At 71.5% G+C, this 114,836-nt stretch carries 99 protein-coding genes, 2 pseudogenes and 1 riboswitch (1 of these 102 running past the window's edge); of the genes and pseudogenes, 53 read left to right on the top strand and 48 right to left on the bottom strand.

What is annotated here, in order from left to right; genetic code table 11:
• Positions 1–306: the 3' portion of a hypothetical protein gene (locus ACH4UK_RS30340; protein ID WP_398361402.1), read on the top strand. 780 nt of this gene lie to the left of the window's left edge; the window shows 306 of its 1,086 coding nt (coding positions 781–1,086); its start codon lies beyond the left edge, outside the window; its stop codon occupies positions 304–306.
• Between the two features lie 49 nt (positions 307–355).
• On the opposite strand, the gene ACH4UK_RS30335 is transcribed toward ACH4UK_RS30340, so the two are convergent.
• The 4 genes from ACH4UK_RS30335 to ACH4UK_RS30320 form a co-directional block, all read right to left on the bottom strand.
• Positions 356–1,201, bottom strand: coding sequence for a spermidine synthase (locus ACH4UK_RS30335; protein ID WP_398361400.1), 846 nt, complete (start codon positions 1,199–1,201; stop codon positions 356–358).
• Positions 1,202–1,285: 84 nt separating this feature from the next.
• A complete protein-coding gene (gene tuf, locus ACH4UK_RS30330) occupies positions 1,286–2,461 on the bottom strand; it encodes an elongation factor Tu (RefSeq protein WP_398361398.1) in 1,176 nt (391 codons plus the stop codon).
• 95 nt (positions 2,462–2,556) lie between these two features.
• The gene (locus ACH4UK_RS30325; protein ID WP_398361396.1) at positions 2,557–2,715 is read right to left on the bottom strand and encodes a hypothetical protein; all 159 of its coding nucleotides are present in this window, start codon (positions 2,713–2,715) and stop codon (positions 2,557–2,559) included.
• Between the two features lie 53 nt (positions 2,716–2,768).
• Entirely contained in the window at positions 2,769–3,482 is a 714-nt protein-coding gene (locus ACH4UK_RS30320; RefSeq protein ID WP_398361395.1) for a DNA alkylation repair protein, read from the bottom strand.
• Between the two features lie 49 nt (positions 3,483–3,531).
• Here ACH4UK_RS30320 and ACH4UK_RS30315 point away from each other — a divergent pair, with 49 nt between their 5' ends.
• Both ACH4UK_RS30315 and ACH4UK_RS30310 read left to right on the top strand, forming a co-directional pair.
• Positions 3,532–4,254: a TVP38/TMEM64 family protein gene (locus tag ACH4UK_RS30315; protein ID WP_398361393.1), complete on the top strand. Its 723-nt coding sequence runs from the start codon at positions 3,532–3,534 to the stop codon at positions 4,252–4,254.
• Between the two features lie 201 nt (positions 4,255–4,455).
• Complete coding sequence (locus tag ACH4UK_RS30310; protein WP_398361391.1) at positions 4,456–5,328, top strand: undecaprenyl-diphosphate phosphatase; 873 nt, start codon at positions 4,456–4,458, stop codon at positions 5,326–5,328.
• Between the two features lie 118 nt (positions 5,329–5,446).
• Here ACH4UK_RS30310 and ACH4UK_RS30305 read toward each other — a convergent pair whose 3' ends face one another.
• Together ACH4UK_RS30305 and ACH4UK_RS30300 are read right to left on the bottom strand one after the other, a co-directional pair.
• Positions 5,447–6,010, bottom strand: coding sequence for an AAA family ATPase (locus ACH4UK_RS30305; RefSeq protein WP_398361389.1), 564 nt, complete (start codon positions 6,008–6,010; stop codon positions 5,447–5,449).
• Positions 6,011–6,026: 16 nt separating this feature from the next.
• Positions 6,027–10,259: a molybdopterin-dependent oxidoreductase gene (locus tag ACH4UK_RS30300; RefSeq protein ID WP_398361387.1), complete on the bottom strand. Its 4,233-nt coding sequence runs from the start codon at positions 10,257–10,259 to the stop codon at positions 6,027–6,029.
• Between the two features lie 346 nt (positions 10,260–10,605).
• On the opposite strand from ACH4UK_RS30300, the gene ACH4UK_RS30295 reads away from it, so the two are divergent.
• Genes ACH4UK_RS30295 through ACH4UK_RS30280 form a run of 4 tightly spaced genes read left to right on the top strand, consistent with a single transcriptional unit; the run spans position 10,606 to position 14,978 of the window.
• Positions 10,606–11,346, top strand: a complete 741-nt coding sequence (locus ACH4UK_RS30295; protein ID WP_398361385.1) for a class I SAM-dependent methyltransferase — start codon at positions 10,606–10,608, stop codon at positions 11,344–11,346.
• Complete coding sequence (locus ACH4UK_RS30290; RefSeq protein ID WP_398361383.1) at positions 11,343–12,503, top strand: pyridoxal-phosphate dependent enzyme; 1,161 nt, start codon at positions 11,343–11,345, stop codon at positions 12,501–12,503. Before ACH4UK_RS30295 ends, ACH4UK_RS30290 begins: the two co-directional genes overlap by 4 nt.
• The gene (locus tag ACH4UK_RS30285) at positions 12,500–13,723 is read left to right on the top strand and encodes an ATP-grasp domain-containing protein (RefSeq protein WP_398361381.1); all 1,224 of its coding nucleotides are present in this window, start codon (positions 12,500–12,502) and stop codon (positions 13,721–13,723) included. The genes ACH4UK_RS30290 and ACH4UK_RS30285 overlap by 4 nt, the downstream gene beginning before the upstream one ends.
• Positions 13,724–13,745: 22 nt before the next feature.
• Entirely contained in the window at positions 13,746–14,978 is a 1,233-nt protein-coding gene (locus ACH4UK_RS30280) for an MFS transporter (RefSeq protein ID WP_398361858.1), read from the top strand.
• A gap of 24 nt (positions 14,979–15,002) precedes the next feature.
• Here the strand turns inward: ACH4UK_RS30280 and ACH4UK_RS30275 are convergent, their stop codons facing one another.
• Positions 15,003–15,626: a sigma-70 family RNA polymerase sigma factor gene (locus tag ACH4UK_RS30275; RefSeq protein ID WP_398361856.1), complete on the bottom strand. Its 624-nt coding sequence runs from the start codon at positions 15,624–15,626 to the stop codon at positions 15,003–15,005.
• A 358-nt stretch (positions 15,627–15,984) separates the two neighbouring features.
• Positions 15,985–16,659, bottom strand: a complete 675-nt coding sequence (locus ACH4UK_RS30270; RefSeq protein ID WP_398361379.1) for a hypothetical protein — start codon at positions 16,657–16,659, stop codon at positions 15,985–15,987.
• A 237-nt stretch (positions 16,660–16,896) separates the two neighbouring features.
• Here ACH4UK_RS30270 and ACH4UK_RS30265 point away from each other — a divergent pair, with 237 nt between their 5' ends.
• The 4 genes and pseudogenes from ACH4UK_RS30265 (at position 16,897) to lnt (ending at position 20,624) form a co-directional block, all read left to right on the top strand.
• On the top strand, positions 16,897–17,958 hold the full coding sequence (locus ACH4UK_RS30265; protein WP_398361377.1) for a ferric reductase-like transmembrane domain-containing protein: 1,062 nt from the start codon (positions 16,897–16,899) through the stop codon (positions 17,956–17,958).
• Positions 17,959–18,096: 138 nt separating this feature from the next.
• Positions 18,097–18,210: pseudogene (locus ACH4UK_RS30260) on the top strand (universal stress protein); the annotation flags it as partial.
• A gap of 93 nt (positions 18,211–18,303) precedes the next feature.
• Positions 18,304–18,816 (top strand): nuclear transport factor 2 family protein, encoded by a 513-nt coding sequence (locus ACH4UK_RS30255; protein WP_398361375.1) that lies wholly within the window; start codon positions 18,304–18,306, stop codon positions 18,814–18,816.
• 161 nt (positions 18,817–18,977) lie between these two features.
• Positions 18,978–20,624 (top strand): apolipoprotein N-acyltransferase, encoded by a 1,647-nt coding sequence (gene lnt / locus ACH4UK_RS30250; RefSeq protein ID WP_398361373.1) that lies wholly within the window; start codon positions 18,978–18,980, stop codon positions 20,622–20,624.
• Here the strand turns inward: lnt and ACH4UK_RS30245 are convergent.
• Positions 20,548–21,453 (bottom strand): Gfo/Idh/MocA family protein, encoded by a 906-nt coding sequence (locus ACH4UK_RS30245; RefSeq protein WP_398361371.1) that lies wholly within the window; start codon positions 21,451–21,453, stop codon positions 20,548–20,550. The two genes, lnt and ACH4UK_RS30245, sit on opposite strands and share 77 nt — an antisense overlap.
• Positions 21,454–21,751: 298 nt before the next feature.
• On the opposite strand from ACH4UK_RS30245, the gene ACH4UK_RS30240 reads away from it, so the two are divergent.
• On the top strand, positions 21,752–22,225 hold the full coding sequence (locus ACH4UK_RS30240) for a hypothetical protein (protein WP_398361369.1): 474 nt from the start codon (positions 21,752–21,754) through the stop codon (positions 22,223–22,225).
• A 30-nt stretch (positions 22,226–22,255) separates the two neighbouring features.
• Here ACH4UK_RS30240 and ACH4UK_RS30235 read toward each other — a convergent pair whose 3' ends face one another.
• From ACH4UK_RS30235 to ACH4UK_RS30205, 7 genes are all read right to left on the bottom strand, one after another.
• Positions 22,256–22,765, bottom strand: coding sequence for a hypothetical protein (locus ACH4UK_RS30235; protein WP_398361367.1), 510 nt, complete (start codon positions 22,763–22,765; stop codon positions 22,256–22,258).
• A 95-nt stretch (positions 22,766–22,860) separates the two neighbouring features.
• Positions 22,861–23,544, bottom strand: a complete 684-nt coding sequence (locus ACH4UK_RS30230) for a uracil-DNA glycosylase (protein WP_398361365.1) — start codon at positions 23,542–23,544, stop codon at positions 22,861–22,863.
• A 94-nt stretch (positions 23,545–23,638) separates the two neighbouring features.
• Entirely contained in the window at positions 23,639–25,219 is a 1,581-nt protein-coding gene (locus tag ACH4UK_RS30225; RefSeq protein ID WP_398361363.1) for an ABC transporter substrate-binding protein, read from the bottom strand.
• Positions 25,220–25,337: 118 nt separating this feature from the next.
• Entirely contained in the window at positions 25,338–26,093 is a 756-nt protein-coding gene (locus ACH4UK_RS30220) for an SDR family oxidoreductase (RefSeq protein ID WP_398361361.1), read from the bottom strand.
• Between the two features lie 20 nt (positions 26,094–26,113).
• Positions 26,114–26,875, bottom strand: coding sequence for a 3-oxoacyl-ACP reductase FabG (gene fabG / locus ACH4UK_RS30215; RefSeq protein ID WP_398361359.1), 762 nt, complete (start codon positions 26,873–26,875; stop codon positions 26,114–26,116).
• Positions 26,876–27,092: 217 nt separating this feature from the next.
• The gene (locus ACH4UK_RS30210) at positions 27,093–27,476 is read right to left on the bottom strand and encodes a DUF3037 domain-containing protein (protein WP_398361357.1); all 384 of its coding nucleotides are present in this window, start codon (positions 27,474–27,476) and stop codon (positions 27,093–27,095) included.
• A complete protein-coding gene (locus ACH4UK_RS30205; protein WP_398361355.1) occupies positions 27,473–28,351 on the bottom strand; it encodes a HipA family kinase in 879 nt (292 codons plus the stop codon). Before ACH4UK_RS30205 ends, ACH4UK_RS30210 begins: the two co-directional genes overlap by 4 nt.
• A 436-nt stretch (positions 28,352–28,787) precedes the next feature.
• Between ACH4UK_RS30205 and ACH4UK_RS30200 the strand changes: the two genes are divergently transcribed.
• From ACH4UK_RS30200 to ACH4UK_RS30165, 8 genes are all read left to right on the top strand, one after another.
• On the top strand, positions 28,788–30,671 hold the full coding sequence (locus tag ACH4UK_RS30200) for an ATP-binding cassette domain-containing protein (protein ID WP_398361353.1): 1,884 nt from the start codon (positions 28,788–28,790) through the stop codon (positions 30,669–30,671).
• Entirely contained in the window at positions 30,668–32,455 is a 1,788-nt protein-coding gene (locus tag ACH4UK_RS30195; protein WP_398361351.1) for an ABC transporter ATP-binding protein, read from the top strand. Before ACH4UK_RS30200 ends, ACH4UK_RS30195 begins: the two co-directional genes overlap by 4 nt.
• A 52-nt stretch (positions 32,456–32,507) precedes the next feature.
• Positions 32,508–33,599 carry a polysaccharide deacetylase family protein gene (locus ACH4UK_RS30190; protein ID WP_398361349.1) on the top strand — a complete coding sequence of 364 codons (1,092 nt, stop codon included), beginning with the start codon at positions 32,508–32,510 and terminating at the stop codon, positions 33,597–33,599.
• A gap of 391 nt (positions 33,600–33,990) precedes the next feature.
• On the top strand, positions 33,991–35,088 hold the full coding sequence (locus ACH4UK_RS30185; protein WP_398361347.1) for a hypothetical protein: 1,098 nt from the start codon (positions 33,991–33,993) through the stop codon (positions 35,086–35,088).
• Entirely contained in the window at positions 35,085–35,642 is a 558-nt protein-coding gene (locus ACH4UK_RS30180) for a hypothetical protein (protein WP_398361345.1), read from the top strand. Before ACH4UK_RS30185 ends, ACH4UK_RS30180 begins: the two co-directional genes overlap by 4 nt.
• A gap of 106 nt (positions 35,643–35,748) precedes the next feature.
• Positions 35,749–36,456 (top strand): iron-containing redox enzyme family protein, encoded by a 708-nt coding sequence (locus tag ACH4UK_RS30175; RefSeq protein ID WP_398361344.1) that lies wholly within the window; start codon positions 35,749–35,751, stop codon positions 36,454–36,456.
• Complete coding sequence (locus ACH4UK_RS30170; RefSeq protein WP_398361342.1) at positions 36,407–37,180, top strand: histidine phosphatase family protein; 774 nt, start codon at positions 36,407–36,409, stop codon at positions 37,178–37,180. The genes ACH4UK_RS30175 and ACH4UK_RS30170 overlap by 50 nt, the downstream gene beginning before the upstream one ends.
• 61 nt (positions 37,181–37,241) lie before the next feature.
• Positions 37,242–38,030 (top strand): PIG-L deacetylase family protein, encoded by a 789-nt coding sequence (locus ACH4UK_RS30165; protein ID WP_398361340.1) that lies wholly within the window; start codon positions 37,242–37,244, stop codon positions 38,028–38,030.
• A gap of 48 nt (positions 38,031–38,078) precedes the next feature.
• On the opposite strand, the gene ACH4UK_RS30160 is transcribed toward ACH4UK_RS30165, so the two are convergent.
• On the bottom strand, positions 38,079–39,113 hold the full coding sequence (locus tag ACH4UK_RS30160; protein ID WP_398361338.1) for a hypothetical protein: 1,035 nt from the start codon (positions 39,111–39,113) through the stop codon (positions 38,079–38,081).
• A 310-nt stretch (positions 39,114–39,423) separates the two neighbouring features.
• Here ACH4UK_RS30160 and ACH4UK_RS30155 point away from each other — a divergent pair, with 310 nt between their 5' ends.
• The 5 genes and pseudogenes from ACH4UK_RS30155 to ACH4UK_RS30135 all read left to right on the top strand — a co-directional run bounded on the left by ACH4UK_RS30155 (position 39,424) and on the right by ACH4UK_RS30135 (position 44,791).
• Positions 39,424–40,446, top strand: a complete 1,023-nt coding sequence (locus ACH4UK_RS30155) for a winged helix-turn-helix domain-containing protein (protein ID WP_398361337.1) — start codon at positions 39,424–39,426, stop codon at positions 40,444–40,446.
• A gap of 140 nt (positions 40,447–40,586) precedes the next feature.
• Positions 40,587–41,306 (top strand): C39 family peptidase, encoded by a 720-nt coding sequence (locus ACH4UK_RS30150; RefSeq protein ID WP_398361335.1) that lies wholly within the window; start codon positions 40,587–40,589, stop codon positions 41,304–41,306.
• Positions 41,307–41,371: 65 nt separating this feature from the next.
• Entirely contained in the window at positions 41,372–42,361 is a 990-nt protein-coding gene (locus ACH4UK_RS30145; protein WP_398361333.1) for an alpha/beta hydrolase, read from the top strand.
• Between the two features lie 27 nt (positions 42,362–42,388).
• Positions 42,389–44,101: pseudogene (locus ACH4UK_RS30140) on the top strand (glycosyl hydrolase family 95 catalytic domain-containing protein); the annotation flags it as partial.
• Complete coding sequence (locus ACH4UK_RS30135) at positions 44,099–44,791, top strand: RICIN domain-containing protein (RefSeq protein ID WP_398361854.1); 693 nt, start codon at positions 44,099–44,101, stop codon at positions 44,789–44,791. The pseudogene ACH4UK_RS30140 and the gene ACH4UK_RS30135, both read left to right, overlap by 3 nt.
• Before the next feature lie 138 nt (positions 44,792–44,929).
• Here ACH4UK_RS30135 and ACH4UK_RS30130 read toward each other — a convergent pair whose 3' ends face one another.
• The 4 genes from ACH4UK_RS30130 to ACH4UK_RS30115 form a co-directional block, all read right to left on the bottom strand.
• Entirely contained in the window at positions 44,930–46,621 is a 1,692-nt protein-coding gene (locus ACH4UK_RS30130) for a hypothetical protein (protein ID WP_398361331.1), read from the bottom strand.
• 191 nt (positions 46,622–46,812) lie between these two features.
• Entirely contained in the window at positions 46,813–48,162 is a 1,350-nt protein-coding gene (locus ACH4UK_RS30125; RefSeq protein WP_398361329.1) for an ABC transporter substrate-binding protein, read from the bottom strand.
• A 59-nt stretch (positions 48,163–48,221) separates the two neighbouring features.
• Positions 48,222–49,208 (bottom strand): carbohydrate ABC transporter permease, encoded by a 987-nt coding sequence (locus ACH4UK_RS30120; RefSeq protein WP_398361327.1) that lies wholly within the window; start codon positions 49,206–49,208, stop codon positions 48,222–48,224.
• 18 nt (positions 49,209–49,226) lie between these two features.
• A complete protein-coding gene (locus ACH4UK_RS30115) occupies positions 49,227–50,165 on the bottom strand; it encodes a carbohydrate ABC transporter permease (RefSeq protein WP_398361325.1) in 939 nt (312 codons plus the stop codon).
• Positions 50,166–50,402: 237 nt separating this feature from the next.
• Here ACH4UK_RS30115 and ACH4UK_RS30110 point away from each other — a divergent pair, with 237 nt between their 5' ends.
• The 10 genes from ACH4UK_RS30110 (at position 50,403) to ACH4UK_RS30065 (ending at position 63,027) form a co-directional block, all read left to right on the top strand.
• Positions 50,403–52,622 (top strand): alpha-galactosidase, encoded by a 2,220-nt coding sequence (locus ACH4UK_RS30110; RefSeq protein WP_398361323.1) that lies wholly within the window; start codon positions 50,403–50,405, stop codon positions 52,620–52,622.
• A 121-nt stretch (positions 52,623–52,743) separates the two neighbouring features.
• Positions 52,744–53,727, top strand: a complete 984-nt coding sequence (locus ACH4UK_RS30105) for a LuxR family transcriptional regulator (RefSeq protein WP_398361322.1) — start codon at positions 52,744–52,746, stop codon at positions 53,725–53,727.
• Positions 53,728–53,822: 95 nt separating this feature from the next.
• Positions 53,823–54,425 carry a helix-turn-helix domain-containing protein gene (locus ACH4UK_RS30100; protein WP_398361320.1) on the top strand — a complete coding sequence of 201 codons (603 nt, stop codon included), beginning with the start codon at positions 53,823–53,825 and terminating at the stop codon, positions 54,423–54,425.
• Between the two features lie 97 nt (positions 54,426–54,522).
• The gene (locus ACH4UK_RS30095) at positions 54,523–55,770 is read left to right on the top strand and encodes an NAD(P)/FAD-dependent oxidoreductase (protein ID WP_398361318.1); all 1,248 of its coding nucleotides are present in this window, start codon (positions 54,523–54,525) and stop codon (positions 55,768–55,770) included.
• Positions 55,767–56,159: a (2Fe-2S)-binding protein gene (locus ACH4UK_RS30090; RefSeq protein WP_398361316.1), complete on the top strand. Its 393-nt coding sequence runs from the start codon at positions 55,767–55,769 to the stop codon at positions 56,157–56,159. Before ACH4UK_RS30095 ends, ACH4UK_RS30090 begins: the two co-directional genes overlap by 4 nt.
• Positions 56,156–57,649, top strand: coding sequence for an FAD-dependent oxidoreductase (locus tag ACH4UK_RS30085; RefSeq protein ID WP_398361314.1), 1,494 nt, complete (start codon positions 56,156–56,158; stop codon positions 57,647–57,649). Before ACH4UK_RS30090 ends, ACH4UK_RS30085 begins: the two co-directional genes overlap by 4 nt.
• Before the next feature lie 82 nt (positions 57,650–57,731).
• On the top strand, positions 57,732–58,664 hold the full coding sequence (locus ACH4UK_RS30080) for a dihydrodipicolinate synthase family protein (RefSeq protein ID WP_398361313.1): 933 nt from the start codon (positions 57,732–57,734) through the stop codon (positions 58,662–58,664).
• On the top strand, positions 58,664–59,665 hold the full coding sequence (locus ACH4UK_RS30075; protein WP_398361311.1) for a proline racemase family protein: 1,002 nt from the start codon (positions 58,664–58,666) through the stop codon (positions 59,663–59,665). The genes ACH4UK_RS30080 and ACH4UK_RS30075 overlap by 1 nt, the downstream gene beginning before the upstream one ends.
• Positions 59,666–59,743: 78 nt before the next feature.
• A complete protein-coding gene (locus ACH4UK_RS30070; protein ID WP_398361309.1) occupies positions 59,744–61,264 on the top strand; it encodes an aldehyde dehydrogenase (NADP(+)) in 1,521 nt (506 codons plus the stop codon).
• 299 nt (positions 61,265–61,563) lie between these two features.
• On the top strand, positions 61,564–63,027 hold the full coding sequence (locus ACH4UK_RS30065; RefSeq protein ID WP_398361308.1) for a S8 family peptidase: 1,464 nt from the start codon (positions 61,564–61,566) through the stop codon (positions 63,025–63,027).
• 71 nt (positions 63,028–63,098) lie between these two features.
• Here the strand turns inward: ACH4UK_RS30065 and ACH4UK_RS30060 are convergent, their stop codons facing one another.
• Positions 63,099–64,511, bottom strand: coding sequence for an aminopeptidase P family protein (locus tag ACH4UK_RS30060; RefSeq protein ID WP_398361306.1), 1,413 nt, complete (start codon positions 64,509–64,511; stop codon positions 63,099–63,101).
• Positions 64,512–64,763: 252 nt separating this feature from the next.
• Between ACH4UK_RS30060 and ACH4UK_RS30055 the strand changes: the two genes are divergently transcribed.
• Together ACH4UK_RS30055 and ACH4UK_RS30050 are read left to right on the top strand one after the other, a co-directional pair.
• A complete protein-coding gene (locus ACH4UK_RS30055; protein ID WP_398361304.1) occupies positions 64,764–66,299 on the top strand; it encodes an alkaline phosphatase family protein in 1,536 nt (511 codons plus the stop codon).
• 114 nt (positions 66,300–66,413) lie between these two features.
• Positions 66,414–69,146, top strand: a complete 2,733-nt coding sequence (locus ACH4UK_RS30050; RefSeq protein WP_398361302.1) for a SpoIIE family protein phosphatase — start codon at positions 66,414–66,416, stop codon at positions 69,144–69,146.
• 94 nt (positions 69,147–69,240) lie between these two features.
• Here the strand turns inward: ACH4UK_RS30050 and ACH4UK_RS30045 are convergent, their stop codons facing one another.
• Together ACH4UK_RS30045 and ACH4UK_RS30040 are read right to left on the bottom strand one after the other, a co-directional pair.
• Entirely contained in the window at positions 69,241–71,019 is a 1,779-nt protein-coding gene (locus ACH4UK_RS30045) for a S8 family serine peptidase (protein WP_398361300.1), read from the bottom strand.
• Positions 71,020–71,223: 204 nt separating this feature from the next.
• The gene (locus tag ACH4UK_RS30040) at positions 71,224–74,025 is read right to left on the bottom strand and encodes an ATP-binding protein (protein WP_398361298.1); all 2,802 of its coding nucleotides are present in this window, start codon (positions 74,023–74,025) and stop codon (positions 71,224–71,226) included.
• Between the two features lie 243 nt (positions 74,026–74,268).
• Between ACH4UK_RS30040 and ACH4UK_RS30035 the strand changes: the two genes are divergently transcribed.
• Positions 74,269–74,721: a Rieske (2Fe-2S) protein gene (locus tag ACH4UK_RS30035; protein WP_398361297.1), complete on the top strand. Its 453-nt coding sequence runs from the start codon at positions 74,269–74,271 to the stop codon at positions 74,719–74,721.
• On the opposite strand, the gene ACH4UK_RS30030 is transcribed toward ACH4UK_RS30035, so the two are convergent.
• On the bottom strand, positions 74,708–75,376 hold the full coding sequence (locus ACH4UK_RS30030) for a cysteine hydrolase (RefSeq protein ID WP_398361295.1): 669 nt from the start codon (positions 75,374–75,376) through the stop codon (positions 74,708–74,710). The two genes, ACH4UK_RS30035 and ACH4UK_RS30030, sit on opposite strands and share 14 nt — an antisense overlap.
• Positions 75,377–75,539: 163 nt before the next feature.
• Here ACH4UK_RS30030 and ACH4UK_RS30025 point away from each other — a divergent pair, with 163 nt between their 5' ends.
• Complete coding sequence (locus ACH4UK_RS30025; RefSeq protein ID WP_398361293.1) at positions 75,540–76,010, top strand: pyridoxamine 5'-phosphate oxidase family protein; 471 nt, start codon at positions 75,540–75,542, stop codon at positions 76,008–76,010.
• Between the two features lie 77 nt (positions 76,011–76,087).
• Here ACH4UK_RS30025 and ACH4UK_RS30020 read toward each other — a convergent pair whose 3' ends face one another.
• Entirely contained in the window at positions 76,088–77,002 is a 915-nt protein-coding gene (locus ACH4UK_RS30020) for a LysR family transcriptional regulator (protein WP_398361291.1), read from the bottom strand.
• 73 nt (positions 77,003–77,075) lie between these two features.
• On the opposite strand from ACH4UK_RS30020, the gene ACH4UK_RS30015 reads away from it, so the two are divergent.
• Positions 77,076–78,155 carry a DMT family transporter gene (locus tag ACH4UK_RS30015; protein WP_398361289.1) on the top strand — a complete coding sequence of 360 codons (1,080 nt, stop codon included), beginning with the start codon at positions 77,076–77,078 and terminating at the stop codon, positions 78,153–78,155.
• Here ACH4UK_RS30015 and ACH4UK_RS30010 read toward each other — a convergent pair.
• Complete coding sequence (locus tag ACH4UK_RS30010) at positions 78,142–79,473, bottom strand: aminotransferase class I/II-fold pyridoxal phosphate-dependent enzyme (RefSeq protein ID WP_398361288.1); 1,332 nt, start codon at positions 79,471–79,473, stop codon at positions 78,142–78,144. The two genes, ACH4UK_RS30015 and ACH4UK_RS30010, sit on opposite strands and share 14 nt — an antisense overlap.
• Positions 79,474–79,509: 36 nt before the next feature.
• Between ACH4UK_RS30010 and ACH4UK_RS30005 the strand changes: the two genes are divergently transcribed.
• A complete protein-coding gene (locus ACH4UK_RS30005) occupies positions 79,510–80,205 on the top strand; it encodes a pyridoxamine 5'-phosphate oxidase family protein (RefSeq protein ID WP_398361286.1) in 696 nt (231 codons plus the stop codon).
• Positions 80,206–80,272: 67 nt separating this feature from the next.
• Here the strand turns inward: ACH4UK_RS30005 and ACH4UK_RS30000 are convergent, their stop codons facing one another.
• From ACH4UK_RS30000 to ACH4UK_RS29990, 3 genes are all read right to left on the bottom strand, one after another.
• On the bottom strand, positions 80,273–81,232 hold the full coding sequence (locus ACH4UK_RS30000; protein WP_398361284.1) for a DMT family transporter: 960 nt from the start codon (positions 81,230–81,232) through the stop codon (positions 80,273–80,275).
• 159 nt (positions 81,233–81,391) lie between these two features.
• Complete coding sequence (locus ACH4UK_RS29995) at positions 81,392–82,423, bottom strand: EamA family transporter (RefSeq protein ID WP_398361282.1); 1,032 nt, start codon at positions 82,421–82,423, stop codon at positions 81,392–81,394.
• Between the two features lie 143 nt (positions 82,424–82,566).
• Positions 82,567–83,109 carry a peptidase gene (locus tag ACH4UK_RS29990; RefSeq protein WP_398361280.1) on the bottom strand — a complete coding sequence of 181 codons (543 nt, stop codon included), beginning with the start codon at positions 83,107–83,109 and terminating at the stop codon, positions 82,567–82,569.
• Positions 83,110–83,353: 244 nt separating this feature from the next.
• Here ACH4UK_RS29990 and ACH4UK_RS29985 point away from each other — a divergent pair, with 244 nt between their 5' ends.
• Complete coding sequence (locus ACH4UK_RS29985; RefSeq protein WP_398361279.1) at positions 83,354–83,548, top strand: hypothetical protein; 195 nt, start codon at positions 83,354–83,356, stop codon at positions 83,546–83,548.
• Positions 83,549–83,627: 79 nt separating this feature from the next.
• Positions 83,628–84,059 (top strand): SRPBCC family protein, encoded by a 432-nt coding sequence (locus ACH4UK_RS29980; protein WP_398361277.1) that lies wholly within the window; start codon positions 83,628–83,630, stop codon positions 84,057–84,059.
• Positions 84,060–84,162: 103 nt separating this feature from the next.
• Here ACH4UK_RS29980 and ACH4UK_RS29975 read toward each other — a convergent pair whose 3' ends face one another.
• The gene (locus ACH4UK_RS29975; RefSeq protein ID WP_398361276.1) at positions 84,163–84,768 is read right to left on the bottom strand and encodes a PadR family transcriptional regulator; all 606 of its coding nucleotides are present in this window, start codon (positions 84,766–84,768) and stop codon (positions 84,163–84,165) included.
• A gap of 181 nt (positions 84,769–84,949) precedes the next feature.
• Complete coding sequence (locus ACH4UK_RS29970) at positions 84,950–86,140, bottom strand: alpha/beta hydrolase family protein (protein ID WP_398361274.1); 1,191 nt, start codon at positions 86,138–86,140, stop codon at positions 84,950–84,952.
• A gap of 231 nt (positions 86,141–86,371) precedes the next feature.
• Here ACH4UK_RS29970 and ACH4UK_RS29965 point away from each other — a divergent pair, with 231 nt between their 5' ends.
• Positions 86,372–87,022, top strand: coding sequence for a hypothetical protein (locus ACH4UK_RS29965; protein ID WP_398361852.1), 651 nt, complete (start codon positions 86,372–86,374; stop codon positions 87,020–87,022).
• A gap of 118 nt (positions 87,023–87,140) precedes the next feature.
• Here ACH4UK_RS29965 and ACH4UK_RS29960 read toward each other — a convergent pair whose 3' ends face one another.
• A complete protein-coding gene (locus tag ACH4UK_RS29960; protein ID WP_398361272.1) occupies positions 87,141–88,160 on the bottom strand; it encodes a helix-turn-helix domain-containing protein in 1,020 nt (339 codons plus the stop codon).
• Between the two features lie 454 nt (positions 88,161–88,614).
• On the opposite strand from ACH4UK_RS29960, the gene ACH4UK_RS29955 reads away from it, so the two are divergent.
• Entirely contained in the window at positions 88,615–89,337 is a 723-nt protein-coding gene (locus ACH4UK_RS29955; RefSeq protein WP_398361270.1) for a hypothetical protein, read from the top strand.
• 73 nt (positions 89,338–89,410) lie between these two features.
• Entirely contained in the window at positions 89,411–89,863 is a 453-nt protein-coding gene (locus ACH4UK_RS29950; protein WP_398361269.1) for a hypothetical protein, read from the top strand.
• A gap of 147 nt (positions 89,864–90,010) precedes the next feature.
• Here the strand turns inward: ACH4UK_RS29950 and ACH4UK_RS29945 are convergent, their stop codons facing one another.
• Positions 90,011–91,000 carry a helix-turn-helix transcriptional regulator gene (locus ACH4UK_RS29945; RefSeq protein WP_398361267.1) on the bottom strand — a complete coding sequence of 330 codons (990 nt, stop codon included), beginning with the start codon at positions 90,998–91,000 and terminating at the stop codon, positions 90,011–90,013.
• Positions 91,001–91,135: 135 nt separating this feature from the next.
• Here ACH4UK_RS29945 and ACH4UK_RS29940 point away from each other — a divergent pair, with 135 nt between their 5' ends.
• Positions 91,136–91,531, top strand: a complete 396-nt coding sequence (locus ACH4UK_RS29940) for a RidA family protein (RefSeq protein WP_398361850.1) — start codon at positions 91,136–91,138, stop codon at positions 91,529–91,531.
• A 423-nt stretch (positions 91,532–91,954) separates the two neighbouring features.
• Positions 91,955–93,274, top strand: coding sequence for an MFS transporter (locus tag ACH4UK_RS29935; protein ID WP_398361848.1), 1,320 nt, complete (start codon positions 91,955–91,957; stop codon positions 93,272–93,274).
• A gap of 2 nt (positions 93,275–93,276) precedes the next feature.
• Here ACH4UK_RS29935 and ACH4UK_RS29930 read toward each other — a convergent pair whose 3' ends face one another.
• On the bottom strand, positions 93,277–93,837 hold the full coding sequence (locus tag ACH4UK_RS29930; protein WP_398361265.1) for a dihydrofolate reductase family protein: 561 nt from the start codon (positions 93,835–93,837) through the stop codon (positions 93,277–93,279).
• Positions 93,838–94,045: 208 nt separating this feature from the next.
• Between ACH4UK_RS29930 and ACH4UK_RS29925 the strand changes: the two genes are divergently transcribed.
• A complete protein-coding gene (locus ACH4UK_RS29925) occupies positions 94,046–94,867 on the top strand; it encodes a PhzF family phenazine biosynthesis protein (protein ID WP_398361264.1) in 822 nt (273 codons plus the stop codon).
• An 86-nt stretch (positions 94,868–94,953) separates the two neighbouring features.
• Here ACH4UK_RS29925 and ACH4UK_RS29920 read toward each other — a convergent pair whose 3' ends face one another.
• Positions 94,954–95,733 carry a CPBP family intramembrane glutamic endopeptidase gene (locus ACH4UK_RS29920; RefSeq protein ID WP_398361262.1) on the bottom strand — a complete coding sequence of 260 codons (780 nt, stop codon included), beginning with the start codon at positions 95,731–95,733 and terminating at the stop codon, positions 94,954–94,956.
• 185 nt (positions 95,734–95,918) lie between these two features.
• Between ACH4UK_RS29920 and ACH4UK_RS29915 the strand changes: the two genes are divergently transcribed.
• Positions 95,919–97,712: a substrate-binding and VWA domain-containing protein gene (locus ACH4UK_RS29915; RefSeq protein ID WP_398361260.1), complete on the top strand. Its 1,794-nt coding sequence runs from the start codon at positions 95,919–95,921 to the stop codon at positions 97,710–97,712.
• Positions 97,713–97,794: 82 nt separating this feature from the next.
• Here the strand turns inward: ACH4UK_RS29915 and ACH4UK_RS29910 are convergent, their stop codons facing one another.
• The gene (locus ACH4UK_RS29910) at positions 97,795–99,300 is read right to left on the bottom strand and encodes a glutamate--cysteine ligase (protein ID WP_398361258.1); all 1,506 of its coding nucleotides are present in this window, start codon (positions 99,298–99,300) and stop codon (positions 97,795–97,797) included.
• Between the two features lie 483 nt (positions 99,301–99,783).
• Here ACH4UK_RS29910 and ACH4UK_RS29905 point away from each other — a divergent pair, with 483 nt between their 5' ends.
• Together ACH4UK_RS29905 and ACH4UK_RS29900 are read left to right on the top strand one after the other, a co-directional pair.
• Positions 99,784–100,368, top strand: a complete 585-nt coding sequence (locus ACH4UK_RS29905) for a hypothetical protein (RefSeq protein ID WP_398361256.1) — start codon at positions 99,784–99,786, stop codon at positions 100,366–100,368.
• Between the two features lie 326 nt (positions 100,369–100,694).
• Complete coding sequence (locus ACH4UK_RS29900; protein ID WP_398361255.1) at positions 100,695–100,901, top strand: DUF5999 family protein; 207 nt, start codon at positions 100,695–100,697, stop codon at positions 100,899–100,901.
• A 103-nt stretch (positions 100,902–101,004) separates the two neighbouring features.
• Here ACH4UK_RS29900 and gcvP read toward each other — a convergent pair whose 3' ends face one another.
• Positions 101,005–103,890 carry an aminomethyl-transferring glycine dehydrogenase gene (gene gcvP / locus ACH4UK_RS29895; protein ID WP_398361253.1) on the bottom strand — a complete coding sequence of 962 codons (2,886 nt, stop codon included), beginning with the start codon at positions 103,888–103,890 and terminating at the stop codon, positions 101,005–101,007.
• Positions 103,891–104,082: 192 nt separating this feature from the next.
• A riboswitch (glycine riboswitch) is annotated at positions 104,083–104,180 on the bottom strand.
• A 132-nt stretch (positions 104,181–104,312) separates the two neighbouring features.
• Between gcvP and ACH4UK_RS29890 the strand changes: the two genes are divergently transcribed.
• On the top strand, positions 104,313–104,684 hold the full coding sequence (locus tag ACH4UK_RS29890; RefSeq protein WP_398361251.1) for a PRC-barrel domain-containing protein: 372 nt from the start codon (positions 104,313–104,315) through the stop codon (positions 104,682–104,684).
• Here ACH4UK_RS29890 and ACH4UK_RS29885 read toward each other — a convergent pair.
• The 10 genes from ACH4UK_RS29885 to ACH4UK_RS29840 all read right to left on the bottom strand — a co-directional run bounded on the left by ACH4UK_RS29885 (position 104,606) and on the right by ACH4UK_RS29840 (position 114,632).
• Positions 104,606–106,066, bottom strand: a complete 1,461-nt coding sequence (locus tag ACH4UK_RS29885) for a DNA polymerase IV (protein WP_398361250.1) — start codon at positions 106,064–106,066, stop codon at positions 104,606–104,608. The two genes, ACH4UK_RS29890 and ACH4UK_RS29885, sit on opposite strands and share 79 nt — an antisense overlap.
• 116 nt (positions 106,067–106,182) lie before the next feature.
• Positions 106,183–106,809 (bottom strand): MerR family transcriptional regulator, encoded by a 627-nt coding sequence (locus ACH4UK_RS29880; RefSeq protein WP_398361248.1) that lies wholly within the window; start codon positions 106,807–106,809, stop codon positions 106,183–106,185.
• Positions 106,810–106,977: 168 nt separating this feature from the next.
• A complete protein-coding gene (locus ACH4UK_RS29875) occupies positions 106,978–107,451 on the bottom strand; it encodes a bifunctional nuclease family protein (RefSeq protein WP_006123076.1) in 474 nt (157 codons plus the stop codon).
• A 53-nt stretch (positions 107,452–107,504) separates the two neighbouring features.
• Positions 107,505–108,248 carry a MerR family transcriptional regulator gene (locus tag ACH4UK_RS29870; protein ID WP_398361246.1) on the bottom strand — a complete coding sequence of 248 codons (744 nt, stop codon included), beginning with the start codon at positions 108,246–108,248 and terminating at the stop codon, positions 107,505–107,507.
• A gap of 41 nt (positions 108,249–108,289) precedes the next feature.
• On the bottom strand, positions 108,290–109,069 hold the full coding sequence (locus ACH4UK_RS29865) for an FHA domain-containing protein (protein ID WP_398361244.1): 780 nt from the start codon (positions 109,067–109,069) through the stop codon (positions 108,290–108,292).
• Positions 109,070–109,259: 190 nt separating this feature from the next.
• A complete protein-coding gene (locus tag ACH4UK_RS29860) occupies positions 109,260–110,069 on the bottom strand; it encodes a DUF881 domain-containing protein (protein WP_398361242.1) in 810 nt (269 codons plus the stop codon).
• A gap of 5 nt (positions 110,070–110,074) precedes the next feature.
• Complete coding sequence (locus ACH4UK_RS29855) at positions 110,075–110,407, bottom strand: small basic family protein (RefSeq protein ID WP_003970459.1); 333 nt, start codon at positions 110,405–110,407, stop codon at positions 110,075–110,077.
• Complete coding sequence (locus ACH4UK_RS29850) at positions 110,404–111,318, bottom strand: DUF881 domain-containing protein (protein WP_398361240.1); 915 nt, start codon at positions 111,316–111,318, stop codon at positions 110,404–110,406. Before ACH4UK_RS29850 ends, ACH4UK_RS29855 begins: the two co-directional genes overlap by 4 nt.
• Positions 111,319–111,415: 97 nt before the next feature.
• Complete coding sequence (locus ACH4UK_RS29845; RefSeq protein WP_398361238.1) at positions 111,416–113,911, bottom strand: sugar phosphate nucleotidyltransferase; 2,496 nt, start codon at positions 113,909–113,911, stop codon at positions 111,416–111,418.
• Between the two features lie 112 nt (positions 113,912–114,023).
• A complete protein-coding gene (locus ACH4UK_RS29840; protein ID WP_398361236.1) occupies positions 114,024–114,632 on the bottom strand; it encodes a CDP-alcohol phosphatidyltransferase family protein in 609 nt (202 codons plus the stop codon).
• Positions 114,633–114,836: the final 204 nt, after the last annotated feature.

Below are 114,836 nucleotides of genomic sequence, written 5' to 3'. Positions count from 1 at the left end.
AACTGGGTGTGGGCCCCTTACGCCCAGCTGGACCCGAAGTCCAAGGTCAAGATCGGCAAGGCCAAGCCCTACACCACCAAGTCGGGTCTCTCCGGCAGCGTTGTGCAGGCCACCGCCCTGGGCCTGGCCAAGAAGGAGAAGTGCGACACCGACGGCAAGTCCATCGCCTTCTCCTTCAAGAACTCCAAGGGCGATTACTCGACCTGGATCCTCCACGCCAACGCCGGCGTCAAGGACGAGCTCCCGGACACGACGATCCAGCAGATTCTGAGCACGGTCCGCCTCGCGGGTGAGCCCACCGGCTGACACCCGCTCCTGATCGCCCCGTCCCGCCCCGCCCCGGTCGCCGGGAGCCTCAGCCGACGCTGAAGGCCCCGTCGGGCGGTTCGGGCGAGGCGACCGCGTCCCCGTCCGCCACCGGGCGGGCCCCACCGAGGAACCGGGCCAGCGCATCGCCATGGGTGACCCGGGCCGGAAACGCGTCGGCGGCGCAGCGCCGGACGAGCGGGGCCACGTCGAGCGGCGCGTGGGAGGCGAGGAGGACGACGTTGCCGAAGCGCCGCCCGCGCAGCACCGCCGGTTCGCCGATCAGCGCGAGTTCCGGGAAGACCGCGGCGAAGTTCGCCAGCTGCGAGCGGAGGAAGGCGAACGGTGCGCTGTCGGCCAGGTTGGCCGCGTAGATCCCGTCCTCGCGCAGCGCCCGGCCGGTGGCCCGCGCGTACTCCACGGAGGTGAGGTGCGCCGGAATCCGGGAGCCGCCGAAGACGTCCGCGATCAGGAGGTCGGCGGACGCGGGGGGCGTCGCCTCCAGCCACTCCCGGGCGTCGGCCGCGTGCGGGGTGATGCCGCTCCCTTCGGGCAGCGGCAGATGCTCCTGGACCAGCCGCAGCAGAGCCCGGTCCGCGTCGACGACGTCCTGCCGCGAGCCGGGGCGGGTCACGGCCACGTAGCGGGGCAGGGTCAGCGCCCCGCCGCCGAGGTGCAGGACGTCCAGGGGCGCGCCCGGCTCCGCCGCGCCGTCCACGACGTGAGCGAGCCGCGTCACGTACTCGAACTCCAGGTAGGATGGGTCGTCGAGGTCGACGTAGGACTGGGGCGCGCCGTCGACCGTGAGCAGCCAGGCCCGGTCGCGGTCCACGTCGGGCAGCAGCCGGGCGGTGCCGCAGTCGACCTCGCGGATGACGGGTATCGGCTCGTTCACCTCTCCATTGTCGCGGGTCCGCCGGGCCCCTCGCGCACCGCTGCCCGCCACCTCTGATCCCAGAGGTGGCGGGCAGGTGCATCGTCAGAGCAGGCCGGTGACCGTGCCCGCGCCGACGGTGCGGCCGCCCTCGCGGATCGCGAAGCCGAGGCCGGACTCCAGCGGGACGTCACGGCCCAGCTCCACGGTCATCGTGACCGTGTCGCCGGGGCGCGCGACCGCCGCGTCGCCGAGGTCGACATCGCCGACGACGTCCGCCGTACGGATGTAGAACTGAGGCCGGTAGCCGGTGGCGACCGGGGTCGACCGGCCGCCCTCCTTCGTCGACAGGACGTACACCTGGGCGGTGAACCGGCGGCTGGGCACCACGCTGCCGGGCGCGGCCACGACATGGCCGCGGCGGACCCGGTCGCGCTCCACCCCGCGCAGCAGCAGCGCCACGTTGTCCCCCGCCTCGGCGGATTCCATCGGCTTGCCGAAGGTCTCCAGACCGGTGACGACCGTCTCGATGTCCGCGCCCAGCACCGCGACCCGGTCACCGACGCGGACGGTGCCGCGCTCGACCGCGCCGGTGACGACGGTGCCCCGGCCGGTGATGGTCAGGACGTTCTCCACGGACAGCAGGAACGGCGCGTCGGTGTAGCGCACCGGCATCGGCACGTAGGTGTCGACGGCGTCCAGCAGCCCTTCGATCGCCGCCGTCCAGCGCGGGTCGCCCTCCAGCGCCTTGAGCCCGGAGACCCGGACCACGGGGACGGTGTCGCCGCCGTACCCGTGCGCGGAGAGCAGGTCGCGGACCTCCAGCTCGACCAGGTCGGTCAGCTCGGGGTCGCCCGCGTCGGCCTTGTTGAGGGCGACGACGATGTGGTCGACGCCCACTTGGCGGGCCAGCAGGACGTGCTCGGCGGTCTGCGGCATGATCCCGTCGAGCGCGGAGACGACGAGGATCGCCCCGTCGAGCTGCGCCGCTCCGGTGACCATGTTCTTGATGTAGTCGGCGTGACCGGGCATGTCGACATGGGCGTAGTGGCGGGTGTCGGTCTCGTACTCGACGTGCGAGATGTTGATGGTGATGCCGCGCTGGGCCTCCTCGGGGGCCCGGTCGATCCGGTCGAAGGAGACGTAGGAGGTGCTGCTGCCGCCGCGCTCGCTGAGGACCTTGGTGATGGCGGCGGTGAGGGTGGTCTTGCCGTGGTCGACGTGGCCCATGGTGCCGATGTTGAGGTGCGGCTTGGTGCGCACGTAAGCCGTCTTGGACATGGCTCGTTCCTTTGAGAACTCGAAGCTGAGAAGAGAAGACCCCAGGGCCCCGCCGACCCTCCCCTCACGGGGTCCGCCGGACTGTCGGGGGAGGGTCAGCTTCGGGCGCCGCCGATGGGCGCTGCGGCAGCGGTGAACGCTGCCGCGCAGGCTGCTGCTGCGGGGAGGGCGACCTCGATGACCGCGTCGTTCACGGCAGCCTTCGGCGCGTCCGCGACTGCGGACTGCGCTGCGAGGAAGGCGTACCGGAACATGCCTCTGATCATGGCCGGGCGCGACCTGGACGTCGAATGGTTTTCGTTGAGCCTCAGAGGTTCTTGAGCGCCTCGCGCACGGAGAGCGGCGACAGGCGGGTCCTGGCGCCCTCGACGAAGTCGCGTACGGCCGCGGGATCGGTCTTCGCGTACTCCCGCAGGGCCCAGCCGATCGCCTTGCGGAGGAAGAAGTCGGGGTGGTCCGCGCGGCGCAGGCAGTAGCCGAAGAGCCGGTCGGCGTCGGTGGCTTCCCGGTAGCGCAGCTGGTGCAGCAGGGCGGTCCGGGCGGCCCAGGGACTGGGGTCGTCGATCCACCGGTCCATCTCCCGGGCGAGCGCCGGGTCGGCGGCGACCAGTGGGCCCGCGACATGCGCGGCGAGCGCGTCGACGGTGTCCCACCAGGGGACGGTGGTCACCAGGTGGTGCAGGACGGGCAGGAAGCCGGAGGTGCAGCGGCCCGCGTACCGGCGCAGGTAGTCGGCGGCGAAGTACGCGTACTCCCGCTCCGGCAGCCGCCAGCAGCGCAGCGCGATCGCCGTGCAGTCCCGCTCGTCCGGCTGTCCGAGGCCCGCCAGCACGGTCCGCGACAGGGCCCGGCGCTCGGGGGTGGGGATGCCGAGGAAGGGTGCGACGTGCTTCATGTACGCGGCGGCGGCCTCGGCCCGTACGGGGTCGGCGGCCGGGGCGTAGCCGGCGACGAGCCGCTCCAGGACGGTGTCGGCGAGGGCGCTGTCCGGCGGGACGGGGGCGTCGGCGGCGGGGTTCACGCGACGCACATTACGGCGATCACATGGCGTTTTCGGTTACTCTCCCCGCATGTTCGACCCCGTCCCCACCGCCCGGCCCGCCTCTGGCACGGCCCTGCGCCTCTCCAGGGCGCTGTTGTCGCCGTGGTCCCGGTTCTCGCTGCTCGTGGTGGTCCTGCTCGGGGCCGCGTCGACGATGCTGTTGTTCGAACCACAGCGGCTGCTGGCGTCGGGCTGGCCGCCCCAGCTGACCGGCAGCGCGGCCGCGATGCTCTTCGGCCTGGCGTACGGGGCGCTGACGGTGGCGTTCGTGCCGCGACCGCTGCTCAACATCGCCGCGGGCGCGCTGTTCGGCGCGCAGACGGGTCTGGCGGCGGCGCTGGCGGGCACGGTGCTGGGCGCGGGCGTGTCGTTCATGCTGGGCCGTGTACTGGGCCAGGACGCGCTGCGGACCCTGCTGCGCGGGAGGCTCCTGACCGCGGCGGACGGGGTGCTGAGCCGGCACGGCTTCCGGTCCGTCCTGGCGCTGCGGCTCTTTCCCGGGATCCCGTTCGCCGCCGCCAACTACTGTGCGGCGACCTCGCGGATGGGGTGTCCGCCGTTCCTCCTCGCCACCGGACTCGGGTCGATCCCGAACACGGCGGCGTACGTGATCGCGGGCAGCGAGGCCGCGTCGCCGACCTCTCCGGTGTTCCTGGCAGCGATGGGCTTCATCGTGATCTCCGGTCTCGGCGGGGCGCTGGTCGCCTGGCGCAAGCGCCACCGGCTGGGCCGCGAAGCTCCGCAGGACTGACCCGGCGGGCTCGGGGGGCGGTCGGCCGGGCGTTCACTTTCAGGCGATACGCTGCCCGCGACCGACAAAGGATCTCCGGGGCCCATGGCCCCTTCTTCCTGATGTCCTTGACCGTACTCCGCACGCCGCATGCCGCCGACGGGCCCACCGGCCCGCTGTTCGCGGCCGATGCACGATCACCTCCGGGATGGCCGAAGCCCCATGAGCTGGTTCGAATCATTCGTCCTGGGACTCGTTCAGGGACTGACCGAGTTCCTGCCGATCTCCTCCAGCGCGCACCTGCGGCTGACGGCCGCGTTCGCCGGCTGGCACGACCCGGGGGCGGCGTTCACCGCGATCTCCCAGATCGGGACGGAGGCGGCGGTGCTCATCTACTTCCGCAAGGACATCGCACGGATCCTGTCGGCCTGGTTCCGCTCGCTGACGGACCGTTCGATGCGCGGTGACCACGACGCCCAGATGGGCTGGCTGGTCATCGTCGGCTCGATCCCCATCGGCGTGCTGGGCATCACGCTCAAGGACCACATCGAGGGCCCGTTCCGCGATCTGCGGCTGATCGCGACGACGCTGATCGCCATGGGCATCGTGCTGGGCATCGCCGACCGGCTGGCCGCGCGCGACGAGACGGGCGGCAGGCACCGTGTGGTGAAGGAGCGCAAGACGCTCAAGGAGCTGGGGATCAGGGACGGTCTGATCTTCGGGTTCTGCCAGGCGATGGCGCTGGTCCCCGGGGTCTCCCGTTCGGGCGCGACGATCAGCGGTGGTCTGCTGATGGGCTACACCCGCGAGTCGGCCGCCCGCTACTCCTTCCTGCTGGCGATCCCCGCCGTGCTCGCCTCGGGCGCCTACGAGCTCAAGGACGTGGGCGAGGGGCATATCTCCTGGGGTCCGACGATCTTCGCGACCCTGGTGGCGTTCTTCGTCGGATACGCCGTCATCGCGTGGTTCATGAAATTCATCACCACCAAGAGCTTCATGCCCTTCGTCATCTACCGCGTCCTGCTCGGCATCGTCCTCTTCATTCTGATCTGGGCCGGGGTCCTCAGCCCGCACGCGGGTGAGTCGGCGGGCTGATCCCTCGGTGTGCGCCCCGCCCGGGAGCAGCCGGGCGGGGCGATCCAGCAGCGCGGATAGATGTCCCCACCGTACGGCGGGGGTCTGACAACGCCGGGGGCTCGGGCTTGACCGGGCCTCAGGCCCGCACCGGCGTCAGGCCGGTGGCGGCCAGGACCGCGTCGACCGTCTCGGCCACGGTCAGCTCCGCGCTGTCGATCCAGATCTTCTCGTCGGCCAGTTCCGCGCGCAGCACCGCCTCCAGCGGGGACCAGTCCGTCGTCAGCGTCTTGTCCCGGGCGAGGTTGCGCTCCCCTGCCTTCGCCGCGCCCGGGGCGAGGACCACGCAGTGCAGCGGTCCGCCGGTGAGCGCGGCACGGTAGAAGTCGAGGTGGGCACGGCGTACGACGACGTCGTCGATGACCGGGAGGAAACCCGCGGCGACGAAACTGTCCGCCAGCAGGCAGGCGTTGCGGGCCCGGAGGAAGATCTGCCGGTCCGCCTCCTCGTCCCGCTCGGGCGAGGGCCACCGGCCGCCGGAGACGATGAGTCCCTGGAGGGCGTCCACCTCGATGTGGGCGGCGGCGGCGAACCGGGCGGCGAGCGCCGCGGCCACCGTGCTCTTGCCGCTGCCGGGGATGCCGGTCAACAGGACCGTGCCCGCCGCCGGCTCGGTGTCCACCGGTACCTCTGCCCAGCCCATGGCCGTACTCCCTCGGTCAGTACACGTCCCGCAGATATCTGCGCTCCGAGGCTAGCTGCTTCACCTGGGCGGCCGCCGCGTCGGGATCGAGCCCCCCGTGGGCGACCGCGATGTCGCGCAGGGCCCGGTCGACGTCCTTGGCCATGCGGGAGGCGTCGCCGCAGACGTAGAAGTGGGCGCCCTCGCGGAGCCAGGACCAGAGCTGGGCTCCGTGCTCGCGCATCCGGTCCTGGACGTAGACCTTGGCCCGCTGGTCCCGGGAGAAGGCGGTGTCCAGCCGGGTGAGGACGCCCGAGCGGCTCATCTCCTCGAGTTCCTCGCGGTAGTAGAAGTCCGTGGCGCGGTGCTGCTCGCCGAAGAACAGCCAGTTGGCGCCGGAGTGCCCGAGCGCCCGGCGTTCTTCCAGGAAGCCCAGGAACGGGGCTATGCCCGTACCGGGCCCGACCATGATCATCGGGGTGGCCGGGTCGGCGGGCGGGCTGAAGCGGTCGTTGCGCTGGACGAACACCGGGACGGTACTGTCCTGTTCGGCGTCGGCGAGGAAGGTCGAGGCGATGCCCTTGCGCATCCGGCCGCGGTGGCTCTCGTAGCGGATCACGGAGACGGTCAGCCGCATCCGGTGCGGGTCCGTGAGCGGGCTGGAGGCTATGGAGTACAGCCGGGGCCGGAGCGGTCCCAGCACGCCGGCCCAGGCGGCGGCCGTGGCCCGCACGGGATGTTCGGTCAGGACGTCGACGGCCTGCCTCCCCCAGGTCCACCGGTCCCGCTCGCCCTTGTTGTCGGGGCGCAGCAGCTTCTTCAGGAACCGGTCCCCCGTCTGCTCGGCGACCAGGCGCAGCAGGTCCGGGGTGATGCGGGCGATGTCCAGGTGGCGGTGCAGGGCGGTCTCGAGCGCGACCGGACCGTGCCCGGGGACGTCCACCTCGGCGGCGGGGTCGAGTCCGGTGACGGCGAGCCACTCGGCCACCAGGTCCGGCGAGTTGCGGGGCTGTATGCCCAGGGCGTCCCCGGCCGTGTACGTCAGGGGGGTGTCGGCGCCCCGCGTGTCGATCGTGAAGGCGCGGACCTCCTTCGTCGCGCCGGGCAGGCTCAGGAGGCGGTTGCCGGTGAGGAGGCCGGTGACGGGCGCGGCCCGGGAGAGGCGGGCGGCCCCCTCCTCGCCCGGGGTTCCCGTCGCCGCGGGCCGCGTGGTCGCCGCCCCCGACGTCCGTTCCGGAGTCGTCGCCTCCAGCGCCGCCCGGACCTCCTTGAGCCACTGTTCGAAGGGCTGTTCGTAGTCCGGTTCGCAGTCGGTGCGCGGGACCAGCCGCTCCGCGCCCAGTTCGCCGAACCGTTCGTCCAGCCGGCGGCCGTGGCCGCAGAAGTCGTCGTACGTGGAGTCGCCCAGCGCCAGGACGGCGTAGCGGACGCCCTCCAGTCGCGGGGTAGCGGGGGCGTTCAGCGACTCCCAGAAGCGCGAGCCGTTGTCGGGGGCGTCGCCGTCGCCGAAGGTGCTGGTGACGACGAGGAGATCGGCCGGGCTCGGCAGGGCGTCCGGCGTCCCGTCGTCCATGCCGAGGAGCGTGGTGCGGTATCCCTCGGCGGCCAGGGTGCGGGCGGCCGTCGCGGCGGCCTCCTCGGCGTTGCCGGTCTGTGAGGCCCACAGCACGACGACCGGGCGGCCCTGTTCCTCCGGGGCGACCGCCCGTGCCGCGGGCACGGTCCCGGGCGCAGGCGTCTCCGGGAGCCGGGAGCAGGCGCCGGCCAGCACGCCGTTGACCCACAGGGCGTGGTCCGGGGCGAACGGAGCGCCCGCCGGAAGCACGGGGGTGCCTTCAGGGCGGGTGCCGAGGCCCGCCAGGAATCCGGCCAGATAGCGGCGTTCCGCTGCGGTGAGGACGGGCGGGGCGATCTCCCCGAGCCCCAGGGCGGCCGCGAGGCCCACGGTGTCCGCACGGCCCACGGTGCTCGCGGGACCCGAGGCGCCCGCGGGACCCGGAGCGTCCGCGAGCCCGAGGGCGCCGGCGAGGGCGGGCCGCTGCGCCGCGGCGGGATCGGTGTGCACCGCCGGAGCGGCGACCCGCGCCAGGCGCACCGCGCACACCTTCAACTCGGGCTGGAAGGAGATCGGGTCGACCGCGTCGTTGGTCACGGCGTTCACGCCGAGGTACTCGCCGAACAGATCGTTCCAGTGGAACGGGGCGAAGCACTCCCCCACCGCGACCCGGTCGGTGATGCGGGCCGGGAGCACCGCGCGGCCGCGCCGTGAGGCGACCTCGACGCCGTCTCCCTCGGCGATGTCCAGGGCTGCCGCGTCGTCGGGGTGGATCTCCACGAACGGGCCGGGGTCCAGCCGGTTCAGTTTGGCGATCTTCGCGGTCTTGGTGAGGGTGTGCCACTGGTGCTGGAGCCGCCCGGTGTTGAGGAGATGCGGAAAGTCCTCGTCGGGCATCTCGGCCGGCGGCAGGTGCGGGCGGGCGTGGAAGACGGCCCGGCCGCCGGGCAGCGGGAAGGCGATCCTCGGCACGCTTCCGTCGGGCCGTACGGTCAGCTCCTGGCTGACGCCGTCGTTGAGGTAGCGCACGGGGTTGCGGGCCGGGCCGTCGGCGTCGGCGCTCGGCCACTGCACCGGCGTGCCGCGCAGCCGCTCGTATGTCACGCCGCGCAGGTCGTAGCCGGTGCGCGGGTTCCAGGCGCGGGTGATCTCCGCGAAGATCTCCTCGGCGCTCGTGTAGCCGAAGGCGTCCTCGTACCCCATGGCGCGGGCGACCTCCGCGATGATCCGCCAGTCCGGCCAGGCCTCGCCCGGCGGGTCGGTGGCGCGACGGGAGAGGGTGAGGGTGCGCTCCGAGTTGATCATCACCCCCTCGGACTCGGCCCAGAGGGCGGCGGGCAGGACGACGTCGGCGTACGCGTTGGTCTCGGTGTCGGCGAACACGTCCTGGGTGACGACGAACTCGGCGGCCTCGAGCCCCTCGATGACCGTCCGGCGGTTGGCGACCGAGGCGACCGGGTTGGTGCAGATGATCCAGCAGGCCTTGATCTCCCCCTCGGCCATCCGCCGGAACATGTCGACGGTGCCGCTGCCCGAGCCGTCCGCGCGCAGGGTGCCGGCCGGAATGCCCCACAGCTCCTCGGTGAAGGCGCGCTCCTCGTCGACCAGGACCGATCGCTGGCCGGGCAGTCCGGGACCCATGTAGCCCATCTCGCGTCCGCCCATGGCGTTGGGCTGCCCGGTGAGCGAGAACGGGCCGCTGCCGGGGCGGCAGATCGCCCCGGTCGCGAGGTGGAGGTTGATCAGCGCGTTGGTGTTCCAGGTGCCGTGGGTGCTCTGGTTGAGGCCCATCGTCCAGCAGCTCATCCACTCGCCCGCCTCGCCGATCCAGCGGGCCGCCTGCCGGAGGTCGGCCTCGGGTATGCCGGTGATCCCGGCCACGACGGCGGGCGGGTAGTCGCGGAGGAAGGCGGGCATCTGCTCCCAGCCCTCGGTGTGCTCGGCGATGAACGCGGGGTCGGTGTGCCCGTTCTCGACGAGCAGGTGCAGCAGTCCGTTGAGGAGGGCCAGGTCGGTGCCGGGCCGGATGCGGAGATACAGGTCGGCCTTGGCGGCGGTGGCGTTGCGCCGGGGGTCGACGACGATCAGCTTCGCGCCGGCCTTGACCCGCTCCATCATCCGCAGGAAGAGGATCGGATGGCAGTCGGCCATGTTCGCGCCGGTGACGAGGAAGACGTCGGCGTGCGCGAAGTCCTCGTAGGAGCCGGGCGGCCCGTCCGCGCCGAGGGACAGCTTGTAGCCGCTGCCCGCGCTCGCCATGCAGAGCCGGGAATTTGACTCAATGGTGTTGGTCCCGATGAAGCCCTTGGCCAGTTTGTTGGCGAGATACTGCGCCTCCAGCGTCATCTGACCGGAGACGTAGAAGGCCACCGCGTCGGGGCCGTGGGTGTCCAGCACGGACCGCAGCCGGCGCGCGGTCTCCGCGATGGCGGCGTCCCGGCCGAGCGGGGCGGGCTGCTCGCTGCGGTCGGCGCGGACCAGGGCGGTGGTCAGCCGGCCGGGGGCGGCGAGGAGGTCCGCTCCGGTCGCGCCCTTGGTGCACAGCCGGCCGGCGTTCGCCGGGTGCGCCTTGTCCCCCAAGGCCTTCACGACGGTGCGGCGGCCGTCCGGGCCGGTGGCGATGTCGAGGACGATCCCGCAGCCGACACCGCAGTACGAGCAGACCGTGCGCACCCGGTCGGTGGCGGGAGCATCCGGCGGGGACGGCACGGTCATGGGCGAGGCCCTTCGGGGGCGGGCGTTCCCGGGGGTACGCGGAGGTACACGCGGGTACGCAGGGCGGGCATCGGTCACCCCTCAATCTAGGAAGGGCCCGTTACCCGGGGATGACACCGGAGAAACAAGGCCGGTTACGTCCCCTGCACACCGTCCGGGGGCCGTCGGTGAGGCTCCCGGCGCCGGCCGGTGATCACGCGGGAACTTCCCGGGCGGGGCGGCCGACTACTGGAGAGACGCCGGGTGCGGGAGGCCCGCCCGGTGACGGAAGCGGCGGCCGGTGACGCAGACGGCTGCCGGGGTGACGCCCACTGGGGCCCTCGGGCCCGGGAGGAGACCGCGAGGCATGCACTGGTACGAGGACGATGCGCTCTGGTCCGATTTCGCCGCGACGATGTTCCCGCCGGCGCGGGCCGAGTCCGCCGCCGCCCTGGTCGGGGCCTCGCCTCTGCTGGACTTCCCACCGGGCGCCCGGGTGCTGGACCTGTGCTGCGGGCCGGGCCTCTTCGTGGTGCCGCTGGCCGCCCGGGGCTATGAGGTGACGGGGGTCGATCTGTCGCCCTCGATGCTGGCGGCGGCCCGTGCCGCCTGCAACGCGGCGGACGCCCGGGTCCGGCTGGAGCGCGCCGACATGCTCACGTACCAGGAGCCCGGCGCTTTCGACGTGGTGCTGAACGTCTTCACCTCCTTCGGCTACTTCGACGAGGCCGAGGACAACCTCCAGGTGCTCCGCAACGCCTACGCGAGCCTCGCGCCGGGCGGACAGCTCCTGGTGGACGTGATGGGCAAGGAGGTGCTGGCGGGCTGGATCGGACGGCCGAAGGCGGTCGACCTGCCCGACGGCGGCTACGTCGTCCAGCGCGACACCGTCCTCGACAGCTGGCGGCGGCTGCGCACCGACTGGACGCTGGTGCGCGGCACGACGGCGCGCACCGCCTCCCTCACCTCCTGGCTCTACTCGGCGGCCGAGCTGCACGCCCTCTTCGAGCTCGCGGGCTTCACCGGGGTGGAGTGCTTCGGCGGGTTCGACGCCTCCGGCTACGACCAGCGCTCGGACCGGCTCATCGTGCGCGGGCGGCGCACGTGAGGGCCGGGGCGGACGCCGCTCCGCGCACCGCCGGGCCGGACTCGGCTCCCCGCACCCCCTCCGGGACCGGCGCCGGTCCCCGCCCGGCACCCGCGACCGTCCACGAGCACATCACCGACGCGGTGAAGAGCCCGGACCTGATCCGGCTGACCGGCGACGTGGTCCTCGCCCGCTTCGAGACGATGAAGGTGTACGCGGCGCTCGGCGCGGTCCGTTCGCTGCTGCGCCGGGGCCGGGTGGTCCCCGGGCAGACCCTGGTCGACAGCTCCAGCGGGATCTACGCGCTGGCGCTCGCCATGGCCTGCCACCGCTACGGGCTGCGCTGCCACATCGTCGCCTCGACCACCGTGGACGTCACCATGCGCGCGCAGTTGGAGATCCTCGGCGCGACGGTCGACGCGATGCCGCCCTCGCAGAGCCTGCGTCTGGACCAGGAGCTGCGGGTGCGCCGGGTGCGGCGGCTGCTCGTGGAGCGGCCGGACTTCCACTGGATGCGGCAGTATCACGACGGGATCCACCACGAGGGCTACCGGGAATTCGCGGAGCTGCTCACCGGGGCGCTGCCCGAGGGCCCGCTGACCGTGGTGGGCGCGGTGGGCACGGGCGCCTCCACGGGCGGACTGGCCCGCGCGCTGCGGGAGTCGGGGCGGTCGGTGCGGCTGGTGGGCATCCAGCCGTTCGGCAGCGTGACCTTCGGGAGCGAGCGGTTCGAGGACCCGGAGGCGATCATCGCGGGCATCGGCAGCTCCATCCCGTTCGGGAACGTCCGGCACGAGCTGTACGACACCGTCCACTGGCTGGACTTCCGCCATGCGATGGCCGGTGCGGTCGGACTGCTGCGGGATCACGCGGTGTTCGCCGGCCTGTCCACCGGAGCGGCCCATCTGGCGGCGTCCTGGGAGGCGGCCCATGACCCCGGGCGGCTGCATCTGGTGCTGGGCGCCGACACCGGACACCGGTACGCGGAGCGGGTGTTCGCCCGTCATGCCGAGGCTCTGGACCCGGCCGGGCTGCGGCCCCGGACCATCGCGTCGCCGGCCGCCCTGCGGCCGCCGTGGTCGGTGATGGAGTGGGCCGGGCGCGCCGCTCCGGAGGCCGCCAGGACCGCCGAGGGCGATGCCCCCTCCCCCGTACCGACCGTGGAGCTGCTGCCATGACGATCGCCGCACTGGAGTCCCTGTCCTTCGGCCTGGGCCGGATGGCGGAGGCCGCCGCCGACGCGGGGCACCGGCTGTGCCTGCTGACCGGTGACCGCTCGGTGTACCGGCACGAGCTGGCGGTCCTGCCGCCGGACGCGCTGGACGTCGTCGACGTCGACACGGCGGATCCGGAGGCCACCCGTCGGGCCCTGGCCGCGGTGCCGGGCCTGGCCGGACTGATCAACACGACGGACACCTGGAGCCTGCCGGCCGCCGAACTGGCCGCCGGACTCGGCCTCCCGGGGGCGGATCCCCAGGCCGTGGGGCTGCTGCGGGACAAGCGCCGGGTCCGCGAGGCGCTCCACGCGCAGGGGTTGAGCCGCAGTGCGGCCGTAGCCGTCCCGCCGGGTCCCGAGGGCGCCGGGGAGGTGCTGCGGGCAGTGGGGCTGCCCGCGGTCCTGAAGGACTCGGCGGGAACCTCCTCCCGTCATGTGTGGATCGTGCACGACGAGGAGGCCCTGCACGAGGCGCTGGCGGCGGCCGGACGGCAGCGCCTGATCGGCACGCTGTTCGCCGAGGCCTTCCTCGCCGGTCCGCTGTACAGCGCGGAGACCCTGAGCTGGGAGGGGACCACCCGGCTGCTGGGGGTGCTGAGCCGCCAGACGTCGCGGGCCGCGGTGGTACGGGAGGAGGCGGCGGCGTTCCCGGTGGCGCTGCCCGAGGAGGAGCGGGCCGGGATCGAGGCCTGGGTGGGCCGGGTCCTGGCGGCGGCGGGGCACGCCCGCGGCTTCGCCCATGTGGAGTTCGTCCTGACGGCCGACGGACCCGAACTGGTGGAGATCAACCGCAGGATCGGCGGCGCGCTGGTCGGCGAGGTGCTGTGCCGCACGCTGCGGACCAATGTCTACACGGCGATGATGGACGAGGCGCTCGGCCGCCGCCCGGCGCTGCTGGACGCCCCGCTCGACGCCGGGGGACCCGCGTACGGCTTCGTCCTGGTGTACGCGGAGCGGCCCGGGGTGCTGAAGGGCTGGCTCGGACTCGACGAACTGGCCGCGTTCCCCGGGGCGGTGGAGTGGTTCCCGGTCCGCGAGCCCGGCGAGACCGTGGCCCATATCGGCGATCAGCGGGGCTGCACGGGCATGGTGCTGGCCGAGGCGCGGACGGCGGAGCTGGCCCAGCACCGGGCGTGGAGCGCGGCCGTCCGGGTCCGGCCGGTCGTCGCCGGGGCGCCGTGAGCCCGGGGAGGTGAGCCTCCGGCTGCCGGGCGGGGCTCCGAAGGCGGGGACGGCGCGTGCCGGGACGGCCCGGCCGCCGCTCACCGGCCCCCAGCGGTTTCTGCTGGGCGGCTCGTTCCTGATCACGCTGGGCAGCTTCGCCGTGCTGCCCTATGTGTCGGTGCTGCTCCACCAGCGGCTCGGCCTCGGGCTCGGCACGGTCGGCTTCGTGCTGGCCGTCGCCTCGCTGATCCAGTTCGCCGGGGGTGTGGTCGCGGGGCCGCTGGTCGGGCGGATCGGGCTGCGGCGCGCGATGCTGCTGGCGCTGGCGCTGCGCACGGCGGGGTTCGCCGCGTTCGTCCCCGGGCTGACCAGTCCGGTCCTCGCCGTCGGGGCGCTGCTGCTGGTGTCGGCGGGCGCGGCGCTGTATCTCCCGGCGAACAAGGCGTACCTGGTGGACGGGGTGCCCCCGGCGCAGCGGCCCCGGCTGCTGTCGGCGAGCGGTTCGGCGTTCAACGCGGGGATGGCGCTGGGCCCTCCGGCCGCGGCGCCGCTCGTCATGGGCTCCCCCGGGGTGCTGTTCTCCTGTGTCGCCGTGCTGTTCGCGCTCGTCGGGGCCGGGCACGCGCTGCTGCCGGCCGGCGCGGCGGACCGGCCCCTCGACGGGCCCGCCGCCGGTCCGGGGCGGGAGGCCGCCGCGCCGCGCCCCGGGCCTGCGCCGTTCGTGGTGACCGTGCTGAGCGTGTACGCGTTCATGTTCTTCCAGCACTATCTGGCGCTGTACGCGGTCCCCCGGACGTCGGCGGCCTTCTACGGGGCCGTCCTGGCGGGGTACGCGGCCCTTCTCGTCGTCGCCCAGCCGCTGCTGGCGGAGCGGGTCGCCGCACTGGGCTACCCGGCCGCGCTGCGGTGGGGCTTCGGCGCGATGGCGGCGGGCATGGCGGCGATCGGCGTCGGGGGGTACGCGGGGATCGCGGTGGGCGGGGTGCTGCTGTGTCTCGGGGAGATCGTGCTCTTCCTGAAGAACGACCTGGAGGCGCTGGCCCGTTCGACGGCTGCCCCGGCGAGCGTGTTCGGGCGGCAGCGGCTGGCGGCGGGGATCGGCGCGTTCGCCAGCGGGGTGGTGGGCGGTCAGCTGTACGGGGCGGCGGAGGCGGCGGGCTCGGCGCGGGGGTTCTGGGCGGCGGTCTGCCTCCAGTGCCTGCTGCTGCCGGTGCTCCTGCTCCGCCGCCGTGCCGCCCGGGACCCCGAAGGATCCCGGGCGGACACCGCGTAGCGCCTTCGGTCCCGGCCGGACGTGTCAGGCCGATGCGGGGAGCGGGCCCCGGTGCGTGTCGGCCGGCTCCGCGCGCCACTGCCCGGCGAGTTCGCGGCGGGCGCGCGCCACGCGGGAGCGCACCGTGCCGATCGGGCAGCCGGCGGCGGCCGCGGCCTCCTCGTAGGAGGCGCCCAGCAGTTGGGTGAGGACGAAGGCCTGGCGGCGTGCCGGGTCCAGGCGGCGCAGGGCGTCCAGCACCGCGGCGGACTCCTCGAATCCGGGCAGGTGGCGGGGCTGGGCGCGTTCCGCCGCGGTCTGCCAGTCCGCGGTGTCGGCGGTCCGGGGGCGCACGGCGGCGGCCCGGTGCCGGTCGATGACCACGCGCCGCGCGATCGACATCAGCCAGGTCCGGGCGCAGGAACGCCCCGCGAACCGGGCCAGTCCGCTCATCGCCCGGAGGTAGGTCTCCTGGGCCAGGTCGTCGGCGCCCGGGACGTCGGAGCTGAGGTAGGCGACGAATCTGCGGACGTCCTCGTAGGTCGCCCGGACGAAGCGGTCGGCGGCCTCCCGGTCCCCACCGCCCGCGGCCAGCGCCCAGTCGGTGATCTGCCCGTCGTTCTGCCGGGCGGCCGGGACCCGGGGCCGGGACGGACGGGGGGCGGACACCCGGATGACCGGCGGCCGGTGGGCGGGCGCCCGTACGGACGGCGCGGCGGCGGGTACGGCGGTGGCGGCCGGCGGTCGAACGGGGGCCGGCAGCGCGACCACGGGTCGCGCTGGGGTCGGCAGCACGGCGACCGGTGGTGCGGCGGCCGGTTGTGCGGGGGCCGGTAGCGCGGGGGCAGGAAGTGTCACAGCAGTCCTTCGCGTCCTTGCGGAGCCGCGGCAGCGGTGGCCCGGCTCCGGCGGCCGGTCCCGGACGCCGCTGGGGGCGGCCCGGAGAACCGGCATGCCTGTCACGGGTGTGCGCGGGGCGCACACCCGTACCGCCTCCGGCGCAGAGCGGCCGGGCAGCGGATGGAGGTCAGAGGAGGCGGAGGGAGAGCGGTGGCCCGCGCCGGGATATGGCGTGCCGGGTCAGAAGGTCCTGGGGGCGGCGGCCGGGCCGGCGACGGGTGCGCCGCCGGGCGGGCGGCGCCGGGGCGGGCGGCGTCGCGGACCACAGGCGCCAGGCCGTCCGCAGCGGCGCGCGGACGAACAGCACCAGACAGCGGCCCAGCCGGGCGAGGGCGACCTCGCCGCGCCACAGCCACCAGCCGCAGATCAGCCCGGCCACCGCGTGGGCGGCGGCCATGCCGAGGGTGAACACCGCGCCGTCGAAGGCGGCCAGAAGCCCCATCAGGTCCGACGAACCGCCGATCGGGGCCGCGTGCGCGGAGTGGTTCATCGCGTCCGACGCACGATGCCCGCCGCCCGCGTGGTGCGCGCCGGAACCGGACGGCAGCCAGGATCCGGCGGCGGCGAAGAAGGCATGCAGCCCCAACTGGCCCAGGACATGGGCCGCGACGGTCGCCGGAGCGCCCCGCGCCCGCCCTGCGAGCCACCATCCCGTCGCACTCACCGGCAGCAGGGCGGCGGCCTGGACGAGGAGGGGCAGGGGCGCGCCCGACATCAGCGCGTGACCGAGTCCGGACACGACGACGCACACCACGGCGAACAGCGCGGTGCGCCCGAGTCGGAGTGCGGTTCCGGCTCCCATGGCGCCCATCGTGCCAGCCGCCCCCGCCCCGGAGAGAAGAGCACCAGATGCCGAAACAGCAGGAGTTCGCCTCGTTTGCCCCACCAACACCACGGTGTGATCCATGTCACACAGACCTGGCGGGAACTTTCCCCGCCCGCCGCCCGACTGCTCCAACAACGCGTCTGCTCACGCCTCGTGGCCCGGGGCCGTCGCATCCGCCCCCGCCAGTCGATGCCCCCGCCCCGAAGAGGCCGCATGACGAATCCGCCCCCCACTCCCGATCCGGCGGCGGCCGCCGCCGAAACGCCCGGCAGTACCGCGCCGGCCACCGAAGGGCCGGACGCCACGGCCACCGGCAGGGACGCACCCGAGGACGGCCGGCTCCCCGGCCCCCGGCAGTCGGGAGAGCCCAGACGGCCGACGCTCCGTTCCGACCTGCGGGCCTCCTGGCCCGACGGGCTGGTGGCGCTCGTCATCACCGCGGCGATCTTCGTCCTGCTCTACCTACGCATCCGCAACAAGACCTCCTCCACGGTCACCGTGATGCCGTTCATGGCCGACGCGGGCGGCTTCTGGATCTACTTCCTCAGCCAGGCGTTCGGCTGGTCCGCGCTGCTCTGGGCCTGGGGGACCGTCATCCTCGGGCTGATGCTGTCCGGGCCGCGCCCGAGCCGTCTGCCGCTGTCGGGCCCCCGGCTGGAGCGCCTGCACCGCACCACGAGTCTCAACACCATCGCCTTGATCGCGGCCCACGCCCTGCTGTTCGGGGCCGAACTGGTCCGCCACGACACGGCGGCCTGGAACTCGGCCGTGGCCACCGCCTTCGTCGAGGCGTTCGTCCCCGGCGGCTACGCATCCGGGACCGGGCGGATCGCCATCCCGATCGGCCAGGCCGCCCTGTACCTCGCGATCCCGCTCGGCCTGCTCTTCTACGTACGCCACCGCATCGGCCCCCGGACCTGGCGGGTACTGCACCGCTGCGTGATCGTCGTCTACGTCCTGAGCGTCTGGCACACCCTGCTGTACGGGACCAACGTCTGGTACGACGGCTGGTTCCGCACCGGCGTCTGGCTGCTCCAGCTCCCGATCGCCGCGCTGCTGCTCCTGCGGCTGCTGCGGCCCGCCCGCCGCTCCGAGAAGCTGCCCGGCCGGCCCGGGGCGACCGCCGGGGCCCGCACGGGGTGGGCCCTGCGCCTCGGCGGCCGGCTCGCGGTGGTGGCGGTCCTGGCGGCGCTGATCGCCGTCGTGGCCGGCGGCCGCGACGGCGGGCGCAGCGTGCCCCCCGACGACACCTCCTCCACCCACAACCACGACTGAGACGCCCCCCGCCACTACGGGTGAGCGGCCGTCCACCACCGCCGGGGAGCGCCGCTCACCACCGGGAACTCCGTCCGCCCGGCGGCTTCCGCTCGCCGATGATCGGTTCCAACAGCCTCGCCACCACGTCGATGGCGAGCCCTGACGGTGATCGGCCGTCGCGGGGGCGGCGCGTCACTCGGTCTCGGGCTGTCCCCGGTGTCGCAGACGGCGGTCACGCACGCGCCGGGACCGGTCGCCGTCGTGCCCTGCCGATCGCTCGCCCCGCGCCCCGCCGCGTCGCGCCACGCGTCCCGTTCACGCCAGGGCCTTGGCCTGGCGGGCGGCTTGACCGAGACTTGACCAATGACACAGCGTGTGGCGCTCGCGACAGTGATGGACCGGCTTGCCATCGATGCGGTGATCACCGGGTATGCGGTGGCCGTCGACGACGGGGCCTGGTCGGACTACGGCGCCCTGTTCACCCCGGACGGCCGCGCGGACTACCGGGGCGCGGGCGGCGTGGAGGGCCCGGCCGACGAGATCGCCCGGTGGCTCGCGGAGACGATGCGCCTCTTCCCCGTACGCCAGCACCTGATCGTCAACCGACTGATCGAACTGGAGGACCTGGGCGGCTATACGGGCGACCGGGCCGTGGTGCGGGCGGATTACCTCAATCCGATGTGCCTGGCTGGCAAGGCGGCGAGCGGCCCGGACGCCGACGCCCCGGGGGAGCCCGGATCCGGGCCGCCCGGCGGCGCCACGCCCGACTTCGTGACCGGCGGCCGCTACACCTTCGAGCTGCACCGCGCCGAACCGAACTGGCTGATCCGGACGGTCACCGTCCACGAGAAGTGGCGCCGGGCGCCCGGCGCGTAGGGCCTCCTCCCTCCGGACGCTCCGGTCGGCGGGGCCCGGTCGCCGTGCCCCGCTCGGCCGTGTCCTGTGTCCGGCGGGGATCAGCTCCCCCACACTGGGTATCCAGGGGTTGACGCGGTGACGGCGAACACCCGTCCGCGCACGACCGAGGAGGGCACGGCATGCGAATCCGGGGCGGGCGTCTCCCGGTCGGCCGGAAGACGGCCGACACCTCCGGTGGCGGGCCGGAAGCCCACGGCGCGGGGCCGCTCGCGTCCCCCTGGGGCCGTGGTGCGGCGGCGCTGCTGGCCGGGGCGCTGCCCGCGCTCGCCTTTCCCGCGCCCGGACTCTGGTGGTTCGCCCCGGTGGCGCTGGTGCCCTGGCTGCTGCTGATCCGCACGGCTCCCTCGCCCCGCCGGGCGGCGCTGGACGGCTGGATCGGCGGCATCGGGTTCGTCATCGCCGTGCACCACTGGCTGATGCCGAGCCTCCATGTCTTCATCGTGCTGCTGGCCGCCCTGCTCGGGCTGCTCTGGGCCCCCTGGGGGCTGCTGGTGTCGCGACTGCTCGGCGGGGCGCCTTCCGCGCGGCGTGCCGTGGCCGCCGTGGCCGCCGTGCCCTCCGGGTGGCTGATGATCGAGCTGATCCGTTCCTGGGAGGGGCTCGGCGGGCCCTGGGGGCTGCTCGGCGCGAGTCAGTGGGAGGTCGCCCCGGCCCTGCGGGTGGCCTCGGTCGGCGGGGTGTGGCTGGTGAGCCTGCTGGTGCTCGCGGTGAACACCGGTGCGGCGCTGCTGATCGCCGCTCCCGCCGCCCGCGCGACCGCCGGGGTCCTGCTGCTGGTCTGCGCCCTGTCCGTCACGGCGATGTGGGTCTGGGCGCCCCGGCCGGAGACCACCGGCACGGTCAGGATCGCCGTCGTGCAGCCGGGCGTCGTGGCGGGGCCGGGAAGTGTCGGGCGCCGCCTCGACCGGGGCGAGGAGCTGACCCGTTCGCTGGAGGGCCGGGGCGTGGACCTGGTGGTGTGGGGTGAGAGCAGCATCGGGGCGGGTGCGTGGCAGCGCCCGGAGACCGTGCGGCGGCTGGCGGCGCTGTCCCGCCGGGTCGGCGCGGATCTGCTGGTCAATGTGGACGCCCCGCGGACGGACGACTCGGGGCGGTCGGGGATCTTCAAGTCGGCGGTGCTCGTGGGTCCCGACGGGCCGACCGGGGATCGCTACGACAAGATGCGGCTGGTCCCGTTCGGCGAGTACGTCCCGGCCCGCTCCCTGCTGGGGTGGGCGACCTCCGTGGGCAAGGCGGCGGGCGAGGACCGGCTGCGCGGCGACCGCCAGGTGGTGATGACCCTGCCGGACGGGGGGCCGCGGATCGGTCCGCTGGTCTGCTTCGAGTCGGCGTTCCCCGACATGAGCCGGGGGCTGGTCCGCGACGGTGCGCAGGTGCTGGTCGCCCAGTCCGCCACCTCGACGTTCCAGGACAGCTGGGCCCCGGCCCAGCACGCGTCGCTGGGGGCGCTGCGGGCCGCCGAGAACGGCCGCCCGATGGTCCACGCGACCCTCACCGGGATCAGTGCGGCGTACGGGCCCCGGGGGGAGCGGGTGGGCCGCCCGCTCGGCACGGACGCGAGCGCGGCAGGGGTGTTCGACCTGCCGCTGGCGCGCGGGACCACGCTCTACGGCCGGTTCGGCGACTGGCCGGTGTACGGGGCGCTTGCGGTGCTGGCCGTGCTGTGCGGCGTCGAGGGGCTGCGGGCGCTCAGGAGGCCTGCTCCAGCGCCTCCCGGACCACCCGCTCGCACAGCTCATGGGTCGCCAGGGCGTCCCGGGCGCTGAGCGTCTCGCCCCGGCGCACGGCGTCGAGGAAGGCGTGCACGCAGGCTTCGATGCCGCGCTGCCGGGCCACGGGGACCCAGTCGCCGCGCCGCCGCACGCTGGGCTGGCCCTTGTGGTCGATGACGTCCGCGAGGTTGAGCACCTGGCGCTTGGTGTCCTGGCCGGAGACTTCGAGGATCTCCTCGGTCGATCCGTTCAGCCGGTTCATCATGCCGATCGCGGTGAATCCCTCGCCGGACAGGTGGAGCACCACGTGGTGCATCAGCCCGTCCACGATCCGGGCCCGCACGGTGGTGTGGTCGACGGTGCCCGGGACCAGGAAGCGCAGGGTGTCGACGACGTGGATGAAGTCGTCGAGGATCATGGACCGGGGGTCCTCGGGCAGCCCGACCCGGTTCTTCTGCATCAGCACCAGCTCGCGCGGGTGCTCCGCGCACTGTGCGTAGCCGGGGGCGAAGCGGCGGTTGAAGCCGACGGCGAGGCTGACGCCGCGTTCCTCGGCGAGGTTCACCAGCCGTTCGGACGCGGCGAACTCGTAGGCGATCGGCTTGTCGACATAGGTGGCGACGCCGGCTTCGATGAGCCGTTCCACGATCTGCGGGTGCACGGCGGTCGGGGCGTGCACGAACGCGGCGTCCAGCCCTGCGGCGAGGAGGGAGTCGAGGGTCGTGTGCCGGCCGGCCGCCGGGATGCGGTGGGCGTCGCCGACCGCGTGGAGTGTGGTGGGGGTGCGGGTCTGCAGATGCAGTTCGACCCCCGGTACGGCGGTGAGCACCGGAAGGTACGCCTTCTGCGCGATGTCGCCGAGTCCGATGCAACCGATCTTCACGAGGTCTCCCTGTCGCCGTGCGGTGCCGCTGTTCCCGCCCCGGCAGCATACGTCGCCCCGCCCCTCGGCCCTTCTCCCGATCCGCTCACAAAACCCCTGGCCAGACCCATGATCGTGGGCTCCATGGCGCTGCCGTCCGCCGCGTTCGCCCTGCTCGCCCTCGTACGCACCCGGGCGACCGACGGCCGTCTCTCCCGGCGGGCGCGGTCCGGGGCGTCGTGCTGACCGGGTCACTCGTGCGGGCCATTACCCGCCCACCGGCTCCCCCGGGGCCGGGCCGCACCGCAGAGTTACCCGGGTGCAGAGAACCAGAATCGCCGCGAAACTCCTGGTCGGGGTAGCGGTCACGGCCGTCTCCGGCTGCGTCTCGGTGGAGCCCGGGGCCCCTCCTTCCCCGCGTCCGGGGGTCGCCGGGCCGGTCCAGGACGTGGCCCCGCAGATCGTGCAGCCGCCCGCCCGCGAGGCGCTGGAGGTCGTGCCGGAGCCGAGCCCGTCGGCCGCCCGGCCGTCCTCCCCCGCGCCCCCGGCCGCCGGCTCCCCCGCGGACGGCCGGCGCACCGGACCCGGAGGGGCCGCCCGCCCGCGGGAGCCCGTGGACCCGCGGCAGCGGCGGACGCCTCACCGGGTCCCGGACGTCCCGTCCGTCACCGTGCCCGCCGTGCCGCGCTCCCCCGGCGGCGGGGCGGACGTCTGCGCGCTCGGCCGGGGGTACGGCGGCTGGCCCGCGGGCAGTCCGCAGGCCCGCATCTGCTCGGAGACGTACGGTCGCTGACGTTCCTGCCCGCGGGGGCCGGTGGTGGGGTCACTGCTCCCGCATGCGGAGCTCCAGTCGGTCGATGGCGGCGCGGACCCCGCCGCCGTACCCGTCGTCCGCGAGCGACGCGGCCGCGGCGCGGGCCCGCCGGAGGTGGATACGGGCCGAATCGGGGCGCTGCAGCTTGAGGTAGTCCGCCGCGAGGTTGAGGTGCAGCGAGGGAAAGAACGCCCGGACGGCCGGGGTGTCCCGGTGTTCGGTCACCCGCTCCTGGCCCGGCCCCTCGCCGTCCCCCGGTTCCTCAGCGGCCGTCAGCCCCTCGGCGGCCGTCAGGGCGCGCAGGTCCCAGGCCAGCTCGTCGCCGGGATCGTCCTGGGTGTCGGCCATGTAGTGCGCGAGGGTGCAGCGGTGCAGGGCCTCGCCGTTCGCCCCGAGCTCGGACCAGAGTGCCCCGAAGCGGTTGCGGGCCTCCTCCCGGTCACCGCCGTGGAGCAGCATGATCGCCTGGCCGATCCTGGTCATGACGGCGTCCTCGGACGCCTCCTGCTGCTCCACCACTGTGGTCTCCTCGTCGCCCGTTCAGCCGGTTGCCCTCCGTCCGACGCTAACGCCGGGCTTGCGCAGAACCGGTCAGACACGGGCGGGCGGCCCTGTCAGCCGAGGTCGGGGATCCGCCAGTCGATCGGCTGGTGCCCCTGGCCGGCCACGGCCTCGTTGATCTGTGTGAAGGGGCGGGAGCCGAAGAACTTCTTGGCGGACAGCGGCGAGGGGTGTGCGCCCTTCACCACCACATGGCGCTCCTCGTCGATCAGGGGCAGCTTCTTCTGCGCGTAGTTGCCCCAGAGCACGAAGACCGCCGGGTCGGGCCGGTCGGCGACGGCGCGGATCACGGCGTCGGTGATCTTCTCCCAGCCCTTGCCCTTGTGGGAGTTGGCCTCGCCGCCCCGGACGGTGAGCACCGCGTTGAGCAGCAGGACGCCCTGCTCGGCCCACGGCATCAGATAGCCGTTGTCCGGGATCGGCAGGCCGAGCTCCTGCTGCATCTCCTTGTAGATGTTGCGCAGGGACGGCGGCGTCCTGACGCCGGGCCGCACGGAGAAGCAGAGTCCGTGTCCCTGACCCTCGCCGTGATACGGGTCCTGGCCGAGGACGAGGACCTTCACCTGGTCGTACGGCGTGGCGTCCAGCGCGGCGAAGACCTGTTCGCGCGGCGGATATACCGGGCCCTTGCCCCGCTCCTCCTCGACGAAGTCCGCCAGCTCCTTGACGTACGGCTTCTGCAGTTCTTCGCCGAGGACGCCGCGCCAGGACTCGGGCAGCAGGTCGATATCGGTCACGTCCACAACCTCCGGTGAGCAACAGGTTCTTGATCCCAGAACCTACCGGGCACCACTGACAACGGGCCTCCGAGGAGGCCCGTCGGCACGACCCCTACCAGCTGGCCTTGCGGTACAGCTCCCACATCTGCATGACGGTCTGCGGGTCGAGTGCGCGCTCGCCGCCGCCGATGTCCTCGCCCGCGGCCACGTACAGCTTGCCCTGCCACAGCGGCAGCAGCCGGACGTCCTCGACGAGGATCTCCTGGGCCCGCTCGAACTGCTTGCTGACCGCGCCCCGGTCGCTCTCCTGCCGCGAGGCGGGGATCAGCTGCTGGGTGATCTCCTTGTTGATGTACGGGGTGCCGGTGACACTCTCCTTGCCCACGAAGGGGGCGATGAAGTTGTCGGGGTCCGGGAAGTCGGGGAACCAGCCGCGGCCGAAGACCGGGTACTCGCCCTTGTTGAAGCCTTCCTGGAACTTCTGCCAGGGCTGGCCCTGCAACTTGATCTCGAACAGCCCGGAGTCCTCCAGCTGCCGCTTGAGCTCCTCGAACTCGGGCTCCGTGGAGGAGCCGTACCGGTCGGTGGTGAACCAGAAGTTCATCTTCACGGGCTTGGTGATACCGGCCCCGGTGAGGATCTCCTTGGCCTTCTTCACGTCCGGGTCGCCGAAGGTGTCGAAGAAGCTCGTGGTGTGTCCGGCGATACCCTTGGGGATCATGGAGTAGAGCGGCTCGGCGGTTCCCCGGTAGACCTTGGCGACCAGGGCGTCGCGGTCCACGACATGCGCGATGGCCTTGCGGACGGCGGGGTTCGCGGCGGCCGGGTCCTTCGGGTTGAAGACCAGGAAGCGGATGTCCGCGCCGGTGCTCTCGACGATCTGGAGGCCTTCGTTGTCTTTCTTGTTGTCCTCGAGGCTGACGACCTCCTCGGCGGTCAGACCCCGGTAGGTGGCGTCGATCTCCTTCGCCTTGAGCGCGCTCACCATGTCGGCGGACTTCTCGAAGTAGCGGATGGTGACCGCGTCGTTCTTCCGGTTGGCGAAGCCCTTGTAGTCCGGGTTCTTCTTCAGTTCGGCGGTGGCCCGGTCGTCGTAGGACTCCAGGAGGTACGGGCCGGAACCGGTGACCTTGCCGTCGTCGCGGATCTTGTCCTTGCGGTAGTCGCCGGGGGCGACGAGCGACATGGCGGGCGTGGCGAGGATGAACGGGAACGTGGCGTCGGACTTGTTCAGGTGGAAGACGACCGTGTCGTCGCCCTTGGTCTCGATCCGGTCCAGGGAACCGAGCATCCCGGCCGGGCCGCCCTTGAAGTGGATGTCCACGATGCGGTCGATGGAGTACTTCACGGCCTCGGCGTCGAGCTTCTCGCCGTTGGAGAACGTGAGGTTCTTCTTGAGCGTGCACCGGTACGCCATGCTCGTGGCGTCCGTGAACTTGCAGGACTCCGCCGCGTCCGGCTCCGGGTTCGTGCTGCCGGTGGGGAAGCTCACCAGGGTCTGGTAGACGTTCCGCATCAGTTCCCAGGAGCCGTCCCAGGCCGCCGCCGGATCGAGTGTGGACGGGGAGCTGGTCGTCCCGACGGTTATCTTCTGGTCCGCTTCCGATCCGCTGTCGGAAAGGAGACCGCAGCCTGCCAGCAGAGAAAGGGAAGCTAGGGCTGCAGCAGCCTGCAGACTGGCCCGGTAGAACACGCGCACGCTCCTCGATCAGCCATGGGTCGGCAGACCATACCGCAGCGCCCCGCCGGGTCAATCCGCTGACCCGGTGGGGCACTTGACTCAATCAGGGCCAAAACGGTCCAGGCCGCTCTCAGCCCACGCCCGCGTTCAGGAAAATTCCGCCGTCGACCACGAGGGTCTGTCCGGTGATCCAGTCGGACTGCGCGGAGGTGAGGAAGGCCGCCGCGCCCCCGATGTCCTCGGGAACGCCGAGCCGGCCCAGCGGATAGGCGGCGGCCGCCTCCGCTTCGCGGCCCTCGTAGAGCGCCTCGGCGAACTTGGTCTTGACCACGGCCGGGGCGATGGCGTTGACCCGGACGACCGGGGCGAACTCGTGCGCCAGCTGGGCGGTCAGGTTGATCATGGCCGCCTTGGACATCCCGTACGCGCCGATGAACGGCGAGGGGGCGACGCCCGCGACGGAGGCGATGTTGACGATCGCCCCGCCGTTCTCCTTCTGCCAGGCCTTCCAGGTCTGCTGGGCGAAGCCGAGCGCCGAGATCACATTGGTCTCGTAGACCTTGCGGGCGACGTTCAGGTCGAGCTCCGCCATGGGGCCGAAGACCGGATTCGTCCCGGCGTTGTTGACCAGGTAGTCGACCCGGCCGAACGCCTCCATCGTGCGCTCGACCGCCGCGGCCTGGTGCGCCTCGTCGTGCGCCTTGCCCGCGATGCCGATCACCCGGTCCGAGCCGAGCCGCTCGACGGCTTCCTTCAGGGCGTCCTCGCCCCGCCCGGTGATGACCACCCGGTCGCCGCGGGCGACGAACGCCTCGGCGATCCCGTAGCCGATGCCCCGGCTGGCGCCCGTGACGAGGGCGACCTTTCCGCTGTCCTGCACCGTCATGATGTCCGCTGCCCTTCGGATCAGTTGAGGGGTCCGCCGGCCACGTACATGACCTGGCCGGAGACGAAGCCCGCGTCGTCGCCCGCGAAGAAGGCGATGGCGTTCGCGACGTCCTCGGGACGGCCGACGCGCTGGACCGGGATCTGGGTGGCGGCCGCCGCCTGGAACTCCTCGAAGCCCATGCCGACGCGGGCGGCCGTCTGCGCGGTCATCTCGGTGACGATGAAGCCGGGCGCGACGGCGTTGGCCGTGACACCGAACTTGCCGAGCTCCTTGGCCAGCGTCTTGGTCAGGCCCTGGAGCCCCGCCTTGACCGCGGAGTAGTTGGCCTGGCCCCGGTTGCCGAGGGCCGAGGAGGAGGAGAGCGAGACGATCCGGCCGAACTTGGCCTCGACCATGTGCGCCTGGACGGCCTTCGCCATCAGGAACGCGCCCTTGAGGTGCACGTTCATCACGAGGTCCCAGTCGGTCTCGCTCATCTTGAACAGCAGGTTGTCGCGGAGCACGCCCGCGTTGTTCACCAGGATCGTCGGGGCGCCCAGCTCGGCGGCGACCCGCGCGACGGCGGCTTCCACCTGGCCGGCGTCCGACACGTCGCAGCCGACGGCGAGCGCGGTGCCCCCGGCGGCGGTGATCTTCTCGACCGTGTCCTTGCAGGCCGCCTCGTCGAGATCGAGTACGGCGACGGAGCGGCCCTCGGCCGCGAGGCGTACGGCGGTGGCGGCGCCGATACCCCGCGCCGCTCCCGTCACGATGGCGACGCGCTGCTCGGTGGTGGACATGCTTGGTTCTCCTCGCCCTTGGATCGCGGCTCAGCGGACGTCGGGGCGTTTCCCCGACAGAGGACTCCCGACCGCTGAGCAACCGCTTAGTACCTTCAGCAGACGAGACGCTAGAAGCCCTGGCACCCGGTGTCAACGGCGCGCGCCCCGGCGGGCCGCACGTCACACCGGCCGGAGCGCGCGCCCCGACGCCGACGGGGCCCCGCCGGGGCGCGCGTCAGCGCACCAGCAGGTCGAGCAGCCGCTCCACCTCGCCCGCCGGGTCGGCGGTCAGCCCGCTGTGCACCGCACCGGGCTGAACGACCGTGGAGCGCGGGGCGATCAGCCAGCGGAACCGCCGCCCGGCGTCGTCGCCCGCCGCCTGGCCGGCGCCCTCGCCTCCGCCGCAGACCCCCTCGACGGCGCGCAGGGCGGCCCGCACCCCGACGATGTCTGCTGCGGGGTCCAGCGCCTTCAGCTTCGCCTCGTCCAGGTGCGTACGGGCGGCGACGAACGAGTGGGCCCGGCAGTAGACGAGCACCCCCGCGTTGAAGCACTCCCCCCGCTCGACCCGGGGCACGACGCGCAGGAGGGCGTACTCGAAGACATCGCGCCGCGTCATCGGCCACCCTCCTCGCCGGCCGGGACGGCTGCCGCGGCGGGCTCGTCGCCGGCCGGTTTCGACCGGGGCGGCAGGCGCTCGGTGAGCCAGCCCGGGGCCTGGGAGGGCCGGGCCGCGGTCGGCGCGTCCAGCGTGATCCGGTCATGGATGTCGGCGGCGCGCGCGAGCAGCGGCGCGACATAGGCCCGGCGCACCTCGTCGGCGGAGCCGAAGCCGGGCTCGTCGGCCAGCCAGACGTCCGGCACGTCGGCGGCCACCTCGGTGAGCAGTTCCTCGGTGACCAGCGGGGCGAGTTCGGCGGCGGCGGCCGCGATGTCCGGCGCGAAGGGCGCCAGGACGTGGTCCGAGGCGTTGTACGGCTTGGCGGCGGAGGCCTGCGCGCCCGGCCAGTTGTGGTGCCAGATCATGGTCGCGCCGTGGTCGATGAGCCAGAGGTCGCCGTGCCACACGAGCAGGTTGGGGTTGCGCCAGGAGCGGTCCACGTTGTTGATCAGCGCGTCGAACCAGACCACTCGCCCGGCCTCGGCCGACCCGACCTCGTAGGCGAGCGGGTCGAACCCGAAGGAGCCGGGCAGATAGTCCATGCCGAGGTTCAGCCCGCCGCTCGCGCGGAGCAGCTCCTGCACCTCCTCGTCGGGCTCGGCGAGTCCGATGACGGGGTCGAGCTCGATGGTCACCAGCTCGGGCACCCGCAGCCCGAGCCTGCGGCCGAGCTCCCCGCAGATGATCTCGGCGACGAGCGTCTTGCGGCCCTGCCCCGCCCCGGTGAACTTCGTGACGTACGTACCGAGATCGTCGGCCTCGACGATTCCGGGGAGCGATCCACCCTCCCGCAGGGGCGTGACATAGCGGGTAGCGGTGACCTCTTTCAGCATCTTCCCAGGACATCCATCTCTTGAGCCTTGCGATCCACGGTCAACCCGGAGGGCCGCGACAGCGGGAACCACCCGCCCCCACTCCCCCGAGCAAGTGATCATAGTTCACCGCCGAGGCAATTCCGGCGGCCCGATTCCTGGACTCCGCCCGTCACGACGGCATGGCCGGAAAGAGGCGATTACTCATCCGTCATATCAAGAGAAATCCGGAGTGGATCACACGGAAAGGAACATCGATCCCCCTCTGCCGCTTTCCCGGGGGATTTCTTTGCGCCAAATACATCCACTATCCGAATGATTCCCTGGCCGCCCCATAGGATCATGCTGACCCCGTGCGAGACAAAGATACCGAAGGCCGAATTCCGGAGGGGACGAGAGACCGGATGGGACGAGAGAGAGGCGGGCAGCCCGTGCCGACCTCGCAGAACGCCCCGGCATGATGGCCCGGTTCCGGCACTGGAGCGTCCACAGGACGACGGCCGCACGCCAGCTCCAGTACCTGACCCGACAGGCGGGCGGGTTCAACGTCGGTTGCGCACTGGCCGTTCACCTGGTGGCCGGCCTCGTCCCGATCGTGTTCGTCCTGGCCTCCAGTGCGGCGATCCAGGACGTCTACAACGGTTCCCCGTCCTCAGCCGCGCTGTGGCTGGGGGCGACCGTCGCCGCCTGCCTGGTCCAACAGGTCGTCTCCCCGCTCCAGATCCTGCTTTCGCACCGGATCCAGCTGCGGGTGGACGCCTACTGCTCGCGGCGGCTGTTCGCGGACGCGCTGGGGGTCGAGGCGCTCCGGGACCTGGAGGCTCCGCTGCTGGCCGACGCACTCGCCGACGCGACCGAGTCGTTGAACAACGAGAGTCACACGCCGGGCGGCGCGGTCGAGGGAGCGCTGGCGCTCGTGCCGCGGTATGTGCAGCTCGTCGGCGCGGTCGTGATCGTCGGTGTGCTCGGCGACCTCTGGTCGGCCCTGCTCGCCCTGGCCATCGCCCTGATGAACCGGTTGGGCCAGACCATCGCCTTCTCGGCCTGGTCGGCCGAATACCGGGCGATGGGAGGAGACCGCCGACGGGTGGCGTACCTCCGGGACATGGCCTCCGATCCGCGCATGTCACGGGACATCAGGGTGCATCGGATCCGGCCGTGGCTCCAGGGCCGCTACCGCGAGGACGCACAGGCCTACCTGGCGCGGCTCTGGAGGACCAGGCACAGGATGTTCGGCCGTTCCTTCGCCGTCTACGCCCTGGTCACCACCGTGGCCGGCACCGGACTCGTCGTCATGGCCGTCGTCGCGCCGGTGCTCTCCCACACCCTCTCCGTCGGCTCGGTGGCGATGCTCATCCAGGCCATCATGATCTGCATGGCGTTCGGGGTGATCTTTCCCGAGTCGGACACGAAGATGCAGTACGGCCGCAACACCTGGCAGGCCATCCTGGAGGTGGAGCGCGGTGTGGAGGGGGCCGGCCGGGCCCGCCCCCGGCAGCCCGCGCGACCCGCCGAACCTCGATCCGCCGAACCGCGACTCCCCGAACCGCGCCCCCTCCGACCGCGCCCCCGGAGCGCGGCCCCGGTCGCGGTCCGAGGGCTGTGCTACCGCTACGACTCCGACACCCCGGTCATCCGCGGCATCGACCTGCAGCTCCGCGCCGGGACGTCGACCGCGATCGTGGGATCGAACGGCGCGGGAAAGTCCACCCTCGTCAAGCTGCTGACCGGCCTCTACCTCCCCGACGAGGGCGAGGTACGGGTCGACGGCAGGCCGCTCGACGAGAGCACCGTCGACGCCTGGCAGGCCGGATCCGCCGTGCTCTTCCAGGACTTCCTGCGCTACCGGCTGACGGTACGGGAGAACGTCGCGATGCAGTCGGTCGCGCACCTGGACGACACCGCCGGCATCCTGGACGCCCTGGCACGCGTCGGGCTGGCGACGGTGATCGACGAGCTGCCCCAGGGCGTCGAGACGCCGCTGTCCCGCCTCGCCGCCGACGGAGCCGAGCTGTCCGGGGGGCAATGGCAGCGGCTGGCGTTGGCGAGGGTCCTCTTCGCCGTCGCCCATGGGGCGCGGTTCCTGGTCCTCGACGAGCCCACGGCCCAGCTCGACGCCAGAGGAGAGGCCCAGTTCTACAACGACTTCCTCGAACTGACGCGCGGAGTCACCAGTCTCGTCATCTCCCACCGGCTCTCCTCGGTCCGGCGCGCGGACGCGATCGGCGTCCTGGCAGGAGGCCGGATCACCGAGTTCGGCACGCACCGTGAGCTGGTCCGGACAGGCGGGACGTACCAGAGTCTCTTCGCCCTCCAGTCGCAGAGGTATGTGGAGCGATGACTCATACGATGCGCGCGGTGTGGTTCCTCGCACGGCTCTCCTGGCGCACCGACCGCCGGCGTCTGCTGCTGGGCGGTGGCCTGCTCATCGCCGGAACGCTCTGCTCGCCGCTGGTGGCGGTGGTGTGCCGGGCCTTCGTCGACTCGCTGTCGTCACCTGACGGCACCGTCGTCACGGTCCTTGCGCTGTGCCTGGTGAGCGGTCTGGTCGGCCAGTTGATGCTGGGCCATTTCGCCCACCTCTGGTATTTCGAACTGGGCGACTCGGACGAGGTCGCGCTGAGTCAGAGCCTGGCCGCGATCGTCACGGACGACCTGGGGCTGGAGGAAGTCGAGGACCCACGGACGGCGGACCGCATCGAGCTCGTCCGGAAGGACGTCATCCGGGTGCGGGCCACGGTGTCGGCCGGTCTGCTCCTGGCCGCCTCCTGTGTCCAGCTGGTGATGACGGCGGCCCTGCTCGCCACGGTGTCCGTCGTGCTCCTGATCCTGCCCCTGGCGGCGGCGGTGCCGGTGTTCCTCACCGACTGGGCCGAGCGGTCGATGAGGAACGCGCAGCAGGCGGCGACGCCTGCCCGGCGGACCCTTGCGCACCTGCACGAGCTGGTTTCGTCGTCCGCCGGCCAGAAGGAGATCCGGCTGGGGGGCGGCGCCGCCCACCTCGGCCGGATCCACGCCGAGACGCACGACGAGCTCGAACGCTCGATGAACCGGGCGCACTCCGCGACCGCGGTCCGCAGCATCCTCGGCCAGGTTCCGTTCGCCCTGACCTTCGCCGCCGCCATGGCCGTGCTCGTCGCGCTGGTCTCGCACGGCCGCGCCGGGGTGGGCGACGTCGTCATGACCATCCTGCTCGCGCCGCAGGTCTCCAACCAGGTGACCACCCTGTTGCGAAGTCTGAGCGCGGTGGGCTCCGCGACACTCGGCATCGGCCATTTCGAGGAGCTGCGGGACACCGCGGCGAAGAGCCCCGCCGCCGGGCCCGACGACCGTGACCGGCCCCCGGAGCGACTGCACGGCGGTATGCGGCTGGAGAACCTCGGCTACCACTACCGGGGCTCGCGCACGCCCGTGCTCGAAGGGCTGAACATCACGGTGCCCGCCGGGAGTTCGGTGGCCATCGTCGGGGAGAACGGAGCGGGGAAAAGCACCCTGGTGAAACTCCTGCACGGACTCTACCGGCCGACGTCGGGACGGATCCTCCTCGACGGCGTCGATCTCGCCGGGATCGCGCCGGACGGCTACTTCGCCCTGACGGCGGCGCTCTTCCAGGACTTCGAGCACTTCGACTTCAGCCTCCTGGAGAGCATCGGCATCGGCGATGTGCCCTACCTGCACAGCGAGGAGCGGGTCCGCGAGGCGATCGGGCGTGCGCGGGCCGAATCCGTACTCGAACGGCTCGGCGGGCTGGACGAGTTCGTCGGGCGCGGCTACACCTCGGGCACGGAGCTCTCCGGAGGCCAGTGGCAGTCACTCGCCTTCGCACGGGCGCTGATGAAGCGCAGGCCGCTGGTGCTCTCGCTGGACGAGCCGGGGCACTCTCTGGACCCGGAGGCGGAGGAGCGCATGCACGATGCCTACGAGGCCACCGCCCGGACCTTCGCCCGCGCCTCGGGCGCCATCACCTTCTATGTGACGCACCGGCTCGCCAACGTCACGTCAGCCGATTTCGTGCTGGTGCTTCGCGGCGGGAAGGCCGAGGCCTTCGGAACCCACGAGGAACTCGTCACGGGCAACGCCTACTACGCCGAGCTCTTCCGGTTGCAGGCGAGGGCCTACACATGAGCCGCGCGGCGCGGTCCCGGCGGCCATCGGTTCCGGAGCCCCGGAGGTCCGGGTGATCGTCTGCGGGATCTCCTGGGGAACCGAGGGCTATGAGGCGTTCGGTGTGGATCCGGCGGGACGTGGGGTCTTCGCCCGGAGCTTCCCGCCCGGTGCGATCGGCGGGCTGACCGAGTACCTCCGCGCGTGGGCGCTGGAGGCAGGTGACGGCCGGTTCGTCGGAGTGGTGGAGAGCACCAACGGAACCATCGACCTCCATCTGATGAACGCCGGGCTCAGCATCGCCAGGGCCGACCCGTGGATGCTTCCCGGCCGTCCGGTCAACGGCTCGGTGTCGGCGGCCGAGCTGGCACGGCACGCGGCGGCCGCACCCGACGCACTGACCCACCTCGACCTGCGGACGGGAACGCTCGGTGGCCGCGCGGACGTCCTCGACTACGGCCTGCGGCGGCGGCCCGAGCTCCACGAGCGATTCGCCGGTGGTGGCGCGCTGTTGGAACGCGGGGCGGGCGACCTGCGCCGAGTGGCCCTGACCTTCGACGACGGCCCCTGTCCCCCTTACACGGGCCGGATCCTCGACATCCTGGCGAGATACCGGCTGCCGGCGACCTTCTTCTGCGTCGGTCTGCAAGCCGCCGCACACGGTGACACGCTGCGGCGCATGGTCGATGAGGGGCACAGTCTGGGCAACCACACCTGGTCCCATCCCTTCCTCCCGGACCTGCGGCCCGAGGAGTTCGCCTTCCAGATCGACGCGACCGGGCAGACCATCGCACGGGCCACCGGCATCGAACCGCGCTTCGTCCGTCCGCCCTACGGATTCGGGACGACGGAGCTGCTGGAGTGGACGTCGGAGAAGGACATGAGTTGCGTGCTGTGGGACAACGACAGCCATGACTGGTCGTCACCGGGGCCGGAGGCCATCGCCGAGCGGACGGTGCGGCAAGCGGGTCCCGGCTCGATCATCCTCATGCACGACGGCGGGGGCGACCGCTCGGGAACCGTCCAGGCGCTGCCCGGGATCATCGAGCAGCTGCTCGATGGAGGTTACGAGATGGTCGGGATCGAGCAGATGGTCGCCCCGGACCCCGGTGGCACGGACCAGGAGGGAAATCGTGCGGAACTCCCGGGCCCGATCGTGCGCTGACGCCGGATTTCCGCTGGTGGGCGGCTGACGGGCCGTCGGTATGAGGGAGACAAGGAAGTCTTCCCGCAGATAACGCCCCATTCTCTGCGGTATCGCTGAAGGCGGTGACTTTCCAGACAACCGGCCGACCTCACGTGCGACCGCATCGGAACCACAGGGTTTCGGTGTCGGGCCTCAGCTCGTATAGTGATTATCGGTAAGGGCCACGGAGACGGATACCGTCGCAATCCGCGGAAACGCCGTCATCTCACCACGACCGCGGGGAAGGTGGAATTCCGGAAAAGACGAAACACGGCGTCAAGCGATCCGAACAAGTCGAGTGAAGATCGCCGGATATTCCATCTGCCTCCGTTCACACAGGAACACCCGCCTGCGTCGCGAAGGGATCGGTATGCCTGTGGAAAGCCGTGTCTCCACCCCTCGCTCCCCGGTCGGCGCACCGATTCGCCCCGCGCTGGTGGTCATGCACCATCCGCGCCGCCGGGCCGGTCTGGCCCGGTTGGTCACGGCCCTCGGCGATGCCCGTCCCGCGGTGGTGGTCGATCCCGACCCGACGGGACCGCCGAGCCCGTTGCGCACCGCCAAGCGCGCCTGGGCCGCGGTGGACGCCCGCGCCACCCACCACGTGGTCCTGCAGGACGACGTCGCGCCGATCGAACGGTTTACGGAGCACTTACGGGCGGTGATCGCGGCGCGGCCGGACGCCGCCGTCGCGCTGTATGTGAACTGGAGAAGTCCGCACAACGCCTACCTCGCCCGGTGGGCCGCGCTGACCGGTCGGCCGTTCGCCGACCTGGCACCGCACGAGTACGTCCCCACCCTCGGGCTCGCCCTGCCGTCCGAGGCGGCCATCGAGCTCAGCCGTTATCTGAGCCGCTTCCCCGACGACTTCCGCGATGACGACGAGCTCGTGACGGGCTTCTGCCTGGCGGCCGGGCTCGACATCGTTGCCTGCGTGCCCCATCTGCTGGACCATCTGCCCGGGTCGAGCGTCGCGGGAAACGACCACCACGGCGCCCGGCACGCCGCGGTTCCCCTGCCGGCCGGCGGGATTTCCCCGGCCTACTGGCAGCGCACGGTGAAGCGGTCACCCGAGCGTCGCCGATACACCGTCGATCTCTACAAGAACCGCTGCTATCTCAGGTTCGTCCGAGCGGCGGCCGGTGAGCCCGCCCAGCATCCCTACTCCTGGCCGTGGGCGAACTGGTGCGGCCTCATCGACGCAGAGGGCGATCGCATCCGTTCGCGGTTCCGCGACTGGCTGGACCGCGCGACGAAGACGGTCGACGCCCCGCCCGCCGACCTGCTGGAGCTGTGGGCCGCCTGCTATCTGACCGGCCGCGACGCAGGCCCGGCGACGGGTTCCCTGCCGGAACTGGTCGATGCGGCACTCGGCACCCTGGTCCGGTCCGGCGTCCCGAACGGGTCGCCGGACGACCTCCTGGACCTGTGCCGGGCGGCCGCAGACCTCGGACGGGAGGACTCATGACGGCCCCGGCGATCGTCGGCCCGGAGAGCGACCGCCTCCTCCGGACTCTGGCCGTCCTGGAGGCGGAAGCCCTCACCGGCGTCCCCGGGCCGGTCCCGACGCTGAGCATCACCACGCTTCCCTGCACGTCCTGCCCGTACGACGACCGGCAGACGCTGGCCGACGACGTGGCGCGGACTCCGCTGGGCCGGCACATGCCCCTCGTCCCCCAACCACAGGCGACGCTCACGGCGTTCGCCTGCGAGCTGCTGGATCTCCGGCAGTTTCTCGCCGTCGGATCCGCCGTCGCGGCCGGAGCCCGCGTCCTGCGCACGCGGGCGATCGCGGTCGCTGATCTCTCCGACGCTCATCCCCTGGCGGTGCTGTCCGCTCCCGCCCTGTATTCCGAGCCGACGGGAGCCGAACCGTGGACTCTTCCCGTAAGCACCCAGATCCTCGGCCCCACCGGGATCCGGGAATGGCGGATTGTCGGCCACCGCAACGGAATTCCATGGACCGGGCTCACCGAGCGGTACGTGGCTCTACGCGACGAAGCGGTGCGAGGACTGCTGTGAACGTATTCCACCGGACGGCCCTCGCCATCGCCGATCGTCGCCCAGCGGACTAGCGATCATCATCCATGTACGGTCATGGATCGCTATCGATCAACAGGAGGGAACGATGTCCGAAAAGAACTCGGTCTTACTCGACGAGATCCGCGATTCCTACACCACCCATCCGGGATACCAGCACTGGTTCTGGGACTGGTTCGCGCAGGCGGACCTCGATGAGGATCTCATCAAGCAGTTCGCGCTCATGTACTACCAGCATGTGCTCCGCTTCCGCCTCTATATCGCGGGAGCACTGACCGTCGCGCCGTCCGAGAAGCTCCAGGTGGCTCTCTCGGAGATCCTGGCCGACGAGTACGGCGTCCATCTCGCGGGGCACCCGCCGGCCGACAGCCATCCCGAGATGTTCCGTAAGTTCATGCTTTCCGCAGGACTCACCGAGGCCGACTGGTCCGCCGGCACCCCGATACCCGGAGTCCAGTACTTCTTCGACTCCCACTTCGCGATGTTCCGCGGCGAACTCGTCAGCGAAAGCCTCGGGGCCGTGGCCTTCGGCATGGAGACGACCACCCCGTACCGCCATGCCCGAGTCCTCGAAGGTCTCGCCGCGTACGAGAAGAAGTCCGGTGTGTCGCTGGATGTGACGTTCTTCAGTTCGCACGTCCAGATCGACGAGCACCACAGCTCGATCCTGTACGACACGGCCATGCCGGTCTTCACCGGCGATCCGAAGGGCGTCATGCGCGGCGCGCGCTATTCGTTCGACGCACGTGAAGTGTTCCTGGACGATCTCGGCGCCCGCCTGGGCGCCCAGCGGTAGCGCCTGCCGGAGCGACTCCGGGACAGCGGTGACGCCGAGATCGGCCTTGCCGCTGTCCTCGCTGCCGCTGTTCCCCGAGACCTCCTGCTCCACTCCGTTCGACCTCTCTAGGCGGGAATTCGTGATCGCACTTCTCCGACATGGCCAGACCTGCGGAAACGTCAGCAAGGCGAGTTACATGGACGTTTCCGAGGACGACATGCTCCTGACCGAGCAGGGCAGGGCCGAGACCGAGGAACTCGCCAAAGCTCTCGCGGAGTTGGGGTCGCCCAGCGGGCCCGTACTGCTGGCGCCGGAGCGCCGGTGCGAGCAGTCGGCTGTCCTGCTCGGACTGGAGCAGCGGTCCTTTCGAACCGATCCCCGTCTGCGCTCCCAATCGTGGGGGACCTTCGACTTTCCCGGGGCGCGGGAGCTGCTGACCCGCTCGAAGACCTGGCCCAGTGGGCTGGACGTCAGATTCGCCGGTGGCGAGACCAGCCGGGAGGTCTACGACCGGTGCCGTCCGGTGGCCGAAGAGCTTCGCTCCGCGGAACTGGCCGAGCCCGGCGTCCTTAGCGCCGTGGTGACCCACGGAGTCGTCATCAAGCTGTTGCTGGCGCACTGGTCGTCCTGGCCGGACGCCACGATCGAGGGGACCCGGTCCATCTCGACCGGTTCGGGGGTCACCGTCACCTTCAGCAAGGACGACGGAAGCGTGCGATACGAGTCCCTGCCCAGGGCCTGACCGCAACCCCGCCGCACCACCGCGCCCCCTCACCGCCCGCCCGATCGGAGGTCCGCTTCCCGTGGTACGCGTCCTCGCGGTCTCGCCCCATCTCGACGACGCCGTCGTGTCGTACGGGGCGAGACTTCACCAACTGGCCGGGAACGGTGCGCAGGTCGTCGTGCTGACCCTGTTCGCCGGTACACCCAGCCCTCCGTACTCCGCGGCCGCGCAGCGGTACCACGACGTGTGGGGGGTGACCGGCAACCCCGTTCCCCAGCGCATCCGGGAAGACGTCGACGCCCTGCGCGCGTTGGGCCTGACCCCGCGCCACGCCGACTTCCTCGACGCCCTCTACCGGCGGCTCCCGGACGGCCGGTGGCTCGTCGCCGATCCGTCCAGATCGGTCAGCCGGCAGGCGCTCGAGGTCGAGGAGCCCGACCTCATGGCCTCGCTGGAGGCCCGGATCGGTGACGTCGCCGCGGACTACCGGCCGGACGCGGTGTTCACCTGCGCGGCGATCGGGCGGCATGTGGACCACTGGCGAGCCCGCGACGCGACCGTCGGCGCGCTCGCCGCCACGGGCGTCGAGCTGCGGTTGTGGGAAGACCTGCCCTACGGCGGCCGGGCGAGCGAGATGCCGCCGCTGCCGGCCGGGGTGTTCCTCACGGAACGGGTCGTCGAACAGGTCGACTCCGTCGATCGGGACGCGAAATTCACGGCGATCGAGCACTACGTCTCACAACTCGATCTGCTGGCACGCGACGGGGTGAGCCTGCGCGACCGGCTCAGCCGGCACGCGGGCACCCGCTCCCGGACGGCGTACAGCGAGGCGACCTGGGGGCTGACCGCGGCCGAACCCACGAAGTGAGCGCCGGGCACGGTCGTGGCGCGCGGGCGCAGGGCCGTCCCCCGCGCGTCACGCCGTCCGAGCCCGGTGACTGCTCGCCAGGGCGTCGTCGAGCAGCGGACCGCCGATATCCGCCAGCACCGTGACATCCGGGTCGCTCAGCCCCATCCGGAACGCCCCCGGCAACAGCGTCCGCAACGCCACCGCGCCCACGCTCGTCCGCGACCGGTCGCCCGGACCCGCCAGCAGGCCCATGCAGAAGGTGGCGAGCCATGCCTCCCGCAGATCCTCGGGGGTGGCGATCACCTCGCCTCCAGCACCACGGATCGGGTCGGCGGGGGACGGTGGCAGCACATCACCGTGGCCCGCGTCCTTGAGCCACACAGCCGCGGGAGACGAGCTCCACCCCCCGTCCGGGAGGGCGACGTCCACCACAGCACGCCGGCTGTCCGGTGCGACATAGGCCAGCGCGCGCTGCCGGACGAGCAGACCGTCCAGCTCGGTGGCGTCCCCGGCATCGTCCCGGAAGCACGCCACACGGCGGATTCCCTTGGCAGCGGATCGCGCCAACAGGCTGGCGCTGCCCCGGACATCGTGCTGGACCGGACTCGCGGTCAGCGCCTGCACCTCGATGCCACGTTCCCACAGGAAGTCCCTGAGCAGCGTCGAGTCGCCCAGATCCGCTTCCGCCATCCGCGAGTCCAGGTAGGCCCCGGCGTCCCGGGCCAGGTCAGCGGGCAGGAGGAGGGCGGGCGCCGGGATGAACGACTCCTCGATGACGAACCGCCGCTTCCCGGCGACCGCCGCCAACCTGGCGGCGGCCCCGATCCGCTTCGACCAACCCGCGTACAGGGACAGGCAGCACGCCGGCACGGAGCGAACCTCCTCCGTCAGCACCGCGAGGAACTCCCTGCTCGGCAGCAGATCGTCCTGGAGCACCAGATGATGCGTCGCATCGGCAGGCGCCGAACTCCACGCCAGCGCGGCCGTCCGCACGGCGGTCGGCGGCCCGTCAGGAAGGGGATCGACGACGATCCGCGGTGCCAACTCGCCCAGCAGCTCGCGCAGTTCCTCCGCGAGCGCAAGACGCTTGGGATGCGTCATGATCGACACGGATGTGCGGACAGGCCCTTCGAACGGCATGGTCACCGCGGCTCCTCGGCTGCCCCGTAACGGCATTCGGCGGAGCATCGATCATACGGGAGGGCCCTTGGGCCACACCGTCGGATCGGGAAGAGGCCGGAGCCCACCCGGTGGACGGCGGCTGACAGAATCGCGTCGCCGGCGGCGCGGCCGGCGCCGCATATCCCGTCGTGGTGGCGGGTATTGGCCTGTTCGCCGCCGGTGCTCGCACGGGGGCCGCCGACAGGGGCCGCGGGTGCGGTGACCGGCCTCGTCTTCCGATGGAGCGTCCATGCTGCGGATCCACTTCACGCCCGAGGACATGACACGGGTCAGAGTGGCCCCGGGGCCGGACATCCTGTGGGAGATCACCAACAGCGTGCAGACCCTGCAACGGACCGACGGGGAAAGGGTTTTCGGCGCCTGGCGCCGCTGGGTGCGGCCCCGGCTCCCGGAGAGCCGCCGCCTGCTCTCCCCGCTGCTGCCGCCCTACGGCTACTCCCCCGACTTCCTCACCCCCACCGCCGGGGACCGCACCACGCTCCAGGCCGCCATCGACACGCTGCTCGGAACCCCGCTGCCGAGGCTGCGTGCGGAGCTGTCCAGGCTGGCCAGGTCGGAGCGGTTGCCCGGCTGGGCCGCATCCCTGGCCGAGGGCGACACGGACGCGCTCGCGCGCCTGGGCGACGCGCTCCACGCCTACCAGGCGGAGGCGCTCGTACCGCACTGGCGGCACGTCCGCGCGGACCTGGAGGCGGACCGGGCGGTGCGGATGCAGCACCTGATGGACGGCGGCACCGAGGCGCTGCTGTCCGGCCTCGGGCCCGACGTCCACTGGCGTTCGCCCGTGCTGGAGGTCACCTACCCGGTCGACCAGCACCTGCGGCTGGACGGTCGGGGACTCGTGCTCCAGCCGTCGTTCTTCTGCTGGCCCACCCCCACCACCCTGGCGGACGGCGACCTGCCGCCCGTCCTGGTCCACCCCATCCAGCACACGGCCGACTGGGCCGGGCCCACCGGCACGGCGGGATCCGCCACGGGTCCCGGTCCCCTCGGCCGGCTGCTCGGGCAGACCCGTGCGGACCTGCTGCGGGCTTCCCGCACCGGCTGCTCCACCGTCGAGGCGGCCCGGATGCTCCAGGTGACCCACCCGGCCGTCAGCCAGCACATGAACGTCCTGCGCGCGGCGGGGCTGACCACCACCGTCCGCACGGCCGGTCGCGCCCTGCATGTCGCGACCGCCGAGGGGCGTGCGCTGCTGGCCGCGGAGGACCGCCGCGCCGGGCGCGGGCCGGGCGGCGAACCGCGCCCGTAAGCCTGGGCTTACAGCGCTTGTGCGTGTCTCGGTCCGGCCTCCACGCTGTCTCCTGCCAGCGCACCGCACACGGCCGGACGCTCCCCACGCCGTCCCCACGCCGATGTTCCCGTACGGCCTCGTCCCCCACAGGAGCCCTCATGCGCGCGAGACTTGTCTCCAGCACGGTCGCAGCCCTCACCCTCGGAGCCCTGCTGCTCCCCGGCACCGCCCAGGCGTCACCCGCCCCCGCCCCCGCAGTCCCGGTCGTGGACGTGCGGGCCCATGGCTCGAGCGCCGGCACGGCCCTCGCCTCCGGATACGACGAGCCGGGAACCAGGCTGCGGGTCGCCTCCGGACGCACGAGCGACGCACGCTGGCTGGAGATCGACTACCAGGTCCAGGAGACCGGTTACTGGTGCGGTCCCGCCGCGACGCGCATCGCGCTCTCCGCCCGGACCCCCGCGCCGAGCCAGGGTGAGCTGGCCGCGCAGCTCGGCACGACCGAGGCGGGCACCGATCACATCGGCCAGGTCACCGGCGTACTCAACGCGCGTCTGGGCGGCGGCTGGTACGAGACCAAGGAAATGCCGAACGACCCGCCCACCCAAGGGCAGCGGGACCTCCTGTGGCACGACGTCGTGTACGACATCGACCGCAACTATCCGCTGGTCGCCAACATCGTCGCCCCGCCGGGCAACCAGCCGCCCGGCTACCCGCCGGACCAGACGATCTACCACTACTTCACCGTCTTCGGCTACGACGCGGTCGACCGCACCGTCCTCATCGCGGACCCGGCGTCCTTCGGTGGCAACCAGATCTACTGGATCTCCTTCGACCAGCTCGCCACCCTGATCCCTCCGAAGGGCTACTCAGCCTGATTCCGCGGGGCGGGCACGACCGCCCCGCGCCCCGGAACGCCTTTCCCCATCACCAGGAGATCACCTTGAACACGCACCGGCCCACCCGCAGAGGCGTCATGAAGGCCGCCGCCGGACTCACCGCGATGTCGGCACTCGGCGCGGGAGGCGTCCTGGCGTCGGCGTCCGCCGCGCAAGCGGCCGGGGACGGGTTCGGCCTGCGCATAGTGGACCGCGACGAGCGGGATCCACGGATGTGGTACTACCGCTTCGCGACCGACGCGATCGGCTGGAACCCCGGGGTCAACGTCCTGCTTCCGGACGGCTACCACTCCGGCGGGCGCAGGTACCCGGTCCTGTACCTGTTCCACGGGGGCGGCACCGGCCAGGACTTCATCGCCTTCGACCGGATGGGCATCCGCGCCTGGACCGCCGGAAAGCCGCTCATCGTCGTCATGCCCGACGGCGGCGCCGCGGGCTGGTACTCCAACCCGGTCGGCTCCAACGTCGGCCCCCGCAACTGGGAGACCTTCCACATCTCCCAGTTGCTCCCGTGGGTCGACGCCAACTTCCGTACGTACGCGGAGTACGACGGCCGTGCGGTCTCCGGCTTCTCGATGGGGGGATTCGGCGCGCTGAAGTACGCGGCCAAGTACCACGGGCACTTCGCCTCGGTGAGCGCCCACTCCGGACCGGCCAGCCTGCGCCGGGACGGCGGGCTCGTCACCCACTGGGCCAACGTCTCCTCGGCCGCCGTGGAGTTGGGCGGCGCCACGGTCTACGGTGCGCCGCTGTGGAACGAGGCACGGGTCAGCGCCGACAACCCGGTGCAGCGGGTCGAGAGCTACCGGAACAAGCGCGTGTTCCTGGCCGCCGGCACCAGCCCCGACCCGGTCAACTGGTTCGACACGATCAACGAGACCCAGGTCCTCGCCGGTCAACGAGAGTTCCGGGACCGGCTCGGCTCGGCGGGAATTCCGCACGAGTGGCACGAGGTGCCCGGCGGCCACTTCGTCCGCCCCGATCTGTTCCAGCGGGACCTGGACGGGATCGTCGCCCGCCTCCGCAAGGCCTGACACCCCGCCCACACCACGACGGCGACCAGGGACTACCGTCGTACGCTCGACATGGACAACGGCGTCGTGACGGCCACGTACACGCTCGGCGGGGTCACCTACCGGCGCGAGGTGTTCTCCAGCCACCCGGACGACGTGATCGTGGTGCGCCTCACCCAGAGCGGCGGCGGCTCCTACACCGGCTCGATGACACTCACGGGCACCCGCGGCGAGACGGTGACCTCGAACGCCCAGGCCGCGGAGGCGTCGTTCGCGACCGCTCTGCCCAACTCGCTCAAGTACGCCACCGTGATCAAGGCCGCGGGCGAGGGCGGCACTGTCTCCGCGACAGGCGCCAAGGTGACGTTCGACCAGTGCGGCGAAGTGGTGCTGGTCCTCTCCGGCGGCACCAACTACAAGGCCGACGCGTCCCTCCAGTACCAGGACGTCGCCCGCGTTCCGCTCACCGTCGCACGGACCAAGGCTCTCGAGGCCGCCGGTGTCGCCGGAGCACAGCTGCTCTCCACGCAGGTCGCCGACTACCGGCGCCTCGACCGGCGCATGACGGTGAACCTGGGCACGTCGTCCGCTGAGCAGCGGGCGATGGACACCCCGGCGCGCCTGACCGCACGGGCCGCGGCCGGTTCCGCTCCCGACCCGGAGCTGGAGGCGTCCTACCTGCGGTACGGCCGCTATCTGACGATCTGCGGCTCCCGAGGCAGCCTCCCCACCAACCTCCAGGGGCTGTGGGTCGACAGCAACTCACCGGCCTGGATGAGCGATTACCACAGCGACATCAACATCCAGATGAACTACTGGCTGCCGGACCGAGCGGGCCTTCCCGAGTGCTTCGACGCGTTGACGGACTACTGCCTCGCTCAGCTGCCCGGCTGGCAGGCCACGACGGAGAACCTGTTCCAGGACTCCCGCAACCGGTTCCGGAACACCTCGGGCAAGGTGGCGGGCTGGACCCTCGCGATCTCCACCAACATCTGGGGAGGCAACGGGTGGTGGTGGCACCCGGCGGGCAACGCCTGGATGTGCAACTCGCTCTACGAGCACTACGAGTACACCCTGGACACCACCCATCTCGCGAAGATCTACCCGCTGCTGAAGGGCGCCTGCGAGTTCTGGGAGGCGCGCCTGATCACCATGACCGTGCCGGACCCGGCGACCGGCGGCACGAAGGAGGTGCTCGTGGACGACCACGACTGGTCCCCGGAGCACGGCCCGCAGGACGCCCGCGGCATCACCTACGCCCAGGAACTGGTCTGGCAGCTGTTCCGGAACTACCGCGCCTCCGCCGCCGCACTCGGCAAGGACGCGCCGTACGCCTCCACGATCGGCGGGCTCCAGAACAAGCTGTACCTGCCCGAGGTCAGCGCCAGGAGCGGCTGGCTCCAGGAGTGGATGAGCGACGACAACCTCGGCGAAACCACCCACCGCCACCTGTCCGCGCACATGGGACTCTTCCCCGGTGACCGCATCAACCTCCAGGACTCCCCCGCCGCACTGATATCCGGCGCCACCAAGCTGCTCGAGGCGCGGGGCATGGTCAGCTTCGGCTGGGCGAGCGCTTGGCGGGCCATGTGCTGGGCGAGGTTGAAGCACGCGGACAAGGCCTACCAGCTCGCCCTGGCCGTGATGAAGCCGTCGGTGGACTACAGCAACGGCAGCGCTGCCAACCTGTTCGACATGTACAGCTTCGGCAGCAGTTCGGCCTTCCAGATCGACGCCAACTACGGCACACCGGTGGCGATGATCGAGATGCTGGCGCAGTCCAGGCCCGGACGGGTGGAACTCCTGCCGGCCCTGCCCCAGGCGTGGGCAGCCTCCGGCTCCGTCACCGGTGTCGGCCTGCGCGGCGGTTTCACCCTCGACATGAGCTGGAAGTCCGGCCAGGTCACCAGCGCCACCCTGCGCGGCGCGGCCGGCCGCTCCACCACGGTCGTCTTCGGCGCGTGGAGCCAGGCAGTCACGATCCCCTCCGCGCTCTCGGTCACCGTCGAGCCTCCCGCACAGCACACGGTCTTCCAGCTGGTCAACCGGAGGTCCGGCCGGGCCGTCGACGTGCCGCGCGCCTCCACCACGCAGGGCACGGGCCTGACCCAGTACACCCCCGGCTCCGCGGTCAACCAGCAGTTCCGCTTCATCCCGGTGGGCGGCGGCTCGTACGAGATCCGCACGACGCACGGCACGACGCCGCTTGCGTGGGACATCAGCGGCGGGGACGCGACCGAGGGCGCACAGCTCGTCCAGTGGAGCGCGACCCACGCCACCAACCAGCAGTGGAAGATCACGGAGACCGGTGACGGTCACGTCACCATCGCCTGTGCCCGCAGCGGCAAGGTACTGGGAGTCACCGCCGACTCGACAGCCAACGGGGCGACCATCGAGCAGCAGACACCCAACGGCGGCACCGGCCAGCAGTGGCGCCGCATCGGCAAGTAGGGAGCTCTTCGAGGGCCGGAGTGCGAGAAGAAGCTGGACAGGGCGCCCGGCGGGTTGCCGGGCGCCCCTTGTTCCCTGCTTTCGCCGGCCCGAAGCCCGACGTTACGCGTGGCGTGGTGTCTGACAGATGGCGCAGGATCAGCGGTAGTCGATCGTGTTGTAGTAGAGGCAGTTGAGCGCGGTCTCGCCCACGTCGTGGCCGTCCGCCTCGCGGTACTGCCAGAACGCGCGGAAGGTGTTGGGCTTGCGGTCGAGGACGGTGTCCCACAGCGGACCGCGCGGATCCTCGGAGCACTGGTCACCCGGCTCGTGCTTGCTCGCGTCGCCGAGGTCGATCAGCGCGCCCGCGACGCGGCCCTCGACCGTGTCGCCGTTCTCCCACACCCGGCCGGGCACGTTCGTTCCCCAGGTGGCGTTCTCCATGTCCAGGACACGGCCGTCCTCCCAGCGGAAGACCGGGTCCTCCAGGGCGACACCGGCGAAGAAGTTGGGCCAGCCCTCGGTCCAGGCGCAGCCGGCGGAGCTCGTCTTGTGGAGGGAGTGCGGGGAGCAGTTGGGGGAGGAGGGGAATGCGTCCTCGTAGATGTCGTCCATGAGGCCGTGGCCCAGTTCGTGCAGGACCACGATCGGAAGGTCGGGAGTCGCGGCGGAGAGGTAGGCGGCATCCTCCCGCAGGTCGTACCAGCAGCAGGTGGTGGAATCGGGTTCCCAATTCACCACAGCCTTGCGGCAGGTGGTGTCCCGTGCGTCCCAGCAGTCGCCGGGGACGAAGTTCCATCCTGTGTTGGCGGTGTCGAAAGCCTCGACGCCACGCATCAACTCCGGTGCGGAGGGCTGCAGATCACCGAAGTCGGCGATGCGGCCGGACCGAACGTTCTTCTGGGTGGCCGTGGCGAAGCGGTAGGGCTGTTTCGTGACCTTGGAACGGATGGTCCACTGTGGGTTGTCCGTGCTGAACCGTACGTAGACGTCTTGGGTTCGGTCGCCTGCGTCCTTGTTGTCGAAGCAGAGCGTGAAGCCACCGTCAGCGTCGGTGAGACCGGAGGCGAGGAGTTCGTCGGGCCCGTCGGGCTCCGCGTCGAACACCTCGACCGCGGCGTTCGCGGAGACACGGGTGTAGCCGGTGTGCTCCACGTAGTTCCATGTCCCGGTCGTACACGCCTGCTGCCGGCCCGGCTGCTGCTGCGCGCCGGAACCCGGGAGTGCGGGCTTGTGCGGCCAGGCCAGGGAGGATCGGGTGCCCGGCATGGTCGTGGGCGCCACGCCGCTGACGTTCTTGACGGCGATGCCGGGTGTGGACTTCTCCGTGCCGATGGTGAGATAGCTGCTGGCGGTCGCCGCGTCGGCGCCGGCAGCGGCGGTGACCGTCGCACGGATCTCGGCCGGTCCGGCGCTCAGCGCCTTGACCGTGCCGGTCAGCTTGAGCGGCTCGGCGCTGCGCACCGCGTGCCGTCCCTCGGCACTGCGGACCTCGCCCCCGTCGACGGGCACGTCCGACGCCGTCGTGGCGGTGGCCGTCCCGGCCGGAGCCTTCACCCACTCCAGGTGGGCGGGCAGTTCGACCTCGAGGGCGACATCGTCCTCGGCGGCGGTGGTACGCACCTCGATGGCGATGTCCGCCTGCCCTCCGGCCTCGGGCAGCCGCGACAACTTCAGAGCGACCGCCAGACAGCTCTCGTCGCGGTCGGTGCGGTCAGGGGCGGAAGGGGCTATCGGTGCGCAGTCGCGCACGGGAGCGACGGGCGTGCCCGGTGAGGCGAAGCCGGGTGCCGCGGCGGTGAGCAGGACGCCGGCCAAGGCGGTGCCCAACGCGAAACGACGGAGACGCATGGCACGTTCCTTTCGGTGGGTCAAGACGGTCGGGCCGCTCTCTCCGGCCCGTGCGGGGCGGAGTGGTTCTATCCCGCCCGACCCCGCCGCGGTGCCGGTTCGTGCCAGCGGCACGAACCGGCCGGTAGGCCTCGCCCGGCTGGCGGCCGCGGGACACCTCTGTGGCCCTACCGCCTTCGCCCTGGCGTCCGTTACTCGAGCAGACCGTTGATCTTGTCGTTCGCCGCCTTCAACTCCTCGGCGGGGTCCCCCTGGCCCATCAGGATCCTGTCGAGCGCCGGGGACAGGACGGATGTGATGTCACTGGCCTTGTCGGTGATCGGCGGCTGGAAGGTCGTCCCGTCGTCGACGTGCCGGGTGAACGGGGCGACGTCGATGCCCCTCTCCGCGAACGCCTTCTCCGCGACCTCGGTCGCCTCGGGCAGCGCCGGGAACACGACGCCGTGGCTGCCGACGGTCTTCTGGCATTCGGCTCCGGCCAGATACGTCACCCACTTCCAGGCCGCGTCCTTCTTCTTGCTGCCCGACCAGATCGAATCCGCGAGACCGTTGAACATGCTGGCCCGCTTGCCGGTGGGGCCTGCCGGCAGTGGGGCGATTCCGGCGTCGACTCCGCTCATTTCGTCGAAGGTGGAAATGGCCCAGTCACCGTCGGGGGACATGGCGTAGTTCCCGGCGCCGAACTGCTCGGGCGGCTTGACACCCCCGGTCGCCACCTTCAGCGGCGGTGCGTATCCCTTCGCGATCAGGTCGCGGAAGTAGGTGATGGTCTCCACGAACTCGGGGTCGTCGTAGTTGTACGAGGTCCCCCAGGGGTTCTTGTCGGTGTAGGTCCACCCGTTGCCGGCCGCCATCCACGACCACTGGTCCTGGCCGCTGTCGTCGGCGCCGTTGTCCCCGTAACCGAAGCCGTACGTCTTGACGTTCTTCGGGTCGAAGCCCGGCTGGTCGCCGCGGACACCGTTCTTGTCGACGGTGAGTTTGGCGGCGATCTCCTCGAAGGTGCCCCCGCCCTGGGGGTTCCACGCCATCTCGGCCAGGTCCTTGTCCGTGACCCCGGCCTTCTTCGCCACCTCCTTGTTGTAGAAGAGGGCGATGGTGTCCCAGTCCTTCGGCAGGCCGTAGCGCTTCTTGTCCGGGCCGACCCACAGCTCGGCGAGTCCGGGGATGTAGGCCCCGGTGTCCACCTTGTCCCTCTTGACGCGCTCGTCCAGCGGTTCGATCTGGCCTGTCCTGACGTACTCGCCGTACTTGGTCAGGTGGTTGACGAAGACGTCGGGCGCGTCACCGGAGACGAACGCGGTGGTGAGCGCGGTCCAGTAGTCCTTGTATCCCTTCTGCTCGAAGGTGATCGTGATGCCGGGGTTGGCCTTCTCGAACTTCTTGGCGCACTCCTGGTAGGCGGGCATCTGGTTGGCGTCCCACATCCAGTACCGGAGCTCGCCGGAGTCCGCGGAGCCTCCGGCGGAACTCGGGGCGCAGCCGGTCAGAGCCAGCGGCAGCAGGGTGGCGGCGGCCAACAGCCCACGGGTGAGTCTCATGGTCCTTCTCCTTCTTGCAAACGGGGTGGGTCGAGCAGGGAACCGGGTTGCTGCACCGGCTACTTGAGTCCCGAGAACTGGATCGAGTTGATGACGCGCCTACCGAAGACCAGAAGCAGCAGGATCATGGGGAAGGCCGACATTCCGGTGGCCGCCATGAGACCGGCCCAGTCCGGCGCTCCGTTCGCCGTCTGCTGCCGGAAGACGCTGAGCGCCACGGTCAGAACGCGTACGCCCTCCTCCTGGCCGACCAGGTAGGGCCACAGGTACTCGTTCCACGCGTTGAGGTAGGTCAGGAGCGCCAGGGTGGCGACCGAGGGGGCGCTCATCGGGATGATGATGCGGGTGAAGATGCGGAAGTGGCCGGCGCCGTCGATCCGCGCCGCCTCCTCGATCTCCCGGCTGACGCCGAGGAAGAACTGCCGCATGAAGAACACCGCGAAGGGCGTCATGAAGAAGTAGGGGGCGATGACACCCGCGTAGGTGTTGAGGAGCCCCAGCTCCTTGATGAGCACGAAGTTCGGCAGGATCGTGAAGATGGGCGGGATCATCATCGCCGTCAGGAAGAGGAAGAAGACGGTGTCCCTGCCGGGCCAGCGGAGCCGGGCGAACGCATAGGCGGCGAGGGTGGAGAACGCCACCTGCCCCGCGGTGATCAGCGTGGCCACGACGATCGAGTTGCGCAGGTAGAGCCAGAAGTACATCGTGGCGCCCGAGCCGCCCTCGGCCCGCGCCTCCTCGGGGGTGGACAGGCCGAGCACGCGCCCGAACGCGCCCCAGGTGAAGTCGGCCGGCAGCAGGGAGTCGGCGTTGGCGGGCAGTGAGCGGGTGGTGGACAGCCCCGTGCGCAACACCCACCAGAACGGGAACAGCGTGGCCACCAGGACCGCGCCGAGCGCCAGCCAGGCGAGAATCCGGCCGAGGGGAGGGAGCCGGCGCTTCGCGCGCTCGGGCTTCGGGCCGGTGGACTGCTTGCCGCCTGCACGATGCGGGTTGCCCCGGGCATCGGGGACACGGCCGGAAGTGACTTCTTGTGTGCTGGACATCGGAGTTCACCGGCCTCTCTACGCCAGATCGGATTCGTTGGCCCGCATGAGCCGCAGTTGGACGAAGGTGACGAGCGCCAGGATGACCATGAGTACGACGCCCATCGCGGACGCGTATCCGAAGTCGAACTGGCTGAAGGCCTTCTCGAAGATGTAGAAGTAGATGACCTTGCTCGCGTCGGCGGGACCGCCGTTGGTGGTGACCGCGATGGTGTCGAAGATCTGGAACGAACCGATGACCGTCATCACCAGGACCATGGCCAGCACCGGACGCAGCAGGGGAAGGGTGATCCGGGTGAACACCCGCCACTCGGAGGCCCCGTCGATGGCGGCCGCCTCGTAGACGTCCTTCGGAATGGTCTGCAGGCCGGCGAAGATCAGCAGCGCCGTGTAGCCGAGATGACGCCAGACGTTGATGCCGGCGATGGTCGGAATGGCCCAGGTCTCGCTGCCGAGAAAGGCGATCCGGTCCAGTCCGATCCAGGCGATGACCTCGTTGCCGAAGCCCAGGCTGTAGTCGAGCATCCACAGGAACATGAGCGCGACGACCACATTGGGGATGAGGTAGGGCAGCAGGACGATCCCGCGGATCAGCGTCGAAGTGGTCAGCCGGTGCAGCAGGACGGCCAGACCGATCGCGAGGGCCGTCTGCAGTCCTATGTTGATCACGACGTACTCGGCCGTGATCGCGAGGGAGTGCCAGAACAGGGAGTCCGTGAGGAGCGCTCTGTAGTTCTCCAGCCCGACGAAGGAAGCACTGCCGAGCAGGTCCCAGTCGGTCAGGCTGAAGTAGAAGCCGCGCAGGGCGGGCCATACGAAGAACACCAGAAACCCGAAGAGGGCGGGTGCGATGAAGACCATCGCGGCCCCGAGCTCGCGGCGACTCTCCCGACGAGCGGGTGCGGGCGGATGGCCCCGTGATGTGTCGGCCGTCGCCGACGGAACATGCGCTGCCATGACGATCTCCCGAACAGATACCAACAGGAACAAACAGGTGGCCGCATAGTTCACCGTGTTCCGGTCATCCGTCAAGCACGTGGAGCCAACGCGCGGCAGCTACACCGGATGCCCGGTTCCGCCGATTTACGCCACTGGCCGACATCAGCCACACGCCGGACGCCGATTGAGGTAAAACCCACTGAAGGCATGCGCTGAGCAGGGATGTAAGCCCCCAACCGCACCCTGCGGCCAGGCATGGAACGCAAGCGCACCACCCATGGGCAACCACGAGGAAGACACGTGACGGATCCCCTTTCCCCCGCATCGACCGTGCTGCACCTGCGATCAGGCGGGTGTTCATTTTTGATCGAATGTGTTGCCGGTCGGCTGCCGGCAGTCCGGCACTGGGGCGCAGATCTGGGCTCCCTGGACACGGCCGCCGCACGGGCGGCCTGCCTGGCAGGCACTGCCGTGGGCCGCCTTTCCGGTGAGCTGAACGCCGAGTCGACCTCTCTCGTCCCGGAGCCGTGGACCGGCTGGATGGGCCGCCCCGGATTGCTGGGCTCCCGTCAGGGCCGTAACTGGTCACCCGCGTTCGTCGTCACGTCCCTGCGCCTCGACGGCGTCGAGGTGCCGGAGTTCGCGGAAGCCGGTGCCGCGACGGTGGAGGTCACGGCCAGGGACGCGGAGAGCCGCATCCGGCTGGTCCTCGTCGTCGAGATGCTCGAGTCCGGGCTGGTCCGTATGCGCGGACGGGTCGTCAACGAGGCCGACGAGTTCGAGCTCTCGGAGCTGTCGCTCTACGTGCCCGTACCGGGCCACGCCTCCGAACTCGTCGACTTCTCCGGCCGGTGGGGCATGGAGCGCCAGGTCCAGCGCCACGACTTCGGCGTGGGTACCCACCTCCGGGAGAACCGGCGCGGGCGCACCGGTCTGGACTCCGCGTACGTCCTGCACGCCACCCAGCGTGGCAGCGACTTCGCCCGCGGCGAGACCTGGGCCGTCCACGTGGCGTGGAGCGGGAACCACCGCCATGTCGCCGAACACGACAGCACCGGTATCCGCCTGCTCGGCGGCGGCGAGCTCTTCCTCCCGGGCGAAATGCGCCTTGCGGGCGGTGCGGAGTACCTCGGGCCGTGGGTGTACGCGGCCTACGGCGACGGACTGGACCGCGTGGCGCACCGCTTCCACGACTATCTGCGCAGCCGACCGCACCATGTCTCGCCGCACCGCCCGGTCACCCTCAACACCTGGGAGGCCGTCTACTTCGACCACGACCAGGAACGCCTCGTCGAACTGGCCCGCCTGGCGGGGGAGGTCGGCATCGAGCGCTTCGTCCTCGACGACGGATGGTTCGGCGCCCGGCGCGACTCGCGCGCCGGGCTGGGCGACTGGACGGTGTCCACGGACGCCTGGCCCGACGGGCTGCATCCACTCGTGGACGCCGTACACGCGCACCGGATGGAGTTCGGCCTCTGGATGGAGCCGGAGATGGTCAACCTCGACTCCGACCTGGCCCGCGCCCACCCCGAGTGGATCATGGCGGCACGTGGCGAACTGCCCGTGGAGCAGCGCACCCAGCACGTACTGAACCTGTCCATCCCCGACTGCTACAACGCGGTTCTGGAGCAGATCCTGGCCATCCTGGACGAATATCCGGTGGCCTTCATCAAATGGGACCACAACCGGGACCACGTCGAGGCAGGCGTCCGCACGCGGGGAGGCGCGCCGGGTGAACACGCGCAGACCGTCGCTGTCTACCGCATGCTCACGGCGATCAGAGCAGCCCACCCGGATCTGGAGATCGAGAGCTGCGCGGCCGGCGGCGGGCGGATCGACCTCGGCATCCTCGAGGTGACGGACCGGGTGTGGGTGTCGGACGTCAGCGACCCGCTGGAACGCCAACGGCTCATGCGCTGGACGAGCCAGCTGCTGCCCACCGAGTTGCAGGGCTCCCACATCGCCTCGCAGCGTTCCCACACGACCAGTCGCCGCCATGACCTGTCCTTCCGTGGGGCGACGGCGTTGTTCGGCCATCTCGGGGTCGAGTGGGACCTCGGCGCGACGACGCCCGGGGAACGCGCCGAGCTGGCGCGGTGGATCGCCCTCTACAAGGAGCATCGCGAGCTGCTCCACACCGGCACGGCGTGGCGGGGGCCGGACCCCGCCGACGGCATCTGGACCCACGGAGTCGTCGCCAAGGACCGGTCGGAGGGCCTCTACGAGATCGCTTCCCTCACCTGGTGTACGACGGGTGCTCCGCCCCATGCCCGTCTGACGGGTCTCGATCCGTCGCTCCGCTACCGGGTGCGACCCCTCGTCGTGGGCGCCCTGCCGGCCGGCTTCTCCCCTCCCCTCTGGTGGGTCGAGGACGGTGTCGAAGTGCCCGGTTCCGCCCTGACGCACATCGGACTGCAGGTGCCGGTCATGCACCCCGAGCACTCGGTCGTCGTCCATGTCGAGCAGGTCTCGTGACCTGCTGCGCACCGGACGGGTGCCGGCCGAGGCAGAACCAGGACTCCGGTCCTCCGGCGCCGGCTCCTGCAACCGATGCCTTGACGCGCTCGGGGCAGGAGCAGTCGCTATCTTGCTGCACATGACGAATGCGAAGGTCAGCGCAGCTCTGCGTCGACTCGGAGTCGGCCCCGACGCGACACGGATCTATCTGGCGCTGCTCGAATCGGCGCCGACCCCACTGAACGCCGTCGCCACCGAAGCAGGACTCGGCGAAGGGGAAATGGCCGATTCCTACGCCGAGTTGGTCGACGCAGGACTCGTCAGCTTCGCGGCCGACGAGCAGGACGTCGTCGCCCCCGTCCCGCCGACGGCCGGCCTGCAGGCCCTCGGCAGGCACCGGGTGGCCGAGATCGACGAGTCCCGCATCGCCGTCGCCCGCGCCTTCGACTCGTTCAGAAGGCAACGGCTTGCCCCCTACAGCGACGACCTGGTCGAGGTCGTCACGGGAGATGACATCGGTCCGCGGGTCCGGCAGGCCTGGGTCAGCGCCCAGGAGCAGATTCGCCAGTTCGACACCCCGCCCTACTTCCCTCTCACCGGCGGGCTCGACGACGCGCTGACCACCCTCGAGCGCGGCATCACCCAACGTGTCCTGTACTCACGCGACTCGCTGGAGTACCCCGGGAATCTCGTCGAGATCATCGAGCCCTGCATCAACGCCGGTGAGCACGCGCGCGTGCTGCCGTCACTGCCGGTCAAGCTGATCATCATCGACGACGCCTACGCGCTGGTGTCGTTGTCGATCAGGGAGGCCGAAGTGCACGACACCATGCTGATCGTCCAGCCGAGCGGGCTGTTCTCGGCCCTCGTGGCGCTGTTCGAGCAGTCATGGCAGAACGCGCTGCCCTTCCAGGGCCCCGCCCCACGCCCCCACCGCCTGCTCCCCGCCGAACGCCGACTGCTCAGTCTGCTCGCGGGCGGCGTCGCGGACGACGACATCGCCGAGCAGCTCGGCATCAGCCGCCGTACGCTCTTCCGCCGCGTGGAGGTGCTGATGACGAGGCTCGGCGCGACGACCCGTTTCCAGATGGCCCTTCAGGCCCAACGCCGCGGATGGCTCTGAGATCTCGGAGGCGAGGGGCGGCTCCACGGTTCGGATAGGGTCGGTTCACCGAACAAAAACGTTCGGTTTGACGAACGATCCGTTGGAGGCCGATCGTGGCGAACGGTTCAGCCGCATCGATCCAGGAGATGCTGGCCGCCAACCTCAAGCGAGCGAGGACGCTCCAGGGCCTGTCCCTCTCGGAGCTTTCCAGACGTTCCGGGATCGGCAAGGCGACCCTCTCCCAACTCGAGTCGGGGCAGGGCAATCCGACCATCGAGACCATCTTCAGCCTGTCCCGCGTCCTGGAGATGCCGGTCTCCCACCTTCTCGACACGCAGCCTCCGGGCGAACTGACCGTGGTGCGCTCCGCCGATGTGGAGCCCCTCGTCGGAGAGGGTGTGGACCTGCGGGCGCTTCACCGCATCAAGAGCGCCGACACGACGGTCGAGGTCTACGACCAGCAGTTCCGCGTCGGCCACCGGCAGCAGTCGCGCGGCCACGTGGGCACCGAGCACACCGTGGTGCAGTCGGGCCGCCTCCAGGTGACCGTGGACGGCTACGAGATCGATCTCGGGCCCGGCGACTACGTGGGCTTCGACGCGTCACTCCCCCACTCCTACCTGGCGGCCGGTGACCCGGTGCGTTCCGTACTGCTGCTCCAGTACCGGGTCGGCCAGCGCGTCGACCGCGGCGCCCCTCATGCGGCAACGCGCTGACTCCCCCTCAGCCGATCGCCGCCCGCGATTCCGTTGACACCGGCCAATGGAGGGCCCTAGCCTCAAATCGTTCGCTATAACGAACGAGGAGGGGCGCGTGAACGGAACGCACGTGGTCGTGATCGGCGCGGGCATCGTCGGTGCCGCCTGCGCCCGTGAACTGGCCCTCTCGGGATTCCTCGTCACGGTCCTCGACCGCGGCGCCCCGGCCGGTGCGACGACCTCGCACGGGGAAGGGAACGTCCTGGTGTCCGACAAGGGCCCCGGGCCGGAACTCCTGCTCGCACAGCTCTCCCGAAGGCTCTGGCCGGAGACCCTGGCCGCTGTCGCCGAGCGCTCGGACCGCGGCGCCCGCGCCGCCGCCGCGGTCGAGTGGGAGCCCAAGGGCGGCATCGTCGTCGCCACCACGGAAGCAGGTGCCACGGCTCTCGCCGAGTTCGCCCGCGGCCAGCGCGCAGCCGGGGTGAGGGCCGAGCCGCTCGACGCCGCGGCGCTCGCCGACGCCGAACCACACCTGACCCGCGACTCCACCGCCGCACTGCACTATCCGGACGACGCCCAGGTCCAGCCGGCCGGTGCAGCCGTCGCCCTGCTGACCGACGCGCTCGTGGCCGGGGCGTCCCTGCGGACCGGGTGCGAGGTCCTCTCCGGCCTCGTCACGGGCGGCCGGCTCACCGCCGTGCACACCAGCACCGGTGTCGTGAGGGCCGACGTCTTCGTCAACGCCTCGGGTCCATGGTCCGGTGAGCTCGCCTCCCGGCTCGGCGCCCCGATCTCCGTCGGACCACGCCGCGGAGACGTCCTCGTCACCGCTCCGCTGCCGCCGACGGTCTTCCACAAGGTGTACGACGCCGACTACGTCGGCGCTGTGGGCAGCGACGCGGAGGACCTGCAGACCTCGGCGGTCGTCGAGTCCACCCGCGCCGGAAGCATCCTGCTCGGCTCGTCGCGCCGCCGGGTCGGCTTCGACGACCGCATGCGGCCGCAGGTCCTGGCGGCGATCGCCGCCAAGGCGCTGCGGCTCTTCCCCTCCCTGGCCGATGTCGCCGTCACCCGGTCCTACGGCGGGTTCCGCCCCTACCTGGACGACCACGTGCCGGTGATCGGGCCCGACCCTCGGCTGGAGGGCCTGTGGCACGTCACCGGACACGAGGGCGCCGGCATCGGACTGGCGCCGGGGACCGCGGTCCTCGTACGGGATCTGATGCTCGGCGAGCCGACCGAGATCGACGCCGGCCCCTTCCGGGTGGGCCGCCCGGCCGTTCTGGGCGCGACGGACGGCAGGCACAGCGGTGCGGGCAAGGCACGAGGGAACGAGCCGACCGAGCAGGAGGACACAGCATGAGCCCACGACGGGTACCGGCCGGATCCGACGCGGTCGGGCGGCGTGATCGCCCCCTGCGGATCACGGTGGACGGCGAACCTCTGGAGGGCGCCCTGGGCCAGACCGTGGCCGGGGTACTGCTCGCCTCCGGCCGGCAGTCCTGGCGGCGCGGTCCGTCGGGCGCGCCCCGCGGTGTGTTCTGCGGGATCGGCGTCTGCTTCGACTGCCTGGTCACGGTCAACGCCGAGCGCGACGTCCGCGCCTGCCGCAGGCGGGTCCGCGACGGCGACGTCGTGACCACCCAGTCCCGTGCCGCCGAGCCGCCCGGTCCCGCCGTCGGAACGGGCGAGTCCGGGGCCCCCGCACCGGCACCGGCACCGGCACCGGCACCGGCACCGGAGGAATCATGAAGCGTCGTCAGGTCGCCGTGGTCGGTGCCGGACCGGCGGGTCTCGCCGCGGCGCACACCGCACTGGAAGCGGGCGCCGAGGTGACGCTCATCGACGCGGAGGAGCAGCCGGGCGGCCAGTACCACCGCACCCTCTCCGACGCCTCCGGCGCCGACCACCCCGAGCGGTTGCAGCACGGCTGGGCCGCCTTCGACCGGCGGCGCAGGCAGGTGCTCGCCCACCCGCGCTGCGCCTGGTGGTCGGAGACCGTGGTGTGGGCACTCGAACAGCCGGAGCCCGGCGATCCGGGAGCCCCGCGGGTGCACGTCCTGAGCGGTCCCGCCGACGGAACCGGGCGGCGGCGGCGTGTCATCGGCCCCGACGCACTCGTCCTGGCCACCGGTGCCCATGACCGGGTGCTGCCGTTCCCCGGCTGGGACCTGCCGGGTGTCTACACCGCGGGCGCCGCCCAGGCGCTGGCCAAGGGGGAACGGGTCGTCGTCGGCGACCGGGTGGTCCTCGCGGGCACCGGTCCGTTCCTGCTCCCCGTGGCCGCGTCCCTGCTGGAGGCGGGCTCGCAGGTGCTGGAGATCCTGGAGGCCAGCCGTTCCGCCACCATGGCGCGTGGCTGGTCACGGCGCCCCTGGGAGCTCGCCGAGAAGACGGGTGAACTCGCCGCGTACGCCGGGGTCCTGGTCCGCCACCGGGTGCCGTTCCGTATCGGCCGTGCTGTGGTCGAGGCCCGCGGCGACGGCCGGGTGGAAGAGGTCGTCAGCGCGCGCCTGCGTCCCGACTGGTCGGTGGTGCCCGGCACCGAACGGACCACTGCGGCGGACGCCCTCTGTGTCACCCACGGCTTCAGCCCTCAGCTGGAACTCGCGACGGCGGCGGGGTGCGCCCTGTACCGCGCCCACGGAGGCGAGTTCGTCGCGGTCGACGAGGACCAGCGCACCAGCCGTCCGGCCGTGTACGCCGCCGGTGAGATCACGGGGGTCGCCGGTGCCCCGGCCGCGCGCGCGGAGGGCGCACTCGCCGGGTGGTTCGCCGCGGGCGGCGAGCAGGCGGCATCCGGGCTGGCCCCGCTGCGCCGGCGGCGGGACCGGGGCCGCGCCTTCGCCGAACGGCTGGCCGCGGCGCACCCCATCGGCGCCGCGTGGCCCGGCTGGCTGCGCCCGGAGACGGTGGTCTGCCGCTGCGAGGAGACGGACTACGCCTCCCTGTGCCGGGCGGCTGCCGACGAGGCGGGCTCCGGCGGCCGGGCCGCCAAGTTGTCGACGCGCACCGGGCTCGGCCCGTGCCAGGGCCGGATGTGCGGCCCGACGGTGGCCGAGCTCACGGCCCGGCTGCGCGACGTCCCCACAGCGGGCCCCGTCGACGGATCGCCCGGCGAGGGCTCCGTCGACGGGCTGCCTCCCATGAGCCCGCACCGCCGGCCGATCGCCCAGCCCATCCGGCTCGGTGAACTGGCCGCGCCCTGCGAGCTCGCCGACTCACCCGATCCGACCGTCTGAGGCGGGCCCCGCCGCCGAGCGTTTCTTGAACTGCCCCCGTTTCCCGCCGCGTCCGCGTGGCCCGTCACCGAGGAGATCCGTCATGAGCACCAACGATCGGAAGAAGAGCCGTCTCACCGGCGTCATCGTCGCCACCGCGCTCCCCTATGACGAGAGCCCTTCCGCCCCGGCGGGTCTGGCTGTCGACCTCGACCGCTACGCGGAGCACTGCAAGTGGCTGGTGAACAGCGGCTGCGACGGCGTCGGCCCGAACGGGTCCCTGGGCGAGTACTCGTCCCTGACCGATGCGGAGCGCCGCACGGTGGCGCGTACGGCGGTCGAGGCCGTCGGCGGCTCGGGCACGGTCGTCGTGGGGGTCCACGGCGCCGGTTCGCATCAGGCACGCCACTGGGCGGAGATGGCGGCGGAGGACGGCGCGGACGGTGTGCTGTGCCTGCCGCCGACGATGTACCGGGCCAACCGCTCCGAGGTCGTCGCGCACTTCGAGGCCGTGGCGTCGGTCGGGCTCCCCGTGATGGTCTACAACAACCCCATCGACACCAAGGTCGACCTGACGCCCGGCCTCGTTGCCGAGATCGCGCAGATCGACCATGTGGTGGCGGTGAAGGAGTTCTCCGGCGATGTGCGGCGGGTGCTGGAGATCAGGGAGCAGGCGCCTGGCGTCGAGGTGGTCTCCGGCGCCGACGATGTGGTGCTGGAGAGCCTGCTGATGGGAGCGACCGGCTGGTTCGCCGGCTTCCCGAACGTCTTCCCCGCCGAGTCGGCCCTGCTCTTCGAGCTCGCCACCGCCGGCAAGCTGGCGGAGGCGCGCGCGCTGTACGAGCCTCTGGTCGCCGCCTTCCGCTGGGACAGCCGTACCGAGTTCGTCCAGGCGATCAAGCTCGGCATGGAGCGGGTGGGCCGCTACGGAGGGCCGTGCCGCCCGCCGCGAGGCCCCCTCTCCCCCGACCGGCGCGCGCAGGTCGAAGCCGACATGGCCCGTGCGATCGCCGCGCTCGAGAAGCGGTCCGCCTGATGCGCTCCGTCCGCACGATCAGCGCCGTCGACTCCCACACCGAGGGCATGCCGACCCGGGTGGTGACCGGCGGTGTCGGCCCCATCCCCGGTGACACGATGGCCGAACGCCGCCGCTACGCGACCGAGCACCTGGACACACTGCGCCGGTTCCTCGTCGACGAACCACGCGGCCACGCGGCGATGAGCGGCGCGATCCTCCAGCCGCCGACCAGGCCGGACGCCGACTGGGGCGTGCTCTACATCGAGGTCAGCGGATTCCTGCCGATGTGCGGACACGGCACCATCGGCGTGGCCACCGTGCTGGTCGAGACCGGCATGGTCACGGTGACCGAGCCGGAGACCGTCGTACGCCTCGACACCCCCGCCGGACTGATCGAGGCCCGCGTCACCGTCCGCGACGGCGTCGCCGGACAGGTCACCCTGCGCAACGTCGACTCGTTCGTCACCGAACTGGACGCGACCGTGGAGGTCCCCGGCCTCGGCGTCGTGCCGTACGACATGGCGTACGGCGGGAACTTCTACGCCATGGTCCAACTGGACCGGCTCGGACTGCCGTTCGACCGTGCGCGCAAGAACGACATCCTTGCGGCGGGCCTGTCGATCATGGAGACGGTGAACGCGCAGGCACGGCCGGTGCACCCGGTGGATCCGCTCATCGGCGGCTGCAAGCATGTGCAGTTCCTGGCGCCGGGCTCCGACGGCAAGCACTCGCGCAACGCGATGGCCATCCACCCGGGCTGGTTCGACCGCTCACCCTGCGGTACCGGAACGTCGGCCCGGATGGCTCAACTGCACGCACGCGGTGAGCTGCCGCTCGACACGGACTTCGTCAACGAGTCGTTCATCGGAACCACGTTCACCGGACGGCTCGTGGCCGCCACGGAGGTGGGCGGACTGCCCGCGGTCGTCCCCGAGATCTCCGGCCGGGCGTGGATCACCGGATCGGCGAACTACCTGCTCGACCCAACGGATCCGTTCCCCCACGGTTTCGTTCTGTAGCGCCCTCCACACCGGAGGCCCGGCTTCAGGCAGGTCGGTCTCCCCCGCTCACCCCGCCGTCATCAGGAGTGATCCCCCATGTCCGGACCCGCTGGAGAAGAGCGCACCACAACCGCCGGACGGCAGAGCGGCCGTATCCCCGCCCCCGAACGGGCCACGGCCTCCGCCGTCCTGGGGCCCGGCCTCGCGATGGCGGCAGCCGCCGACGCCGCCCATGAGTGGGCCTCCGCCGAGCCCGCCGTCCGAGCGCGGGCGCTGTCGGCAGTGGCGGACGCCCTCCGGGCCGCGCGTGCCGAACTGGTCCCGATCGCCGCCGCCGAGACCAGCCTCGGCGAGGCGCGCCTCGACGCGGAGTTGGACCGCACCACCTTCCAGTTGGGCTTCTTCGCGGACCGGTTGCGCTCCGGCGAGTTCCTGGATGTCCGCATCGACTGCCCGGACGACACCTGGCCGACCGGCCCGCGACCCGACCTGCGCCGCTGTCGGACCGCTCTGGGGCCGGTACTGGTCTTCGCGGCAGGCAACTTCCCCTTCGCCTTCGGCGTCGCGGGCGGGGACACGGCATCGGCGTTGGCCGCCGGCTGCCCTGTGGTCGTCAAGGCGCATCCCGGGCACCCCCGCCTCGCGCGCCGTACAGCACGGATCATCGGCCGGGCGCTGGCGGAAGCCGGCGCGCCCGACGGTGTCTTCGCCCTGGTCGAAGGCGAAGCGGAAGGGGTCGAGGTGCTGCGTCACCCGGGCTTGCGTGCCGCGGCTTTCACCGGATCCGAGCGGGGCGGCCTGGCTCTGGCGCGTATCGCCTCCGAACGTCCGGAGCCCCTACCGTTCTACGGCGAACTGGGCAGTGCGAACCCGGTGGTGGTGACCGCGGGGGCAGCGGATGCCCGCGCCGCGGAGATCGCCCAGGGGTACGCCGACTCGCTGACCCTCGGGGCGGGGCAGTTCTGTACCAACCCGGGCCTGCTCTTCGTACCCGCGGGTCACCGCATCGTCTACGAGATCGCGTGGCGGGTGCGCGAGGTTCCCACCGCGCAGATGCTGAACGAGCGGATCGCCCAGGGCTATCTCTTGGAAGCCCGAAGGCTCGCCGAACTCGCGGGGGTCCGCAAACTGGTCTGGCCAGAGGACGAAGAAGCCCTGGCACCACGTCTGCTGGCGCTCGACGGCTCCGCGTTCCAGGCCGGCCTGCCCGACACGGCCCGGGAGTGCTTCGGCCCACTCGGCCTGGTCGTCCTGTACGAGCGGCTGGAGGACGTACGGAAGACGGTCTCGGCACTACCGGGACAACTCACGGCGGCGCTGCACGCCGAGCCGCGTGAGGTCAGCGAACTCACGGAGCTGGCTGTCGCGCTCACCGGCCGGAGCGGCCGGTTCCTGTGGAACGAATGGCCTACCGGCGTTTCCGTGACGCACGCGATGCAGCACGGCGGGCCCTTCCCGGCCGCCACCACTCCCACCATCACGTCCGTCGGCTCGGCGGCGATCGAACGGTTCCTGCGCCCGGTGGCCTACCAGTCGTGCCCCGCCGGCCTGCTCCCGCCACCACTGCGCGACGACAACCCGTGGAACGTTCCGCAGCGGATCGACGGCGGCTCATGACGCCCGCGCCGGACCCGACGGGCCCGCCAGGACGCACGTCCCAACCGCGTCAATGGCGGATATCGGCGCCCTGCGGCCGTCGACGGGGATAGAACCACTGCTCCATCCCCTGTTCATCCGTTCGGAACAGGGTTACCGGTCCGCCACGGCCACGAGGCGGACCGGGGGGAACGACGCCGTCGCGATCTCATCGGCCCCCGCGGAGGGCCGGGTCACCCAGGACGGCGTCCGCGAAGAAGGGGACGGCTCCGAGCTGCCTCGACCACGACCTCATCGACCACCACTGAGGGAAAACGACCATGACGACACGATTCGTGCGAGCGGCTCTCGCACTCTCCACGGCCGGTGTGCTCACCGCCGCGCTGGCCGGCGGAGTCGCCGGAGCATCCCCCGCCGGTCACGCCGCAGGCGCGTCCGACGAGCCGTCCACACCCGTGACCACAGAGACGCCCGACGGCAAGCTGTTCAGCTACATCATCAACACCGCGAAGGCGAACCCCGGCCACGTCCGGCGGGCCGAGCGCGCCATCGCCGAGTCCGGCGGCGTGGTCGTGCAGTCCTGGCCCGGGATAGGCGTCGTGGTCGCGCACTCAGACCGCGCGGCCTTTCGCACCGATATGAGGCGGCACGGTGGGAAGTTCATCGAGTCGATGGGCCCGACCCGCTACGGCGCGGTGTACGAAGGCACTCCGGAAGGCATCGAGACGCCGTGGACCACACCGGAGCCCACTCCTCCCACCGTGGAGCCGGGCGCGAGCAAGCCGGACCCGCTGGAGTCCGAGCAGTGGGCCCTGAAAGCCATCAAGGCCGACCGGGCCCACAAGGTCACCGAGGGGTCGCGTGATGTGCTCGTCGGCGTCCTGGACACCGGTATCGACCCCGGTCACCCCGACCTCAAGGCCAACCTCGACGCCTCGAAGTCGGTGAACTGTACCGACGCGGGACGCCCCGACCGCAGCGCGAGCGGCTGGCGCAACACCGTCAACGGGCACGGAACGCACGTCGCGGGCACCATCGCGGCGGCCCGCAACGGCACGGGCGTCGTCGGCGTCGCTCCGAAGGTGCGGGTCGCCTCGGTGAAGGTCAGCGGCGACGAGAACATGATCTTCCCCGAGTACGCGGTCTGCGGCTTCATGTGGGCCGCGCAGAACGGGTTCGACGTCACCAACAACAGCTACTACGTCGACCCGTTCACCTACTGGTGTGCCGACCGACCGGAGCAGTTCGCGTCGGTCCGCGCCGTGCAGAAAGCGGTCGAGTACGCGACGAAGAAGGGCGTCGTGCACGCTGCCGCGGCCGGTAACCAGGCCTCCGACCTGACCGCCAAGACCACCGACGACCAGCCGGTCCGGCGGACGGTCAACAACGGCTGCCGGAACATACCCGCCGAGCTCGAGGGTGTCGCGGCCGTCTCGGCCGTCGACAGCCGCGGCCGGCTCGCCTCCTTCTCCAACCGCGGCCTCGGCGCGATCGACGTGGCCGCACCCGGGCAGGACGTCATGTCGAGCATCCCCGACGGCGGCTACGACGCCTGGGGCGGCACCTCGATGGCCTCGCCGCACGTCGCCGGCGTGCTGGCGCTGATGAGGTCGGCCCATCCCCACTGGTCCCCCGCGCGGATGCTGGACGCGCTGCGGAACCAGGCCGAGGACCACGCCTGTGAGCCCGCCGAGGACGGCAAGGGCGCTGTCTGCGAGGGCCCGGTGGAGGACAACAGCTACTACGGCGAGGGCGTGGTCGACGCCCTCGCCGCGGTGCGCTGATCGCCGCCGCACCGGAGGAAGGGCGCCCGGCCGAAGCCGGGCGCCGTCCCTCCCCCGTCGAGGGTCGCGGCTCAGCCCGCGAGGTCCCGCATCCAGGACTCGACATCGGCCGCCGAGCGCGGCAGCCCGGCCGACAGGTTCTCGTGGCCGTCAGGCGTGACGAGGATGTCGTCCTCGATCCGGACCCCGATGCCCCGGTACTCCTCGGGCACCGAGAGGTCATCGGCCTGGAAGTACAGGCCGGGCTCGACGGTGAGCACCATGCCGGGCTCCAGCACCGCGTCCACATACGCCTCGCTGCGGGCCGCGGCGCAGTCGTGCACGTCCAGCCCCAGCATGTGCCCGGTGCCCGCGATGGAGAAGCGGCGCTGCAGCCCGAGCTCGTAGGCGCGGTCGGCAGGGCCCTCGATGAAACCCCACGCGACGAGCCGTTCCGCGAGGTGCCGTTGGGCCGCCTCGTGGAAGTCCCGGTAGTGCGCGCCGGGCTTCACTGCGGCGATCCCGGCCTCCTGTGCCGCGTACACCGCGTCGTACACCGTGCGCTGCACCGGCGAGAAGGCGCCGCTGACGGGAAGGGTGCGGGTGACGTCGGCGGTGTAGAGCGTGCGCGTCTCCACACCGGCGTCGAGCAGCAGGAGTTCACCGGGACGCACGGGCCCGTCGTTGCGGGTCCAGTGCATGATCGTCGCGTGATCGCCCGCGGCGCAGATCGATCCGTAGCCGACGTCGTTCCCCTCGAGCCGGGCGCGGCGGAAGAACGTGGTCTCGATCCAGCGCTCCGAGGTCGCCACGGCCCGGGACAGTTCGTTCACGCAGTCGGTGAACCCGCGCACGGTGGACTCCACGGCGAGCCGCAGCTGGCCGATCTCCCACTCGTCCTTGACCAACCGCAGGTCGCTCAGAGCCTCCTCCAGCTCGGCGTCGCGCGCGGCGTCGGTCTCCACAGCGGCTTCGAGCGCGGCGTCGTGGCCCCGCACGATGCGGGTCGGCACGGCGGGGGCGGCTGCCAGTTCCACCGTGGCGGCGCGCACGTCGCGACAGGGCAGGCCGAGCAGTTGCTCCGCCTCGGCGAGGCTGTGCCGCCGTCCCATCCAGAACTCCGCGGTGTCCCCGGTCCAGAAGTCGTCGCTGTCGCGGTCGTCGCGGGGCAACTGGTAGCAGTACGCGTCGTGACCGCCGCCGGCGCGCGGCTCCAGCACGAGCGCGCAGCCTCTGGCCTGGTCACCGGTCAGATGCACATACCCGCTGAACGGGCGGAAGGGGTAGTGCGCGTCATTCGAACGGAGCTTGAGGTCCCCCGAGGGAACGACGAGCCGCTCGCCCGGGAAGCGGGCGGACAGGGCGCCACGCCGGTCAGCGGCGTAGGACGCCTGCTCGATCGGCAGGAGATCGCGCCGCTCGGTGTCCGCCCAGCCCGTTCTCATGAGGGCGGACAGCTCGGCGGAGGGTATCCCATAAAGTCCGTTCTTACGGGGCTTGCTCACATCATGCCCTTTCTGTCGGCTGCTCGGCAGGGCACGGGCACCTTAGGCCACGCGACGGCGACGGCGTGGCGGCAAGGTGACACGACGCGAATCGGCCACGCCATACGGCTCTCCTGCTTGCTCCCGACCCGCCCCCCGCCCGATGCCCGCTCCTCGGACGCTCTGCATGAGTCGGCCATCGGTCTCGAACCGGGCACCAAGGCTCACCCCACCCGCTGATCCGCCACCCCGCCATCCCCTCGGAGGAACCCCATGTCCCACGACGGCATAACCCGACGCACCGTGCTCACCGCGGGAGCCGCCACAGCCGCGGCCATCGCCACCACGAACCTGATGACCGCCCCCGCGGCCCAGGCCGCTCCCACCCTTCCGAACGGCATCAGCAGGGACAAGGTGCTCATCATCGGGATGGACGGCCTGCGCGCCGACCGCCTCGAAGAGGCCGACGCCCCGCACATGAAGGCGATCATGGCGAACGGCACCTACGCCAAGTCGCTGCTGTACGCCGATCCGATGGCCCCCACGGTCTCCGGCTGCGGATGGTCGACCATCTCGACCGGTGTGTGGCCCGACAAGCACAACGTCAAGGACAACTCCTTCTCCGGCAGCCGCTTCGACGCCTATCCCGGCCTGATGGCGCGGCTCGCGCAGCTGAAGCCGGGGCTCTCGACGTACGCGGCCGTCGACTGGGTGCCGCTGGACACCTCCGGTGTCATCACGGACGGAGCCGACGCGAAGCTCGTCCTGCCCCACCACGACGTCCCCAACGACGCGCAGATCGCCGCCGAGGCGGAGTCGGTCATCCGGAACCAGAACCCGGACGTCATGTTCCTCTACTTCGGCAACACCGACCAGGTGGGCCACGACGTCGGCACCGGACAGCCGTACCTGACAGCCATCACCGAACAGGACGCCCACGTCGGGAAGTTGTGGGCCGCCGTCAAGGCGCGGCCGACGTACTCCTCCGAACGGTGGACTGTCATCATCACCACCGACCACGGCCATGTGGACGAGGGCGGCCACGGCGGCAGCTCCTGGGAGGAGCGGCAGACGTTCATCCTCGCCCAGGGGCCCGGGATCGCGGCCGGTCTGCGCCCGATCGACACCAGGCTCGTCGATGTCGTGCCCACCGTCCTGAAGCAGCTGGGACTCGCCGTCGACTCCTCCTGGGGAATGGACGGAAAGCCGATCCAGGAGCGGACCGACGACAGGTTCGACACCGTGCAGTCCCGGTTGAGGACCCGGGTCGACGAGACGGCCATCCCGGCCGGGGTCCTCGGCTACACGCACACCGCTCCGCGTGGCTGGTCGATCCTCAACAAAGCCATGGGCACCGGCGGTGTCACCGAGTGGCGCGGCTGGACCTTCACCACGGACGAGTTCTGGTCCCGCACCCACCGCGACCAAGGGCGCGAGCTCAACGTCCGGGCCCGCGGCGTGTTCGCCGTCGCCGACTCCGACGAGTGGTCCGACAAGGCGTTCTCCGGACGCTTCGAGTCCACGCTCGTGTCGCCGACGTACGGATCCCTCAGCGGCAAGAGCCGGATCACCGTCACGTTCGTCACCCACTACCGCCAGGTGGAACAGCAGAGCGCGAAGGTGTTGGTCTCCTTCGACGCCGGCGCCCCCGAGGAGGTCAGGAGCTACACCGCCGACGTCATCTCGCAGCAGCAGTCCATCGACGTGCCCATCCCGTCGGGAGCCACCTCCGCGCACGTGCGCTTCCACTACACGGGCGACAACGACTTCTACTGGGTGATCGACCGGTTCCAGCTGTACACGTCCTGACCCGTACTCCGCCCCGGGGCGCCGGCGGGAGTCGTTCACACGGGGGTGGCAGACCGCTCACGGCACTCACACGTGCCGATGGCCGCATCGACCACTGTGGACAATAATGAGCTAATGGACGTCACCGGGCATTTCCGGCGATCTGCGGGGCGGAACGTCCTTCGTTCGGCAGGTAGGGGTCCGCGGAGCGTGGCCGGCCAGGTGTTCCTGTCGCAGGTGGCCGTGGCCGTCGTGCTCGTCGCCGCGACGGTGTTGGTGCTCGTACTGCAGTCCAGGCAGCGCGGCACGGAGGAGGCACTGGACCGGTCTCTCGCGGTCGCGGTGGCGTTCGGCGACGCTCCGGGCACCGCTGCGGCCATGCAGTCCGACAACCCCAGCGCCCTGCTCCAGCCGAGTTCCGAAAGCATGCGCGAGAACGCGGACGTCGGCTACGTCGTCGCCTTCCGACCGGACGGCATCCGCTGGTCCCATCCCGACCCGAGCCGGATCGGCGGGCATGTCACCGGCGACTTCGCCCCGGCGCTCACGGGCGGGCCGTTCCAGGAGACCTTCGACAGCGCTCTCGGGCGTGCCGTCGACACCACCGTCGCCGTCCGCGACGACCAAGGATCGGTCGTCGGTCTGATCTCCGTGGGTATCTACGTGCAGAGCGTGAACGAGCAGGTGTCGCAGCAGCTCCCCGCGCTGCTCGGGGTGGCGGGCATCGCGCTGGCGCTGGCCGCGGCGGCTTCGGCGGTCGTGAGCAGGAGGCTGCGACGCCAGACCCGTGGCCTGGGCCCGGCGGAGATGACACACATGTACGAGCATCATGACGCGGTCCTGCACTCCGTACGTGAGGGTGTGCTCATCGTCGACGGCCAGGGTGTGCTGACCCTGGCCAACGACGAGGCACGCCGGCTGCTCGACCTGCCCCCTGACCCCGAGCACCGTCACATCACCGACCTCGGCCTGGAACAGGAGATCGCGACGCTGCTCGGCTCGGCCCGGACCGCCACCGACGAGGTGCACCCGGCAGGGGACCGGCTGGTGGCCGTCAACCTGCGGCCGGTCGATGCCAAGGGCGCGTCGACCGGCCGTGTGATCACCTTGCGCGACACCACCGAGCTACGCGCGCTCGCCGGCCGGGCCGAGGCGGCGCGAACCCGGCTTCGCCTGCTGTACGACGCGGGGACGCGGGTCGGAACCACCCTCGATGTGGTCCGCACGGCCGAAGAACTCGCCGGGGCCGTGGTCCCCGCTTTCGCCGACTTCGTGACGGTCGAGCTGCTGGATCCCGTGCTGCGCGGCGAGGAGCCGGCGGGATCGCGTACCGAGATGCGCCGCACCGCCGCGGCCGGAATCCACAGCGACCACCCTCTCCGTCCGGTGGGAGAGCTGATCCGGCTGGATCCCACCAGCCCCATGGCAGCCGGTGTGGTGAACGGCCACGCGGTCCTCCAGGCAGACCTGACCTCGTCGGAAGGCTGGATCGCCCAGGACCGGCAAAGGTGCCGACAGGTTCTCGACCACGGCATTCACTCCCTGATCTCCGCGCCGCTCCAGGCACGCGGTGTCGTGCTGGGTCTCGTCGACTTCTGGCGCTCGGAGAAGGCGCCCTTCGACGACGACGACCTGTCCTTCGCCGAGGAGCTGACCGCCCGTGCGGGAGTCTCCATCGACAACGCCCGGCGCTACACCCGCGAGCACGCCCTGGCGGTCACGCTGCAGCGCAGTCTGCTGCCCCGCGTACTGCCCGAGCACTCCTCGGTGGAGGCCGCGTACCGATACCTGCCGGCGGGACCCGGGGTGGGCGGGGACTGGTTCGACGTCATCCGGCTGCCCGGCGCCCGCGTCGCCCTGGTGGTCGGCGATGTCGTCGGCCACGGACTGCACGCGGCGGCCACCATGGGCCGACTACGAACGGCCGTGCACAACTTCTCCGCCCTCGATCTCTCCCCCGACGAGGTCCTGGCCCACCTGGACGAGCTCGTGACCCGCCTCGACGCCGAGGGAGATCTCGACGTCGAGATCTCCGGCGCCACCTGTCTGTACGCCATCTACGACCCGTCCACCGGCCGCTGTGCCCTGGCACGGGCCGGCCACCCCGGGCCCGCCCTCGTGCAGCCGGACGGCACCGTGACCTACCCGGACGTGCCGCTCTCCCCGCCGTTGGGCGTGAGCGGAGGCCTGCCGTTCGAACCGGGAGAATTCGAGCTTCCGGACGGCAGCCAGCTGGTCCTGTTCACCGACGGCCTCCTGGAGGACCACGGCCGGGACGTCGACAGCGGCCTGGAACTGCTCCGCAGCACCCTGACACACCCGGGCCGTACCCCGGAGGCAACCTGTCAGGCGCTCCTCGACGCGATGGTGCCCGAGGGGCCGCGGGACGACGACATCGCCCTGCTCGTCGCCCGCACCCACGTGATGGACCCCACGCAGACCGCCTACTGGGACGTCACCGACGACCCTGCCGCGGTCTCCGGCATCCGCGGCGAGGTCAGCCGCCGACTGGCGGAGTGGGGAGTGGAGCACCTCTCCTACGCGAGCGAACTCATCGTCAGTGAACTGGTCACGAATGCCATCCGGTACGGCATCCCGCCGATCGGGCTGCGACTGGTTCACCACGACTCCAGGGTGATCTGCGAGGTCTCCGACGGGAGCAGCACATCACCCCATCTGCGTCAGGCCGCCGACACCGACGAGGGAGGACGCGGGCTGTTCCTCATCGCACGGTTCGCGCAGCGATGGGGCACCCGCTATCGCGCCCGCGGCAAGGTCATCTGGGCCGAGCAGTCCCTCCGCGACGAGACACCCGGATCCGGGGCCGACGAGGACTCTCTGCTCGAGCAGTGGGCCGACAGCGAGTAGGGGGGAGACTCCCGGCGCGCCGCTTCCGGCCCGGACACTGTCCCCGGGCCGGAAGCGGCGGCTGCGCCGCGGTCGGCGTCGAGCCCTGGGGCTGTCAGCCCGCGAAGCAGAGCGGCTGGCCGCCGCTGAAGGCGAAGCAGGAGACCTGGCGGGAGACCGTGCCGCTGTGGCCGCCCCGGTCCGTGACGGTCAGCTGCACGGTGTAGGTGCGCTGGGCCGACGGGTACCGGTGGGTGGCGGTGACACCGGTACCGGTCGCGCTGTCGCCGAACTTCCAGGCGTACGAGGCGATGTCGCCGTCCGGGTCGGTGGAGCCGGAGGCGTCGAAGGAGCAGTCGGCGTACCAGCAGGAGAGCGTGAAGGAGGCGGTCGGCGCCTGGCCGGCCGGGGGTTCGGTGGCTCCGGCGGTGACCTGCTTGGTCAGGGTGCCGCTCTCGCCGCTGTCGTCGGTGACGGTGAGCTTGACGGCGTACGTGCCGGCCTTGGTGTAGGTGTGGGACGGCTTCGCGCCCTCGCCCTTGGCCCCGTCGCCGAAGTCCCAGGCGTAGGAGGCGATGTCACCGTCCGGGTCGGTGGAGCCGGAGGCGTCGAAGGTGCAGGCCGGGGTGGTCGTGGAGCACTGGGCGGTGAACGCTGCCACCGGCTTGCCGGGTTCGGCCGGGCCGCCGCCGAGGTCGGTGACGTCCAGCAGCCTGTTCGGGGAGGAGGAACCGGGGTTGGTGACGACGCCGGAGAGGGCGTTGTTCACCAGGGCGTCCCGTACCTGCTGCGGGGTGGCGTTCGGGTGGGCGGAGAGGTGGATCGCCGCCGCGCCCGCCGCGTGCGGGCTCGCCATGGACGTACCGCTCATGGTCTGGGTGCCGCCGCCCATGCGGGTGGAGACGATGGAACCGCCGGGGGCGAACAGGTCGAGGCAGCGGCCGTAGTTGGAGAAGCTGGAGCGGGCGTCGTTGCTGTCCGTGGAGCCGAGGGTGATGGCGGCGGGCAGCCGGGCGGGGCTGGTGTTGCAGGCGTCCCGGTTGTCGTTGCCCGCGGCGACCGCGACCGGAATCCCGGCGTTGATCGCGCCCTGGACCGCGTCGTCCATGGCCTGGTCGCTGCCGCCGCCGAGCGACATGTTGGCGACGGCCGGCTTCTGGGCGTTCCTGGCCACCCAGTCCATGCCCGCGACGATCTGCGAAGTGGAGCCGGAGCCCTGGCAGTTGAGGACGCGGACGCCGACGAGCTTCGCCTTCTTGGCGACGCCGTAGCTCTTGCCGCCGACCGTGCCGGCGACGTGGGTGCCGTGTCCGTGGCAGTCGGCGGAGTCGGCGTCGTTGTCGATGAAGTCGTAGCCGGAGGAGGCGCGGCCCTCGAAGTCGGTGTGCTGGCGGTAGAGGCCCGTGTCCACGATGTACGCGGTCACGCCCTCGCCCTCGTTGGGGTAGGCGTACGAGGAGTCCTTGACGCCGTCGACCCGGTCCAGGCCCCAGGAGGGCGGGTTGGGCTGGGTTCCGGTCGCCCGGACCTCGGCGTCGGCCTGGACGTAGCGGACGCCGGGCTCGGCCGCGAGCTTCCGCGCCTGGGCGGCGGTCGCCCGGAGCGCGAAGCCCCGGAAGGCGGTGGAGTACACGGTGCGCACCGTGCCGCCGTGCTCCGCGACCAGGTCGGCGGCGACCGTGCCCGCGGCGATCGAGGGCGCGTCGTCGAGGGCGACGACGTACCGGCCGGGTATGGCCTCGGCCCGGTCCGCGCCGAGGATCCGGCCCTCGGCGGGAGGGGCGGGGGCGGTCGCCCCGTGGGCGGGGGCGGTTCCGGCGAGTCCGAGCGCCATCGCCGCGGCGGCCGCGGTACACAGTGCGCCGACGAGGCGCGGTCTGCTGGTTGTGCGCATGGTGTGGTTGCTCCCTTGGCTCCATGTGATGGGGAACCGCGCCCGGACCAACGCGAGTTGGGGGCGGTGGACCGGGCACGGGTGACACAGGAACCGCCGCGCCGGGCTGGGGCGTGGGGCAGGGTGTGTGCCCGGTGCGACGACGGGGCAACTCTCCGGTCCCGCCCGGGCCGGAACAATCCGTACGGCGCTGCGTAGCCCCACCTATTCAATGGCCCCCGTACGCCCGGAATCATCCGGGACCCCACCCGGGCGGATCTCCCGGACCTCGCTGCGGGCGGACACGTTCAGCTTCCGGAGCACCTTCGCGACGTGCTGTTCCACGGTGCGCGGCGACAGGAACAGCAGCTCGGCGATCTCCCTGTTCGTGTGCCCCGTCGCGACCAGGCGGGCGACGTCCCGTTCGCGCGGGGAGAGCTCGTTGCCGTATCCCCTTCGCCCCCTGCGGGACCCCTGCGGAGCTCCCGCGCCCCGGTCGCGCAGGGCGCTGCGGCAGCGCGCGGCGTCCCGTACGGCCCCCAGCTCCTCGAAGCGGGCGGCGACCGCGCGCAATCGCTCCACATCACCCCCGGCGGCCCGCTCCGCGCACAGCGCCGCCGGGTACGGGGCCGAGAGCGCCGCGTACCGCTCGGCGGCGCGGTCGTGGTCGCCCAAGCAGGCGGCCAGCGCGGCCCGCGCGGCGGGCGCGTCCCGCTCACCGAGTCCGGCCGTGAACTCGGCCACCAGACCGTCCGCTTCGGGTGCGCGGTCCGCCGCGCCGTACGCCGTCAGCGCGGCCGGCACCAGCTCCGCGGCCCAGCCCCAGACGCCCTTGCGGCGGACCCGGTCCAGCGCTCGCGCGGCCTCCGCGCAGGCCCGGTCGCTCTCGCCCCGCTCCAGCCCGATCCGTACGGCGGCGGCCGATGCGGTGGCGAGTGCGGGGGCCGGGGCGTTGACCGGGTCGCCGAGCGCCGCCGCGTCCAGGTGCTCCAGCGCCGCGTCCCACTCCCCGCGTGTCTCGGCGAGCAGCCCGAGCACGAGGTGGGCGTCGGAGGCGATGCCCGAGACGCCGGGCGCGTCGGCGAGCACCGTGCGGGCCCGTTCGGCGAGCCCCCGCCACGCGCCGCGCGTCCAGGCCATGCGCAGGGCCGTACCCTCGATGATGCCGCTGAGGAAGGGCGCTCCGGCCGCCTCCGCCAGCCGCACCCCCTCGTCCCGGAAGCGTTCGGCATCGGCGGACCGGCCCAGCCAGGCGCAGACGTCGGCCGCGTTGGCGCACATCCGGGCCAGTTCGACGCGTTCGGCCGCGCTCCGCCCGTCGGCGAGCAGCTTCTCGGCGTCTTCGCGCACCGCGTCGCCGTCGCCGAGGCAGACCCGCAGCGCCAGGTGGTTGCCGCGCACGGCGAGCCGCAGCGCCCGGTCGCCGTGGGCGGCGGCGAGCTCCTCGGCCCGCCGGGCCCAGTGCGCGTGGACGGAGACGGGGTGCTCGCCCCAGACGGGCATGGCGAGGCCCGCCATGGCACGGGCGGCCAGCTCGGGACGCTCGTGCAGTTCGTCCACGGCCAGCTCGGTGTCCAGGCGGCCCTGTTCGTGCCGGCCCGCCTGGTTGTTGAGCAGCAGCCCCAGGTTGAGCCGGATCTCGCCCCGTACCGCGTCCGGCAGTTCGGCCGACGCGGCGGAGGAGACGACGCGGCGCAGCAGTCGGCTGGAGCGCCGGTGGGCCAGCCCGAAGAGGGCCGCCCGGCTGAGGCGCACCGCGAGCCGCGCCCGGTCCGCTTCCGGGAGGCAGGGATCGTCCAGGACCCCTTCGTACAGTTCGACGGCGAGCGCCGCGTCGCCGAGCTGGCGGGCCGATTCGGCTGCCTGTTCGGCGTACGCGCGCCAGGCGGGCAGGTCGCCCGCCTGGCGGGTGTGGTGGGCGAGCTGGACGAGCGGCGGGGGCTCCTGGGCGGCCAGCACGGTGGTGGCGTGCCGGTGCAGCCGCCGCCGGTCCGGTCTCAGGAGCCCTTCGTAGACGGCCTGTTGGGCCAGGCCGTGCCGGAAGCCGTAGCGGTCCTCCCCGCAGTCGTGGAGCACACCCGCGCGCAGGGCCTCCCGCAGGGCATCGGCCGCCTCGTCGCCGCTCTGGCCCGCCACCGCGCCGATCAGCTCCTCGGCGGCGGGCACCTTCAGTACGGCGGCGGCGTGCACGGCGGCCGCCGCCGGTTCGGAGAGGCCCGCCACCCGCTCGGCCATGGCGTCGCGCATGAGGAGAGGCACCGCCCCCTGGGATCCGTCGAGTTCGCCCGGTTCCTCCAGGACGAATTCGAGGACGAAGGGAATCCCCGCCGTCCGCTCGTGCAGCCGGTCCGCCACGGCGGCGGGGACGTCACGGCCGGTCAACGCCGCCGTGAGGGTCCTGACTCCGGCGACGTCGAGCGGGCTCAGCGGGAGGACCACCGAGGTGACGCCCGGCGGATGCCGGTAGGCGCGGCCCAGGGGCAGCGCCCCGCTCCTGAGGTCCTCGCGGCGGTAGCTGAGGACGGTGGACAGGCCCGGCGGCGGGTCGTCGGCCAGGAAGCGGAGCAGGTCCCGGGTGCCGTCGTCGGCCCAGTGCAGATCCTCCACGACGAGGACCACCGGGGACACCGCCGCGAGCAGCGCCCGCACGGCCCGGAAGAGACGGTGGGCCGCCGCCTGCGGATCCAGCAACGGAGCGGGATCGGGAGGCAGTTGCCCGGCGAGTTCGGGAAGGTAGGGCCGCAGGGCCCCGCAGACCGGGTTGAGCCGCTCGGGCACCGCGCCCTCCAGGGTGCGCAGGACGTCGAAGACGGGACCGTACGGGAAGGGCTCGCGCAGCGGCGGGCAGGCGCCGGCCAGGACGCGCATGCCGGGCGGCCTGCCGGGGCCGGGCACGGGGTGCCCGACGGCCTCCCGGATCAGCCGGGTCTTGCCGACGCCCGCCTCGCCCTCGATCAGGGCGACCGACGGCGGGTGGGCCATCACGTCGAGCAGTGCGTGCAGTTCTCCGGTCCGTCCGACCAGCACCAACGTGGACTCCCCTGATGGTGGCGGCAGATGTCGGCGAAACTACCCCCGGCCGCCGGGGCCGTCCAGCAGCGCTCCGACATCCCGGCATCCGCTCCGGCGATCCGGCATCCGTTCCGGCGATCCCTCGATTCGTTCCGGCGATCCGGCGATCCGGCGATCCGGCGTGAACATCGCGGCTCCGGGGCACGTACCCCTGACCGAAGCCATCAGGACCGGGACACCGACGAAGGGAATGCCGCGATGAGCGCAGCGCAGGAGCGCCGGATCCGCCTCGGACGCCGTACCGTCGTCGCAGCGGTGGGAGCGGCCGGAGCGGCCGCCGCCCTCACCTCGTGCGGCGGATCGGACGATTCGGGAGGCTCGGACACGGTCGAGCAGCCCGGGAGCGGGGACGACGGGCAGGGCGGGGAGGTGCTCGCCGCCACCGCGGACATCCCGGAGGGCGGCGGGGTGGTCTTCGCCGCGCAGAAGATCGTGGTGACCCAGCCGCAGCCCGGCCAGTTCAAAGCGTTCTCGTCCACGTGCACGCATCAGGGCTGCGCGGTCAAGGACGTCTCGGGCGGCACGATCACCTGCCCCTGCCACAACTCCACGTTCGACGCCGCCACGGGCAGCCCGACCGGCGGGCCGGCCACCCAGCCGCTCCCCGCCCGCGAGATCACCGTCGAGGGCGATGCGATCAGGCTGGCGTAACGGCCTCCCGCCCGCGCGGCCGCTTCCAGCCGTCGAGGACGGCGTCCGTGGTGGTGACGGTGGCGACCAGGGCGAGCGTGTTGCGGACCATGGCGGGGGTGTACTCGGCGGGCACCCCCGCGATGGCGTCGGACGGGACGACGGCCGTGTAGCCGAGGTTGACCGCGTCGAAGACGGCGTTGGGGATGGCCACGTTGGCCGAGACACCGGTGACGACGAGCGTGCGGCAGCCGAGGTTGCGCAGCAGCGGGTCGACGCCGGTGCCGGCCAGGGGCGACAGCCCGTGCAGCCGGCGGACGACGAGGTCCTCGTCGGCCACCTCGATGGGGGGTGCGACCCGGACGGCGGTGGTGCCGGTGTGCTGCTGGACAGGCAGCCGGGCGGCGGCGCGGAACAGCCGGGCGTTGTGGCTGCCGCCGCGCCCGTCGGGCCGGCTCTCGGCGACCGCGTGCATCACCTGGATGCCGCCCTCGTGGGCGGCGGCGACGAGCCGGGCGATGTTGGCCAGCGCACCCGACGAGCGGGCGGCAGCGGCGAGTTCGGGCAGGGCGCTGTCCGGCCCCACGACGCCCTGCTGGCACTCGACGGTCAGCAGGACGGTGGTGGTGGGGTCGAGCAGCGCGATGAGCCGCTCCTGTGATTCCCTCGACGGCACGGGCACTCCTCCCTTTCCCGGTGTCCGTCACCCGGCCCGGGACGGACTTCTGCGGACGGACTTCCACGGACGGACCGGGCGCGCGAGAGTAGCGGCCATTGCGTCACGAAGGAAGAGCGTCCATGATTTCTGACACCCAGTCAGAAACGAGAAGGGCGGGACCATGACCGACACCCAGCGACGAGGCCGCCGGATCATGATGACGCCCGAGGAGCGGGACGCCTATCTCGGCGAACAGCGCACCTGCCGGGTGGCCACGCTCGGCCCCGACGGCGCTCCGCATGTGGGCGCTCTGTGGTTCGTCTGGGACGGCGGCTCCCTCTGGCTGTACTCCATCACCCGCAGCCTGCGCTGGTCCCAGCTGCGCGGCGACGCCAGGATCGCCGTGGTCGTGGACGACGGCGAGGGGTACGAGGAGCTGCGCGGCGTGGAGCTCGCCGGCCGGGTGGAGTTCATCGGCGAGGCGCCCCGCACGGGTGAGCCCTGCCCCGAACTCGCCGAGCCGGAAAGGCTGTTCCCCGTGAAGTACTTCGGCATCGCGGAGATGCCGCACGACGGACGGCACGCCTGGCTGCGACTGAGGCCGGAGACGATCACCTCCTGGGACTTCCGCAAACTCGCCGACCTCGACTGAACCCAGGAAGCGACCTCGGCTGAGCCCGGGACCGGCGCCCCGAGGCCGAGGGACCGGCGCCCCCGGAGGGCCGCGGCTCATCCCCCGGCGGCCGCCACACCCGCGCCCGCCGCCCGCAGTGCCGCCACCGCGGCCCGGACCGACGGCCGGCGGTCGGCGTCCGTGCGCCAGACGGCGTGGACGTGCCGCCGCATGGTCTGTCGCACCGGCACCAGGCGCACTCCCTCGGGGACCGGACCGCGCCCCAGCCGGGGAGCCACGCAGACGCCGAACCCAGCCGCGATCAGGGCGAGTTGTGTGTGATGCTCACCGGCCAGGTGGGCGATGCGCGGTTCGATGCCCCGGGAGCGCAGGGTGAACATCAGCCACTCGTAACAGAATTCGCCCTCGGGCCAGGAAACCCACGGGTCGTCCGCGAAATCCTCCAGCTCCACCTCGTCGCGGTCAGCCAGGGGATGCCCGGCGGGCATGGCGATGTCCGGTGCGTCGTCGAGGAGTTCGGCCTTGGTCAGCCCGCCGGGCACAGGCAGCCGCTTGTTGCTCCAGTCGAGCACGACGGCCAGGTCGACATCTCCGCGGAGCACGGCGCGCAGCCCCTGCTCGGGCTCCAGCTCCCGGGTGCGGACCGTGAGGTCGGGGTGGTCCGCGCGCAGGGAGGTGAGCGTCGCGGGGAACAGTCCGCGGGCCGCGGTCGGGAAGGCGGAGATCCTCACCTCGCCGACGACCTCGCCCCGCTGGGCCTCGATGTCCGACTGGGCCAGCTCCACCTGCGACAGGATCCGCGCAGCATGGTCCGCGAGCAGCCGCCCGGCATCGGTGAGGCGGACCCCGCGGCCGTTCTTGGCGAGCAGCCGCTGCCCGACCTCGCGCTCCAGCTTCGCCATCTGCTGCGAGACCGCCGACGTCGTGACGTGCAGCCCGTCGGCCGCCCCGCTCACCGAGCCGTGCCGGGCGAGGGCGTCCAGCGTGCGCAGCCGCTCCAGGTTCAACATGTAAGCGATGCTACGTGATCACCCACAGAAACATTCGCTTGTTCTACGACATCATGTTCGTCAGGGTGGACCCATGAGCGCTCCCTGCGAGCCGAGGGCCGCGGCCCCGGTGTCAGCCCCTCCGCCGCCCGTCCCGTCCGCGCCACCCGCCCGGCGACCGGCTCTCGACTGGCGGATCCGGTTCGCGGGCCTCTCGCTCATCTGGGGGTTCAGCTTTCTGCTGATCAAGGTCGGGACCGAGGGCTACGCCCCGTTCCAGGTCACCTTCGGCCGGCTGCTGGCCGGTACGGCGGTCCTGGTCGCCGCGATGGCGATGCGCCGGGAGCGACTGCCGCGTTCGGCCCGGACGTGGGGGCACCTCGCGGTCGCGGCGTTCCTCCTCAACGCGCTGCCGTTCTCGCTCTTCTCCTACGCCGAGCTGACGATCCCCTCGACGCTGGCCGGGATCTGCAACGCGACCTCGCCTCTGTGGGGCATGGCGCTCTCGGTGGTCGCCCTGTCGGAGGACCGTCCGACCCGCCGCCGGGTGGCCGGTCTCGGCGTCGGCTTCCTCGGCGTTCTCACGGTGCTCGGCGCCTGGCAGGGCTTCTCCGGACTGGACCTGCCGGGTACGGGCATGGCGCTGATCGCCTCGTTCTGCTATCCGGTCGGCTGGATCTACGTCCGCCGCACCCTGGCCGGGAACGGATCGTCGACGCTGGCGCTGACGGGCAGCCAGCTCTTCCTCGGCACGCTGCAACTGGCCGTGGTGACGCCGCTGTTCACCTCGGCGCCCACCTCCTTCCCGCTGCTGCCGACGCTCTCCGTCCTCGCGCTGGGAGCGCTGGGGACCGGCCTCGCGGTGCTGCTCCAGTACGGCCTGGTCCAGGAGGTCGGTCCGACGACGGCCCAGATGGTCACGTACTTCATCCCGGTGATCGCGACGGCGGCGGGGGTCGCGCTGCTCGGCGAACAGCTGAGCTGGAACACCCCGGTCGGGGCTCTGATCGTCCTCGTCGGGGCGGCCCTCACCCAGAGCCGCTCCCGCCCGGCCGCCACCGTTCCGCGGCCCGCGGGGAGCCCGGCCGCCACCGTTCCGCGGCCCGCGGGGAGCCCGGCCGCCCCGTCCGACCGCCCGCCGGACGCGGACGCCGCCCGGCTCAGCCGTAACTGACCGGCCGTGCCGGACCCGCCGCCGCGGCCACCGCGTCCGCCAGGGGCCCGATGTCCGCCGCGGCCAGCGGGGAGACGGTGAGCCGCACCCCCTGGGGCGTGTCCAGCCGGAAGCGGGCGCCCGGAGCCGCGGCCCAGCCCGCGTGGAGCAGCCGGGCGACGGCCCCGGTCTCGTCGCTCACGGGCACCCACACGTTCATCCCGCTGCGGCCCCGGGCCGTCACGCCGCGCTCCGCCAGTGCGTGGATCAGCGCGTCCCGGCGGTCACCGTAGGACCGCGCGACCGTACGGGTGTCGACGGCGCCCGAGGTCCACAGATGGAGCACGGCGCGCTGCAACAGCCGGCTGACCCAGCCGGGCCCGAGCCGCTGGCGACCCGCCACCCGGTCCACCGTGACGGCGTCCCCGGTGAGCGTGGCGACCCGCAGATCCGGGCCGTACGCCTTGGCCGCCGAGCGGATGAACGCCCAGTGGGCCGTCACACCGGCCAGCGGATGCAGCGGCAGGTCGACGATGGCGTGGCCGTGGTCGTCCTCGATCAGCAGCACGTCGGGGTGGCGGGCGAGGACCGCGCGCAGCTCCCGGGCGCGCGGCGCGTCCAGGTACGCACCGGTCGGGTTCTGCGCCCGGTCGGTGACGACGAGGGCCCGCGCCCCGGACCGCAGCGCCCGCTCCACCTCCGCGGGCAGCGGACCGGAGTCGTCCACGCCGACCGGTACGGCGCGCAGCCCGAGCGCCGGTACGAGGTCGAGCACGCTGCCCCAGCCGGGGTCCTCCACCGCCACCGTGTCGCCCGGCCTGAGGTGCGCCGCGAGGACCCGCTCGATCGCGTCCAGGGCGCCGGACGTCACGGCGACCGGCCCGGCGGGGACCCCGTCGGCGTCCATCGCGGCGCGGGCGTACGCGGCGAACTCCGCGACCACCGGGGCCTGTCCGTACAGACCGTGGTGCGCCGCGTCGGCGGCGGCGGCCGCGGCGAGGGCCGGCCCGAGGTCCGGCAGCAGCTCCGGATCGGGATTCCCCTCCCCGAGGTCCCGGACGCCCGGGGGCGCCTCGATCCGTAGGGAGCCCCGCGATGTGCTCGCCGGGGCGGGCCGCACCCGGCTGCCCCGGCGTCCGGCCGTCTCGATCACTCCGCGCTCGCGCAGCGTCCGGTAGGCGGCCGCCACGGTGTTGGGATTGACCTCGAGATGTGCCGCCAACTCCCGCATGGGGGGCAGCACATGACCCGGCGGGAGGTCTCCGGAACCGACCCCGCGCTCGACACTGGCGGCAATCTCCGATGCGCGCCGCCCACTGATCCGATACTCTCCTAGCACAAACAACATTATGCACTAGTGCAATGGAGTAAGCAAATGCAGCACACCGCACCGCCCGACGCCACGGGCTCCGGCGTCGCCGCCCCTTACCTTCCCACCGACCGTACGGTGCCCACCCGGTCCAGGGAGCGCGCCTCCTACGACCGCGAACTGGTCCACTCGATACTCGACGAGGCCTACCTCTGCCACCTGGGCTTCGTGCGCGACGGTGCGCCGGTCGTCCTGCCGACCCTCTTCGGCCGGATCGGCGAGCGGCTGTACGTCCACGGCTCGACGGGCTCGCGACCGCTGCGGTCGGCGAAGAACGCCGACCCGGGGCTGCCGGTCTGCCTGACGGTCACCCATGTCGACGCCCTCGTGCTGGCCAGGTCCGCCTTCCACCATTCGTTGAACTACCGCTCGGTGGTGGTGCACGGCACGGCCGTGACGGTGACCGACCCCGAGGAGCGACGGCTCGCCCTGGACGCGATCGTGGACCAGGTCGTGCCGGGTCGCTCCCGCGACTCCCGGCCGGCCGACGCCAGAGAGCTCGCCGCGACGGCGGTGATCCGGCTGGATCTGGACGAGGTGTCCGCGAAGGTCCGCACCGGCGGGCCCAACGACGAACCCGAGGACAGCGCCCTCCCCCACTGGACCGGCATCGTGCCGCTCACCCGGGGCTACGCGGCGCCGGTCCCCGCGGACGACCTGAATCCGGCCATCGGCGTACCGGACTACCTGTCCACGCTCTGACGAAGACCGAAAGGCGAAGCGGCAGCGGGCCCGGAGGTCGTCTCCGCTCCCGGGCCCGCCCCGCCCCTCACACCGCCACGGCGTCCCTCCGCCGGGCGACCGCCGCGCCGCGCGCCTCCGCGAGGGCCAGCCCGGCCACGGCGGTCAGCAGGAGCAGCGTGCCGACGACCGTGGCCGCCGTCAGCCGCTCCCCCAGGGCGGTCACCGCGATGACCGCCGCGCTCACCGGCTCCAGGAGCATGATCACGGAGACGGTTGCCGACCGGACAGCGGCCGCTCCGGCGAAGTACAGCGCGTAGGCGAGCGCCGTGGGGACCGCCGCCACGTAGACCAACAGCCACAGCACCTGCCCGGTCTCGGCGGTGTGCGGCACCAGCCCCTCAGCCATGGCCATGGGCAACAGGCCCACCGCTCCGATGCCGAACGCCCAGGCACTGGTGGCCAGCGCGTCGCCCCCGCCGCCGTCCCGCCCGAGCCAACGGGTGAGGAGCGTGATCGCCGCGTACCCGGCGGCGGACAGCAGCGCGAGCAGCACCCCGGTCGGCACGACGTCGCCGCCCTCGCCGCCCAGGACCAGCACGACGAGCCCGGCCAGCGCGCCGGTCACGGCGGCCAGGCCGCCCCTGCCGAGGCGTTCGCCCAGCAGCAGGCGTGCCCCGACGGCGATCAGGACGGGCCCGGCGCCGAGCGTGACGACGGTGCCGACGGCGAGGCCGGTGACCTCGACCGCCGCGAAGTACGCGCTCTGGAACACCGTGAGCCCGACGCCGGTGCCGAGGATCCGGAGCAGCCGGCGACGGCGCGGCTCCGGCGCCCGGGGCGCCCGGCGGGGGCGCAGGGCGAGCGCCCCGGCGAGCAGGAGGAGGCCGCCGGTACAGCGCCAGAAGGACAGGGCGAGGGGGCCGAGATCGCTGACCCGGAAGATCAGGGCCGCGGCCGCGCCGGCGGTGCCCCAGGCGACTCCGGCGACGACGAGATACAGCATGCTCCGCCCGACGGGCAGCGCGGAACCAACAGGGGTGGACATGTGACTTCTCCAGGGGAGGACGGGGTGGTGGGTCGCTCGGCTCCGCACGCGGGCAGCGACGAACCGCTCGGGGACTGCCCGAGCCCGGTCTTCGTCAGGAATGGCCGCCCGCGCTAGGCGGCAGGCGGCGGCAGCACAGTCAGATGCATGGTCGGCACACTAATGCGGGGCCCGGTCGCCGGACAACTCGCCCTCGACGGCCCCGGTCACCGCGCCCGTGCCGGCACCGGCGGCGACGGGACCCGACGGCGGCTTCGGCGCGGCGGACTGGGCGATGAACGCGCCGGTCAGGACGACGAATCCGCCGATGAGCTGCGGCGCGGACAGATGCTCGCCGAGGAGAACCCAGGCGAGACCGGTCGCGATGACCGCTTCGAGGCAGGCCACGACCCCGGCCACCTGGGGCGAGAGCAGCCGGATGGAGAAGACCCCGGTGGCGTACGCGAGCACGGTGGCGAGCAGCACGATCCAGCCGAGCAGCAGCCAGGCGGGAACGTCGTTGCCGTCCATGGCCGCGCTGCCGCCGAGCACGGACCAGTCCATGCCCCAGGGGCGGGCGACGACGGTGAGGACGAGCGCGCCGACGATCAGTCCGTACGCGATGACGCCGACGGGGTTCGGCGGTTCGGCGTGTCCGCCCTCGCCGTCGGGGCCGTCCTGTCCGCCGTGGTCGGAGAGGACGAAGTAGCCGACCTGGCAGCAGGCCGCGCCGAGGGCGAGCAGCAGCCCGAGGAGATCGAAGCTGAGCCCGGCCCACACCTCGACGACGCAGGCGAGTCCGCCGACCGCCAGCACCACGCCGACCGCGGCCGCCCGGGTGACGGGCCTGCGCTGTACGAAGCGGACCCAGCCGAGGACCAGGGCGGGCGCCAGGTATTCCACCAGGAGCGCCACGCCGACCGGGATCCGGGAGAGCGAGGCGAAGTAGAAGGCCTGGACCCCGGCGACCGCGAACAGGCCGAACCCGGCGAGCAGGGCGGGACGTTCCCGTACGAGATTCCGGTGGCGCCAGGCGACCGGGAGCATGATGACGGCGGCGCCCGCGACGCGCAGCCAGACCACGTGCAGCGGGTCGAGCCCCGCCTCGATCAGCGGCTTGGCCGCCACGCCCGAACCGCCGAACGCGCAGGCCGAGACGAGGGCGAGGCCCAGCCCGGCGCTTCTGCCCTGAAATCTCGAAGACGCGTGCATCGGCACATCATGACATCAGTCGACAGCACCGTCACACCCATGACACCTGTCGAGACGACTTCCGCCGCGACCACGGGGAAGGGCTCACGCGTCGCCGCCGCCAAAGGGCTCATGCCACCGCCGCCGCACCGGGCCGGCAGGGTTCACCCGTGTCGCGAGGCCTCGTTCGTGAGCACCGCCACCCGGTCCGCCAACCACCGCGCGTCCACGCCCCCGCGGGCGAGCACCTCCACCGCACGGCATGCGCTGTCGGCCGCCAGCGCGGCGAGCAGGTCGAGACCGGCGGCGCGCGATTCACCACGCGCCGCCGCACGGGACAGCGCGTCCTCCATGGCGGCGAGGGCCGAGGGCGACCAGCCGTCGACGGCCGGGGCGCGCACCGCCGGAACGGCGCCGGAGTCCTCGACGGACCCCTGCCAGCGGAGCCCGTAACCGATGCTGCGCTGGACGAGATAGCCGAGCACCCTGGCCGGCTGCGGCCCGCCCTCGAAGGCCTGGCGGACTTCGGGGTCGGTCTCGATCAGCGAGTGCAGAAGGTGGGCGGTGTCGATCTGCCGGTCTCCGTCGCGCAGCGCACGCCTGCGCGCACCCGTCAGCACCGATGCCAGTTCCACGGTGAAGCGGGCATCGAGTTCGGTGGGGTTCGGTGCGGGCTGTTCTGGCATCCGCGGCGTCCGGTTTTGCACACCTCTACCCCATCAGTCCGGCGGCCGGAAGGCATCCCCGGAGGGACCCATCGGGCATCCCACCGAAGTTGGGGACAGCGGAGCGGCCCGTCATCCTTGCGGATGAGATCGCGCCGAGGGGCACAACCATGCCGCTCCGGGGCGCGCGCCGCCTTGCATCGCCCATCCCCGCGGCAACCGCCGACCCCCGCCCGTACGTCCCTCACGCAACAACGCACACGACGGGAACGGGAGGAGGGAACGGGTGTTCTGGATGGTCGCCCTGCTCGCCCAGGACGGGTTGCAGTACGTCTACCGCGTGTACGCACCCGACGACGCCCTGCACGCCGACCTCTTCTGGACGGCCTTCCACTGCCACGACGAGGGCCCCCACCCTCGGGCCTCGGACAACTTCGACACGGCGGTGATCTGGCGGAAGCGACAGCCCCAACAGATCTGACGGGTCATCAGTATTGAATGTTGGCACGGCTGCCACTACGTTCCGCGACACCGAAACCGGACGAACCAGGGGTGGTCGCATGGCCGAAGTCAGCGCCGAGGCACGCATCGAGGCACCCGCCGAGAAGGTCTGGGACCGCCTGACGGACTTCTCGTCGTACGGGGAGTGGAACGCCACCCACACCAGCTTCCCCCGGGGCGGCCCGGACGAGCTGAAGCTCGGGGCGGCCTACGAGGAGAACATGAAGCTCATGGGCTTCCCGGCCGAGGTCACCTGGACGGTCGACGAACTGGAGGAAGGGCGCCTGCTGGCGACCCGGGGCAAGGGCCCGATGGGGGTCAACCTGACCATGCGGTACGCCCTGACCCCGGAGGGCGACGCCACGACGATGCGCATCGACGGGGAGTTCACCGGCGCGGCGGTCTCCCTCATGGGCGGCAAGCTCAAGGACTCGGCGACGGCGGCGCTCCAGGAGTCGCTGCGCAAGCTCGGCGGGCTCGCAGCCCCGTGATCCACGCCGGCACGGTACGCGAAGGACCCCGCGGAATCCGTACCCGCGGGGTCCTTGCCCCCTGCCCACCGCCCGCTGTCGCGCACTGCCTGCCGGGCACGGCTCAGTGCTCGTCGGCGAGGATCAGGTAGAGCTTCTTGCGCGCGTCGTTGATGACGGTCAGCGCCTTCTGCCGCTGATCGGCCGAACCGGTCTTCCAGACCTGCCCGAACGCCTCCATCAGACCGAATCCGGCCTGTCGGATCTCATTGACGCCTTCCCAGTCCACACCACGCCCGGCCTCCTCCCACGGAGCCTCGGGGCCGGTCTCGGCCTCGCTCCGCCCGGACTCGGTGAGGGTGAACAGCTTCTTGCCGCCCTCGCTGGCGCTGACGATCAGGCCCTCGTCCTCCAGCAGCTGGAGCGTCGGGTAGACGGAGCCGGGACTGGGCCGCCAGGCCCCGCCGCTGCGCTCGCCGATCTCCTGGATCATCTCGTACCCGTGCATCGGGCGGTCCTTCAGCAGAGCCAGGATCGACAGCCGCACGTCACCGCGCCGCGCCCGCCCCCGACCGCCACCCCGGCCACGCCCGCCACCGAAGGGACCCCCGCCGAACGGCGGCCCGAACGGCCCGAAGGCGGCCCGCCGCCCGTCATCCTCGCCCCGGCCGTGCTGACCGGGCCCGTAGCGCCCCGGCCCGTGCTCGTATCCATGTCCGCGTGAACGCATCACTGCACTCCTTCTATCGTTGATCTGTCGTGATGCGTCAACGATATATCGGAACCTGTCGGATGACAAGGCGCCGTCGCGGCACGGAGCGTGTCCCGTCTCTGCCGATCGGGTCCTTGTCTCCGTCGATCTGGTCCGATGCGCTCGTCGTCCCGGACGAACCGGATGAGGGACCGGCAAGTCACCCGCCGTTCAAGACGGGCCATACGACCTCGGGATGTGCGGCCACGGGCCCATCGAGGATCGGCTGCGGTATGCCCCGCAGGTGAAGGTCGAAAAAGGCCGCCGCATAGTCGCGGGTCAGGTACCAGCCGCGTTCTCCGGAGAGCGGCACGGCGGGGTCCGACAGACCCAGCCGACCGGCGAGATAGGGCAGATCCGTGAAGGAGAAATGCTCAGCGCCGGTCACCGTCAGCCAGCGCTTCCAACCACTCAGGTGCTTCCACGCCTCGGGCCAGTCGGTGTTCTCACTGCCGGGGCTGTGCGTGGACTCGGCGCCGAGCATCATGAACGGGCGCCGGCCGAGCCCCGCGGCAGCAGGGTGCAGGAAGAAGTCACCGTCCAGGTCGACCCCGGCCCGCACACGGTGATCGGCGGCCATGGTCGCTGCGGCACTCGCGCCCCCGATCGAATGCCCCGCGATTCCGATCCGGCTCGGGTCGATCGCGCGGGACAGCGCCCCCGCCCTGGGCCCCTTCGTCAGCTCGTCGATCACGAAGGACAGGTCCTTGGCCCGGCCGCGCACGACGGCTGCCTTCTCCTGGGACGTGCTGACCTGCTCGCAGGCCGCACAGGTCAGCATCCGGCCCCCAGGGAAGGCCGTACCAACGGATTCGTACGCGTGGTCCACCGAGGCAACGACGTAGCCGCGACTCGCAAGATCCTCGGCGATCGCTGTGAGCGTGCTGCGCGGCATCGAGAATCCCGGAGAGAGCAGGACCAAGGGGAACCGCCCCGGGGCGGGGCGTACACCTTCCTGCGCATGCGTACGCGCCCCTGCAATCGTTGCCGCGGGCACCACGCCGCCGAGCCCTCTGGCCTCCAGCAGCAGCTGCGCCTCGTCATCGGTCATGTACGCCGCTGGGGAACCGCTCGTCCCGCGCGCTGGGTAGGACACCGACACCATCAGCTCCCGGTTCCCCGCCGTCGGCACCCACGGGTCGGTGCGGTGCCCGTCGACCAAGTGCAGGGCGCGGCGGCCCACCGGGTACGGCCCGGCGGGAAGCGGCAAGGCCAACCCGCTCGGGTGCGGAACCCGGGAGGGAGTCTGCGCGCCCTGGGCGGACGCGGCCGGTGCGGCGCCCAGGAGCGGGACGGACAGGGCGAGGGTGAGGAGGGTGGCTATAGCGGCTCTGCGATGTCTGGTGGTCATACGGTCGACGCTAGGTCTCCGGATGGCCCCAACACGTCGATCTACAGGGGTACTTGGGCGTACCTCTATGGTCTGATCCCGTCGGACCGGGTTCCCGACAGGGTTCGGGTGGACGGTCCCCCGCCTTGGAGACGACCGGTAGGAGTTCGATGAGATCGGTCGACCCGGTGCCCGGCGTTATGGGGAGGAGACGTCGGCGACGGATAGGGAACACTGCGCCAGGTGATCGAGATGCAGCCTGTCCTGGAGATGGACACTCTCGATGGCTTCGACCTCTGGCCTGTCGCCGAGACCGAACGGTTCGGTTTCCTGCCGCTCAGCGGTGAACTCTCACCCACCGAGATCGGGACGGCGCTCATGCGCATCGCCGCCTGGAATGACGTCCCCGCGGACGGCGACCTTCCGCCTCGGCCGGCCGAGCCTCTCAGCGGCTTCCTCCACGGGCTACTGAACCTCGACAACCTGTATGCGGCGGGTGGCCTGCGCGTCGCGGACATCGCCACGGGCATCACCTTCTCGCCCGGCTGCTGTGACGGACTGGAGGACTGGCAGGACTGGTACCGGGTCGTCGACGGCAGCGGCGTCATCGCGTACGGCCACGATCCGCAGCCGTCGCTGGCCGAGCGCCTCGGGGACACCATCCGCCTCACCGTCGACACCGACCGGAATGACAGCCCAGTGATCGAACTGTCGGTCACCGAGCTCCGCCGGCTACTCGCCGGCGCCGAGCGCGACCTGACCACGTTTCTCGCGGCGGCAACGGACTGGGTTTCCGAGCACCTGCCTGACCACTCCGTTGCTCTGACCGCCGCCCTTGCCCGCGTTCTCGCCCTTCCCGCGCCGGGCATATCGCCGACACCGCCCGGCACGGAACGGACGTGACGACCGGCATGCGCGGGGGCTGGACGCTCGACGGACATCGCTCGGCCGACTGCACAGTTGAAGGCCAGGAGGTCACCGTCGAGCCCACCGCCTTCCGGTGGATCTCCTACCGCCGGGGCTACAGCCCTGGCCCGGAAGCCGTCGGGGTGGGGGTCTCCAAGGATGATGAGGGGCTCGAACGGCGCGAAGGCGTGGGGTGGTGCAGTTCGCGCCAGGCCCGTGGCGAGATGCCGTAAGCCTGCTTGAACGCCTTGCTGAAGTGGGTGGCGTCCAGGAAACCCCAGCGGCGGCCGATGCTCGCGATGGTCTGCACCCGGCCGCCGGGGCCGGCCAGCTCCTGTCTGCACCCGGCCAGCCGGCGGGTGCGGATCCAGCCCCCGAGGCTGATGCCCGACCGCGACAGCACGTTGTAGAGGTGGCGGACGGAGATGCCGTGCGCTGCGGCGATGCGCGGGGCCGACAGACCCGGGTCGGCCAGGTGAGCGCCGATGTACTGGGTGATGCGCAGACCGAGCATCTCATCCGATGCCGCCCTGCTGGGGACGGAGTCCCCCAACTGGGAGGTCACTACGGCCCGGAGAAGTTCCATGCTGGCACCTACGAGTGACTCGGCGTATGTCCCGGCGCGCAGTTCTTCGCTGGTGGCCAGTTGGGAGAAGTACGTGAAGGCCAGGCGTGCGGTGGGGTTGCCCGGACCGAACGTGACGGCGGCGGCCTTCTGCAGCGTGGGGTGCGGGAGTGCGAGCGCCTTGCGCGGGATGCGCAGGGAGAGGTAGCCGAAGCTCTGCTCGAAGCGCAGGGTGTACGGCGCGGTCGATTCGAAGACCACGAGGTCCCCCGGCCCGACGACGCACTGACGGCCGTACTGCCCGACCTGGTTGGTCCCCGTCACCTGAAGACCGAGGAAGACCGCCGGCTCGTGGTCCTCGCGGGCCAGCCGCGCCGTACGCCGCAGACTCACCGGAGTTCCCTGGGCCGAACACACCTTCATGGGGCCCACGGTGCCGAGTCCCATACGGGCCCCGATGTCCTCCGGGGAGGTGTGATGGTCGATGTCGACCCGGGAGAAGGACTCCCACAGCGCGTGCCGGATCGTGTCCCGTCGCTCCGGCGGCGCCACGACCGAGGCATCGAGCACCCCAGCTCCCACAAGCCCTCCCCGCAGCCGCGACCCGCTCCTGAACCAGAGACACAGGATGCTGCCTTGGACACCCGCCACACAAGGCACCGGCCCGCCCAGGGCGGCATCCTGCACAACTGACCAACTTTCGTGCACACACAACAAAGTTGGCCCCCTCGCCGCCCTCTACTCTCCTGAACGAAAAGGCGGAACGCCCGCAGAGAAGGTCCCGGAAGAAATCACCAGTCAATCTGGAGGAACGGGGGGGCACGGAGTGCACAGGAAGAACAGAGTCCTCCTTTCGGTCGCTCTTCTCTCTTGTCTGACTGCCGGGTGCAGCACCGCCTCCGGAAGCCCTGCGGACACCGGCCGGCCACACCAAAATGGCGCTGCCTCCGTGCAGGGACCACCGCTCCGGGACCTGACCCCCGCAGAAGAAGTAGAGACAGACCGCGCGGAGCAGCACCTCGTCATGCAGTGCATACGGCGCGAGGGCTTCCGCTACTGGCCCATCCCGGTCGCGAGCGTCGCAGAACGCAAAGTCGGCGCCTACGTCGTGGACGACGTCGCCTGGGCCCGCCGGTACGGCTACGGCCGGGCTTTCGACATCGCAGCCATGAAGACCCACCGCGAGCACCCCAACATCGCCTACGCCAACGCGCTCCCCGAGAAGGAACGCGTCCGGTACTCCAAGGCGCTCGACGGGAACTTCACCGACACCATCACCACCGAACTGCCGTCCGGCGGTTCGGTCCGCACCCCGCGCGACGGCTGTTACGCCCAGGCCAGGGAACAGCTCTACGGCGACTATCCGACCTGGTTCCGCGCCAAGAAGACAGTGACCTCGCTGACGCCCCTGTACATTCCGCGCATCCTCCGGGACAAGCGTCTGACCAGCACCGTGGCAGCGTGGTCACGTTGCATGAAGGCAGCCGGCCGGCCTTTCCGGAGCCCCGACGCGATCCGTCGCGAACGGGAGAACCTGATTCGCGGGATGAGCGAGTCACAGGCCCTGCGATCCGAATCCGCTCTGGCCGTGACGGAGGCCCGGTGCGCCCGACGAACATCCCTCGGGAAGACCGCGCGTGCCCTGGAGAGGGAATACCGAAACGACATCGCACGCGACTACGCGGCGGAATTCACCGCGTACCGGCAGATGAGGGTGTCCGCCCTCGCGCGGGCACGGAGCCTCTGAACCCGACTCACACCCCTGCCCGGACACCCGTGACCGGAGGGTCACGGAAAGCATCAATCCACAAGGAGTCCCCATGCGAAAGCTCCCCGCCGTCCTGACCGTCATGGCCATGGCCGCCCTCGGAACCGCCCTCCCCGTCTCTACCGCGCACGCGGCCGCGGACTGCCACGGCGCGTACGAGGGAGCGAAAGCCGGTTACATGTACGCCTATGACTCCGCCAACTGCATCGGATTCCTCGGAAGGGCCAAGGGTATGGACTCCAACTGGGGCGACAGCTCGGGGAGTTTTCAGGGCGGAGACACCAACAAGGCCACGTCGATCCTCAACAAGGGCACCACGCTCGAAGTCCAGTTCTTCAACGGGACGGGCACGTGGACCGGCGGTTACACCTGCCTGGCCCGCAGCGAGTGGTTCGCCTCCAACCTCTCCGACAACAAATTCAGCAGTGGTGCCACGGTGAACAACGCCATCAGCTCGCACCGCTGGGTCACCGGCCCCACCTGCGGCAACAACTGGGCCGACTGACGCCGACGATCACACCTGAACGGTACGGGAGGGCCTCGCGCCCTCCGTGATGTCGGACCAGCGGTAGGGACGGGTCCAGACGGTACGGAGAGGAACGTCCCCGCACCGGGCCGAGCGCTCCACCGAGTGCGCGGTGGGCGTCGCTGATCACCGACCGTCGCCCTCGGACGCCTCTCCATAACGGGCGGCGACCATGACGGCCCGGTCCCGCAGGGCGCTGCGCAACGACTGCGGGGCCAGCGCTTCCGCATCCGTGCCGAGCTGCCACAGCGCCCATTCGGCGTGCCGGGAATCCTGGAAGGTGACCTCCAGCCGCGGCCGGCCGTCCGCGTCGGGGCCCTCCGCGCGGACGGCCAGCACGGTGTCCAGGAGTTCTTCCCGCCGCATCGGGTTCACCCGCACCAGCACGGTCACGTGGTCGCCGCCGGACAGGAACCGCGCGGAACGGTCCCGCCAGATCCGGTCCAGATCGACCCGGTCCGGCCGCTGTGCCGGTTCCGGGAGTTCCTCGGCGGCCAGCACGCGCGACAGCCGGTAGGTGCGGTCCGCGCCGGACCTCGTCGCCAGCAGATACCCCCGGCCCCGCACGGTGACCAGGCCGATCGGGTCCACGGTGCGCCACTGCGGCGCCTGGTCCGTGGCCGCGTAGTGGATGCGCAGCCGGTGTCCGGCGAGCACGGCCCGGCGGACCTCGATCATGGCGGCGCCGGGTACGTCGTCGCCGACGGCCCGCCGGGAGAGCAGATCGGTCTCCGGATCGACGAGAAACCGCTGGGCCGCGTCGCTCGCGGTGGCCTGATGATTCTCGGGCAGCGCGTCGACCACTTTCCGCATGGCCGAGGCGAGTGCCGACCCGAGGCCGAACACCTGCTCCCCGCGCACCGATCCGGCGGCCAGCAGGGCAAGGGCCTCGTCGTGGTTCAGCCCGGTGAGCTCGGTGCGGAAACCGGGCAGCAGCGCGAACCCGCCGTGCCGGCCGCGCTCGGCGTAGACCGGGACGCCGGCGGTGGACAGCGCCTCGATGTCGCGCAGCACGGTGCGGGTGGACACCTCCAGCTCGCGGGCCAGCGTGTCCGCGGTCAGCCGGCCGCGCCGGCGCAACAGCAGTACCAGAGAGACCAATCGGTCGGCGCGCATGCGGGAACCGTAACGAAATACCTGACGAAGGGTGTCGTCATTTCTTGGAAGGCTCCCCAGTACGACGCCGAGGCCGGCGGCTGCCGAGCCGATGGACGTACGTACTCCCCGCGATCGAATGGAGCTGCTGTGGCAGTGGAACGAACGGCCGTCAACCCGGTGACCTGGTCAGTGGGGCTGGGGTTCAACCAGGGGGAAGTCGTCTCCGGGCAGACACGGACCCTGTACATCTCGGGCCAGACCGCGATGAGCGATGACGGCAAGCCCCAGCACGAAGGCGATATGGCGGCGCAGTTGACGCTGAGCATCGACAATCTCGAGGCCGTGCTCGGCGAGGCCGGCATGTCCCTCGCCAACCTCGTCCGCCTCAACGTCTGCACGACCGACGTCGATCTGCTCCTCCGCCACTACGGCGTGCTGGCGGGGCGGTTGGGCTCGGCCGGGGTGGCCCCGGCCAGCACCATGCTCGGGGTGACACGGCTGGCGGTCCCCGGCCAGATGGTCGAACTGGAAGGCACCGCCGTCGCATGACGGGGCCTCGCCGCCGGGCCTGCTCGACCCTGGCGTCCGCCTGGTCGACGGCCCCGGAGGCGGGCCCGTCCGGCTCGGCCCGGCCGGCCGGGCCGTACCGCCCGTAATCGCCTTTCCCTCCTGTCCGCCGGGCGCTAGCGTTCCGGGCGAGGAGTGACCCTCGATGAGCGGAGAGACATGCCCGGTCGTCCGAGCGCGCGTTGACGTCGTAGGCCGAGACCGGCCCGTCATCGCGTGCTGCCCCTGAGGTCGCGGCACAGCGAGCCCTTTCCGCCCGATGCCCGGGTGCGCTTTCGCGCGCCGGGCGGCGGTTCTCGTTCCCGCCGATCCCCCGGGGTTTCCGTGCCGTCCCCTTCCTCTTCCTCTTCCTCTTCTTCCTCTTCCTCGCCCTCTTCGTCCGGCGTACCGGGTTCCGGTCGGACCCTGCCGTCGGGCCTGTGGCGGGACGCCGACTTCCGCAGGCTCTGGGTGGGTCAGACGGCCTCCCAGCTCGGCGAACACACGACGCTCGTCGTTCTGCCGCTCTTCGCCGTCCTGACGCTCGACGCCGGCGCGGGCCAGGTGGGCGTCCTCCGTGCCGTAGGACAGGCGCCGATCTTGCTGCTCTCGCTCCTCGCAGGCGCGTGGGTGGACCGGTGGCGGGCCCGCACGGTGATGGTGTTCGCCGACGCCGCCCGCACCGTGGCGCTGGGCGCGGCAGCGGTGGCCGCTCTCCTTGGACTGCTCGGCCTGCCCGCGCTGTTCGTGGTCGCGTTCACCGTCGGCGCCCTGTCCGTCCTCTTCGACGTGGCGTACCAGACGTCCCTCGTCCGGATGGTGCGACGTGACCAGCTCCTGCAGGGCAACAGCGCGCTGGAAGGCAGCCGGTCCGCGGCGCAGATCGGCGGGCCCGCGCTCGGTGGTGCGCTGGTGTCGCTGTGGTCGGCGCCGGTCGCCGCGGCCTCCGGCGCGCTGTTCTTCGCGGTGTCGTTCGTGTCCCTGCGGCGGATCCGCCGACGCGAGATGGCACCCGAGCAGGTGGGGCCGGTTCTGGGACGCGCAACGCCGGTCCCAGGACACACGACGCCGGTCCCAGAGCGCACGACACCGATTCCGGACCCCCCGGAGCGCGCCCCTCGGGTCGGGCGCCGGATCCACGAGGGCCTCCGCTTCGTCGCCGGAAACGCCTGGCTACGAGCCGTGTGCCTCGCCTCGGCCGCCTTCCAGTTCTCCTTCGCGGCCACGATGACCTGCTACCTGCTCTTCCTCCCGCGCGAACTCCACCTGACGGGGGCCACCGTCGGCCTCGCCCTCGCGGCGACCGGGCCGGGTGCGCTCCTGGGCTCGTTCCTGGCCGCACGGCTGCCGGGCCGGTTCGGCCACGGCGTGGTGCTCGTATCCGCCGCGGTGCTCGGCAACGGGGCGCTGCTGTGCGTACCGGCCCTGCACGGCTCCTCGACCGCGACGGTCCTCGCGCTCCTCGCCGTCAACTTCGTGTTCGGGGCCTTCGGCCAGCTGGTGAACGTCACGGTCATGTCGGTGCGGCAGGTCCTGACGCCGGACGGGATGCAGGGCCGTGCGACCGCGACGATCACCTTCGTCGGCATGGGGTTCACCCCGCTCGGCTCGCTGCTCGGCGGTCTCCTCTCGCAGGAGTGGGGACTGCGCACCAGCCTCCTGGTGACGGCCGCGGGCATGATGCTGTCCCCCGCCGTCATGGCCGTGTCCCCGCTCGCCCGCCTGGGACGGAGCCTCACGTCATGAGCTCAGGCCGGGGCGTACCGCTGGAGCGTGATCCCGCTGCGGAAGGCCCTCGACTCCAGGAGTCGCAGGCGGGGGATCTCGTACCCCTCGGGGAAGAGACGCCGGCCGCTGCCCTGGACGGCCGGATAGCCGAAGAGGCGGTACTCGTCGACCAGACCGGCCGCGATCAGGGTGTGCGCCAGGGTGATGCTGCCGGTGAGCACGATGTCCTTGCCGTTCTCCTCCTTGAGCCGCCTCACCTCCTCGACGGGGTCTCCGCCCAGCACCGTGGAGTTCTGCCACCCGGGGTCGGTGAGGGTGCCGGAGACGACGTACTTGGCGACCCGGTCGAGGTAGGCGGTGATGCCCGTGGTGTCATCGGTCCGCAGCGGCCAGTAGCCGCGGAAGTCCTCGAACGTCTGCCGGCCGAGGAGCAGCGCGTCCGCACGGTCGTCCTGCCGGTGGCTCTCCTCCAGGACGTCGCTCATGTCCACACCCTCCTGGCCCTGGGGATCGAACCAGTCGGTGATCATTTCGACGGAGCCGTCGACGGTGACGTTCTGGGTGATCGCGAGGGTGCGCATGCCGCTCTCTCCCCTGCTGGACGGGTTACGTTCGCCGGATGCGTACGTTCTCCTCCGATGACTCCGCCGGGTCCGGTGAGTCATCGGTGAACGGCGAACCGACGGCGGACACGACCCCCGCGGCCGGACGGACGGGGCCGCGATCGCAGGGCCAGAGACCCGCGATTGGCCTTGGCCCGGCTCCGCGCAGGCGATCTACGGTCGCCCCATGAGGATTCGCATCGTCGACGCGTTCACCGACCGCCCCTTCTCCGGAAACCCCGCCGGCGTGCTCCTGCTGGAGGGCGGCGCGTTCCCGGCCGCCGAACGCCTTCAGGAGATCGCCGCCGAGATCAACCTCTCCGAGACGGCCTTCGCCCACCCGCTGCCGCCCGGCGGCACGGCCGACTGGGCGCTGCGCTGGTTCACCCCGGCCACCGAGGTGGACATGTGCGGGCACGCGACGCTCGCCACCGCCCATGTCCTGCACACCACGGGCCTGGCCACGGGCCCGGTGCGGTTCGCCGCACGCTGCGGGATCCTGACCGCGACCGCCCGGCCGGACGGCGGCCTCACCCTCGACTTCCCCACCTCTCCGCTGACCGAAAAGCCGGTGCCGCACGGCCTCGCCGACGCCCTCGGGGCGGACCCCGTCTCGGTGCACACCACCGGCGAGCACATCGGTGACCTGCTGGTCGAGTTCCGCGACGAGGCGACGGTCAGGGCGCTCTCCCCGGACTTCGCCGCACTGGTGGCCCACTCCCGGCGCGGCGTCATCGCCACCGCCGCGGCCGATGACCCCGCCCGGGGCTACGACTACGTCTCGCGCGGCTTCTTCCCGGGCGTCGGCATCGACGAGGACCCGGTCACCGGCAGCGCCCACACCGCGCTGGCCCCCTTCTGGTCGGCCCGCATCGGCCGCGACGACCTCACCGGCCTCCAGGCGTCCGCCCGCTCGGGCCTGGTCCGCACCGCGCTGCGCGGCGAGCGCACCCTGCTGACCGGCACCGCCGTCACGGTGATCGACGGCGAACTGCTCACCGGGCTCTGACGACGGGCCGCGCCGGGGTGCGCCGCTGTTCGGCGCACCCCGGCGCGGCCGGCAAAGGCCCGCAGCCGCCGGATGCGGCACCGAGCTCAGGGCGTCGGCAGCCAGCCGACCCGGCCCGCGAGCAGCGCGTACCCGACGAACGCCCCGATATCCAGGAGCGTGTGCGCGACGACCAGCGGCCCCACCCGGCCCCAGCGCCGGTAGAGCAGCACGAAGACGACGCCCATCACCATGTTGCCGATGAAGCCGCCGATGCCCTGGTAGAGGTGGTAGGAGCCGCGCAGTACGGAGCTGGCCACCAGCGCGCGCATCGGCGTCCAGCCCAGCTGATCGAGCCTGCGCAGCAGATACCCGACCACGATGACCTCCTCGACCACGGAGTTCTGCATCGCGGAGAGGATCAGTACGGGGAACTTCCACCAGACGTCCGGCAGGGACTCCGGGACGACGGTCAGGTTGAATCCGGTGGCCCTGGCCCCGAGGTAGAAGGCGAGACCGGCGCTGCCGATGCCGGCCGCGATCAGCGTGCCGCGGCCGAGGTCGAACGAGGGCCTGGAGCGGTCGAACCCGATGCTCCGCAGGCCCGCTCCTTCCCTGATCAGCAGGTGCGCGACCAGGGCCACCGGCACCAGCGCCGTTGCGATCCCGAACGTTTGCCATGCCAGATCAAGCCATGGACGCCCCGGGGCGTACGAGCCGTTGAGGGTCGCCGCCTGGTCCTTCAATCCTCCCGGTTTCGTCAGGGATCCGACAAAACTGATGAGGGCAGAGACTCCGCTGGCTCCCAGCGAGAGCGCCAGGACCAGCACCGTCTCGGACCGCAAGATCCTTCGTGACACGGCCTCTTGGGGAAAAGAATCAGCCACGCGCCCGGCCTCCACCTGTACACCTGCCTTTTGTTCTGCAATCGCGTCTCATCCCACCAACCGTCCCACTAGGGTCTCGAATACAGGTACGAAGATCATGCGCGACCGGCCGGGGGACGACCACCATCGCCGATGGTGTGGTCCCTCTTTTCCTTGTTCGATCCTCAAGGAGGGGCACCACCGACATGGGACGTCATAGCTTGCCCGACGGCTACGCGGCGGAAGGACCCCGGGACCACCCCGGCCCCCGGCGCCGGAGCCGTACGGTCGCCATCGCCACCCTGCTCGTCCTCGCCGTGGCGACGGGAACGGCGGTAGCGGCCAAGGGCGGCCTGTTGTCGTTCTCCGAGTCCTGCGAGGACTCCGCCGTGCGTCTGTCCCTGGTCGCGTCCCCGGACATCGCCCCCGCCGTGCGCTCCATAGCCGAGCGGGCCCGCGCGGACGAGGCCAGGGCCGACGGCCGCTGCCTCGTGGTGGAGGTGCGGGCCCGCGACTCGCACAAGGTCGCCCAAGCACTCGCCGCCGGGGACGCGGAACCCGACTTCCAGGTCTGGCTGCCCGACTCCGATCTGTGGCTGGAGAGAGCCAAGGGACTGGGCGAGGGCATTCCGATCTCCCCGTCCGACTCCGTGGCCGCCTCACCGGTGGCCCTGGCCATGGTGCCGTCCGCCTCACGAGCGCTGGGCTGGCCCGAGAAGACGTACACCTGGGCCGAGTTGGTCGCCGGGACGCTCGGGGCGGACCGCGTGCGCCTCGGTGTCGCGGACCCGGCGCGCAGCGCCACCGGGCTGCTGGCGCTCACCGGCATCGGCGCCTCGTCCGCGCGGCGGGGCGGGGAGAGCGACACCGAGGTCGCCGAGACCGCGAAGGTGCTCGCCGAGCGGATGTCGGACGGCGACGCGCAGGTGCTGGAGACCCTCGCGCGGAGCCCGTCCGGAGCCGAGGAGGGCAACCCGAAGCGCAACCAGGCCGTGCTGATCTCCGAGCAGGCGGCCTTCACGCACAACGCGGAGGCGACCGGCGGGGGCAAGCTGGACCTCTTCTACCCGCAGGACGGCACCCCGCTGCTGGACTACCCGTACACGCTGGTGAACCAAGTACGGCTGAGCACCGCGGAGTCCCGCGCGGCCCTGCGCTTCATGAACCTGCTGGGCGACCGGGACGCCCTGGCCACGTTCGCCGCGCACGGGTTCCGGGCCGGTGACGGGGCCGCGGGGGACTCGCTCGTCGCGTCGGCCGGCGGCAGGAAACCCCAGCCGTACGCCACCCAGGCCGCCGAGGCGCCCTCCGCCGAGCAGCTCCGGGAGACGCTCGGGATGTGGACGATCACCGTGCAGAGCGCCCGGCTGACCACGGTGGTCGACGCCTCCGGCTCCATGGCGACGTTCGTGCCGGGCCGGGGCCAGTCCCGGATGGACGTCACCAAGGAGTCGCTGATCCAGGCGGTGGACCAGTTCACCGCCGACGACGAGATCGGGCTGTGGGAGTTCGCCACCACGCTGGACGGCGAGAAGGACTACCGGCGGCTCATGCCGACGCGGCGGCTCGGCGACCGGGCCGCGGGCGGCGGGACCCACCGGGAGAAGCTCACGGCCGCGTTCGCGGGCCTGCGGCCGGTGCCGGGCGGCGCGACCGGGCTGTACGACACCACACTGGCCTCGTACCAGGAGGCCCGGTCGACCTTCGTGAAGGGCAAGTTCAACGCCCTGGTGATCCTCACCGACGGCTCCAACCAGGACGAGCACGGCATCTCGCGGAGCGGGCTCATCGCGCGACTGAAGGAGCTCGTCGACCCCGAGCGCCCCGTGCCGGTCATCGCCATCGCGGTGGGCCCGGACGCGGACCGCTCGGAGGTCGCCGAGATCGCCCGGGTCACCGGCGGCGACGGCTACGAGGTGAGCGACCCGGCGGAGATCCGGGCGGTGATCCTCCAGGCCATCATGGCGGCGGGACAGAACGGACACGCCGCCCAGGAGTGACCGGGCGGAAGCCGGACGCGCCGGCCCGGAGTGACGGGCCCGGAAGCCGGACGCGTACCACCGTGCGGCGCGTCGGCGGGCCTCAGGGCGCCGGGAAGCCCACCGGCCAGGTGTGCACCGGCTCCCCGGCGTGCATCAGCTCGGCGTAGCGCCGGGTGGTGGCCGCGAGGGCCGCGTCCCGCCCGAGTCCGGCCTCCTGGGCCCGGCGGTACGTGGCCACCTGCCAGGAGGCCCCGTTGACGCGCCGCTTGCAGCGCTCCTCGATCACCCCGAGATAGCGATCCCGGTCCGCGGGCTCGATATGCCAGGCGTCCAGGCCCGCGGCGGCCAGCGGCAGCAGCTCCTCCAGCACCAGCTGCACGGCGGGGATCCGGGTCAGTCCACCGGAGCGGCCCGGCCGCGGCCAGAGCAGCTCGGCCTCGATGCCGTGCCGGCAGGCCTCGGTGAAATTCTCCTCGGCGGCCTCGAACGGCAGTCTGCTCCACACCGGCCTGGACTCCTCGGCGAGCGCCCGTACGAGACCGTAGTAGAACGCGGCGTTGGCGATCACATCGGTGACGGTCGGTCCGGCGGGCAGCACCCGGTTCTCCACCCGCAGATGGGGAACGCCGTCGGCGATCCCGTACACCGGGCGGTTCCAGCGGTAGACGGTGCCGTTGTGCAGCACCAGCTCGGCCAGCTCGGGCACCCCGCCCTCGTCCAGCACCTTCAGGGGGTCCTCGTCGTCGCAGATCGGCAGCAGCGGCGGGAAATAGCGCAGGTTCTCCTCGAAGAGCTCGTGGGCGGAGCCGATCCAGCGCTCCCCGAACCAGGTCCTCGGCCGCACGCCCTGGTTCGCCAGCTCCGGCGGCCGTACGTCGGTCGCCTGCTGGAACAACGGCGGCCGGGACTCCCGCCACAGCTCCTTGCCGAAGAGGAAGGGGGAGTTGGCGCCCACCGCGATCTGGACGCCGGTGATCGCCTGGGCGGCGTTCCACACGTCGGCGAACCGGGCCGGCGTCACCTGGAGGTGCAGCTGCACCGAGGTGCAGGCCGATTCCGGGGCGATCGAGGGCGAGGTGCAGACCAATCGCTCGACGCCTTCGATATCCAGGGCGAAATCCTCCCCCCGGGCGGCCGCCATTTGGTCGTTGAGCAGGGTGTACCGGTCCACGTCCGAGAGATTCGCGGACACCACGTCATGCTCGCCGAGGGTGGGCAGGATTCCGATCATCACGATCCCCGCGTCCACCTCGCCCGCCTTGCGGTGGGCATAGGCCAGGCCGGTCCGCAACTCCTCCGAGAGCTGGTCGAAAACCCGGCCGCCGAGACGGTGCGGAACGATATTCACCTCGAGATTGAACATCCCCAGTTCCGTCTGAAAATCCCGGCTCGCGATGCGCTGGAGCACCTGCTGATTCATCATCCTGGGCATCCCGTCGGAACCCGCGAGATTCAGCTCTATCTCCAGCCCCATCAGGTTCCGCGGACGGTCGAACCTCCGCTCCGCCAGGAGTCTCTCCAGCCCCTCCAGGCACTGGTTGAGCTTGGTGCGGTACGCCTGTCGATCGGACAGGTCAACGGCTTCCGCCACGACCTTCTCCCCCATCGAGGGGTCCCTCCTCCCGTGGACGGCCCACAGCCCAGGCCGCTCGCATCACGATCGATAATGCCCAGCGGAAGTGATCCGTAACGCCCCACGGGCCTCCGATACCCGATAGTCTGATGGAAGGAGACCGGAGGCACATTCCCGCGGCATACGGCCGTCCGCATTTTCGGCCGGAGCATGCGTGGTGGAAACACCGACGAGTTTCGGCCGACCACGCCACCGGAAAGGTGCCAGGTCGCGGTCGACACCGGGAGACCAAAACACCAGGAATACCGCGATCCGAAGGCCGGATGACGCCTTGTGCGACATATCCCTGACTGCTAGCGGAAACACTGTGTGAACACGCGTCATATAAACTCCGCTCAACGAGGCAGAGAGTTGATACGACTCGCCCGTCACCGGCCTCCTCTGGCCCGCACGCCGACAGCGCCGTCTGCATCCGCCCAAGCACCACCGTGTCTCCGAAGTGAGAGGCAACCCACCATGCCGCTGCATGTTCCCTCGGCTCCCGCGCCCGCCCTGCGCAGCGTTCTCGCGGCCCTCGGTTCTCCCACCGCCGTCCGCGAGGCCCGAACGTCCGCTCTCCGGACCGTCCAGGGTCCGCTGAGCCCCGAACTACCGCTTCCCGTCCATGTGCTGGACCGGATCACTCCCGCCAGGACAGCACCCCTGACACGGCTCGCGGCCTGGCGTTTCCTGATCCGGAGCGAGGGCCGCGCGGTTGCCGCGGCGGACACCGTGCTCACCCCCGACGGCTGGACGTTCTCGCACTTCTTCGAGGGGCCCTACCTCGCCTCGACCGAGCTGGCCGTCCGGCAGGCGGAGGCCTCGGGCACCGCCTGCCAGGCCCGGCTGCTGTCCGTCCCGGAGCTCTACATGCTCACGCTCTGGCTGCACGGCGACACCGAGGCCGATCCGGCCGGCGGCGTGCTCGCTCCGACGGACATCCTGGTGCCCCTGGCCCCGGCCCCTCCGGGCATCGCCGCCCACCGCCCGCACCGGGTCGCCGATCTGCTGCCCGTCATCTCGCTGCGGGTGGCCCCCGGGCCTCTCCTCAGCTCGGCCTGACCACCGGGCCCGACACCACCGGCCCCCGTGGCACCCGCCCCGCCCCGTACGCCGGGACGCGGGGGCGGGTCGCCGCGGGGGCGTTGCGCTGCCCACTCGGACTAGCCCTATCCGGCCACCCCGAACCACCCAAAGGGACAGTGCAGTTGCGGTGAACCGTCCGCGCGGGTGACGCGTCATGAGAGGAGTACGGGAGCTGCAGCGAAATCCCTGCGGAATCTTCCCCGTAGGGCAACACTGGGACCGGACCGACTGATACGGGGGCGGCCATGAACAACTCATCCAGCCGCAGGACACTCGACTCGACGCAGCGAAAGAACCCATCCATGTGCCAGCACCAGCCATCCTGCCCCACCGCCGATTCACCCGACCGGGAGGCCGCCCGACTGACGGCCCACCACCCCGAACAGGGCTGGAGCCTCCTGTGCAACGGCGTCCTGCTCTTCGAGGACACCGGCGAGCTGCTGCCCGACGGGCAGATCATCGCCCCGCACCGGCCGCTGGCAGCCGGTCGCGTGGTGAAGGCCGCCTGAGGACGGTCGTACGAACAGGGGCCGGCCCGGAGAGATCTCCGCACCGGCCCCGACGCATGTCCGGGGTACGCCGTTCCCGGCGCACGCCCCGCGACCGGCCGACTCAGCTGTCGTACGCGTCCAGCGGGGGGCACGAGCAGACCAGGTTCCGGTCGCCGAAGGCCCCGTCGATCCGGCGCACCGGCGGCCAGTACTTGTCCGCGGGGGACACACCGGCCGGGAAGACGGCCTCCTCGCGGCTGTAGGCGTGCTCCCAGTCGCCGCCGAGCGCGGCCGCGGTGTGGGGGGCGTTGGTCAGCGGGTTGTCGTCCTTGCCCCACTCCCCCGAGGCGACCTTCTCGATCTCGGCGCGGATCGCGATCATGGTGTCGCAGAACCGGTCGAGCTCCGCGAGGTCCTCGCTCTCCGTCGGCTCGATCATCAGCGTGCCGGCCACCGGGAACGACATGGTCGGCGAGTGGAAGCCGTAGTCGATCAGGCGCTTGGCAACATCGTCGATGGAGACGCCGGTCGCCTTGGAGATCGGGCGCAGGTCCACGATGCACTCGTGCGCGACCAGACCGGCCGGGCCGTTGTAGAGGATCGGGAAGTGCGGCTCCAGCCGCTTGGCGATGTAGTTCGCGGCCAGCACGGCGACCTGCGTGGCGCGCTTGAGTCCCTCGCCGCCCATCAGACGGACGTACGCCCAGGAGATCGGCAGAATGCCCGCCGAGCCCCACGGGGCGGCCGAGATCGGGCCCACACCGGTCTCCGGGCCCGCGGCGGGCTGGAGCGGGTGGTTGGGGAGGTACGGAGCGAGGTGGGCGCGGACGCCGACCGGGCCGACGCCGGGGCCGCCGCCGCCGTGCGGGATGCAGAAGGTCTTGTGCAGGTTCAGGTGCGAGACGTCGCCGCCGAACTTGCCGGGCTTGGCGAGCCCGACCAGCGCGTTGAGGTTGGCGCCGTCGACGTAGACCTGGCCGCCCGCGTCGTGCACCTCGCCGCAGATGTCGGCGACGTGCTCCTCGAACACCCCGTGGGTGGACGGGTAGGTGATCATGAGCACGGCCAGCTCGTCGCGGTGCAGCTCGATCTTGGCGCGCAGATCCGCGATGTCGACCTCGCCGTCGTCGGCGGTCTTCACCACGACGACCTTCATGCCCGCCATCACGGCGCTGGCGGCGTTGGTGCCGTGCGCGGAGGACGGGATGAGACAGACGGTGCGCTGGTCGTCGCCGTTGGCCCGGTGGTACGCCCGGACGGCCAGCAGACCGGCGAACTCGCCCTGGGAGCCGGCGTTGGGCTGGATGGACACCGCGTCGTAGCCGGTGACCTCGGCGAGGCGCTCCTCCAGCTCACGGATGAGGGTGAGGAAGCCCTGTGCCTGCTCGGCCGGTGCGAAGGGGTGCAGCGCGCCGAACTCGGGCCAGGTGATCGACTCCATCTCGGCGGTCGCGTTCAGCTTCATGGTGCAGGAGCCGAGCGGGATCATGCCGCGGTCCAGCGCGTAGTCGCGGTCGGCGAGCTTGCGCAGGTAGCGCAGCATCGCGGTCTCGGAGCGGTGCTGGTGGAAGACCGGGTGGGTCAGGATGTCGTCGGAGCGCAGGAGCCCCTCGGGCAGCGCGTCGGCGACCGCGGCGTCCAGTGCCTCGATGTCGCCGTCGGCGCCGAAGGCGGCCCAGACGGCGGAGATCTGCGCCCGGGTGGTGGTCTCGTCGCAGGCGGCGGAGACGTGGTCGGCGTCGACCAGGCGGAGGTTGACCCCGCGCTCCCGGGCGTCCGCGACGATGGCCGCGGCCTTGCCGGGGGCGCGCACGGTCAGGGTGTCGAAGAACGCGCCGTGCACGACCTCGGCCCCGGCGCTCCGCAGGCCGTCGGCCAGGATCGCGGCGAAGCGGTGGGTGCGCCGGGCGATCGTCCGCAGCCCGTCGGGGCCGTGGTAGACCGCGTACATCCCGGCCATGACGGCGAGCAGGACCTGCGCGGTGCAGATGTTGCTGGTGGCCTTCTCGCGGCGGATGTGCTGCTCGCGGGTCTGGAGGGCCAGGCGGTAGGCCTTGTTGCCGTCGGCGTCGACGGAGACGCCGACGAGGCGGCCGGGCAGGGAGCGGGCGAACTTCTCGCGGACCGCCATGAAGCCGGCGTGCGGGCCGCCGAAGCCCATCGGGACACCGAAGCGCTGGGTGGTGCCGACCGCGATGTCCGCGCCGAGCGCGCCGGGCGAGGTGAGCAGTGTGAGGGCCAGCAGGTCGGCGGCGACGGTGACGATCGCGCCGAGCCCGTGGGCCTGCTCGATGACGGGCTCGATGGCGCGCACGGCTCCGGAGGCGCCCGGGTACTGGAGCAGCACACCGAAGACGCCGCGCTCGGCGATCTCGGCGGGGATGCCGTCGCTCAGGTCGGCGACGACGACCTCGACACCGGTGGGCTCGGCGCGGGTCTCGATCACCGCGACGGTCTGGGGCAGGGTGTCGGCGTCGACCAGGAAGACGCCGTTCTTGACCTTGCCGACGCGCCGGGCCAGGGCCATCGCCTCGGCGGCCGCGGTGCCCTCGTCGAGCAGGGAGGCGCCGGAGGTGGGCAGCCCGGTCAGCTCGGCGACCATCGTCTGGAAGTTCAGGAGGGCTTCGAGCCGGCCCTGGGAGATCTCCGGCTGGTACGGCGTGTAGGCCGTGTACCACGCGGGGTTCTCCATGACGTTGCGCAGGATGACGGGCGGCGTGAAGGTGCCGTGGTAGCCGAGGCCGATCATCGGGGCCAGCACCTGGTTGCGGTCGGCCAGCGAGCGCAGCTCGGCCAGGACCTCCGCCTCGGTGCGCGCCGACGGAAGGTTCAGGGCCTCCGCGCTCTTGATCACATCGGGCACCGCGGCGGCGGTCAGCTCGTCGAGGGAGCCGTAGCCGACCTGGGCGAGCATCTTCGCCTGGGCCCCGGCGTCGGGCCCTATGTGGCGCTGCTCGAACGGAATGCCCTGCTCCAGCTGGGAGAGCGGAGTGCGACGGGGGGTCATGGTGGAGGCCTCCTGGTCTGTCACGACCTGCGAGGGGCACCACGGCGCGGGTGCCCGAACGGCCTCCCCCTCTGTCATCTCAACCTGAGAGCTTCACCGGCGCGCACGAGGCGTGCCGACTTTCACCGTCGGTGAGGGTCGAGTCCGTCCGGGTCTGCACCCACACGGAACCGCCCTGCTTTCCAGAGTGACCTCGTCCGTGCGGTACGGGGGCCTGAGAGATTCCGGGGAGGAGTTGCTCCTTCGGCGCCTCCGGATTCTGCACCGGAGGACTCTCCCGCACGGGGTCAGCAGCCACTGCCAGCCTACCAGCGGCCACTGCGGCGGAGCTCTCGAGTGGCCGACACCACGGATCTGCACTTGTGTGGTGCTGGTGGAGCAACAGGGACCACCCTGAGCAGTTGCGACCAGTGGGAGGCACCGTGCAGACCGATATCGATCCGCGCCGCCTGATCGGCCGCAAGGCATTCGATCGCAAGGGCGCCAAGATCGGAACGGTGGATGAGGTCTATCTCGACGACGCGACGGGTGTGCCCGAGTGGGCTGCCGTCCGCACCGGCCTGTTCAGCAGGGACGCCTTCGTCCCCCTGGAACCCAGCGAATTCGTCGAGGACGCGCTGCGCGTCCCCTTCGACCGCGCGGTGATCAAGGACGCGCCGGACTTCGGCGTCGGCCGGCACCTCTCGCCCGAGCAGGAACTTCAGCTCTACCGGCATTACGGACTGGACTCCCCGCCCCCGGAGGAGTCGGCGCCCGACCGGGACTTCGGCAGGCTGGCGGGCCAGGAGGAGTAGTCGGCCGCTTCACGGACGAGCGGCAGCGGATCGGCGGGCCGCAGCAGCGGATCGTCGATGCGGAACGTGAGCACCCGGCCGGGCGCGCTCCACGGTTCCTCGAACCGGACGGTGACCCGGCCGACGCCGCTGCCCTGGACCCAGCCGTGGCCGTGCTCCTCGTGGTGCACGTCGTGCCCGGCGGGCCAGCGCCGTGCGGCGAGCAGCTCGGCGCTGTCCGGCTCGGGCTCGGGGGCGGCCTCCTCCCCGTCGCCCTCCACGGCGGGCGCCCGGTGCTCCTCCTGGGCCCGCTGGGCGAGCTCCCGGGCGTCGGCGGCCTGGGCGAACAGGTCCTCCTGGGTGTAGTCGGCCAGCCCCGTCACACCGACCCCCAGCAGCCGTACGCCCCCCGTGGTGTCGACGGACTCCAGCAGCCGCCCCGCCGCCTCGCGGACCACCGTGGGGTCGTCCGTGGGGCCTCTGAGGGTCTCGGAGCGGGTCAGCGTGGAGAAGTCGTAGCGGCGCACCTTCAGCACCACCGTGCGCCCCGACCGGTCGGCGGCGCGCAGCCGCTCCACGCACCGCACGGCCAGCCGCTCCACCTCGGCGCGCACCCGCACCCGGTCGTGCAGGTCCACGTCGAAGGTGTCCTCCACCGATACGGACTTGGCGTCCCGCTCGGCGACCACCGGCCGGTCGTCGAGCCCCAGCGCCATCCGGTAGAGCCCGTGGCCGTGGGCCTTGCCGACCAGCCGTACGAGCTCCGCCTCGCCCGCCTCGGCCAGGTCGTGGACGGTGGTCATCCCGGCGCGTCGGAGATGGTCGCCGGTGGCCGGGCCGACCCCCGGCAGGATGCGGACGGACATCGGGGCGAGCAGCTCGCGCTCGGTGCCCGGCTCGATGATGAGCAGCCCGTCGGGCTTGGCCTCCTCGGAGGCGATCTTGGCGAGCATCTTGGAACCCGCCAGCCCGACGGATCCGCTGAGACCGGTCACCGTGCGGATGGCCGTCCGCAGCCCCTCGCCCGTCGCGCGGGCGGACGCCGCGTCGTCCGCCCTTCCACCCGCCTCCAGGTCCACGAAGGCCTCGTCCAGGCTGAGCAGCTCCACCAGGGGCGACAGCCGCCCCAGGAGCTCCATCACCTGGTCGCTCACGGTCCGGTACAGCGAGAAGCGGGGCACCAGGTAGGCCGCGTTCGGGGCGAGCCGCCGGGCCTGGGCGGTGGGCATCGCCGAGTGAACGCCCAGGCGCCGGGCTTCGTACGAGGCGGTGGCGACCACTCCGCGGGGGCCGAGGCCGCCCACCACGACCGCCTTGCCGCGCAGGCTCGGCTTGGACGCCTGCTCCGCCGACGCGTAGAAGGCGTCCATGTCCAGGTGAAGGATGGTGGGCGCGGGTCTCACACCGTCGATGCTGCCCTACGGCACTGACAACGGGACGGTGCGGCGCCCCGTGGGGCTGCCGCACCGTCCCGTTGTGCCGTTCTTCGTACTGTGCGCCGTGCTGCCCGTCGGGGTGCTCAGCCGGCGCGGTTGCGCCGCCGCGCCAGCTCGTCCGCCGGGTTGTGGCCGACCAGCGTCTCGCCGGTGTCGACCCGCTCACCGTGCAGTTGCGACAGCGCCGCGTCCACGTCCCGCCAGACGACGCCGACGGCGATCCCGAAGACTCCCTGCCCGCCCTGGAGCAGACTGACGACCTCGTCGGGCGAGGAGCACTCGTAGACCGTGGCCCCGTCGCTCATCAACGTCATGCGCTCGAGGTCCTGGAAACCGCGGGCCCGCAGATGCTGGACCGTGGTGCGGATGTTCTGCAGAGCGACCCCGGTGTCCAGGAACCGCTTGACGATCTTGAGGAGAACCACGTCCCGGAAACTGTAGAGACGCTGGGTCCCCGACCCGTAGGCCGGACGCACACTGGGCTCGACCAGCCCCGTGCGCGCCCAGTAGTCCAGTTGGCGGTAGGTGATCCCCGCCGCCGCGCACGCCGTCGGTCCGCGATAGCCGATGTCGCCGGCACCGCTCGCCGCTGCCACGCCGTCCGCCGCCACCGCGGCCGGTTGAACCGGCTGCCTGATGGTGTGGTCGGCTCCACTGCCGTGCTGCGGATACGGCCCACCCGCCGCCGTACCGTCGCCGCTGCTTCTCACGCCGACCTCCGTCCTTGACCTGCCCACTCGAAGGTAGGCAGTCACTCGGGGTGCGTCAACGATCGCCACACTCGGCACGCCGAGTGATAATCACCCTGAGGGTGGTTTCCCGTGTCTCGTTTCCGGGAAAGGCTTGTCGGATGCGCTTGACGACACCCTTGCGGGAGGTCACTGGCTGTTCGTGCCGAAGTCCTCCGGAGAGATCTGGTCGAGGAATTCGCGGAACTTCTCCACCTCGTCCTCCTGCTCGTCGGGGATCGCGATGCCCGCATCGTCCAGCACGCCGTCACTGCCGTAGATCGGCGTGCCGGTCCGCAGGGCGAGCGCTATGGCGTCGGAGGGCCGGGCGCTCACCTCCACTCCGCTGGCGAAGACGAGCTCCGCGTAGAAGACCCCTTCTCGGAGGTCCGTGATCCGGACCTCGGTGAGCTCCTGGCCCACGGCCTCGAGCACATCCTTGAACAGGTCATGGGTCAGCGGCCTGGCGGGCGCCATGCCCTGCTGGGCGAAGGCGATCGCGGTCGCCTCCCCAGGACCGATCCAAATGGGGAGGTACCGGTCGCCTCCCACTTCACGCAGGAGAACGATCGGTTGGTTGGAGGGCATTTCCACCCGGACACCGACAACGTCGAGCTCGTTCACACAGCAACCCTAGGACGTGCTCGCCATGTTTGGGTAGTCGGGCTCCGCCGATGTCAGTGCAGACGGCTGCGCAGAGCGCTCTGCACGAGTGCCGCGTGCAGCCGTACGGAGAGCTCGGCGAGCTCGTTCGCGGTGGCCTCGGCATGGGCTCTGGTCTGCGGATTGCGGTGCCGGCGCAGGGGCGCGACCAGCTGCTCCACCAGCCCCGCCTCCCGGTCGGCGGAGGCCCGCATGGCCCGAAGATGACGCGGTTCCAGGCCGAAACGCCCCAGATCCGCCACCAGCTTGGCGACGGTCACCATCTCGGCGTCGTAGCCGCCCTCGGAGGCCGGGACGATGAGGCCGTAGGACTCCCATTCGGCCAACCGGTCCTCGTCGACCTCGGCCGCCGCGAGCAGTTCGGCCCGCCCGATCCGGGCGGCGGTCGCCGCTCCGGGACCGGCCTCCCACACCCCGTCGGCGAGGTCCCGCTGCCCGCCGGGCGAGGGCAGGACCGGCTGCTCCCCCCGCGCCAGCGCGTCCAGGTGCTCCCGGATGACCTTCAGCGGCAGATAGTGGTCCCGCTGCATACGGAGCACCTGCGCCAGGCGCTCCACATCGCACGGGGCGAACTTGCGGTATCCGGAAGGAGTGCGCTGCGGCTCGATGAGCCCCTCCGCCTCCAGGAACCGGATCTTGGAGATGGTGACTTCGGGAAACTCCTCGCGCAGCTGGATGAGCACCGCTCCGATGCTCATCGGGCGCGCTTCCGCGGTGGCGGTGCCGTGGCCGGCACCGCCTGTCGGTGTTCGCAGCATGGGCCTTCCTGGGGGTCCCCCCGGACCGGGTCCGGGGCTGGTCACACGCCCCGCGGGCTCGCATAGAAGACCAGGCGGTACTTTCCGATCTGGACTTCGTCGCCGTTGGACAGCTGGACCGAATCGATGCGCTCACGGTTGACGTAGGTGCCGTTGAGGCTGCCGACGTCACCCACGGTGAAGCTACCGTCCGGGCTCCTGCGGAACTCCACATGACGCCGCGACACGGTCACGTCATCGAGAAAAATATCGCTCTGCGGGTGACGGCCCGCCGTGGTCAGGTCGCTGTCGAGCAGGAAGCGGCTGCCGGAATTCGGGCCGCGCCGCACGACCAGCAGCGCCGAGCCCGCGGGCAGCGCGTCGACCGCGGCCTGAGCCTCCGGGGAGAGCGAGGGCAGTGCGGTCTGGCCCGTCGCCTCCGCCTCGTACGCCTCGAGACCGGAGATGGAGATCGTGGACGTCGTCTCCGAGGGGCGCTCGGGAACGCCGCCCCGCAGCGGCGCGCCGCAGTTGGAGCAGAACCTGCTGGCCTCCGCGTTGCGGTGACCGCACCTCGTACAGACCGGCATCGGCGAGCCCTCCGGGGTGAACCCTCCACCCGTACTCGAGGCTGATGGTTCGCCGAAACCTATGCGTCCGGCACCGGCAGGGTCAACAGACGACACGCCGTCGCCACCCGGGGCACCGGACACCTCGTCGCGGAAGAGCGGACGCTCCGCCTCCTGCTCCTCGCCCTGACCGTGGCGCGGCGCGCGGTGGCGGGCAGCACTGTTGCTGTCCTCGCGTGCACTCTTCCCGAACAACTTCGCAAACAACTTCACGGGCGATTCCCCTTGACCGACATAGACCCGCCCGTGGGGCAGGACGAACCCTGATTGAACACACCTGCCGACCCGGACATCTTCACAACGTCCGTATCCACCCGACAGTTTCCACCACGCACCACCAATCCGGTGCGCCGACCCCCCGCAACCCTCCGACCCGCTCCACGGGCCTTCACACTCGCCCCGCTCACGGGGTTGACGACCGAGCGTAGTCAGGCCGCTGCGCCGGTCGCAAGGCGTCCACGACGATGTCGTCGGACCGTTCCACGAGCACCGTGGCCTGCTCCTTCTCCAGCGTCTGGACCACACCGCCGGGGATGTTGAGCGCGGGCTCCAGATCCTGCGGCTTGCCGATCACCGTGAACTCGTACGGCGCCTCGATCTTCTTGCCGTCCACCTGGACGTTCCCGCCGTCCCCGGAGAAATAGGTGTTGGCCACCACCCGCACCCCGTTGACCTGGATCGCCTCGGCCCCCGCCGCCCGCAGTTCCTGAAGGGCGTCGAGCAGCATGTCGGGGGCGACCGCCCCCGAGGGATCGGTGATCGTCAGCGTGATGCCGGGGCCCTCGGCCGCCACGGTGCCCGCGAGGATGCCGAGCTGGCGTTCCTTCTCCAGCGTCTGCTTCCGGGCCTCCTCGGCCTGGTCGGAGCTGTTCTCCAGCTCGGTGCGCTGATCGTCCAGGCGCTGCTTCTCGTCCTCCAGGCGCTGGGTCCGGTCGTCGACCTCGTCGAGGATGCGGACCAGGTCCTCCTGCCGGGCGCCGCGCAGCGCGCTGTCGTCGCTGGTGGACCGCACCTGGATGGCGAGTCCCAGACCGAGTCCGAACAGCAGCACGGCGACGATCAGTTGGGCCCGGCTCAGCCGCGGCGGCCACAGGCCCGCCAGCAGCCGCTGCCGGCCGGACACCTCTTCGGCAGGCGGCGGCGCGGGAGCGTCCGGAGCGGCGGACGCGCCGCTCTCGGGCTGTTCGCTGCGGGAGTTCTCGTCGTTGTTCATCGGCCTCAAGCCCGGAAGACGTGCCGGCGGATCGCGGCGGCGTTGGAGAAGATCCGGATGCCGAGCACGACCACCACACCCGTGGAGAGCTGAGCACCGACACCCAGTTTGTCGCCGAGGAAGACGATCAGCGCGGCCACCACGACGTTGGAGAGGAAGGAGACCACGAAGACCTTGTCGACGAAGATGCCGTCGAGCATGGCCCGCAGACCGCCGAAGACGGCGTCGAGCGCCGCGACCACCGCGATCGGCAGATAGGGCTCGACCACCGCCGGTACCTCGGGCCGGACCAACAGTCCGACCACGACTCCCACGACGAGGCCCAGTACGGCGATCACGATGTGCCTTTCCCTGTGTCTGCCGCACCACTGCCGGCGGCCTTCGGCTCTGCTGTACGGACGATGAGGCTCGGCGCGGCCGGAAGCCGCACCTTCGCCTCATCGGAGATGCTGGTGCGGATGTCGAAGCTCTCCTTGAGCGCCTGCAGGTACTGGCCGTCGGCGCTGTCCTGGAACGCGGTCGCGAGCTTCTTCCCGTCCCCCACCGCGAGCACCGTGTACGGCGGCACGAGCGGTCTGTTGTCGACCAGTATGGCGTCGCCGGCGGCCCGGATGGCCGACAGGGCCGTCAGCCTTTGCCCATTGATGGCGATGGCCTCGGCCCCGGACTCCCACAGACCGTTGACGACCCGCTGCATGTCCCGGTCGCGCACCCGCCCGGTGTCGGCGAAGCCCGTCGACTCACGAGGCCCGCCGCCGCCCTGGTCGGTGTCCTTGGCGTCGTCGACGATCAGCTTCACCCCGGGTCCCTCGACCGGAGTGGCCCCGGACAACAGGGCCACCAGCTCTCCCTGGTCCCCACCGTGCTGCTCGAGGGCCTTGCGCTGACGTTCACTCACATCGGAGCGGAGCTCGTCGACATCCGACTCCAGGCTGTCCGCGGCCTGCGTCTCCGCGTCGATCCGGTCGATCAGCTCTTCGCGCTCCTTGGCGACGACCGGCGCGGAGATCCGAGCCTCGGCGGCGCCGAGGGTGACGACCAGGGCGGCCACCACCAGTCCGGCGGCCAGGCCGAGCTTCGACTTGAGCGTACGGGGCAGGCCCGCGCTCCCGTCGGCCTTGCGCCGCGCCGACGCCTCCGCGTAGCCGTCGTCGAGACTGTGGTCCATCACGTTGTTCAGCAGCGACATGGAGGCGTCGGGGCGTGCGGGCGGCGAGGCGGTGCTCCGATCGGGGGACTGCTGCGACATGCCGCACATCGTCGCACGTCATCACAGCTACCGCCGAACGGCCCCACCGGTGCGCCGCGACCCCCTGCCCGGGGCGTCGCGGCGCACCGTCCTGAGATCAGTCTCCGGCGCTGTCCACCACCGCGGCCCACTCGTCGAGCAGTGCCTGGGCCGAGGCGTCGTCCGGGCCTTCCGCCCACAGATGGGTGACGGCCTCCGCCCGGTCGGGCAGGACCATGATCCACCGCCCGTCCGCCTCGACCACGCGGACCCCGTCCGTGGTGTCGACACTGCGGTCACCGGCCGCTTCGACGACCCGGCGCATGACGAGCCCCTTGACGGCCCAGGGCGTCGCCAGATCGCGGCGCAGGACGTGCGCCCGGGGGATGCGGGCGTCGATCTGGCTCAGGGTCAGCTGGGTCCGCGCGACGAGCCCGATGAGCCGCACGAAAGCGGCCGTCCCGTCGAAGACGCTGCTGAATTCGGGAACGATGAACCCTCCGCGCCCGTCTCCTCCGAAGATGGTGGCCTCTTCACGGCCCACCCGGGTCAGGTCGTCGGGCGAGGTGGTCGTCCACTCCACCTGCGTGCCGTGGTAGGCCGCCACCTGCTCGGCGACGCGCGTGGTCGTCACCGGCAGGGCGACACGACCGCTGCGCCGCTCGGCGGCGACGAGATCGAGGAGGACCAGCAGGGCCCGGTCGTCCTCGATGATCCGGCCCAGTTCGTCGACGAGGGAGAGCCGCTCCCCCACCGGGTCGAACCGCACCCCGAAGGCGGCCCGTGCCGAGGACACGATCTCCCCGAGCCGCACCAGACCGGCCCGCCGGGTGTCGGCGGACTCGGTGGGCCGCGACTCGTCGAGCCCGGGGTTGATCGTCAGCGCGTCCACCCCGAGCCGGCCGAGCAGGCTGGGCAGGACGAGCCCGGCGCTCCCGTTGGACGCGTCGACGACGACCTTGAGCCCGGAGTCCGCGATGCCCTCGACGTCGACATTCCGCAGGAGCGACCCGGTGTACGAGTCGAACACGCTGGACGGGAAGTGCAGGTCCCCGATCTCGCCGGGGAAGGCCCTGCGGTACTCCTGGCGTGCGTAGACCCGGTCGAGCTTGCGCTGCTGGGCCTGCGAGAGGTCCGCGCCCCGCTCGTCGATGAACATGATGTCCACCGAGTCGGGCACTCCGGGCGACGTACGGATCATGATGCCGCCCGCGCTGCCCCGGGCGGTCTGCTGGCGTGCCACGGGCAGAGGGACGTTCTCCAGGTCCCGGACGTCGATGGCGCTGGCCTGGAGAGCCGAGATGACGGCCCGCTTGAGGGCACGCGCGCCTCGGGAGTGGTCACGGGCGGTCGTGACCGTCGAGCCCTTCTTCAGGGTCGTGGCGTAGGCGCCCGCCAGTCGTACGGCCAGTTCGGGGGTGATCTCGACGTTCAGGATCCCGGAGACTCCGCGCGCTCCGAAGAGATGCGCCTGTCCGCGGGATTCCCAGATCACCGAGGTGTTGACGAACGCGCCGGCCTCGATGGTCTTGAACGGATACACCCGTACATTGCCCTGGATGATCGACTCCTCGCCGACCAGGCATTCGTCACCGATGACGGCGCCGTCCTCGATCCGGGCCGCACGCATGATGTCGGTGTTCTTGCCGACCACGCAGCCCCGGAGGTTGCTGTGCTGTCCGATGTAGACGTTGTCGTGCACCACGGCCTTGTGGAGGAACGCGCCCGTCTTGACGACGACGTTCGACCCCACGACGGTGTGCTCGCGGATCTCGACGTCCGCCTCGACCTTGGCGTAGTCGCCGATGTACAGCGGCCCGCGCAGCACTGCGTCGGGGTGGACCTCCGCCCCTTCGGCGACCCACACGCCGGGCGAGATCTCGAAGCCGTCGAGCTCCACGTCGACCTTGCGCTCCAGGACGTCCGCCTGGGCCTTGACGTAACTCTCGTGGGTGCCCACGTCCTCCCAGTAGCCCTCGGCGATGTAGCCGTAGATGGGCTTGCCCTCCTTCATCAGCTGAGGGAAGACGTCACCGGACCAGTCGACGGAGGTGTCGGCCTGGACGTAGTCGAAGACCTCGGGCTCCATGACGTAGATACCGGTGTTCACGGTGTCGGAGAAGACCTGTCCCCAGGTCGGCTTCTCCAGGAACCGTTCGACCTGACCGTTCTCGTCCACGATGGTGATCCCGAATTCCAGCGGATTGGGAACCCGGGTCAGGCAGACGGTGACGAGTCCGCCCTTTTCCTTGTGGAACGCGATGAGGTCGGTGAGGTCGAAGTCGGTGAGCGCGTCACCGGAAATGACGAGGAACGTGTCGTCCTTCAACGCCTCCTCGGCGTTCTTCACGCTCCCCGCTGTGCCGAGTGGCTTCTCTTCATTGGCATAGGTGAGCTCCATCCCGAGCTCCTCGCCGTCCCCGAAATAATTCTTGACGAGGGAAGCGAGAAACTGGACGGTCACGACTGTTTCACTGAGCCCATGCCGCTTGAGCAGCCGCAGCACATGCTCCATGATGGGCCGGTTGGCCACAGGCAGGAGCGGTTTGGGCATGCTCGAGGTCATGGGGCGAAGACGTGTGCCTTCGCCACCAGCCATCACGACGGCCTTCATGTCGGAAACGTCCTCCTAGAAGAGACGACGGTTAGCCGAGTTCGCCCGTCGGGGCATCTTTCAAGACATCAACCGCGGGCCGGCCACACTGCGCGGCACCGCATCAACGAGCTCAATCGGCTACTGCATCCGTCTTCACAAGCCGACGGACCTGAACCACGTAGAGGATCCCTGCCCACCAGTAGAGCGTTGTACCCCATCCTGCGAACGCCCATCCGAAAACGGCGGCCAGTGTGGCCAGCCAACCACTCCCGTCGCTGAGCAGCAACAAGGGGAAGGCGTACATGAGGTTGAAGGTTGCAGCTTTCCCGAGGAAGTTGACCTGCGGGGGCGGATAGCCGTGGCGGCGCAGGATGGCCACCATCACGAGAAGCATCAGTTCCCGGGCGAGAAGGGCCGCGGTGACCCACAGGGGCAGAATCTCGCGCCAGGTGAGGCCGACCAGGGTGGAAAGGATGTAGAGGCGGTCCGCCGCCGGGTCCAGGAGCCGGCCGAGGCTGCTGATCTGGTTCCACTTGCGGGCGAGCTTCCCGTCGAGGTAGTCGCTGATGCCGCTGAGCATCAGCACCAGCAGCGCCCAGTTGTCGCTGTTGGGCCCTCCGAACACGGGGCGAAGAATCAGCCACAGGAAGAGCGGTACCCCGACAAGGCGAGCCATGCTGAGGATGTTGGGGATGGTGAGGACCCGGTCCGTCTGGACCCGAGTCTCCTGGACCTCCACCCGGGGGCCTCCTGTGAAGAACGTGCCAATGATGCCCCCTGACCCTACCCTCAGCCTCCGCCGGCGGGTGCACGGGGGTGGAGGGGCTGAGGCGATGCGCGGTCTGGAGGGTCCGGAACGCAGAAAAGCCCCGTGCCAATGGCACGGGGCTTTCCCGGAAAAATTGTTCGGCGGCGTCCTACTCTCCCACAGGGTCCCCCCTGC

Origin of the sequence: Streptomyces sp. NPDC020884 (assembly GCF_044333935.1) — a bacterium.
Classification (GTDB): Bacteria; Actinomycetota; Actinomycetes; order Streptomycetales; family Streptomycetaceae; genus Streptomyces.
This window is presented reverse-complemented; position numbering and strand designations above follow the sequence as displayed.

Bases quoted from the DNA above. Each gene is read 5' to 3' on its own strand.
- tuf (WP_398361398.1), bottom strand. From the start codon at position 2,461: ATGTCCAAGACGGCTTACGTGCGCACCAAGCCGCACCTCAACATCGGC.
- ACH4UK_RS30325 (WP_398361396.1), bottom strand. From the start codon at position 2,715: ATGTTCCGGTACGCCTTCCTCGCAGCGCAGTCCGCAGTCGCGGACGCG.
- ACH4UK_RS30315 (WP_398361393.1), top strand. From the start codon at position 3,532: ATGTTCGACCCCGTCCCCACCGCCCGGCCCGCCTCTGGCACGGCCCTG.
- ACH4UK_RS30310 (WP_398361391.1), top strand. From the start codon at position 4,456: ATGAGCTGGTTCGAATCATTCGTCCTGGGACTCGTTCAGGGACTGACC.
- ACH4UK_RS30305 (WP_398361389.1), bottom strand. From the start codon at position 6,010: ATGGGCTGGGCAGAGGTACCGGTGGACACCGAGCCGGCGGCGGGCACG.
- ACH4UK_RS30300 (WP_398361387.1), bottom strand. From the start codon at position 10,259: ATGACCGTGCCGTCCCCGCCGGATGCTCCCGCCACCGACCGGGTGCGC.
- ACH4UK_RS30295 (WP_398361385.1), top strand. From the start codon at position 10,606: ATGCACTGGTACGAGGACGATGCGCTCTGGTCCGATTTCGCCGCGACG.
- ACH4UK_RS30285 (WP_398361381.1), top strand. From the start codon at position 12,500: ATGACGATCGCCGCACTGGAGTCCCTGTCCTTCGGCCTGGGCCGGATG.
- ACH4UK_RS30270 (WP_398361379.1), bottom strand. From the start codon at position 16,659: ATGGGAGCCGGAACCGCACTCCGACTCGGGCGCACCGCGCTGTTCGCC.
- ACH4UK_RS30265 (WP_398361377.1), top strand. From the start codon at position 16,897: ATGACGAATCCGCCCCCCACTCCCGATCCGGCGGCGGCCGCCGCCGAA.
- ACH4UK_RS30255 (WP_398361375.1), top strand. From the start codon at position 18,304: ATGACACAGCGTGTGGCGCTCGCGACAGTGATGGACCGGCTTGCCATC.
- lnt (WP_398361373.1), top strand. From the start codon at position 18,978: ATGCGAATCCGGGGCGGGCGTCTCCCGGTCGGCCGGAAGACGGCCGAC.
- ACH4UK_RS30220 (WP_398361361.1), bottom strand. From the start codon at position 26,093: ATGACGGTGCAGGACAGCGGAAAGGTCGCCCTCGTCACGGGCGCCAGC.
- fabG (WP_398361359.1), bottom strand. From the start codon at position 26,875: ATGTCCACCACCGAGCAGCGCGTCGCCATCGTGACGGGAGCGGCGCGG.
- ACH4UK_RS30210 (WP_398361357.1), bottom strand. From the start codon at position 27,476: ATGACGCGGCGCGATGTCTTCGAGTACGCCCTCCTGCGCGTCGTGCCC.
- ACH4UK_RS30205 (WP_398361355.1), bottom strand. From the start codon at position 28,351: ATGCTGAAAGAGGTCACCGCTACCCGCTATGTCACGCCCCTGCGGGAG.
- ACH4UK_RS30200 (WP_398361353.1), top strand. From the start codon at position 28,788: ATGATGGCCCGGTTCCGGCACTGGAGCGTCCACAGGACGACGGCCGCA.
- ACH4UK_RS30195 (WP_398361351.1), top strand. From the start codon at position 30,668: ATGACTCATACGATGCGCGCGGTGTGGTTCCTCGCACGGCTCTCCTGG.
- ACH4UK_RS30185 (WP_398361347.1), top strand. From the start codon at position 33,991: ATGCCTGTGGAAAGCCGTGTCTCCACCCCTCGCTCCCCGGTCGGCGCA.
- ACH4UK_RS30180 (WP_398361345.1), top strand. From the start codon at position 35,085: ATGACGGCCCCGGCGATCGTCGGCCCGGAGAGCGACCGCCTCCTCCGG.
- ACH4UK_RS30175 (WP_398361344.1), top strand. From the start codon at position 35,749: ATGTCCGAAAAGAACTCGGTCTTACTCGACGAGATCCGCGATTCCTAC.
- ACH4UK_RS30160 (WP_398361338.1), bottom strand. From the start codon at position 39,113: ATGACGCATCCCAAGCGTCTTGCGCTCGCGGAGGAACTGCGCGAGCTG.
- ACH4UK_RS30155 (WP_398361337.1), top strand. From the start codon at position 39,424: ATGCTGCGGATCCACTTCACGCCCGAGGACATGACACGGGTCAGAGTG.
- ACH4UK_RS30150 (WP_398361335.1), top strand. From the start codon at position 40,587: ATGCGCGCGAGACTTGTCTCCAGCACGGTCGCAGCCCTCACCCTCGGA.
- ACH4UK_RS30135 (WP_398361854.1), top strand. From the start codon at position 44,099: ATGATCGAGATGCTGGCGCAGTCCAGGCCCGGACGGGTGGAACTCCTG.
- ACH4UK_RS30130 (WP_398361331.1), bottom strand. From the start codon at position 46,621: ATGCGTCTCCGTCGTTTCGCGTTGGGCACCGCCTTGGCCGGCGTCCTG.
- ACH4UK_RS30125 (WP_398361329.1), bottom strand. From the start codon at position 48,162: ATGAGACTCACCCGTGGGCTGTTGGCCGCCGCCACCCTGCTGCCGCTG.
- ACH4UK_RS30120 (WP_398361327.1), bottom strand. From the start codon at position 49,208: ATGTCCAGCACACAAGAAGTCACTTCCGGCCGTGTCCCCGATGCCCGG.
- ACH4UK_RS30115 (WP_398361325.1), bottom strand. From the start codon at position 50,165: ATGGCAGCGCATGTTCCGTCGGCGACGGCCGACACATCACGGGGCCAT.
- ACH4UK_RS30110 (WP_398361323.1), top strand. From the start codon at position 50,403: ATGGAACGCAAGCGCACCACCCATGGGCAACCACGAGGAAGACACGTG.
- ACH4UK_RS30105 (WP_398361322.1), top strand. From the start codon at position 52,744: ATGACGAATGCGAAGGTCAGCGCAGCTCTGCGTCGACTCGGAGTCGGC.
- ACH4UK_RS30090 (WP_398361316.1), top strand. From the start codon at position 55,767: ATGAGCCCACGACGGGTACCGGCCGGATCCGACGCGGTCGGGCGGCGT.
- ACH4UK_RS30085 (WP_398361314.1), top strand. From the start codon at position 56,156: ATGAAGCGTCGTCAGGTCGCCGTGGTCGGTGCCGGACCGGCGGGTCTC.
- ACH4UK_RS30080 (WP_398361313.1), top strand. From the start codon at position 57,732: ATGAGCACCAACGATCGGAAGAAGAGCCGTCTCACCGGCGTCATCGTC.
- ACH4UK_RS30075 (WP_398361311.1), top strand. From the start codon at position 58,664: ATGCGCTCCGTCCGCACGATCAGCGCCGTCGACTCCCACACCGAGGGC.
- ACH4UK_RS30070 (WP_398361309.1), top strand. From the start codon at position 59,744: ATGTCCGGACCCGCTGGAGAAGAGCGCACCACAACCGCCGGACGGCAG.
- ACH4UK_RS30065 (WP_398361308.1), top strand. From the start codon at position 61,564: ATGACGACACGATTCGTGCGAGCGGCTCTCGCACTCTCCACGGCCGGT.
- ACH4UK_RS30055 (WP_398361304.1), top strand. From the start codon at position 64,764: ATGTCCCACGACGGCATAACCCGACGCACCGTGCTCACCGCGGGAGCC.
- ACH4UK_RS30050 (WP_398361302.1), top strand. From the start codon at position 66,414: ATGGACGTCACCGGGCATTTCCGGCGATCTGCGGGGCGGAACGTCCTT.
- ACH4UK_RS30045 (WP_398361300.1), bottom strand. From the start codon at position 71,019: ATGCGCACAACCAGCAGACCGCGCCTCGTCGGCGCACTGTGTACCGCG.
- ACH4UK_RS30035 (WP_398361297.1), top strand. From the start codon at position 74,269: ATGAGCGCAGCGCAGGAGCGCCGGATCCGCCTCGGACGCCGTACCGTC.
- ACH4UK_RS30025 (WP_398361293.1), top strand. From the start codon at position 75,540: ATGACCGACACCCAGCGACGAGGCCGCCGGATCATGATGACGCCCGAG.
- ACH4UK_RS30020 (WP_398361291.1), bottom strand. From the start codon at position 77,002: ATGTTGAACCTGGAGCGGCTGCGCACGCTGGACGCCCTCGCCCGGCAC.
- ACH4UK_RS30015 (WP_398361289.1), top strand. From the start codon at position 77,076: ATGAGCGCTCCCTGCGAGCCGAGGGCCGCGGCCCCGGTGTCAGCCCCT.
- ACH4UK_RS30005 (WP_398361286.1), top strand. From the start codon at position 79,510: ATGCAGCACACCGCACCGCCCGACGCCACGGGCTCCGGCGTCGCCGCC.
- ACH4UK_RS30000 (WP_398361284.1), bottom strand. From the start codon at position 81,232: ATGTCCACCCCTGTTGGTTCCGCGCTGCCCGTCGGGCGGAGCATGCTG.
- ACH4UK_RS29995 (WP_398361282.1), bottom strand. From the start codon at position 82,423: ATGCACGCGTCTTCGAGATTTCAGGGCAGAAGCGCCGGGCTGGGCCTC.
- ACH4UK_RS29980 (WP_398361277.1), top strand. From the start codon at position 83,628: ATGGCCGAAGTCAGCGCCGAGGCACGCATCGAGGCACCCGCCGAGAAG.
- ACH4UK_RS29975 (WP_398361276.1), bottom strand. From the start codon at position 84,768: ATGCGTTCACGCGGACATGGATACGAGCACGGGCCGGGGCGCTACGGG.
- ACH4UK_RS29970 (WP_398361274.1), bottom strand. From the start codon at position 86,140: ATGACCACCAGACATCGCAGAGCCGCTATAGCCACCCTCCTCACCCTC.
- ACH4UK_RS29965 (WP_398361852.1), top strand. From the start codon at position 86,372: ATGCAGCCTGTCCTGGAGATGGACACTCTCGATGGCTTCGACCTCTGG.
- ACH4UK_RS29955 (WP_398361270.1), top strand. From the start codon at position 88,615: ATGCAGTGCATACGGCGCGAGGGCTTCCGCTACTGGCCCATCCCGGTC.
- ACH4UK_RS29950 (WP_398361269.1), top strand. From the start codon at position 89,411: ATGCGAAAGCTCCCCGCCGTCCTGACCGTCATGGCCATGGCCGCCCTC.
- ACH4UK_RS29945 (WP_398361267.1), bottom strand. From the start codon at position 91,000: ATGCGCGCCGACCGATTGGTCTCTCTGGTACTGCTGTTGCGCCGGCGC.
- ACH4UK_RS29930 (WP_398361265.1), bottom strand. From the start codon at position 93,837: ATGCGCACCCTCGCGATCACCCAGAACGTCACCGTCGACGGCTCCGTC.
- ACH4UK_RS29925 (WP_398361264.1), top strand. From the start codon at position 94,046: ATGAGGATTCGCATCGTCGACGCGTTCACCGACCGCCCCTTCTCCGGA.
- ACH4UK_RS29915 (WP_398361260.1), top strand. From the start codon at position 95,919: ATGGGACGTCATAGCTTGCCCGACGGCTACGCGGCGGAAGGACCCCGG.
- ACH4UK_RS29910 (WP_398361258.1), bottom strand. From the start codon at position 99,300: ATGGGGGAGAAGGTCGTGGCGGAAGCCGTTGACCTGTCCGATCGACAG.
- ACH4UK_RS29905 (WP_398361256.1), top strand. From the start codon at position 99,784: ATGCCGCTGCATGTTCCCTCGGCTCCCGCGCCCGCCCTGCGCAGCGTT.
- ACH4UK_RS29900 (WP_398361255.1), top strand. From the start codon at position 100,695: ATGTGCCAGCACCAGCCATCCTGCCCCACCGCCGATTCACCCGACCGG.
- gcvP (WP_398361253.1), bottom strand. From the start codon at position 103,890: ATGACCCCCCGTCGCACTCCGCTCTCCCAGCTGGAGCAGGGCATTCCG.
- ACH4UK_RS29870 (WP_398361246.1), bottom strand. From the start codon at position 108,248: ATGCTGCGAACACCGACAGGCGGTGCCGGCCACGGCACCGCCACCGCG.
- ACH4UK_RS29860 (WP_398361242.1), bottom strand. From the start codon at position 110,069: ATGAACAACGACGAGAACTCCCGCAGCGAACAGCCCGAGAGCGGCGCG.
- ACH4UK_RS29850 (WP_398361240.1), bottom strand. From the start codon at position 111,318: ATGTCGCAGCAGTCCCCCGATCGGAGCACCGCCTCGCCGCCCGCACGC.
- ACH4UK_RS29845 (WP_398361238.1), bottom strand. From the start codon at position 113,911: ATGAAGGCCGTCGTGATGGCTGGTGGCGAAGGCACACGTCTTCGCCCC.